Below are 112,716 nucleotides of genomic sequence, written 5' to 3'. Positions count from 1 at the left end.
TCGACGCCGTCCAGCAGCAGCCGCAACCCGAACTCGAACTTGTCCCCCGTGTACGGCGAGACGCCGGCACGCACGGTCGCGACCAGCGCCGGGTACGGCTCGAAGTCGACCAGCTCGCCGAGCAGGGCGTCGCGCTCGCGCACCTCCTCGGGGCTCGGCTCGCGCGTGTCGAGGCTCAGCCTGGCCTGGCCGCGCACGTAGGCGTCGACCGACTCGACCACGGCCATCTTCTCCGCCTCGGTCAGCCCGGTTCCCGCCAGCACCCGCAGCGCCGAGTCCATCCAGCGCAGCAGGTTCGGGCCCGGCGGCGCCGCCACCGTCGCCACCAGGTCCAGCACCCACGGGTGCTTGCGGTAGAGCGCGTGGTCGGTGCGGGCCCACGCCTCGACCTTCGCCCGCCAGTCGCCCGGCCAGTCGTCCGGCAACGGGTCCTCGGCCCCGATCGCGTCGGCCATCAGGGCTTCCAGCTCCGCCTTGCCCGGCAGGTAGGTGTAGAGCGACGCCGTGCCGACGCCCAGCTCCACGGCCACCCGGCGCATGGACAGCGCGGCCAGCCCCTCGGTCTCCGCGACCTGGATCGCGGCGGCCACGATCCGCTCCGTCGTCAAGCCCCGCCGAGGACCGCGGGCCGGGCGGCGCGCGTCCTTCCACAGCAGCTCCAGCACTCGCCGCTGCCCGTCGTCCTTTGCGGTCATGGTGAAACCCAGTATACCGTTCGGAGTTGTCCGAACGGTGTTCGAAGTTTGGGGGGCTGGACGTGGACCGGGGGTTGGAGCGCGAACGGCGCACGATGACGGCGGCGACGCTGGCCAACGGGCCGACCGAGCTGATCGACTTCGTGCTGCCGCTGTGGGCGGGCGCGGCCATCGGGCTCAGCGCGATAGAGATCGGCCTGCTGATGGCGGCGGAGATGGCGTTGTCGGTCCTCGTGCGGCCGCTGGCGGGCGTGCTGGCGGACCGGTGGGACCGGCGGCACACCGCCGCCATCGGCGCGCTGCTCTACGCCGTGTCGTCGGCGGGGTACGCGGTCGCCGAGAGCGCGCCGCTCGCGTTCGGCGCGGCGGCCGCGGGCGGTGCGGGTGGCGCGTTGCTGTGGGTCGCCGTGCGCGCGATCGTCAGCGAACGGCTCGCCGAGGACACCGCGGTGTTCCCGCGCCTGCTCTCGGCGCAGGAGACGGGCTCGTGGGTGGCGTTCGTGGTCGGGCTGACGCTCGCCGGCTCGTTCGGGTACGCCGGGTTGTTCTGGGCCTGCGCGGCGGCGTGCGTCGCGGCGGCCGGCTTCCTGCTGGCCGCGCCGCGGCGCTCGGAACGCCCCGGTGCGGGCGCGGCGGCGGTCGGGCTCGGCGCGGTGGGCAGGCGGTTGCGGCCGATGCTGTTCGCGGTGGTGATGACCATGGCGGCGGAGGCGGCCGTCGGGTTGCTGCTGCTCCTGCACCTGCAACGCGGGTTCGGCCTGGAGCTGCGCGAGGTGGCGTACGTGTTCCTGCCCGGTGCGATCGCGATGAGCGCGGGCGCCGAGTACCTGCACCGGTACGTGCTGCGGTTCGGTCGGCGGGTCGTGCTCACGGGCGCTTCGCTGGCCGGCGCCGTGTTCGCGGTCGGCTTGGCGTGGGCGCCGAACCCGTACGTGATCGCGGGGTTGTGGGTGCTCAGCGGGCTGGCGTGGGCGGCGGTGCTGCCGGTGCAGCAGGCGGTGATCGCCGAGGCGGCCGACGGCCAGGTGGGTCGGGCCATGGGCGTGTACGAGGCGGCGTGCCTGGTCGGGGCGCTCATCGGCAGCGTGGTGGCGGGCGCGCTGTACGACGGGGCGCACTGGCGGGTGGCGTGCGCGGTGGCCGCGGCGATGATCCTGGCGGGCGGGGTCGTCGTGCCCCGCGCGGTGCGGCGGCTCGGCGTGCCCGACGTCCCGGCAAGCGACGCCTAGCCGGCGCGGTGCCGTGGCCGGGCGGCGGCGGTCCTGGTGGCTCTGCCCCGCCGCGAGGGCGACGGACCGGGTGTCGGTCCGGGGGCGATCGGCCGCCCCACCGCGGCACTTCGCGCGATCGCGGTGGTGGGTGCGTTCGACGGGGAAACAGCGAGGTCGGGAACGCGGACGGGCCGCCGGGTGCGTGTGCCCGGCGGCCCGTTCGTGCCGGGGCTGTCGGGGTGTGTGGCCCCGACAGCCCGTCGAGCGCTACTTCGGTGCCGGCAGCAGGTCGGCGGGCACCGGTTCGTCCTTCTCCAGCGCACCGAACAGGCGCAGCGCGTTCTCCCGGTCCCACTGCACGACCGAGCCCGCGCCCGGCACGGTCGGCGTGCCGCCCACCGGCACGGTGACCGTGTCCACTCCCCCGCCCATCGCGAACGCCATGCCCGCCAGGTGGTGCAGGTGGTCGTCGGAGTTCACCGAGATCGAGTCCGTGCCCGCGAACAGCAGCGGGAACGCGCGGAACGGGTTGGCGAGCGTGCCGAAGCTCGTCGCCTTCTCGGTCAGCGCGGCGAGGAACTTGCGCTGGTTCTCCACCCGCTGGAGGTCGGCCGTGGCGAACGCCCGGGAGCGCACGAAGCCCAGCGCCTGCGCGCCGTCGAGCTCCTGGCAGCCCGGCTGGAGGTCCAGACCCGCCAACGGGTCCTTCATCGGCTCCTCGATGCACATGTCCACGCCGCCGACCGCGTCCACGATCCCGGCGAAGCCGCCGAAGCCGATCTCCATGTAGTGGTCGACGTGGATGCCCGTGGCGCCTTCCAGCGTCTGCACGAGCAACGACGGCCCGCCGAACGCGAACGCCGCGTTGATCTTGTTCTTGCCGTTGCCCGGGATGTCCACATAGGAGTCACGGGGAACGCTCACCAGGGTGGCCTTCCCGGAGCCGTCGGGGATGTGCAGCAACATGATGGTGTCGGTGCGCCGCCCACCCGCGTCACCTGTGGACAGGTCCTGCTTCTGCTCCTCGGTGAGGTCGTCGCGCGCGTCCGACCCGACGAGCAGCCAGTTGGTGCCCGGCGTGTCCGCGGGCCTGCCCTCGTAGTCGCCCAGCGCGTCGATCCGGCGCAACGACCCGTCGACGTAGAACCACAGGCCCACGCCGAACACCAGCAGCAGCACCAGGACGACCCCGATGATCCGCCCGATCCTCGGCTTGCGGCGGCGCGGCGCCGGACGCGCCGCCGGCTGGTGGGCCGGCGGCCCGTAGCCCTGCCCGCCCTGGGGCCTGCGCTGCCGCGGTTGCCCGCCCTGTCGGTATCCGCCCTGCTGATACCCGCCCTGCTGGTATCCGGCGTTCATCAAGCGACCCCGTCCGTGTGTCGTCACTGCCCGCACCTAAAGACGCGGCGCGCGGCGAGAGGTTGCCACCCTAGTGGTCGGGCGGCAGCACCAGCGCGGCCAGCAGGCGGTCCAGCTCGGCCTCCGGGTCATCGGTGAGACCGGTGTGCGCGGGCGAGGTCTGCACGATGGTGCTGCGCGGCGCGGTCAGCCAGCGGAACCGCTGACCGGCCGACGTGCGCGACACCGGGCCCGCCTTGGGCACGCCGTCGCACGACAGCCCCAGGTGCTCCAGCGTGGCCCGCAGCACCTCCACGTCCAGGAACGGGTCCAGCGCCAGCACCCGGCGCTCGTCGACGTGCACGCGGGCGCCCAGGAAGTCCAGGTCCTTGCAGTAGACCAGCACGCCGACGTTGACGAACTCGCCGCGCTCCTGCCGGGGCACGGCGCGCAGCAGCGCGTACTCAAACACGTGCGGCACGGGCGGCCTCCAGTGCGTCGACCCAGGTCCGCGGCGCGGCCAGGCGGGCGGTGAAGAACGACTCGTACGCCGCGCGCACGGCCTGCGGTGTGCCGAACGCCTCGTCCTGCGCGAGCCACGCGTCGGGCACCAGCGCGAGCACCTCGCGCACGAGGTCGGGCGTGACGCGGGCGGTCAGCTCGGCGTCGATCCCGGCCAGGTCGCCCGCGAACGGCAGCATCAGGTGGTCGGCCGCGTCGAACCGGTAGGTGGCCGCGGGGAACTTCTCCGGCCGCCACGAGTGGTGGAAGTACAGCGAGGCGCCGTGGTCGATCAGCCACAGCTCCCGGTGCCACAGCAGCGTGTTCGGGTTGCGCCAGCTGCGGTCGACGTTGAGCGTGAGGGCGTCCAGCCACAGCAGGCGGGCCGCGGTGTCCGCCGAGGGTTCGCGCACCACCGGGTTGTAGTCGAACGAGCCGGGCAGGTAGTCCAGCCCGAGGTTGAGCCCGCCGCTGGCCTTCAGCAGCTCCTGCACCTCCTGGTCCGGCTCGGCCCGGCCCAGTTCCGGGTCGAGCTCGACCAGGACGATCTCGGGCACCCGGAAGCCGAGGCGGCGGGCCAGCTCGCCGACCACGATCTCGGCCACCAGCGCCTTCACGCCCTGGCCCGCGCCGCGGAACTTGAGCACGTACATGCCGAGGTCGTCGGCTTCGACCAGGCCGGGCAGGGAACCGCCCTCCCGGAAGGGCGTGACGTAGCGGGTGGCCGCGACCTGGCGCAGCCCGTTCGTGGGGTTCACGGTGTTAGTTTGCCGCTGCTCCGCAGACGGCGGCTCGGTCGCCTGGAAGTCGACGCGACCTCGCAGGTCAGGTGGCCGGGTCGGGGGAGACGGGGGCCGGTCAGGTGGCGTGGACGAGGGAGGCGGCCGCGGTCAGCGCCGGGAGGTAGCCGGACTCGTGGCCGGCGCGGTTGGGGTGGTAGGAGCGGTCGACGGGGACCAGGACCAGGCCGTTCAGCCACGACTCGTCGGCGCACACGCCGTGGCCGTCGAACGGCTGCCGCACGTCGGCGAAGGTGAACCCGGCCGCGCCGGCCCGGTCGCCGGTCACCTCGGCCAGCGCGTCGGCCGCCCGGTTCACCGCCTCCCGCTTGCGGCCGCTCATCAGGCACCACGTCTCGAACGAGAACAGCCGCGGGTAGCCCAGCACCACGACCTCGGTCTTCGTCCGGTCGCGCACCGCGCGGTACAGGGCGTCCAACCGGCCCGGCAGCTCGTCCCGGATGAACCGCACGGCCACGTCCACCCGCTGCGCGCACTCGTCGTCGCCGTTCAGCGTGCACGTGGTCATCACGTCGCCGAACCCGGCGTCGTTGCCACCCGCGGTGATGGTGACCAGCGTGGCGGACGGCGTGATCCGCTCCGCCTGCCCGGCCACCTCGCCGGTCCGCGCGCCGGCGCACGCGGCGAACACCAGCGACGCGCCGTTGCGCTCCGCCCACAGCCTCGGGTAGGCGTGCGGGCTCTGCCGGCAGTCGTCGGACGCCTCGTCGCCCGCGCCGAGGCCCGCCGCGTAGGAGTCACCCAACGCGACGAGCTCCGGCGCGACCGGTGCGGGGGCCAGGGACATCACCAGTGCGACCGCGAGCATCCTCATGCCCCCGGCCTACCACTGTGGACGGTCCCGCCGGCCGAAGTTAACCCGTCGGGTGCTACCTCGTCAGGGCGACGCAGACCGGGATCGGGGACGCCGTCGTGCCGGTCTGCCGCAGCGTCCCGGTCGACCGGTCCACGGCGAACGTGGTGATCGCGTCGGAGTTCTGGTTGGCCGCCAGCAGGAACCGGCCCGACGCGTCGAGCACGATGTGCCGGGGGAACTTCCCTCCCACCGGCGTGGCCTCGACCAGCCGCAGCGACGCCCCGCCGCGCTCGACCGCGAACACCGCCACGCTGTCGTGGCCCCGGTTGGACAGGTAGGCGAACCGGCCGTCGGCCGACACCACGATCTCGGCCGGGTAGTTGCGCGGGCCGGTCGGCGCGCCGGCGGGCAGCGTGCTCACCTTCTGGCCCGGCGTGAGCACACCCCGGTCGTAGGCGGCCACCACGATCGTGGAGTCCAGCTCGTTGGCGATGTAGGCGAACCTGCCCGACGGGTGGAACGCCAGGTGCCGCGGCCCCGCGCCGGGGTGCACGCGCGCCGTGCCGGCCGGGGTCAGCCTGCCCTGGTCGCTGAGCCGGTAGCTGTAGACCGAATCGGTGCCCAGGTCGACCGCCAGCACGAACTCGCCGGTGGGGTCGGGCAGCACCTGGTGCGCGTGCGGCCCCTCCTGCCGGTCCGGGTCCGGCCCCGCGCCGGAGTGCACGACGAGGTCGGTGCGCTCGCCCAACCCGCCCTCGCGCAGCACCGGGTGCACGGACACGCTGCCCGAGCTGTAGTTGGCCGAGAGCAGGAACCCCCGGTGCAGCGCCAGGTGGCACGGGTCCGCGCCGCCGGTGCTCCGGCTGCCGACCACCTTCGGCACGCCGTCGGCGCCGACCGCCAGCGCGGTCACCTCGCCGTCGGACTTCTCGTTGACCGCGTACACCCAGCGCCCCGCGTCGATCACGAACGACGGGTTGGGCACGTCCGGCACCACGCCGGTGACGCGCAGCCGGCCCGTCGCCGGGTCGTACGCGCCGAGGCCGAGGCCCGTGCCGCCGCCCGCCCAGGACGTGTAGGTGCCCAGGTAGGCGCGGACCTCCTTCCGCCCGTGGCCCTCCGCGGACTCGTCCGCTCGCGCGACACCCTCGGTCATCAGCAACCCCGCTCCCACGCCAACGGCCCCCAGGAACCGCCGCCTGTCGACAACCACACCGAACCTCCGCTCGACCGCCCGCGGCGGCTCCCACACTGGCCTGGACCACTGTGAACATGCAAGAGGCGCAACGAAGATTGCACTCAGCGCAACGGGTCGGCGTCCTGGAGCCGTGCCAACTCGACGGCCGGATCGTACGAGGGCTCGGGGTAGGTCGGCGCGAGGCCGCGCAGCGCCTCCAGCAGCAGCCGCGCCACGACCCAGTTGCGGTACCACTTGCGGTCCGACGGCACGGCGTACCAGGGCGCGACCGGCGTGGAGCACTTGACCAGCGCGTCGGAGTAGGCGAGCTGGTAGCGGGAGAACTTGGCCCGCACCTCCAGGTCGCCCGGGTTGTACTTCCAGCGCTTGAGCGGGTCCTCCAGCCGGGCGATGAGCCGTTCGCGCTGCCGTTCCGGCGAGATGTGCAGGAAGCACTTCACCGTGGTCACGCCCTGGTCGGCGAGCTCCGCCTCGAACGCGTTGATCTGCCGGTACCGGCGCCGCCACTCGGTCGACGGCACGAGGTTGTCCACCCGCGCGACCAGCACGTCCTCGTAGTGCGAGCGGTCGAACACGCCGATGTAGCCCGGCTGCGGCACCTGGCGGCGCACGCGCCACAGGAAGTCGTGCCGCAGCTCGGCGCGGGTCGGCTTCTTGAACGACGCGATGCGCAGGCCCTGCGGGTTCACCAGGCCCGCGACGTGCCGGATCGTGCCGCCCTTGCCCGAGGTGTCCATGCCCTGGAGGACCAGCAGCACCCGCCGGTTCCCGCCGCCGGTGCCCTCGGCGTACAGCGCTTCCTGGAGCCGGTCCAGCTCCCGGCCCATCACCGCCATGTCCGCGGCGGCCTCGGTCTTGGACTTCGGGCCGACCGGCGTCGAGGCCGGGTCGACCTCGGCGAGGTCGAAACCCTCCGGCTCCACCCGGAAGGTGTCGGAAATCGACTGGACCTGCAGGGACTTGGTGGCCATCGTCGGAGGGTAACCCGCCGATCTTGGCCGTGCCGACTGCGCAACGGATCGTCGTGAAACGGTTCGATTGCGCAACGAACATGATGGACACGCAACGCCTGACGGATGAAATCGCTGGCGCAGGCCCCTTACTGTGGTGACATGACCGCCATGGCCGCAGCCCTGAGCTCCCCGCACTTCATCGCGCTCGACGAGGAATGGAGCACGCACAACTACCACCCGCTGCCGGTCGTGATCTCGCACGGCGAGGGCGCGTGGGTGACCGACGTCGAAGGACGCCGCTACCTGGACTTCCTGTCCGGCTACTCGTCGCTGAACTTCGGCCACCGCCATCCCGACCTGGTGGCCGCGGCGGTCGAGCAGCTCGGCCGCGTCACGCTCACCAGCCGCGCGTTCCACCACGACCAGTTCGGCCTGTTCTGCCGCGAGCTGGCCGAGCTGACCGGCACCGAGATGGTGCTCGCGATGAACTCCGGCGCGGAGGCCGTCGAGTCGGCGATCAAGGTCGCCCGCAAGTGGGCCTACCGGGTGAAGGGCGTGCCCGCCGGCACGGCCGAGATCGTGGTCGCCGGCTCCAACTTCCACGGCCGCACCACCACGATCGTCTCGTTCTCCACCGACGAGACCGCGCGCGAGGACTTCGGGCCGTTCACGCCCGGCTTCAAGGTGGTCGAGTACGGGTCGCTGGACGCGTTGCGCGAGGCGATCACCGAGCGGACGGCCGCCGTGCTGCTGGAGCCGATCCAGGGCGAGGCGGGCGTGGTCGTGCCGCCCGCGGGCTACCTGGCGGGGGCGCGGGCGCTGTGCGACGAGCACAACGTGCTGCTCATCGCGGACGAGATCCAGTCGGGTCTGGGCCGCACGGGCGACCTGCTGGCGCTGGACCACGAGGGCGTGCGCGCCGACCTCTACACGTTGGGCAAGGCGCTGGGCGGCGGCATCATGCCGGTCTCGGCGGTGGTCGGCAGCCGCGCCGTGCTGGGCGTGCTGCGGCCCGGCGAGCACGGGTCGACGTTCGGCGGCAACCCGCTGGCGTGCGCGGTCGGCCGGGCCGTGGTGCGGCTGCTGGCGACCGGCGAGTTCCAGCAGCGGTCCCGCGAGCTGGGCGCGCACCTGCACGCGCGGCTGGGCGAGCTGGTCGGGCGCGGCGTGGCCGAGGTGCGCGGGCGCGGGCTGTGGGCCGGGGTGGAGATCGCGCCCGGCGGGCCGCGCGGCCGTGCGGCGTCGGAGGCGCTGGCCGGGCTCGGCGTGCTGTGCAAGGAGACCCAGGACACCACCCTGCGGGTCGCGCCCCCGCTCGTGATCACGCGGGCCGAGCTGGACCGGGGTGTCGACGCGATCGGCGAGGTTTTGAGCACTCCGTCCCGTTGAGTCCGATTCCGCGTCGAACGGACCGGCCACGCAGCGTCAACGCAGGTCACAGACGTGTGGCGGCGCACGTATCCGGCCGGTCCGTGCCGCATCCTTACCCGCATGGGTGAACGCAAGCGGGCTCGGGCGGCCGTCTCGCTGGGACAGTGGGTGGAACCGGACGAGGTCCTGGCGCGCGGCCGCGGGCTGCGGGCGGCGGTGAGCCACGAGGCGCACCGCGTGGTGGCGCTCGCGGCCGACCGGCCGGGCGTGGTCGAGTACGTGGAGGCGTCGAACGAGGGCCGCCTGCCGCACCTGGTGCCGCTGCGGGTCGGCCGGATGCTCGCCTCGCCGTTCGCGTTCTTCCGGGGCAGCGCCGGGCTGATGGCGGGCGACCTGGCCGCGGGCGCGCGCAGCGGGCTGGACGCGCAGCTGTGCGGTGACGCGCACGCGGCCAACTTCGGCCTCTACGGCACGCCCGAGGGGCGGATCGTGATGGACATCAACGACTTCGACGAGACGCTGCCCGGTCCGTGGGAGTGGGACCTGAAGCGGTTGGCGACGTCGCTGGTGCTGGCGGGCCGCGAGGGCGGCGTGTCGGAGAAGGGCTGCCGCGACGCCGCGTCCGACGCGGTGCGCGCCTACCGCGGCGCGGCGCGGCACCTGGCCGAGATCCCGTTCATGGAGTCCTGGAACGCGCTGGGTGACGAGTCGGCGCTGTCCAGGACCAAGGCCGACGACCTGATGGACGCCTTCACCAAGGCCGCGTCCAAGGCGCGCAAGAACACCAGCGCGCGGGTGGCGGCGAAGTGGACGCGGCGCGAGGGCGAGCACATCCGGTTCGTCGAGGACCCGCCCGTGCTGTCCCGCATCTCCCCGGAGGTGGCGCGGTCCGTCGTGGACGCCCTGCCGTCCTACGTGGACACCCTGCGGGAGTCGCGGTACAACCTGATCATGCGCTACAGCGTGTCCGACGTGGCGTTCCGCGTGGTCGGCACCGGCAGCGTGGGGTGGCGCAACTACCTGGTCCTGTTGCACGGCAACGGTGACGAGGCGCTGGTGTTGCAGGCGAAGGAGGCGCGCCCGTCGGCGCTGGCGCCGTTCCTGGGCGCGTCGCCGGTCAAGCACGAGGGCAAGCGGATCGTGCACGGCGCGCGGCTCGTGCAGGCCGAGACCGACATCCTGCTGGGCTGGACCACGATCGACGGCCGCGACTACATCGTCCGGCAGTTCCGCAACCGCAAGGGCGAGATCGACGCGACCACGCTGAAGCGGGACGACCTGGACGACTACGGCAGGCTCGCGGGCGCGCTGCTGGCCCGCGCGCACAGCCGGTCGGTCGACCCGCGGCTGCTGGCCGGGTACTGCGCGGACGGCGAGGAGCTGGACTCGGCCATCGCCCGGTACGCGCTGGACTACGCCGACCGGACGTGCGCCGACCACGAGGCGCTGGTCGCGGCGGTCAGGTCCGGCCGGCTGCCCGCCGAGCGCGAATGACGGTGCCCTCTCCCTGGCATGCCCTCGCGGTCCCGTGCCACTAAGTTCGCTGGGGTGGAGTGGATCGGGGTCATCAGGCACGGCGAGAGCAACGGCAACGTGGCGCGCGAAGCCGCCGAGTCGGCCGGGGACGACGTCATCGACATCGCCGAGCGGGACGCGGACGTGCGGCTGTCCCCCGCCGGTGAGCAGCAGGGCCGGGCGCTGGGGAGGTGGTTCGCCTCGATGCCGCGCGAGCAGTGGCCGGACCTGGTCGTGGCGTCGCCGTACCGGCGGGCCATCGACACCGCCGCGCTGGCGCTGCGGGGGCACCCCCGGATGCTGGTCGACGAACGGCTGCGCGACCGCGAACTGGGCGTGCTCGACCTGCTGACCACGCACGGCGTGGCGAACCGGTACCCGGACGAACTGGTGCGCAAGCGCCGGCTCGGCAAGTTCTACTACCGGCCGCCGGGCGGCGAGTCGTGGGCCGACGTCCTGCTGCGGCTGCGGTCGCTGCTGCGCGACCTCGACGGGCAGCGGGTGCTGCTGTTCGCCCACGAGATCACGCCGTTCCTGCTGCGCTACCTGCTGGAGGGCCTGCCCGAGCGCGACATGCTGGCCTACGCGCACCACTCGACCGTGCCCAACGGCTCGCTGACGTCGTGGCGGCGCGAGGACGGCGTGTGGTTGTTGGAGCGGGAGTTCGAGAGCGACCACCTGATCGAGCACGGCGCGGAGCCCACGGAGACCGAAGATGCCACCACGCGTTCAGCCTGAGCCCATCACGTCGGCCCTGTTGCGGGAGTGGCCGCGAGGCCGCGAGGACAGCGGCACCGTGCTGGTCGTGGGCGGCTCGCGGCGCGTGCCGGGCGCGGTGCTGCTCAGCGGGATCGCGGCGCTGCGCACCGGCGCGGTGACGCTGCAACTGGCCGTGGCGGACCGGCACGCCTCCGGCCTCGGCTTGGCGGTGCCCGAGGCCCTGGTGGTGGGCCTGCCGGAGACGGAGTCGGGCGCGGTGTCGCGCGCGGCGGCGGACGAGCTGGGTGACCTGGTGGCGGACGCCTCGGCGGTGGTCATCGGGCCCGGTCTGGTCGACCCGGACGAGACGGCCGCCCTGCTGGAGCGGTTGCTGCCCGCGACGCGGGGGCCCGTGGTGCTCGACGCGTTCGCACTGGGCGCGCTGGGCTTGCACCCGTCGCTGGGCGACCCGGTGCGCGGTCGGGTGGTGCTCACGCCGAACGTGGTGGAGGGCGGGTACCTGCTGGGGTCGGAGGTCGAGGACCACGTGGAGGCCGCGGTGGCGATGGCCGGGAAGTACGACGCGGTGGTGAACCTGATGGGCGTGGTGGCCGCGCCGGACGGCCGGGTCTGGCAGGACGGCACCGGGCACGTCGGCCTGTCCACCTCGGGCAGCGGAGACGTGCTGGCCGGGCTGGTCGGCGGGATGCTGGCCCGCGAGTCCGACCCGGCGCTCGCCACCTGCTGGGCCGGGCACGTGCACGCGATGGCCGGACAGCGGCTGGTGCCGCGCACCGGGCTGACCGGGATGCTGGCCCGCGAGCTGCTGGACGAGGTGCCGCGCGTGCTGGTGGAACTGCGGTCGCGCTAGACGCGGAACGTCCGCACGACCAGGTGGGTGGTGGCCGCGACCACCAGCGCGCCGGTGACCACGTGCGCCGCCACCAGCGGCACCGGCAGCACGAGCGCCTCCTGCACCGACCCGATCACGCCCTGGGCCGGCGACACCGCGACCGCGCCCACGGCCGCGAGGGTGCGCAGCACGATCGCCGCGCCGAGCTGGAGCCCGACCAGCACCACCACGGACAGCGCGTGGAACGACGTGAGCTCCGCCGGGTCGAGCCCGAACCGACGCGCGTCCTCGTCACCGGCGTGCGGACCGCTGCCGGTGACCAGCGCGCCCAGCACCGGCACCGCGGTGAGGGCCACCGGCATCGCCGCCGGCCCGACCCGGAGCCGGGGGTCCGCGGGCGCGCGCACCGCGGCGTCCGGCCGGCCGAGCAAGGTCGACCAGCACGACGAGCGCCGCCACCAGCGCCGCCACGGCCACCGCGCGCGCGGACCGCCGGACGGGAGCCCGCGAAGCGTTGACGTCCGGCACCCCGGAGCGGGTCACCTCGTGCGCTTCACCCGCGTCTCGTCCCACACCGGCTCGTCGACCTCCACCACCTCGCCGTCGGACCGGAACAGCAGGAACCGGTCGAAGCCGCGGGCGAACCAGCGGTCGTGGGTGACGGCGACGACGGTGCCGGTGAAGCCCTCCAGCGCGGCCTGCAGCGCCTCCGCCGAGTTCAGGTCGAGGTTGTCGGTCGGCTCGTCCAGCAGCAGCAACGTCGCGCCGGACAGCTCCAGCAGCAGCACCTGGAACCGCGCCTGCTGGCCGCCGGACAGCGTCTCGAACCGCTGGTCGCCCTGCTTGCCCAGGCCGTAGCGGCTCAGCACGGCCATCGCCGCGCCCCGGTCGAGCCCCTTGCGACCGCCCTCGCCGTGCCACAGGACGTCGACCAGCGTGCGGCCGATCCACTCCGGGTGCTGGTGAGTCTGCGCGAACAGGCCCGGCACCACGCGCGCGCCCAGCCGGCACACCCCCGTGTGCGCGACATCGCCGCCGCCGAGCAGCCGCAGGAAGTGGCTCTTGCCCGAGCCGTTCGAGCCGAGCACCGCCACCCGGTCGGAGAAGAAGACCTCCGCGCTGAACGGCTTCATCAGCCCGGTCAGCTCCAGGTCCTCGCACGTGATGGCCCGCACTGCGGTGCGACCGCCGCGCAGCCGCGGCGCCACCTTCTCGTCGGTCGGCAGCTCCGGCGGCGGGCCGGCCTCCTCGAACCGCTCCAGCTTCGCCCGCATGACGCGGTACTTCGCCGCCATCACCTCGCTGATCCGGGCCTGGATCTGGAGGGTGCGCACGAGCTCCTTGAGGTGGTCGTGCTCCTCGTTCCAGCGGCGGTGCAGCTCGGCCAGGCGTTCGATCCGGGACGCGCGGGCGGCGTGCCACGTGCCGAACGACCCGGCGTGCGTCCACGCCGAGTGCGCCTCCACCGTGACCACGTGCGTGGCGGCCACGTCGAGCAACTCCCGGTCGTGGCTGACCAGCAGCACGGCCTTGCCGGTCTCGCGCAGCCGCTCCTCCAGCCACCGCTTGCCCGGCACGTCCAGGTAGTTGTCCGGCTCGTCGAGCAGCAGCACCTGCTCCGGCCCGCGCAGCAGCGCTTCGAGCACCAGCCGCTTCTGCTCGCCGCCGGACAGCGTGCGCACCTCGCGGAACCGGGCCCGGTCGAACGGCACGCCCAGCGCCGCGACCGTGACGGTGTCCCACAGCACCTCGGCGTCGTAGCCGCCGACCTCGCCCCACGCGGTGATCGCGTCGGCGTAGCGCATCTGGGTCGGCTCGTCGTCGGTCTCCATGAGCTGGAGCTCGACCTCGTCCAGCTCCCGGGCGGCGGCCCGCAGCGGCGCCGGTGACGCGGCCAGCAGCAGGTCGCGCACGGTGCTGGAGTCCCGCACGGAGCCCACGAACTGCGGCATCACGCCCAGGCCGCCCTGCACGCGGACGCTGCCCGCCGTGGGCGTCAGCTCGTCGGACAGGATCCGCAGCAGCGTCGTCTTGCCCACGCCGTTCGCGCCGACCAGGGCGACCACGCTGTTCGTGCCGACCTTGAACGACACGTCGCGGAACAGCTCGCGGCCGTCGGGCAGGCGGAAGGCGAGGCCGTTCGCGTCCAGGAATCCCACCCGCGCATGGTCGGCCATAGCCGCTGCCCATGGCCAGCGGATTAGGCCGTATCTGCGAACTGTGACGCGACTCCCTTGAACAGAGCGGTGGACCGGGGAGGACGTCGGGATGGGTGCGGTCGACACGGTGCGGCTGGTCGCGGCGCAGCTGGGGGTGCTGGCCACGGTGGGCGCGCTGCCGTGCGCCGAGGACGGCGTGCCGGTCGGCGAGCCGCAGCCGGTGCGGTGCGAGAACGGCGAGGTGGTGCTGTGGCGGCACCAGGTGGGCCGCGGGTACGTGGACGTGGCGGCCGGGCCGTGCTGGGGCGCGCCGCTGGTGGCGTTCGTGCCGGAGGGACGCGTGGCGCCGGCGGTGGTGCGGCGGCCGTGGCCGGTGGGCGACCCGCGCGAGGACGCCGCCGAGCGGTACCGGCAACGCGTGCACGACCTCACCCACCTGGCGCGGGTGGTGGGGCTGGACGAGCCCGTGGTGCGGCGGTTCGACCGGGCGCTGGTCGAGGAGGTGCTGCGGCCCGAGGTGGACACGCGGACTCTGCCGCCGTGCGTGCGGCCGCCGCGGCAGGAGACCGACGAGTGGGCGCTGGCGGCGTGCGTGCAGGTGCTGCTGGACTTCTACCGCTACCGCTACGACCAGGAGCGGCTGGCGTCGGAACTGGGGTTGGGCACCGAGGAGGCGCCGGTGCGCGGCACGTGGCGCGACGTGGCGCCCGCGGTGCGGGGGCTGACCGGTGCGGCGCTGTCGGTGGCGGTGTCGACGGCGCCGACGTTCACCGAGTACCTGACCGAGGTGCGCGAGGAACGGCCGTCCATCAGCTTCGTGCCCGGTCACGCGAGGCTGGTCACCGGGTACACGCGGATGAGCTCGCTGCGGCTGATGGGCGCGGGTTTCGCCGGGCTGCTCGTGCAGGACCCCGCGGAAGGGGCGGCACGGTGGGAGAACTACGACGCGATGGCGTGCGTGGGCAGCTGCACGGCCAGGGTGAACCTGGTCCCGTAGCGGGCCGCGCTCACCGCCACGTGTAGCCGCGCATCAGCAGCAGCAACGCGCCGAACCCCAACGACGCCAGGGCCGGTCCGAACGCACCGAGGAACAGCAGCAGCACGCCCAGGCCGGCGAACGTGGCCACGAGGGCGTAGCTGAGCAATGGGTGCCGGGGTTTCCCGGCGACGAGCGCCGAGGCCAGGCCCGGCTCCTCGTCCGCGAGTCTGCTCTCGATCTCACTGAGGGTGCGGCGTTCCGCTTCGCTCATCACGGCCGGTGGATACCCGGCGCCCCACCCGCAAAACCCTCCCGATCGGGGGTCTGAGCAGGCAAGATCAGCGGGAGAGGGCCACCAGTCGGGATACCGCCCGCAGGTACTTCTTGCGGTAGCCGCCGCGCAGCATCTCGGCGGTGAACAGCTCCGAGAGCGGCTCGCCGGACACGGCCACCGGGATGTCCCGGTCGTAGAGCCGGTCGCCCAGCGCGACCAGCCGCAGCGCGACCGCCTGGTCGGGCGCGGGCCGGACGTGGCGCAGGTGCACCGCGGCGACCCCGTCGACCAGCCTGCCGTAGCTCGACGGGTGGATGCGGGCCAGCGCGGCGCACAGGTCGGCGAAGTCGTCCAACGTGGCGCCGGGCGTGCTGTGGGCCTTGGCCACCAGGTCCTCGTCGGTCATCGGCGGCGGCGCGTCGGGCAGGCCGCGGTGGCGGTAGTCGGGGCCGTCGACCCGGACCACGGTGAACTTCGCCGACATCGACTGGATCTCGCGCAGGAAGTCGGCGGCGGCGAACCGGCCCTCCCCCAGCTTGTCCGGCAGCGTGTTGGAGGTGGCCGCGACCGACACGCCCGCCGCGGTCAGCTCCTTGATCAGGCGGGTGACCAGCATCGTGTCGCCCGGGTCGTCCAGCTCGAACTCGTCGATCGCGAGCAGCTTGTGGCCCGACAGGCGCCGCACGGTCTCGCCGAAGCCCAGCGCGCCGACCAGGTTGGTCAGCTCCACGAACGTGCCGTAGGACTTGGGCCCGGGCACGGCGTGCCACACCGAGGCCAGCAGGTGGGTCTTGCCGACGCCGAACCCGCCGTCGAGGTAGAGGCCGGGCTTGCCGTCGTCGTCGCCCGACCGCTTGAACAGCCGGCCGAGCACGCCGCCCCGGCTGCCGCCCTCGGACACGCGTTCGGCGAACTCCCGGCACGCCCGCACGGCCGCCGCCTGGCTCGGCTCGTCGGGGTTGGGCAGGTAGGTGTCGAAGCGGACCGCGTCGAAGCGCGGCGGCGGCACCATCGCGCCCACCAGCTCGTCCGCGTCGACGTGCGGGGTTCGATCGGACAGGCGCGGCGGGGCGGACATGCCCGGATCGTAACGGCGTGCTGGGATGTGGCGGTGCGGATGTTGTGGCCACCACGTGACGGCGAGATCACCGACGACGAGCTGGAACGGCTCTACGACTACCCCGACGGGCTCCACCGGCCGTGGGTGCAGGTCAACTTCGTGTCCAGCGTGGACGGTGCGGTGTCGGTGGCCGGGCGTTCCCAGGGGCTGGGCAACGACGCCGACCGCCGGGTGTTCATGCTCGGCCGCGACCTGTGCGACGTGGTGCTCGTCGGCGCGGGCACGGCCCTGGTCGAGGGCTACCACGGGGTCAAGGCGGGCGAGGTGCGCGCGTCGCGGCGGGCCAGGCTCGGTCTCGCGCCCGTGCCGCCGATCGCCGTGGTCACCGGGCGGTGCTCGATCGAACCCACGTCCACGCTGCTGACCAGCACGTCCGTGCCGCCGATCATCCTCACCACGCGAGCCGCGCCGAAGGAGCGGCGGGACGCGCTGGCGGCGGCGGGCGCCGACGTGGTCGTGGCCGGCGAGGAGACCGTGTCGATGGACCTGGCGCTGGCCGCGTTGGACGAGCGCGGGCTGCGCCGGGTCGACTGCGAGGGCGGGCCGCACGTGCTCGGCGCGCTGATCGACGCCGACCTGGTGGACGTGCTGTGCGTGACGTTCTCCCCGCTGCTGGCGGGCGGCGACGCCGGTCGGATCGCGGTCGGGCCGCTGCCGCCGGCACCCCGGTCGCTGGCCCTGGACTCGGTGCTGCACCACGACAGCGCCCTCCTGCTGCGGTACCGGAAGGTGACCCCTGATCCGGTGACGTAGGTCCCGACTCCGGCCCGATCGGCGATACCGTCCGCATCCGAACGGGCACGCTCCGATTCGGAAGGGATCCGCCGTGGCTCAGAGCACCGCCGTCAAGCCGGACACCGGCACCGCGCGTCCGGCCGACGACACCGAGCAGGGCAGGACCACGATCGCGTCGTCGGTCGTGCAGAAGGTCGCGGGCATCGCGGCCCGGGAGATCTCCGGCGTGCACGCCGTCGGCGGCGGCGTGTCGCGGGCGTTCGGCGCCATCCGCGAGCGCATCCCCGGCGCGGGCACCGCGAGCACCGCGGGCGTGGCCGTCGAGGTGGGCGAGAAGCAGGCCGCGGTCGACCTGGACATCATCGTCGAGTACGGCGCGAGCATCGTCGACCTGGCGCGCGCCGTGCGGCGCAACGTGATCGGCCAGGTCGAGCGGATGACCGGGCTGGAGGTCATCGAGGTCAACATCGCCGTCAACGACATCCACCTGCCCGAGGACGACGACGAGCCCGAGTCCGGCACGGGCTCCCGGGTCGAGTGACGGACGTGGCGACGGACGTGTCCGAGGACGTCGAGGCGGCGTTGCTCGCCCACCCGGACGTGGCCCGCCTGGACGGCGCGGTCGCCTCCTACCTGCCGGGACGGCGGGTGGACGGCGTCCGGGTCGGCGAGCGGGTCGAGGTGGCGGTCGTGCTGCGCCTCGGCCGCCCGGTCGGCGAGGTGGTGGCGGAGCTGCGGGCCGCGGTGGCGAGGGTGGCGGGTCGGGCGCCGGTCGACGTCGTCGTGGCCGACCTGGAGGGGGAGGGCGCATGAGCGCGACGCAGACGGGGCTGCTCGCCGGGTTGGTGCTGGGCCTGGCCGCGACCGGCGGGTTCACCGCGTTCCTGGTGACGCTGGCCGTCGGCGTGATCGGGCTGGTCGTGGGCCGGGTCCTGGACGGCCGGCTCGACCTGAGCGACCTGCTCGGCCGGGGCCGCGACAAGTGAGCGGCCCGGACGACCGCCGCGGCTCGCTCGAGATTCACCCGACCGTGGTGCGCAAGGTGGCCGCGCACGCCGTCCGCCTCGTGCCCGGCGCGGAGCCGAGCGCGACGGTGAGGGTCGGCGAGGACGGCGGCGACCTGGAACTCGCGCTGAAGCTGGCGCTGCGCTACCCCGCGCCCGTGCGCGCCGCCGCCGCGGACGTGCGGCGGCACGTCACCGAGGAGGTCGAGCGGATCACCGGCTACCGGGTCCGGTCGGTCGCCGTCACGGTGTCCGCGCTGCGCGCCGAGACCCGGCCGCGGGTGGTGTAGATGAGGGTCCTGCTGCGGGTGTTGTCGCCGGTGCTCGGGCTGGCGCTGGCCGGCGCGGGCGCGGTGCTCCTGGTCCTGGTCGCCCGGCACTGGGCCGGGCAGGGCCTGCCGCTGCGCGTGGACTGGTCCTGGGTGGACCGGCCGGTGCTCGTCGTCGGCGCCTGCCTGGCCGTCGGCGGGCTGGTGCTGCTGGTCGTGGCGTCACGGGCGGGTGCGCGGCAGGTGGCGTTGGACGACCCGGCCGACGGCGTGCGCGTGGTGACCACGCCCGCGTCGCTGGCCCGCGTGGTCGGGCACCGGGTGCGGGCGGAGGACGGTGTGGTGGACGCGTCGGTGACCGCGTCGCGGCGCAGGGTGCGGGTCCGGGCGACCAGTCTGCTGCACGACGAGGCGTCGTTGCGGCCCCGGCTGCTGGAGGTGGCGCAGGCGGCGGTGGCCGACCTGCCGATGCCCGCGCGGCCGAAGGTGTCGGTCGTGGTGATGTCGCCGAAGGACCGCCGGTGAACCGCTCGAACCGCACCGAACGGGTGATGGCGTTCGTGCTCGGCGCGCTCGCGCTCCTCGTCGGCTGCGCCGCCGTCGGGCTGCACCGCTTCGCCGTGGACCGGCCCGTGCTGGACCCCGCCGTGCTCGACTGGGCCCGCGCGCACCTGCTCGCCGTCCGGATCGGGCTGGCCGTGCTCGGCGTGCTGGCGGTGGTCCTCGGGCTGCGGTGGGCGTGGTGCGCGATCCGCCCCGAACGGCGGCCCGACGTGCTGCTGGACGACGTCGTCGTCACCGCCAAGGCGCTCGCGGCGGCGGTGCGCGCCGACGCCGAGCAGGTCGAGGGCGTGGACGGCGCGAAGGTGTCGGTGGTGGGCACGCCCGCGCTGCGGCTGCGGCTCACCCTGCGCCACGGCGCGGACGTGACCCGCGTGTGGCGGGAGCTGGACGACCGGGTGCTGTCGCGGGCACGCGCCGCGCTCGGCGTCGAGGTGCTGCCGACCGCGGTGCGGCTCGATCTGGCCAAGAGGGCGCGCCAACGCGTGCGCTAGCCCGGTTCACCAGGCAGGATGGCCGGGTGGCGCTCCCGTTGACCCCTCCCGTGCAGCCGATGCTGGCCACCGCGGTGGACAAGATCCCGACCGGCGCGGACCTCGTGTTCGAGCCCAAGTGGGACGGCTACCGCTGCCTGGTGTTCCGCGACGGCGACGAGCTGCTCCTCCAGTCCCGCAGCGGCAAGCCGCTCAACCGGTACTTCCCGGAGGCGGAGGCCGCGCTCAAGCGCACCCTGCCGCCCCGGGTCGTGGTGGACGGCGAGCTGGTCGTGGCCAAGGACGACAAGCTGGACTTCGACGCGTTGTCCGAGCGCATCCACCCGGCGGAGAGCCGGGTGCGGCTGCTGGCCGAGCAGACGCCCGCGAGCTTCGTGGCGTTCGACGTGCTGGCGGTGGGCGACGAGGTGCTGCTGGAACGGCCGTGCACCGAGCGCCGGTCGACGCTGGAAGGTCTGATCACGCCCGGCGACGGCCTCTACCTCACGCCCGCGACCACCGACGGCGACCTGGCCGCGCAGTGGTTCGAGCTGTTCGAGGGCGCGGGCCTGGACGGCGTGATCGGCAAGCCCGCCGCGGGCGCGTACACGCCCGGCAAGCGGTCCATGGTCAAGGTCAAGCACGCCCGCACCGCCGAGTGCGTGGTGGCCGGGCTGCGCTGGCACAAGGACACCGAGCCGGGCACGGCGGTCGGCTCGCTGCTGCTGGGCCTGCACGACGACGCGGGCGTCCTGCACCACGTCGGCGTGGTCGGCTCGTTCAAGGCGGCCGAACGGCGGGCGCTGGCCGCGGAGTTCCAGGAGCTGATCACCGACGACGACCACCCGTGGCTGGTGGAGCCGGACGGCCGCCGCCTGCCCGGCGAGATCAACCGGTGGCGCGGCAAGCACGCCGACTGGGTGCCGTTGCGGCCCGAGCGCGTGCTGGAGATCGCCTACTCGCAGACCGAGGGCGCGGCGCCCGCCCGGCTGCGGCACAACGGCCAGTTCCGGCGGTGGCGGCCCGACCGCGACCCGGCGTCGTGCCGCTACGACCAGCTCGACCAGCCCGCGCGCTACGACGTGGAATCCGTGCTGCGCGGCGAAGTCCGCCCCGCGTGAGCCCTCGGGTCGGTACCGTCGTCGGCTGTGGCTGACGTGAACGCGCTCATCCGGGAACTCGACGACCGCATGCGGCACGACTGCCGGCGGTTGTCGACGTGGCGGGTCGTGCACCGGACGACCGGGCTGCTCTACACCGTCGTGCTGATCGCGGTGCCCGCGGTGCTGGCAGTGGGCTTCACCTCGTCGGAGACGGCGCTGGGCAAGGTGCTGCTGCTCGCCGCGGCCGTGGTGGGCGGGCTGAACGTGACGTTCAAGCCCTACCTGCACAGCATCAAGCGGCGCGGCGACGTGAACACCATGCGCCGGCTGCGCGACGAGTTCCGCGCCGACGTGGCCGCCGCGGCGGACGGCGAGGCGCTGGACGTCTACCGGAAGTACTCGGCCACCTACGCGACGGTCTTCGAGCAGCGGGGCGGCGAGCTCGTCGACGGCCGGCTCGGCGTCGAGGAACCGAAGCCCGAAGCCACCGCCACCGCCACCGCCTGAGCGTCGCGGGGGGCCGCCGCTCACCCCTCCGGTTTCGAGGTCCGGGTCGCCCCGACCGACGCCAGCACCACGCAGAACACCGCGACCCACTGGGCCGGGTGCAGCGCCTCGTGCAGCACGACCAACCCGGCCAGCGCCGCGACCGCGGGCTCCAGGCTCATCAGGATGCCGAACACTCGCGGCGGGATCTTGCGCAGCGCCTCCAGCTCCAGCGAGTACGGGACCACCGACGACAGCAGCGCCACCGCCGCGCCCGCGACGAGCACCACCGGGTCGAGCAGCATGGTGCCCGCCTCGGCCACCCCGAACGGCAGCGCCAGCGCCGCGCCCACCACCATCGCCAGGGCCAGGCCCTTGCCGTCGGACGTGCGGGTGCCCAGCGCCGCGGTGAGCAGGATGTACCCGGCCCAGCACGCGCCCGCGCCCGCCGCGAACAGCACACCGGTGACCGACAGGCCGCCGTCGACCCTGGTCAGCAGCAGCACGCCGGCCGCCGCGAGCAGCGCCCACACCCCGTCCAACCAGCGCCGCGACCCGATCACGGCCACCGCCAGCGGCCCCAGGAACTCGATCGTCACCGCCGCGCCCAGCGGGATGTGCTTGATCGCCTGGTAGAAGCTCAGGTTCATCGCGCCGAGCACGAGGCCGTAGCCGACGATCACCGCGTACGTCCGCCGGTCCAGCCGCAGCGACGGACGCCACACCGCGAGCAGGATCAGCGCGGCCAGCACGAGCCGCAGCGTGACCGTGCCCGCCGCACCCGCCAGGGTGAACAGCTGCTTGGCCACGGCCGCGCCGATCTGCACGCTGACCACGCCCAACAGCACGAGGGCGGGCGGCGGGATGGCGCCGTACGCCTTGGCGGCGAGCGTGAACGGGCCCGAGCGGGTGAGCTTGCGCTCGCGGAAGCCTTCGACGTGCACCGTGACCATGCCGACATCCTCTCCCAGCCCGCTCACCGAAGTCTCACCTGGACTGTGTGAGGCTCTGCACCAGCCCCAACGGGAGACCAACGCCGTGGGAGAGAGCGAGGGGACCGCTGTGCCGCGTCGGCGTCACGCCACTCTGATGCTGGTGGCTCTGAGCGCGCTGGCCGCGTGCAGCGCGGGTCCGTCGACCCGGCCGGTGATCGCCGTGCACGGTGACGGCGACCAGCCGTCCACGGTGAGCGTGCCGTCCGGTCCGCGCGAGGTCCCGCCGCTGGAGAGCTTCGAGGCGCCCGGTTTGTCCTGGTCGCCGTGCACGGACTCGACGCGTGCCCGGATGGGGTCGTCGGCGCCGGCGGGCACGTGGGAGTACGAGTGCACGCAGCTCACCGTCCGGCTGGACGTGCCGAGCCGTCCCGGCCGGGGCAGCCTGGGCATGTCGCTGCTGCGCGTCGGCACGGGCGGCAGCCCGCTCGTGGTGGTCGGCGAGGCCGGTGGCGAGCCGGGCACGGTGAAGGCCGCGCGGCTGGCGGCGAGCCTGCCCGCGACGGTGCTGAGCACGTTCACGCTGATCGGGGTGGACCGGCGGGGCACCGGCGAGTCGGACCCGGTGCAGTGCGTGCCGGACTCGGCGCGGGTGGGGATCGTGGAGGCCGACCCGGGGGCCGAGTCGCACGAGGACCTGGTCGACGCGTACACGCTGGCGAGCCGTGAGTGCGTGCTCGACATGGAGAACCGGCTGCCCGGGGTGGACTCGTGGCGGGCGTCGGCCGACCTGGAGCAGCTGCGCGAGGCGTTGAACGTGCCGCACCTGAACGCGATCGGCGTCGGTGAGGGTTCGCGGGTGCTGACGCTGTACGCGGCGCGGTTCCCGGACCGGATCGGGCGGATGGTGTTCGACGGCGCGCCGGACCCGACGCTGGACGCGACGGCCGTGGCGCAGACGCGGGCGGTGGCGGCGGAGGAGACGTTCTCGGCGTTCCAGAAGGACTGCGTGGTGCGCGGGTGCCCGTTGGGCGCCGGTGCGACGGACCGGTTCAAGGCGTTGCTGGAGTCGCTGCGGGACAAGCCGCTGCGCGGGGGCGACTTCGACCTGACCCCGGGGACCGCCACGGAAGCCGTGCTGGCCGGCCTGGCGGACCGGGCGCGGTGGGGTGCCCTGGCGGACGCCATCGTGGCCGCGGAGGGCGGTGACGGGGCGAAGCTGAGCGCGTTCGTCGGGCCGTTGGTGCTGGAGCAGGCCGACGACCCGCCGCGCATCGACGCCGCGATCATCACGGGGTGCAACGACACGACGAACCGGGTGCCGCCGGAGCGGGTGGCCGGGCTGACCGCCGACTGGCGGACCAAGCAACCGCTGTTCGGCGCCCACTTCGCCCGCAAGCTGCTGGCCTGCGGCCCCTTCCCCGTGCCGCAGCAGGTCAAGGTGCCTCGACTGGCAGGCGCCCCTCCGGTCCTCGTCCTGACCACCGCCACCGACCCCGTGACGCCGCGGGAGGGCAGTGAACGCGCCGCCCAGGCCCTGCCGGCCGGCGTCGTGGTGGGGTGGCAGGGTGGTGGTCACGGGGCTCTCGGCCAGTCCGCGTGCGCGACTCGGGCGGCGGAGGAGTTCTTGGTCGACGCCAAGGTGCCGTCCAGCGGCACTGTCTGCCCCCCGTGACGCTGACCAGCGCAAATCCCACCGATCCACTACGCTTCCCGGCCCGATCCGTCGGGACCCGGCGTCCGACCCGCCACTCCCGCCGACCTCGATCGGGTGAACCTGCCCCGAAAATGTACGGAAACACTGTTACTGTACCTCGGTTGACAACGAGCGGCCCGCCGAAACCACCCCGGTCCGCTGACGACCGCCGGCCCCAGGGCCGCCCGGCCTAGCACGACCCCACGGGCGGCGCGGAAAGGGCAGCCGGCAGCCGCCGCTCCCCCGGCCGCGCGCCGCGCGCCTGGTGACCTCGAGGCGTGGACGCGGTCCAGCCCGCAGCGGGTTGGCGGAACTCCCGGACGTGAACGGATCGGAAGGCCGTCGTGCGGCCGGCTGCGGTGCGACGGCTGCGTGGGCCGGCTGCGTGGGCCGGGTGAAGGAATGTGATCGCCCGGTGCGGCCCGCTGCGAATGGAACCCCGGCGGCGTCGTGCCATCGGGCATAAGTCGTCTCGCGGCACGTCAGGGCGGCGGTTGCGGTCGCTCGCGGCGTGAGGCGAGGCGAGAGATGGTGTGCCGCCGAGCGTGGCCAGTGGTGAGGATGCGGCGGCGGCGAGCGCGGTGCGGCGTCGAGCGCGGTGCGGCGGCGAGCGCGGTGCGGTCGGCGATGGGTGTGGGAAGGCGGGTGACAGCGCGACGCCGGTGGGGGGCCGGAGGGTGGGCCCGGGCCCCGGCTCGCTGGGGCGGCCGGGGCCGGGGTGGTCCGGGTGTGGCGGTTGGGTGGGATTAGCAGCTGGAGCAACACCCGCAACCGGGGCCGGTGCAGCCGGTGCAGCAGCCGCAGCTGCCCAGTTCGGCTTGGGCAGCTGTCGTGATCTCAACAACCATCTTGTGCCTCCGCGGCGTCGAGGGACTTCGTGCGACCGAAGGTATTTCGACCCCACGGTCCGCCCCTACCGCCGGCCAGGGGAAGTACCCTCACCCGATCGCGGAACGGCAATCATCAATACGTTGCAATACGTGTTCTTGCCAGGTCAGCCGGTCAGCTCGGCCAGCGCCCGCTGCGCCTCCTCCAGCTCCGCCCGCAGCTGCTCGACCCGCGCCAAGTGGCGTTCGCGAGCCGCGCTCAGCACGCTCTCGACCGCCTCGTCGACCTCCGGCGGCAGCAGCTTCGCCGCCTGCGACACCGCCGACGCGACCACCGGCGCGGCCTTCAGCGTGCGCTTCGACCCCCACTGCACGTCGACCGTCCACTCACCGTCCGCGGTCGACGTGAGGGTCACCGTCACCTCCGCCGGCTTCGCCTGCTTGCGCGCGGCCGGGCGGCGTTCCGCGGGGGCGGCCGGGGCCGGTGCGGGCTTCGGCTTCGGCGGAGCCGGGGCGGGAGCGGGCGCGGGCGTGTAGATGTGCTCGACCGGCGCGGGAGCGGCCGCCGGTTCGGGCTTCGGGGCGGGAGCCGGGGCGCGCTTGCGCGGTGCGGGCTTCTCCACGGTCAGCTCGCCCGGCGAGAACGACAGGTCGTCCTTCTCCCCCGTCGGCCGCACCTGGATGAAATCACCCTCCGCCGGCTCGGTGAACGCGACCACCTTCCCCGACCGCCCGGCCTCCACCCCCACCGCCGCGGAGGTGAACCAGACCGCGGCCGGGCGGCCCGCGGCCAACTCCGCGCGCAGGTGGTCGATGTCCTCCGGGGACAACGAGCTCTGCTTCACCTTCGCCATCGCCTACCAACCTCCACGCCACGACACCAACACGACACGACCGACACGACCGACACCGACACGTCTTGCCCGAGATCCGTCGTGTGCAGCTTGCCCTACCCCACCGACAATTCCGCGAGCTGCCGGTCGTGCGCACGCCCGAGCGACCACTGTGCGACCACCGACCCGACGAGCGCAAGGAGCATGTCCCAGTGCGTGTCCCACACATCCCCTTGTGTGCCAAGGAAGTCGGTCGCGGACTCGCCTCCGACCACCGCACCGGCCCACTCGACGAACTCGTACCCCGCGCTGACCGCCAGGCAGGTCGCCGACACCAGGAAGAACGTCCACCGCCCCGGCCGCAGCGGTGTCCGCCGCAGCAGCACCTCCCGGACCAGCACCGCCGGCACGAACCCCTGCACGAAGTGCGCGAACCGGTCGTAGTGGTTGCGGTCGGTCCACAGGTCGCCGAACGGCACCTCGGCGTAGGTGTAGTGGGCGCCGAGGGCGAGCACCAGCGCATGCCCGAAGATCAGCCAGTACGCCAGCCGGGTCAGCGGGAACCGGCGGCGCGTCCACGCCAGCAGGGGCAGCGCGACCAGGATCGGCGCGACCTCCAGCAACCAGGTGCCGTAGCTCTTGGGCCGGATGGCCGACAGCGCGACCGCCACCACGACCAGTGCCGCGAGGGTGACCGGCAGGCGGTCCCGGGACTCCATCCCGCAGATCCTGCCACCCGCCGGCCACTCGGCGCACCAGTCCACAGAGGACGGAGCGGCGAGGGCCCGAGGGCCCTCGCCGCCTCCTGCTAGATGGGGTTGCCGTTGGTGCCGCAGATGCGACCCGCGTTCACGCAGTCCCGCACCCGCCGTTCCAGTTCCGGCTGGTCCCACGCGTTGATGAAGTCACCGTGGAAGGTGTACCCCGGCGCGTTGGTCACGTTCACCCCGTTCACCGTCCCGCCCAGCGACAGCCCGCCGCCGTTGACCGGGTAGGTGATCAGGAACTCCAGCCTGGGCAGGACCACGGGGTGCGTGGACGGGCACGAGCCCGCCCAGAACACGATGTGGTCCTTGTGGTTGGCGCTGTCCAGGTCCCGGCCGTTCCAGCAGGTCGGGAAGTCCAGGTACGTCTCCAGCTTGGTGCCCGCCGGGCAGTTCAGGAAGTCCCGGCTCGACGCCGACTGCGTGGTGCACGACCACCGCGCGGACGGGTTCTGGTCGGGGCTGGTCGCCCGGGAGTTGCCGACCACGTACCTCATGTTCGGCGGGTGCGCCACGGCGCGTTGCATGTCGTGGATGCCCTGGTAGTACACGGTGACGCTCTCCGGCGCGACCGGCTGCCCGTTCTTGTAGAGAGTGGGCACCCAGTAGGCGGACAGGTCGACCAACGGGTCGCACGTGGTGCCCGCCGCCTTGAGCGACGTGTACGTGGACGACGCGTTGGTCGACCGGTTGCCGAAGAACTCGTGCACGTGCGACACGCCGGTCTGGTTGGGGTAGATGATCGGGTCGTTGCCGGACCGGTGGCTCGCGCGGCAGTTGGCGCGGAACTCCGACGCGGCCTGGATGCCGGCCTGACCCTCGATGGCCGCGGCCTGGTGCGCGTCCGGTGCGGCCGGGTGGTTGTCGTGGTTCACCAGGGGGCCCGCGCCCGCCGGCTGGTATGCGACCACCGACCCGATCAGGGCCAGTGCCAGCGCGACGGACGCGGCGCCGATGACACCTCTCAATCTCGCGTTCATCCGATCTCCTCCGGTGGAGCGGGATGCGGCGGCAGGTCTAGGAGCCGAACGTGATCCAGTTGACGTTGACGAAGTCGGCCGGCTGGCCGCTGGTGAAGGTGACGTAGACGTCCTGCTTGCCGGTCAGGCCGGTGATGTTGGCGGGCACGGTGCGCCAGCTCTGCCAGCCGCCCGTGTTGGCGATGGCGAAGCTGCCCAGCGGCGTGGCCGTGGGGCTGCCGACGCGGACCTCGACCAGGCCGCTCACGCCGCCCGCCGCGCCGCTGGCGACCCGGGCGGAGAACTGCCGGCCGGTGCGGGTGCCGAAGTCGACGCCCCGGAACAGCACCCACTCGCCGTTGGCGATGCCGGCGATGTTCTGGCCGCCGCCGCTGTCGGTGGTGGTCTCCTTGAACACGCCCTGCTGCTGGTCGTAGGACTCGGCCTGGATCGTGGCGAACGCGTCACGGCTGACCGGCGGAGCGGTCGTCGTCGTGGTGGTCGTCGTGGTCGTGGTCGTGGACGTGGTCGTGGTGGTCGTCGGGTTCACGCCACCGCTGCCGGAGTCGGTGCCGCTGCCCGCCGGTCCGCGCCACGCGGTGGACGACGCCGGCACGGACAGGGTCTGCCCGTCGGAGAACGTCACCGTGGCCGTCGTGGTGCCCGGGTTGTAGGCCACGTACGTGCGGGCCCCGTTCTTGCTCAGCACGGCGTGCGTCGGCACGTTCGCGGTCACGGACGTGTCGGGCGTGCCGTAGGTGTTCAGCGACGTGATCCAGTGGTAGGCGTGCGCCCGGGAGTCGCCGTCCTCGGGAGTCAGGCCCGAGCCGTAGTTGGCCAGCGCCTGCGCCGGGTCGGCGATCGCCAGGAACTGGGTGATGACGTCCTTCCACTCGACCTCGGTGCCGCCGTTGTTGGCCCGCAGCTCGTTCACGTTCTGCAGGATGTCGGCCTTGTAGTCGGCGTGGTACAGCGAGCCGCCGGTGATCGGCAGCATGTTGATGCCGTGGATCTCCTCCGGGTTCGCCGTCCACCACGTGCTGTAGCTGGCGCCCGCGCCCCACACCATGCCGACCGTGCCGTGCTGGAACGCCGCCGGGAAGACCGTGTCGTCCTTGTCGAACCAGTACTGGGCGATCGTGCTCTCCTGCGTGGTGTGCAGGTAGATGCCCGCGTCGCGCAGCGCGGTGTCACCCGTGGCCTGGCCGAACAGCACGGCGGCGGTGGCGAACATCATCGCCTCGGACGACGACTCCTCGTTGTTGCCGTGCGCGAAACCGGCGTGGCCGGACGCCCAGCCGTGGCCCGCGTAGGCGTCGAAGTTGCGCAGGAACGGGAAGCGGCTCTCCGCGCGGTCGTAGTTGTTGGCGTCCTTGACCAGCAGCTTGACCATGCCGCCGTAGCGGGAGTCGGACGCCCACGTCGGGTCGTGCTGCGCGAGGATCGCGGCGGCGAGCACGTAGTAGCCGTAGTGGAAGTGGTGGTCGTTCATCTCGGCGTCGGTGCCGTAGGACGCCTTGTAGCCGATCAGCGTGCCCCAGGTGGCGTCGTAGGCGAAGTGGTTGCCCGCCTCGCCGGACGTCGCGGTGAGCCAGTCGGTGAGCCGGTCGCGGACCATGCCCAGCAGCCGGTCGCGGCCCGTCGTGTAGCCGATCTGGTTGGCCACGCGGGCCAGCGCCGCCAGCCGCCACAACGCCTTGCCGGTCCAGTAGGTGTCGCCCGCGCCCTTCCACGGGTCGGCGGCGTTCAGCTCCTGGTCGATCTCGTTGCGCAGGCGGTTCTGGTCGGCTGCCGAGGACAGGGGGAGCGCCGGCAGGACGCCGTTGAACGTGCTGCGGGTGGTGAACGACGAGCCCTCGCGCAGCCGCATCTCACCGCGCGGCGAGGTGTAGCGGTAGCCGGTGACGGTGTCGGACGAGGCCAGCCACTGGTGCCGGTACAGGGCCTGCAGGGTGCCGGTCTGGGTGCCCTGGCGTGCCGTGGTCGTGGCCGTGTAGGTGGCCGTGAGCTGGGCGTTCGCCGAGTTGTAGGTCCAGTTGACCTTGGTGTCGGTGACGAAGGAGAACGCGTAGCGCTGGAACAGGGACAGCGCGTCGCGGCTCGGCAGCACGGCCACGGAGAAGAACGCGGCGTTGGAGGTGGCCTCGGCGGTGCCGACGACGTTCCAGGTGCTCGGCGAGAACAGGGCGTAGTCGCGGCCGTTGATGGTGACGCCGAGCGTGGTGCCGGTGTTGCTCCAGATCGAGGTGGAGCCGTTGAAGCCGACGCGCGCCGCGCCGCCGCTGGCCTCGGCGTACACGTACGGCGAACCGTGGCCGATGGTGGTGCGCAGCGTGCGCGTGCCGTCAGTCCACAGTGGACTAACGGTCCAGTCGGACCAGCCGTCGACCTGGGTGCGCGGGGCGTTGAGGCCGCTCACGCCGACGAACAGGTCGTCGGTGTGCATGAACTCGTAGAACCGGCCGTCCGGGGTGATGTTCGGGCTGGTCGGGTAGCCGACGCCCAGGCCCTGCGCCGCCGCGTGGAACGTCAGCGGGTGGGCGTACATGTTCTCGGAGTACGGGTTGCCGGGGTAGCGCTGGAAGACCAGGGACGACCACCAGTCGTTGGTCGGGACCGGGCGGCCGGCCATCCGGGCGGTGACCTTCGGCGTCAGGGCTGCGCCGTTGGAGTCGGACGGGCCGACCGCGCCCGCCGGGCGCGTGGTGGCGTAGCTGCCCGCGCCGACCGTGACGGCGCCGGCCGTTCCGGGCAGGGCGAGCGGGATCGCGGCAGCCGCGGCCACGGCGACCGCCAGGGCCGCCAGGTGGGGGCGGATTGAACGCACAGGAACCTCCAGCAGGGACTCACAGCTTTGTGAGAGCGCTCTCACGCACTGCAAACGGTAAACCGCTGGTGAGACGCTTGTCTACGGCCGGCTGCTTCTGACTCTGTTCAGAGCCCGGACTCGTCCTCCACCCGGAGGCGGTACTCGCAGCCGTACTCGACCGCGTACTGGAGGTCGTAGTGGTGCACGATCTTGGGGCCGCCGTGCAGGTGGACGTGGGTGACGGTCTGCCTCGGCGCCTCGGGCGCCTTGGCGTGCGAGTCGACCCGCCCGTCCAAGGGGCCGCCGACGAACCGCACCACGTACGCCTGGGTCATCGGCGGGCCTCCCTCTCTTCGGCGTTGGCCTCCATGGTACGAGAGGACCAGTCCGATCGCGGCTGAACCGCTGTCGGAAACAGCCGGTTGGCCGAAGGTCGCGGCAGGTCAGGCGCCGAACCAGTGGTCGGCCAGCTCGTCCAGGGTGGTGGCGGCCGTCGGCACCTCGCGCAGGTACCAGGGCAGGTTCGAGTAGACGTGCAGCAGCGCGTAGGCGAGCACCCTGCGCGGGTCGAGCGCGCGGCCGTAGCCGTCGTGGAGGGCCCGGTTGGCCCGGCGCTCGCCGCGGGTGAGGAAGACGCCGGTGGCGACGAACTCGTACTCGCGGGCGGCCCGCATGGCCGGTTCGAAGTCGACCAGGCCGGTCAGGCGGCCGTCGTCGACCAGCAGGTGGGCGCTCATCACCTCGGTGTGCGCCAGCACCAGGTCCGGCTGCCCGAGGTCGACCGAGTCGAGGTAGTCCGGGACCTGCTCCAGCCACCCCGGCGCGAGCCCGCGGGCCTGCTGCCGCGCCACGCACCCCTGCCGCTGCGCGCGCACGAACCCCGCCCAGTCGGCCGGGCCCAGCGACGGCGGCGTGATGGCGTGCAGGGCGGCCAGCGCCTCCCCCACCTGCCGTGACACGTCCTGCCGGGCGTCCGGGCCCAGGCTCGGCCACACGTCCTTCAGGCTCGCGCCGCGCAGCCGTTCCATCAAGACGTAACCCCACCCGCCGAACTCCCCCGCCGCGTGCAGGCCGGGGGTGGGCACCGGCAGCCGTCCCTGCACGGCCTCCAGCACGTCCCGCTCGGTCGCCACCTCGTCCAGGTGCACCGCGGGGAACAGCTTCAGCACGTGCCGCACCCCGACCGCGTACACCGGCAACGACCCGTCCGCGAACCGCGTCACGTCCCCGGACACCCCGAGGTGCCGGCACAACGCCTCCACACCCGGCCGCAACGCGTCGTCGTCAAGCGCCTCGAACTGCTCTTCGGTCATCGCCGGGGGGAAGGTCACGGCCGGCAGGCTAGATCGCCCGCCGAGCGGGAGCGACCGATTATCGACCGTCCTCGTCCGGCTCCTCGGTCCGGAGCTCGACCTCCGCGTCCACCCCCGCCTCGTCCAACACCGCCCCGATGGCGTGGGCCACGGCCGCGGAATCACGAGCCGACATGTCGGCGGGCAGCTGCACTTCAAGGCGTCGTGCGTTCACCTGTCCCACATTCCCCCTGGACCACCGGCCACGCGAGACCCCCGTCGTGTGAACCCTGCGCGCGGAGGTTTCAGTTGCGCTTGCGCGACGGCTGCACGCGCGGCGGCTCGCCGGGCATCTTCGGGTAGTCCGGCGGGTAGGGCATCTCGCCCCGGTCGTCGGCCTCGTACCACTCCAGCAGGCGCTCGATGCCGAACGCCTCGTCGTCCAGGGACGCGTGCGGGTCGCCGTGGTCGGCCAGGTACGCCGGGACCGTCAGCACGTCGAAGTCATCGGGGTCCACAGTGGACAGGTGGTCCCAGGTCACCGGGGTCGAGACGGTGGCGCGCGGGGTGCCGCGGACCGACCAGGCGGAGGCGATGGTGCGGTCGCGGGCGGCCTGGTTGAAGTCCAGGAAGACCTTCTCGCCCCGTTCCTCCTTCCACCACGAGGTGGTCGCCTTGTCGGGCACGCGCCGTTCCACCTCGCGCGCCAACGCGATCACGGCGTGCCGCACGTCCACGAAGTCCCACTCGGGCCGGATGCGCACCGCCACGTGGACGCCGCGACCGCCGGAGGTCTTCGGGTAACCGGTGAGCCCCAGCTCGCCCAGCACCTCCCGCAGCACCATCGCGACCTCGACCGCGTCCCGGAAGTCCGTGCCCGGCTGCGGGTCCAGGTCGACGCGCAGCTCGTCCGGCCGATCGGTGTCCGCCCGCCGCACGGGCCAGGGGTGGAAGTCGAAGGTGCCCAGGTTCGCCGCCCACGCCAGCACCGCGGGCTCCGTCGGGCACACCTCGTCCGCCGGCCGCCCGGACGGGAACTTGATCCGCGCCGTCTCGACCCACTCGGGCGCCCCCTTGGGCAACCGCTTCTGGTAGAACGCCTCCCCCGTCACGCCGTCGACGTAGCGCTTCAACGTCGTCGGGCGGTCGCGCAGCACGCGCAGCAGCGGCTCGGCGACGGCCAGGTAGTACTCGACCACCTGGATCTTGGTGATCCCACGCTCGGGGAAGTAGACCTTGCCCGGGTTCGACACCCGCACCACGCGTTCACCGACGGTCAGTTCCACAGCCTGGGCCATACGGGTGAGCCTAACAACGAACCGGCCACCACACCCGGATCGACGGTCACGAACCGTGGTCAATAAATGCGAGAAAGCATCACGTGAATCGCCTCCGCAGAACTGCGGCACGCATGTACACCATTCGGATGACGTAGGACCGGTGGTCCACACCTACCATGGTACTGCGCTACAGTCCTTGATCGACAACCAAGGCGCTTCGGGGAGGGGTGTGCCCTGTGGTCGAGGACGGCGGCGCGAAGCTCGACAATGCCGGTGAATTCGCCCTGGAAAAGCTCAGCCGGGAATCGGGGACGGGGTGGTGGGACATCGGACTGGTGAACATCCGGGCCGCCACCGGCGCGATCGCCGCGGCGACCGAGGCGCACGCGCTGTCGATCGACCCGCACGCAGTCGACTCGATGCTCGCCAAGTTGGCGGCGATGCGGGACGAACTCGACAGGGTGACCATGAGGTCGACGTTGGTCGGCAGCCGAACCCCGCTGGGCGGCGGATACGCGGAAGAAGTCGGTCAGATCAACCGCGAAATGGGCAACGAGGTGCTCACCCGGATCATCCCCCAACTGGTCCGGGCCATCAGCGACCTCGGCGCGGAAATCGAGAAGAGCCGGGCTTCCTACCAGAACATGGACGCCGCGAACCAGGCCAAGATGGACGACATCCGAGGAAGCATCCAGTCATGAACCGCGCCACCGCCCGTTTGGTGATCGCCGGGCTCGCGCTGCTGACCGCCGCGTGCGGCACCGGCACCGCCGGCTCACCCCTGCCCGCGTCGACCACGGGGTCGGCACCGGCGTCGTCCGACGCGCCGGCGGACCACGCGCTCGCCGACGTGAAGCCCTGCGACCTGCTGACTTCGGCCGAAGTCGGCCAACTCGGCCTGCGGTACCCCGGCGAAGCGGACCAGGTGGCCGGAGCGGACACGTGCAGTTGGTACGTGAGCGGGAACGGGGGAGCCAGCGCGGCCGTCCACCCCGATCAGGGAATAGGCGACTTCGACTACCAGGGCGACCACTCGGTGCCGACCGAAATCGGCGGGTACCCGGCGACCCGGATCGAGGCACCATTGGACGCGAAGTACATCTGCCACGTGGTCATCTCCACCTCGGAATCGTCGTCGGTGCAGGTGGTCGGCACCGTGGACGCGACTTCGACGGATACCGCGGCGGCGTGCGAACGGGCCACGAGAACCGCCGAGCTGATCGCCCCGAAGCTTCCCTGAACACCGCGAGGATGGACAGATGACTTCGAAGCCCACCGTGCCCAGCCCCACCGCCCGCTACGAGGGATTGACGCACCCGGCGCTGGTGGAGACGGTCCGGCGCAATTTCGACGCCGACACCGCGCACCGCATCGCGGACGAGTGGGAAAGCGTCGGAAAGGCGTTGAACGACATCGCGGTGGACTTCTCGGTCATCATCACCGGGTCGAAGGACGGCTGGACCGGAAGTGCGGCCGAGGGAGCACGCGACGCACTGCTGAAAGTGGGCGAATTCAGTGACCAGGCGGGTGACCACTTCACCCGCACCAGCGAGGTCGTGCGTGATCAGACCTACGTGGCGAGTGAAGCGACGGCGAAAATGCCACCCCCGGTCGACTTCGACCCGGGGAAGATGTTCTCGGACGCGATGAACAGCGGGAACATCTTCACCGTCATGGCGTTGCCGTTCACCATCCCGGAGCAGAAGGCCAAGGCGGACGCGGCCCGAGCCGAGGCGATCAACGTCATGTACGGGCGGGACGACGCGTTGTACTCCACCGCGCTCGGCATGCCCGCGCTCGCGGAGCCGCCGAAGGTCACGCAGGAGCAGGCCGTGGTCACCTCGGACGCGCGGCACCCGGCCGTGTCCACCCGGGCAGTGGACCCGGCCGAGCGGGTCGGCACGGGTGTTCCCCCGGCAACGACGACCACGACGTCCGCCGTCCCCACCCCAGGCGACGGGACTGGCACGACGCGGACCTCGTGGACCGCGCCGCCGCCGGTCGCACCCACTCCACCTCCGCTGACGCCGCCCGCGTACCACCACCCGCCCGCCGTGCCGCCGATGCCGCCGCCCGGAGTCGTGCCGCCCGGTCGACGGCCGCTCACGGGTCCGGTATCGCCGCCGCGGGGAGCGAACCGCGGTGCGTCGCCCACGGGCGCGGGAGGCAATGGCAGGAACGCGGCCGGCCTCGGCCGTGCGCCCGGCGTGGGCATGCCGGGCGCGGGCGGGGCCGGTGGGAGCGGGGCTCCGGGTGGGGCGCGCACGCCTGGCTTCGGGCCCGCCGGTGGTGGGGCGTTCGGGCCTGCGGGCAGCCAGGGTGGTCAGGGGCGCGCGACGCCCGGTGCGGGCGGGTTCCCGGCAGGTGGGGCTGCGGGTGGCGGGCAGGGTGGTGAGGACCAGGAGCACCAGACGAAGTACCTGATCCCCACCGACGAGTACTTCGACGACACGCGCATGGTCGCCCCGGAGACCATCGGCGAATGAGACGGGTCGCGGCGCTGTCGTTGCCCGCCTTCGAGGTCCTCTGGGACGACCTCGACGCGGGCGCTCTCCCCTACCCCCTCGACATGCCGTCCCTCGGCGAGACCTTCGACGAGCGGCGGCGCATCCGTCAGGCCGTGCACGCCGACCTGGACCGCCGCGGGCTCACCCGGCGCGGGCGGCCGGAGGCCGAGTTGGAGGACGCGCTCCGCCTCCTGCACCGCCCCGCCACCCGGGTCACCGTGCTGGGCATGCCGGACGTCCGCGCCGACGCGTTGTTGCGCGCCGTGGTCGTGGCACGGGGCAACTACGCCGTCCGGGCCGTGCAGCAGGGCGACTTCGTGCTGCTCGACGTGGTGCGCGGCGCGGCGGAGGCGGCGGTCGAGGTGTTGCCGCCGCTGCGGCCGGGGCCGGGGAAGCCGGTGACCGTGGCGGCGAAGGACCTCGCGCCCGACGAGCCGCAGGGCTTCACGCGCGCCGTTCGCCGGTCCGGCAACCCGGACGTCAAGGCCGTGCGGGAGATGCTGGCCGGTCCCATCACGGGCACCGGTCACTTCGCCGTCGACGGCGCGGAGCACCCGATCACGTGGTTCGACACCGAACGCGGCCGGTACGCGAGCAGCGGGTCCGACTGGCTCACGGTGGCGCCCGCGGATCGGGGCGGGTTGGTGGCGCGGCTCAGTCGTGCGCTCGCGCGCCCAGACCGGTGACGAGGGCGTCCAGGGCCAGTTCGAAGCTGTCGTGGTCCAGTTCCCGCGCCACGGACGGCAGCAGGTGGGCCTTGTCCAGGTTCGGGTAGCGGTCGCGGTAGAAGGTCTGGTCTTCGGAGAAGCCGCTGGAGAACGAGCTCAGGGCGGCGCCGAAGACCAGGTACATCAGTGCCGCGGCGATCATCGTGGCCTCGCGCCGGGACCAGCCGGACGCGACCAGGCCGCCGTGCACGACGTCCAGCCGGCGCAGTGACGCCTCGCGGTGCGCCGGGCCGTAGGCCAGGAACGGCACGATGTTGGGGTGCGCGGCCAGAGCCGCCCGGTAGGAGCGGGCGCAGCTGCGCAGGCCGTGCCGCCAGTCGCCGCCCTCGAACCCGGACACGTCGACCTGCTCCAGGATGCCGGCGGCCACCTCGTGCAGCAGGTCGTCCTTCGTGCTCACGTGCCCGTACAGCGACGCGGCCTGAACGCCCAGCTCAGACGCCAGTTTGCGCATCGACAGGCCGTCCAGGCCGTCCCGGTCGATGATGTGCAGTGCGGCGGTCCGGATGCGCGAGGCACTCAGGATCGGGCTCCTCGGCATGTCCGCTCCCCTTGCCTGTGGTCGTTTCCGCGCCTAGGTTAGATAACCTAACACCGTTCGGTTAGGAGGTCACCCCGGTGGATCTGCGCATCTCCGACGAACACCGGCAGCTCAAGGAGCTGGCACACCGGTTCACCGAGGAGCGGATCGTCCCCCACGCCACGCGCTGGGACCGGGACGAGGCCATCGACCGCGACCTGGTGCCCGCGCTGGGCGAGGTGGGCTTCCTCGGCCTGGGCATCGACGAGGAGGACGGCGGCTCGGGCGGCGACCACCTCGCGTACTGCCTGGTGCTGGAGGAGATCGCCCGCGGCGACTCGGCCGTGCGCGGCATCATCTCCGTCTCCCTGGGCCTGGTCGGCAAGACCATCGCCAAGCACGGCACGCCGGAGCAGAAGCAGCGGTGGCTGCCCGGCCTGTGCTCGGGCCGCGAGCTGGGCTGCTTCGGCCTGACCGAGCCCGGCACCGGCTCCGACGCCGCGTCGCTGGCCACGAAGGCCGTCCGGGACGGCGACGACTGGCTGATCACCGGCCGGAAGGTGTTCATCACCAACGGCACGTGGGCCGACGTCGCCCTGGTTTTCGCTCGAACGGGTGGTCCTGGGCCGAGGGGGATCACCGCGTTCCTCGTGCCGACCGACTCCCCCGGCTTCGCCGCCACCGAGATCCGCGGCAAGCTCGGCATGCGCGGCCAGGCCACCGCCGAGCTGACCCTCGACCGGGTCCGGGTTCCCGACGGGAACCGCCTCGGCGACGAGGGCGCCGGGTTCAAGCTGGCCATGGCCGCCCTCGACCGGGGCCGGATGTCCGTCGCCGCCGGCTGCGTGGGCGCCGCGCGGGGTGCGCTGGAGGTCAGCGTCGAGTACGCCAAGCAGCGCGAGCAGTTCGGCAAGCCCATCGCCGGTTTCCAGCTCGTGCAGGAGCTCCTGGCCGACATGGCTGTGGAGACCGACGCGGCCCGCCTGCTCACGTGGCGCTGCGCGGACCTCGCCGACCGGGGCGAGCCGTTCGGCACGGAGGCGTCCATGGCGAAGCTGTACGCCAGCGAAGCCGCCGTGCGCGTGGCGAACAACGCCATCCAGGTCTTCGGCGGCTACGGCTACGTCGACGAGTACCCGGTCGGCAAGTACCTGCGCGACACCCGCGTCACGACCCTCTACGAGGGCACCAGTCAGATCCAGAAATTGCTCATCGGCCGGGCGCTGACCGGCATCAACGCGTTCGCGTAGAGGGTAGAGGGAGGACGGCATGGACTTCACGCTCGACGAGGAGCAGAAGGAGATCCGCGACTGGGTGCGGACCTTCGTGCGCAAGGAGGTGGCGCCGCTGGAGCCGGAGGTGCTGCGCCGCGAGCGCCTGGGGCAGCCCGGTTTGACCCGGGACGAGCTGAAGGAGCTCCAGGACAAGGCGAAGGCCGCCGGGTTCTTCGGCGTGCTCACGCCCCAGGAGTACGGCGGCATGGGCCTGGGCGCGCTCATGACGGCGCTGCTGGAGGCCGAGCTGGGCCGCACGTTCGTGCCGTTCCGGTTCGGCGGGTACGCGGACAACATCCTGTTCCACGGCAACGAGGAGCAGAAGCAGCGCTACCTGCTGCCCACGATCTCGGGCGAGCGCGTGTCGTGCTTCGCGATCACCGAGCCGGGCGCGGGCTCCGACGCCAAGGCCATCCGCACGTCCGCCCGCAAGGAGGGCGGCGAGTGGGTGATCAACGGCGAGAAGACGTTCATCACCCAGGGCAACGAAGCGGACTTCGTGATGGTGTTCGCGGTGACCGACAAGGAGAAGGGCGCGGACGGCGGCGTCACGTGCTTCCTGGTCGACCGGGACATGGGCTGGAAGTCCGAGCCGATCCCGACCATGGGCCAGTGGGGCCCGGCCGCGCTCGTGTTCGACAACGTCCGCGTGCCCGAGGAGAACGTGCTGGGCGAGGTGGGCAAGGGCTTCCACCTGGCCATGCAGTGGATCGGCCAGGGCCGCTACCTGCTGCCCGCGCGGGCGCTCGGCTCGTGCGAGCGGCTGGTGGAGATGGCCATCGAGCAGGCCAGGACCCGCGTCACGTTCGGGCAGCCGATCGCGGAGTACCAGGCGATCCAGTGGATGCTCGCGGACTCGGCGGTGGAGATCGAGGCGCTGCGCTGGCTCGTGCTGCACGCCGCGTGGCTGGTCGACCAGGGCGCGGACTCGCGGCAGGCGCAGTCGATGGCGAAGCTGTACGGCGGCATCAAGGCCAACGAGATCGTGGACCGGGTGCTGCAGATCCACGGCGGCATGGGCTACACGCGCGAGCTGCCGATCGAGCGCTGGTACCGGGAGCTGCGGCTGCTGCGCATCTACGAAGGCACCGACGAGATCCAGCGCCGCACGATCGCCCGCAACCTGCTCAAGGGCCACGCCAAGGTGACCGGCACGCTCGGCTGACCAGGGCTCCGGGTGGGGTCGGACCTGCCCCTGCCAGGCCCCCTGACAGAGGTAGGGCTGACCCCACCTGCCCTCCGGGAGCGCGCCCCAGGGACTGACCGCGATCACGCCAGCACGATGAGTGCATGCGATCACGACCGGTGCTCTTCGAATCCGACCTGACGCGTCAGCGCATCACGACCCCGGCGGGCACGTTCGACGCCATCGCGACCGGTCCCGCGACCGGGCGCAAGGTGCTGCTCCTGCACGGCGTGCCGGAGTGCGGCATCGAGTGGCGCCACCAGCTGCGGGCGCTGGCCGCGCACGGGTACCGGGCGGTCGCGCCGGACCTGCGCGGCTACTCGCCGGGCGTGCGCCCGCGCCGGGTGAGCGCGTACCGGCTGGAGCACGTGGTGCGGGACGTGGTCGAGATCGCGGACGCGCTGGGCTGGACGAGGTTCGACCTGGTCGGGCACGACTGGGGCGCGATGGCCGCCTGGGTGGCGGCGGCGCGGTTCCCGCTGCGGGTGCGCACGTTGACCGCGGTGTCCGCGCCGCACCCCGGCGCGCTGGCGCGGGCGCTGCGGACGGACCCGGACCAGCGGCGCCGGTGGGCGACCCTGGACCACCTGCGGGAGCCGGGCGTGGCCGAGAGCACGCTGCTGGCCGACGGCGGCGCGCGACTGCGCGACGGCTGGCCGGCCGTCATCCCGCCGGAGCGGGTGGCGCAGTACGTGCGGAAGCTGACCGAGCCGGGCGCGCTCACCGCGGCGCTGAACTGGTACCGGGCCAACGACCTCGCCCACCTCGGCGCGGACACCGACGCCGGCCGCCCCGTGTCCGTGCCGACCCGGTACCTGTGGGGCGAGGACGACGAGGTGATCTCCCCCGACACCGCGCAGGACGCCGGGCGGTGGACGACCGGGCCGTACTGGTTCGAGGTGATGCCCGGGGTGGGCCACTTCGTGCCGGAGGAGGCCGCGGAGCAGACGACGCTGCACCTGCTCGACCACCTGGCCGCGCACTGATCAGGCCAGGCTGGTGAGCATCTGGGCGCACACCCTGGCCAGGTGCTTGCGCATCACGTCGGACGCGCGGCCCGGGTCGGCGGCGGCGACGGCGGCCACCAGGGCGTCGTGGTCGTCCAGCGAGGCGTGCTGGTGCGGCGGGTCGTCGCGCAGCCCGCTGCGCAGCAGCACCACCCGCTGCTGCACCAGCCGCACCTGCTCGGCGATGCGAGGGCTGCGCGCCGCGTCCAGCAACGCCTGGTGGAACGCGAGGTCCAGCCGATACGGGAAGCGCTCCCCCGCCGAGTACGCCCGGCGCGACTCCTCGCACACCGCGCGCAGCCGCACCACGTCACCCTCCGTGCGCCGGGACGCCGCCAGCTCGGCCGCCGCGCACTCCAGGGCGGTGCGCAGCTCGAACAGCGCCTGCACGTCCGCCGCGTCGGCCGTCGGCACGGACGCGCCCCGGTGCGGCGCGAGCACCAGCAGGCCCTCGGACGCCAGGTGCCGGATCGCCTCGCGCAGCGGCCCGCGGGAGATGCCCAGCCGCTGGGCCAGCTCGACCTCGTTGACGCGCGCGCCGGGCGGGATGTCGCCGGTCAGCACCAGCTCGCGGAGCACGTCCACGGCCTGGCCGGCCAAGCTCAGGTGCAGGGGAGGTGTCACGAACGTCTCCTAGCGCGCGAGGTCGCCCCCGATGTTAACTGTCGACAGTCGACAGCACAGCGGTGGAGGACGAATGGCACACGAACTGGTCGCCGAGGTCTGGCGGGGCGAGTTCCTGGAGTCCGTGCACCACGGCTCGGTAATCGCCCTCGACCGCACCGGCCGGGAAGCGCTCGCGGTCGGCCGCCCGCAGGACACCACCTACCCGCGCTCGTCGAACAAGCCGGTCCAGGCGCTGGCCATGCTCCGCCACGGCCTCGACCTGGACGGCGAGCTGCTGGCCCTGGCCTGCGCCAGCCACTCCGGCGAGGACTTCCACCTCGACGGCGTGCGGCGCATCCTCCACGCGCACGGCCTGACCGAGGCCGCCCTCCAGTGCACGCCCGACCTGCCGATCGGGGAGGACGCCCTCAAGGCGCACCTCGCCGCGGGCCGGGGCAAGGCGCCGCAGTACATGAACTGCTCGGGCAAGCACGCCGCCATGCTCGCGACCTGCGTGGTCAACGGCTGGTCGACCCACGACTACCTGGAGCCGACCCACCCGCTCCAGCGGGCCATCCGCGACACCCTGGAGGAGCTGGCGGGCGAGCCCATCGGCGCGGAGGGCGTCGACGGCTGCGGCGCGCCGCTGCTCGGCATCAGCCTCACCGGCCTGGCCAGGGCGTTCCGCGCGCTGGCCGGCGCGCAGGACGGCCCGGAGCGGCGGATCGCGCGGGCGATGAACCGGCACCCGGAGTGGGTCGGCGGCACGAACCGCGACGTCACGAAGCTCATGCGGGCGATCCCCGGCGCGGTCGCCAAGGACGGCGCGGAGGGCGTCTACGCGATCGGCCTGCCCACCGGCGAAGCCGTGGCGTGCAAGATCGCGGACGGCTCCAGCCGGGCCAGGGCGGTGGTCCTGGTCGCCGCGCTGCGCAGGCTGGGCGTGGTCGCGCCGGACGAGCTGGCCACGTACCCGGTGCTCGGCCACGGCCGGCCGGTCGGCGCGGTCCGACCGTCACCCACCCTGGTGAGTTGAGCCGCCCAGCGGCTTGAAACGCCCGATACGCTGGGCCGCATGGCCAGCGCCAGAGCCGCCGACGCACCGGACGACCGCCCGCAGCCCAGCATCGACGACGAACTCATCGGCCTCGACCCCGACGACCCCGAGACCAGGGCGTTCGCCGAGCACCTCGGCCGGATGCAGCAGCAGCCGCCGAGCTTCACCGTCGAGGGCACGGTCGCGGGCGTCGGGCAGTTCGCCGACTCGGCGAACCGCGCGGGCGGCCTGCGCCGGCTCATCGCGGTCGTCGTGGTGGGCCTGATCCTGCTGGGCGTGCTGGTCAGCGTCTGGTACTACCTGGGCACCCTCGTCTGGGTGTTCTTCTACTGACCCCGCGCCGACGTCCCGGCCACCGCGGTTCGTCTACCGTGGAGGCATGGAACCTGTCGTCGGCGCCACCCCGAAGGTGGTCCGCCCCGAGTCCGAGTGGCGGGAGATCCTGACCCCCAAGGAGTACGCGGTGCTGCGCGACGCCGGCACCGAACCCGCGTGGGTCGGCGAGTACACCGACACCAAGACCGAGGGCGTCTACGAGTGCCGCGCGTGCGGGGCCGAGCTGTTCCGCAGCGAGACGAAGTTCGACTCGCACTGCGGCTGGCCGTCGTTCTTCTCGCCGCTGGCCGGTGACTCGGTGATCCTGCGCGAGGACCGCACGCACGGCATGGTGCGCACGGAGGTGCTGTGCGCCACGTGCCACAGCCACCTGGGTCACGTGTTCGAGGGCGAGGGCTACGACACGCCCACCGACCAGCGCTACTGCATCAACTCGGTGAGCCTGCGCCTGGTCGAGAGCCCGGGCGGTCGAGCAGACTGAGGGCGCAAGTCCGACGATGTCGATCGACACCTGGAGGAATCATGCGGATCTTCAAGGGCACTGACGGCGAGGGCTCCGGCGGCGTGGACGGCGCGTCGTCCTCCTGACCGCCCGGCGACCGGAACCCTAAGGCTTGCTCAAGCCCCCTTGCTGGGGTGTGGCCTGGCGCACACCATTGCGTCCAAGCTGGTGGACCTGGTTCCACCGAGGCCCACAGGGGGTGGACCGTGGAGCGACCGTGGGGTCTTTCAGGCCCGGAATTCCTTGAGCTGTACTGGATCGCGCTGGCGGTGTCGCTGGCCTTCGCGATCTTCGTCCGAGTGCGCCTGCGGGGGACGCGGGGAGGCGCCCCCGCGGGTGCGCTCGGCGTGCTGGACATCGCTTACCTGACCGGCGGACCCCGGCGGGTGGTCGAGACGTCGCTGGCCGGTCTCATCGACGTCGGGGCCCTCGTGCCCGCCCGCAACGGCAGCGTCCGGCTCGTCGGCACGCCCACCGCCGACCACCCGGTCGACCAGGCTGTGCTCACCGACGCCAAGCGGTACCGCTACCGGACGATGACGCTGCTCATCACGTCGGTGTCGGAGCAGGACGCGCCGCGCGCGGTCGGCCGTCGACTGTCCGAACAGGACTACCTGGTCGGGCCGGACGCGGTGCGGCGGTGGCTGCGGATCGGTGTCGCGCCGATGGCGCTGCTGCTCGTCGTCGGCGTCGTCCGCTGGGTCAACGGCGTGCTGATCAGCGCGCCCGTGGGGTGGCTGACGCTGCAACTCGCGCTGACCGGCGTCCTGGTCTGGGTGCTGCGGAAAGCGGCTCCCGTGACGCGCACCGCGAAGGGCCGTGACGCGGTGGCGCGGGCTCGCGCGGCCGGGGCCACCGGGGTGCGGGGGGTGACCGTCGTGGCGAGCGCCGCCGAGCTGGTCGCTCTCCACGGCTTCGCCGGCCACCCGAGCATCACGTTGCGCGCCGCGGCACGTCCGCGCAGCCGGCCGCGGGCCCGTGCGGCTTCGGGCGGGGCTTACGTGGCCGGCACCTACACGTCGAGCTGCGGCAGCAGCGCCGGGAGCAGTTGCGGCGGCAGCAGCGGCGGCAGCAGCTGCGGTGGCGGTGGTGGCGGCTGCGGCGGTGGCGGTGGCGGCTGACCGGTTCTTACGCTTCCGTGACGCGGACCTGAGCCGTCCGTGCGGCTCTTAGGGTGGCGGCCATGACGTTCCTGTGGTGGTACGGCCCGGCGCTCGTCGTCGCGGTGGTGGTGGGCCTGCGGGTGAAGCGGGTCACCGGCGCCGCGCCCGACCGGCCGCTGACGTTCGAGGAGATCGGCTACCTCGGCGGCGGCCCGGTCCGGGCGGTCGAGGTAGCGCTGGCCGGGCTGGTGGCCGAGAACCGGGCCCGGGTGTCCGGCCCGGTGGCCGCGGCGGTGCCCGGCGAGGAGCAGCCGGCCACCGCGTTGCAGGCGGTCGTGCTGGCCGGGCTCGCCCGACCGCGCGACCTGGACGAGCTGGTGGTCGGCGCGGCCACCAGCGGACCGGCCCGGCAGATCGGGCAACGCCTGGTCGCGGCCGGGCTGCTGGTGTCGCCGCGGCGGCGGTTGGCGCGGGCGGCGTCGGCGGTCGTGCCGGTGGCCGCGCTCGTGGTGGTCGCGGCTCTCGCAGGGCCCGGCGGGTGGGTGACGGTCACCTCGGTGGTGGTCGCGGCCGTGCTCGGCGTCCTGCTGCTGCTGGGTCCGCCGCCCGTCCTGACCAGGAGGGGCGCACGGGCGTACGAGGAGGCCACGGCGGGCCTCGCCCCGGTCGACCCGGCCGAGGTGACCGCCCGCTACGGCCTGGTCCGCACGACGTCGCGCACCGCCGTCGCACCGCCCGTGCCGCGTGAGGGGTCGGCGCGGTCGGAGACGGCGGTGTTCGACGGCGAGCGGGCGGAACCGATCGCACCGGGGGAAACGTCCCAGGCACCGCTCCCCCGGCGCAGGCGTGCCGTGGTGGTCGAACCGCAGCGCTGGCAGCGGCGCAACGGCTGGCTGGTGGCAGGCGGGTGGTTCGCGGGTGGGTGGTTGGCCGCGCAGTGGTTGGAGGGCGATGACGGTGGCGACTCAGTGGACGCCGACTTCGGCGGGTTCGGCGGGTTCGACGCCTGAGCCCGGCCCGGAGGAGCAGGCATTCCTGGCGGGTGGTCCGGGACGGGCGGCCGAGGTCGCGGTGGTGTCGCTGGTCGAGGCCGGTGCCGCCCGGATCTCACGCGACGGCCTGGTCAGCGCGGTGGGACGGCCGCAGGGCCGCACCCCGCTCCAGGCGCACGTGCTGAGCAGGCTGCCCCTGCCGCTGGGCGACGTGATCGCCGCGGCGGCGTGGAGCGCGGAAGCCCAGTCGCTGCGGCAGCACCTGGTCGACCGGGGCCTGGTCGTGCCGCCGGGGCGGCGCAAGGCGGCCCGGTCGGTCCGGCTGCTGCTGGTGGTCGCGGTGGTCGGCGCGGTGATCGCGACCGGTGTGCTGGACCTGCCGTTCGGACTGGCCTTCGGCGCGGTGGTGGCGGGGGTCGTGGGGTCGATCGTCCTCGGGCGGTCCACGCGCCCGCTGACCCGCGCCGGGCGGCTCGTGGTGCGACGGCTGCGGTCGGTCGCCGTGTCGCCGAACCGGATCGCGCTGGTGGCCTGCTACGGGTTGCTGGGCAAGGTGGAGCGGCACCACGTCTGGGAGGTGCTGGGCATCGCGCCCGGCGCGGCGGCGACGCTGCGGCGGCGGTCGCGCGGGAGCGGGTCCGACGGCGGCGCGTCGTGCGGCGGCGGGTGCGGAAGTTGCTCCAGCAGCAGTTGCGGCAGCAGCAGCGGCGGGTCCGACAGCGGCGGCTCGTCGTGCGGTGGTGGCGGGTGCGGCGGCGGTGGCGGCGGCGACTGACCCCGCCGCGGCGGTGACCGGTCGGTCGAGGACGACGGAAGGACGTGGGCACGTGGAGAAGCTCGGTGTCGGCATCGGCTGGCGGCCGGAGATCGACCTGACCGTGGAACGCCTGCCCGGCGTGGACTTCGTGGAGGTCGTCGCGGAGAACCTGCACGTCGGGCACCTGCCCGAGTCGGTCCTCCTGCTGCGCGAGCGCGGCGTCCCCGTGCTGCCGCACGCCGTGTCGCTCTCGCTCGGCGGCGCGGAACCCGTGGACGCGCAGCGGGTCGCGCACCTGGCCGCGCTCGCCGAGGCCCTGGACGCGCCGCTGGTCAGCGACCACGTCTGCTTCGTGCGCGCGGGCGGCTTGGACTCGGGCCACCTCATGCCGCTGCCCCGCACCCGCGACGCGCTGGACGTCCTGGTCGCCAACGTCAAGGCCGCCCAGCAGGACCTGCCGGTGCCGCTGGCCCTGGAGAACGTCGCCGCGCTGCTGGACTGGCCGGACGGCGAGCTCACCGAGGGCCGGTTCCTCGCCGAGCTGGTCGACCGGACCGACTGCCTGCTGCTCGTCGACGTGGCCAACCTCTACGCCAACGCCCGCAACCTCGGCACCGACGTGGACCGGTTCCTCGACGAGATCCCGCTGGAGCGCTTGGCCTACGTGCACGTCGCGGGCGGCGAGGAGCACCAGGGCGTCTACCACGACACGCACGCCCACGCCGTGCTCCCCGAGGTGCTGGACGTGCTGGCCCGGCTGCGCGACCGCGTCGACCCGCCCGGCGTCCTGCTGGAACGGGACGACGACTACCCGGCCGACGCGGAGCTGGCCGCCGAGCTGGCCGCGATCCGGGCGGTGCTGGGGTGACGCAGCCCCAGCGCGAGCGGTTGGCCGCCGCCCAGGCCGACCTGCTGCGGGCGCTGCTGGCCGACGGCGACGTGCCCGACGGGTTCGACCCGGAACGGGTGCGCGTCGAGAAGCGCGCCCTGCTCGCCAAGCGCCGGGGGATCGTGGCGGCGCTGCGGCCCGACGTGGCCGCCGAGCTGGGCGAGCGCTTCCGCCCGCTGTTCGACGCCTACGCCGCGGCCCACCCCAAGGAGGTCGGCACGCGGTTCCGCGAGGACGCCGCCCGCTTCGCCGAGTGGGCCGTCGCACGGGGCGAGCTCCAGCCGCCGAAGAAGAAGCGTTGGTGGCAGCGCGCAACCTGACCGCAGGCCCGTTACGTCCCTTGGGCATGTGGAGACGGACCTGGCCCCTGGGCGTGTTGGTGCTGGCCACGGCGTGCGGCCTGGTCGAGCCGGGCGACGCGGCGTGCACGGCGATCGGCACGCCCGTCGGCGTGAGCGTGGACGTCGAGCACCCGGACGCGGTGTCCGCGACGATCGAGGTTTGCTGGGACGGTTCCTGTGCAACCCCCTCGTTGGAGCTGTACCCGTCGAGCAGGGCCGTGGAGACGACCTGCACCGGTACCTCGCCGGACGACTCGTGCAGCGCGCGCTCCGAGCCGACGGGAGGCAAGCACGGTTTCGCGAGCCTCCTCGCACTGCCTCGAAAGCCGGTCACGGCGACCGTGCAGGTGCTGGACCAATCCGGTTCTGTCCTGGTGGACCGGAATATCACGCTGACCCCCGAAATGGCCTACCCCAACGGTCCGGACTGCCCAGCGGGTGGGCCGCAGGCAGGTATCTCGATTGGTGCCGACGGCTCCATCACCGAGCGGTAAGTAACCGCTTACTCGGCTGAATTGGTCAAGAACATGCCGACCAATCAGTGGCTGTCCGCCTTTCCGGAACCCTCTAGCGTCGGTGACGTCAGGGGCAACGTCGCTCTCGGTACATCCGCCGCCACCGCGGGTAGCCACGCCCTTCCGGCCGCGTCCCGCCAAGCGCGGCACCACACCGGGAGGTTCGACAGAGTTGAAGAGCACACGTTGGCGTGGCGCGACGTGGGGGGCCGTGCTCGTCGCGGCCGGCCTCACGGCGAGCGGTCCGGGGGTGTCGGGGGCGCAGGACGCCCCACCCGTCACCGGTGAGCACCACGAGGTCACCCTGATCACCGGCGACAAGGTCGTCCTCCTCGGCGACGAGGTGAGCGCGCTGGTCGCCGCGCCGGGCCGGGAGCGCACGGTGTTCCACAGCTACCGGCGCGACGGCCACCTGCACGTCGTCCCGCGCGACGCGGCGAAAGCCGTCTCGCAGGGCAAGCTGGACCCGAGGCTGTTCGACGTCACGGGCCTGGTCGAGTCCGGCTACGACGACCGCGCCCGCGACACCCTGCCCCTGATCGTGACCGGTGAGCAGGAGCCGGCGACCGCCGGCCTGCGCGTCGGCCACCCGCTGCCCGCGGTCGGCTCGTACGCCGCGCAGGTGGTCAAGTCCGAGGCGTCGGACACCTGGCGCACGCTCGTGTCGAGGGCGAGCGTGCGCAAGGTGTGGTTGGACGGGGTGCGCCAACCGAGCCTGGACCGCTCCACCGCGCAGATCGGCGCGCCGACCGCGTGGCAGGCCGGGCACACCGGCAAGGGCGTGAAGGTGGCCGTGCTGGACACCGGGATCGACCAGGACCACCCGGACCTGGCGGGCCACGAGGTCGCGGAGCGCAACTTCACCGACGACCCGGACAACGCCGACGGCGTCGGCCACGGCACGCACGTCGCCGCCACGATCGCGAGCTCGGGCCCGAAGTACAAGGGCGTCGCGCCGGACGCGGACCTGGTGGACGGCAAGGTGTGCGTGCTCACCGGCTGCCAGGAGTCGGCGATCGTGGCGGGCATGCAGTGGGCCGCCGAGCAGGGCGCGGACGTCGTCAACGTCAGCCTGGGCGGCGGCGACACCCCGGAGCTCGACCCGCTGGAAGAGGCGGTGAACACGCTGTCCGCGCGGACCGGCGTGCTGTTCGTGGTCGCGGCGGGCAACAACTCCCGACCGGAGACGATCAGCTCGCCCGGCAGCGCCGACGCCGCCCTGACCGTGGGCGCGGTGGACCGGCAGGACGGCATCGCGCCGTTCTCCAGCCGGGGCCCGCGCGTCGGCGACGGCGCGGTCAAGCCGGACATCACCGCGCCGGGCGTGGACGTCGTGGCCGCGAAGTCCGGCAGCGGCACGGTCGGCACACCGGTCGCCGACGGGTACGTGGCCATGTCCGGCACGTCGATGGCGACGCCGCACGTCGCGGGCGCGGCGGCCGTGCTCGCGCAGCAGCACCCGGACTGGACGGGCGCGCAGATCAAGGCGGCGCTGGTGGGGTCGGCGAAGAACAACCCGTCGCTCACCGCGTTCGACCAGGGCGCGGGCCGGGTCGACCTGGCCAAGGCCATCGCCACCTCGCTCACCGCCGAACCCGCGAGCCTGGCGCTGGGTTTGCAGAAGTGGCCCCACAACGACGACACCCCGGTCTCGAAAAGCGTCACGTACCGCAACGAGGGCACCGCGCCCATCACGTTGACGCTCGCCTCCGAGGCGAAGGGCCCCGACGGCGGGTCCGCGCCGACGGGCATGGTCGGCGTGTCGCCGGCGAAGCTGACCGTCCCGGCGGGCGGCGAGGCGACCGCGACCGTCACGGCCGACACGCGGCTGGGCGCGGCGGACGGCATGTACGTGGGATCGGTGGTGGCGACCGGCGGGCCGACGCCGCTGCGCACCGCGTTCAGCGTGCACCGGGAGGTGGAGAGCTACGACGTCCGGTTCGACTTCGTGGACGGCTCGGGCGCGCCCGCCGCCGACTACTACACGTCGATCATCGGGCTGAGCAACAGCACGTTCGCCTTCCCCTACGACGCCGACGGCTCGTTCACGCTGCGGCTGCCGAAGGGCGACTACTTCACCAACACCGACGTGCAGACCGACGACACCCGGCTGGCGCTGCTGCCCCGGCCCGGCCTGACCGTCACCGCGGACACCACCGTGACGCTGGACGCGCGCACCGCCGAGCCGTTGCGGATCACCGCGCCGGACGCGGGCGCCGAGGAGGCGCTGGGCGACGTCACGATGGCGCGCACGGTGGGCGACCGGCAGGCCAGCGTGAGCACCGCGTTCCTCGGCGGGTTCGGTCCCGACGTGTCCATCGCGCACGTCGGGCCGGAGCTGGCGGCCGGGGACCTGACCGCGTTGCTGGGCGCGCAGTTCCGCGGCACGCCGGACGGCGACAAGCCGGTCACCTACCGGTTCGCCTGGGCGCAGCAGGGGAAGGTGCCCGTCGGGTTCGTCAAGGACGTGGCCGCGACCGACCTGGCCGAGGTGCGCACCACGTTCGGCCCGGGACCGGCGGGCCGCGAGTTCGGCCACGGCGGCAACCCGGTCACCGCGTCCGGCGTCGGCGGCTGGGCGTGGCTGCCGGACGTGGCCTCGCCGGGTGAGGCGGTCGACCGGATCACCCCGGACCTGGCCTGGTCGTGGGGTTTCCTCCAGTTCGGCGCGGACGGCGCGGTCGAGGCGACGCTGACCTCGCCGGAACGCCGGTACGAGCGCGGCGGGACGCACCGGGAGCGGTTCAACGACCCGGTGTTCTCCCCCGCGCTGCCCGAGTCGCGCTCGCCGTACCTGGCCCGCAGCGGCAACGAGATCAGCTTCGCGGTGCCGCTGTTCACCGACCGGGCGGGCAACGGCGGCAACGCGGCGGTGTCGTCGGCGCGGACCACGTTGCTGCGCAACGGGACCAAGGTCGGCGAGACGGCGTACGCGGCCAACGGGTTGTTCGCGGTGCCCGCGGGCGCGGCGGCCTACCGGGTGGAGACCGACGCGGTGCGGGCCGCCGGCACGTCGGAGTTCGCCACCCGGGTGAGCGCCGCGTGGACGTTCCGCTCGGACACCACGACCACCGCCGAGTACGTGCCGCTGCCGCTGTCGGTGGTGCGGTTCACGCCCGAGCTGGACGCGGGCGGCGCGGCGCCGAGGGGCCAGGCGCTGCGCGTGCCGCTGACCGTGCAGCAGCAGGAGGGCGCGACCAACGGCCGGGTCGACCGGATCGACGTCGAGGTGTCGTTCGACGACGGCACGACGTGGACCGCGGTGCCGGTGTCGGCGAACGTCGCCACCGTCACCACCCCGAACGCGGCCGGGTACGGCTCGGTGCGCGTGCGGGCGACCGACAGCAACGGCAACGCCTTGGAGCACACCGTGATCCGGGCTTACAAGATCGTCTGATCGCCTTCGGGAGGGGCGTCCGCGACCGGCGGGCGCCCCTCCCGGCGAGCAACACGCGTTGGACTGCCCGGCCACCCCGAGCGACCCCGTTGAGCCCCTGAATCCGTTCCCCCCGACTGGACAGCGTCGAGGTGCGGGCGCGGCGCTCGTCCACGACGCCGACCACGCGGGCTTCGCGTCGTTGCGCGCCAAGGGGTCCGACCCCTCGGGCACCACGTTCGAGCAGACCGTGATCCGGGCCTGCCGGGTCGGCTGAGCGCGATCACGTGGCGAGAGGGGCATTCGCTCGGACGGATGCCCCCTCTCCGCTCTCCGCGACGGCGAGTGACGACGGGCTGCCCTGACCGGGTGGTGAACTCCCCACCAAGAGACGCTGACCTCACCCTGACGGGTGGATAGCGTCGAAGTCGTTGGGGGGCTCCGACTGTTCCGGCACACCGCCGCCGCCAGGGGGCAGCGGTGCCTTCCGACTGCGCGTTTCCACCGCGCGACAACCAGATTCGGGAGGTATCTGTGTTGACGTCGAGATCACGAAGGCGCGGGGTCGGGTGGGGAGCAGCCGTGCTCGCCGCCGGGCTCGCCGCGGGCACGGCGACGGGGGTCGCCGCCGCGACACCGGAGCACCAGGACCGGACGGGCCGGCCCACCGGCGCCGCGGTCACCCTCATCACGGGCGACCGGGTCGTGCTGAACGGCCCCACGTCCGGCTCGTTCCAGGCCGGTCCCGGCCGGGAGCGCGTCACGATCCACGCGTTCCACCGGGACGGCCACCTGCACGTCCTGCCGGACGACGCCTACGACGCGGTCGCGAGCGGCAAGCTCGACCTGCGCCTGTTCGACGTGACCGGGCTGGTCGAGGCCGGGTACGACGACGCGGAGCGCGACACGCTGCCGCTGATCGTCACCGGCGACCAGCCGCGGACCGGCGTGCAGGTCACCCGCGCGCTGCCCACCGTGGGCGCGTTCGCCGCGCGGACGCCGAAGTCCGAGGCCGCCGCGACGTTCCGGGCCCTGGTGGCCGACCCCGGCGTGAAGAAGGTCTGGCTGGACGGCCTGCGCAAGCCCAGCCTCGACCGCTCCACCGCCCAGATCGGCGCGCCCACGGCGTGGCAGGCCGGGTACACCGGCCAGGGCGTCAAGGTCGCCGTGCTCGACGGCGGCGTGGACGGCGCGCACCCCGACCTGGCCGGCAAGGAGATCGCCGAGCACAACTTCACCGAAGACCCCGACGCCACCGACGTCGACGGCCACGGCACGCACGTCGCCTCGACCATCGCCAGTGGCGGCGGCAAGTACCGGGGCGTCGCGCCCGACGCGCGCATCCTCGACGGCAAGGTGTGCGTCCTCCACGGCTGCGCCGAGTCGTGGATCCTCGGCGGCATGCAGTGGGCCGTCGACCAGGGGGCCGACGTGGTCAACCTGAGCCTGGGCGGCGAGGACTCGCCCGCGATCGACCCGCTGGAAGAAGCGGTGAACGCGCTGTCGGCGTCGAGCGGCACGCTGTTCGTGATCGCCGCGGGCAACTCGGGCCGACCCGGCACGGTCGGCTCGCCGGGCAGCGCGGACGCCGCCCTGACCGTGGGCGCGGTCGAGCGGGACGACAGCATCGCCTACTTCTCCAGCCGCGGCCCGCGCGTGGGCGACGGCGCGGTCAAGCCCGACATCACCGCGCCGGGCGTCGGCATCGTCGCGGCGAAGGCCGCCACCGGCAGCATCGGCACGCCCGTGGACGACAACCACGTGGCGCTGTCCGGGACGTCGATGGCCACCCCGCACGTCGCGGGCGCGGCGGCACTGCTCGCGCAGCAGCACCCCGACTGGACGGGCGCGCAGATCAAGGCCGCGCTCATGGCGTCGGCGAAGAACAACCCGGCGCTCACGCCGTTCGACCAGGGCGCCGGCCGCGTCGACCTGACCGAGGCCATCACCGCCGCGATCACCACGGACCCGGTGAGCCTGGCCATGGGACGCCAGGAGTGGCCGCACACGGACGACACCCCGGTCACCAAGGACCTCACCTACCGCAACAGCGGCACGCAGGCCGTCACGTTCGACGTGTCGTTGGACGTCAAGGGCCCGGACGGCAAGCCCGCGCCCGCCGGCCTGTTCACCGTCAGCCCCACCACCGTGACCGTGCCCGCGGGCGGTGAGGCGAAGGTGGCCGTCACCGCGGACACCAGGGTCGGCTCGGTCGACGGCGCGTTCTCCGGCGCGGTGGTCGCGGGCGACCTGCTGCGCACGCCGGTGAGCGTGGACCGCGAGGTCGAGAGCTACGACGTCACCGCGACGTTCCTCGACGCCGACGGCGCGGCGCCGGACTCCTACCGGGGTGTCGTGATGGGCGTGGACAACGACACGTTCCTGTTCCTGGAGGGCGACGACAACACCGTGACCGCGCGCCTGCCCAAGGGCGAGTACATGGTGCACGCCACCGTGACCACGGGTGCGGAAGCGGACGGCCGGATCGCCATGCTCCCCCGCCCCTCGCTGTCGGTCACCGGGACCACCTCGGTCACGTTCGACGCCCGCACCGCCGGGCCGGCGCGGGTCACCCCACCGGACGCGACCGCGGTGCCGCAGGTCGCCGACATCAACCTCAACCGGTCGTCCGGCAACCGGCGGGTCGGGTTCAGCATCGCGTTCTTCGAGGGCCTGCCGGAGCACCTGACGCTCGCCCAGACCGGTCCGGCGCTGCCCGACGACGAGCTCGACCTCTTCATCGGCTCCCAGTTCAAGGCCGAGCCGGTGGACGGCGCGCAGGTCGCCTACCGGTTCGGGTGGGCCGAGAGCGGCCGGGTGCCCACCGGCTTCGTCCGGGCACCCGCCAGAGACGAGCTGGCCGAGGTCCGGACGGAGTTCGGCCCCGGCCGGGCCGAGGACGTGTTCGCGCACGGCGGCAACGGGATCGGCCCCAGCGGCTCCGGCGGCTGGGCGGTGCTGCTCCCGGTCGAGCCCGGCGGCACGGCGGTCGACTACGTCACCACCACCGACGTCCGGTGGAGCTGGCAGCTCATCCACGTGCAGGGCGAGTTCGACATCGTCGCGAACTACACCGCGCCCGACCGCTCCTACCGGCCCGGTGACCGCGGCCGGGAGAGCTTCAACTTCCCCGTGTTCGGGCCCGGTCTGCCCGCCTCCCGGTTCGAGTACCTCGCCCGGTACGCCGACCGGATCCGGGTGGAGGTGCCGCTGCTCAACGACGCCGCGAACAACCTCGGCGGCTCGGCGTACGAGTCCGGGCGCACGACCCTCTACCGCGACGGGACGAAGATCGGGGAGATCGCGGAGCCGGGTGGTCAGTTCACCGTGCCCGACGGCCCGGCCCGCTACCGGGCGGAGGTCGACTTGGTGCGCAGGCCGGGCATCAGCGACCTGAGCACGCGGGTCACCGGCGCGTGGACGTTCCGCTCGGCCGCCGCGCCCGACGGCGCGATGCGCAGGCTGCCGATGTCGGTGGTGCGGTTCGCGCCCCGGCTCGACCCGACCGGTGGCACGCCCGCCGGCCGCCTGCTGCGCATCCCGCTCACCGTCGAGCAGTACCAGGGGGCCGACAACGGCCGCGTCCGCGCGGTCGAGGTCGACGTGTCGTTCGACGACGGCAAGACGTGGCGGAAGGTCCCGGTCGTCGGCGGCGCGGCGCTCGTGCGCAACGCCGGCGAGGCGGGCGGCTACGCCTCGCTGCGCGCCAAGGGCTCCGACAGCAAGGGCAACACGTTCGAGCACTCGGTGATCCGGGCCTACCGGCTCACCGAGTAGGACCGCGGCGGAGGGGCGTCCGAGGTCGGGCGCCCCTCCGCCCGGTCACCAGGTGTCCTTGCGGAAGATCGAGCCGCCCTCGTCCGGGTCGTCGTCCACCGGCGGGCGGCGCGCCGGAGGCGGCGGGGGCTGCTGCTGGAACGGCGGCGGTGGCGGCGGCTGCGGGTAGTTCCGCACCGGCTGCGCGAACGTCTGCGGCGGCCCGTCCTGCGGCTGCTGCGGGTACTGCTGGGGAGGCTGCTGCGGGTACTGCTGGGGCGCGCCCGGCGGTCCCGGCACGACCGGCGGCGTGGGGCCGAGGCCGAGCTCGGCCGGGTCGATCGAGCTGTCCTCCAGCAGCGGCGCGGCCAGCTCCTGCACCTGCCGCGACGCCTCCGCCGACGCCTGGAACACCAGGTTCAGCAGGTTCGCCGCGAGCTCCCGGCCGTTGCGCAGGGCCCGGTCGTCGATGCGCAGGTCGACGAGCTGGCCGTTCGCCGTCACGGTCGCGGTCAGCAACCCGTCACCGGACTTCCTGGTCACCCGCAGCCCGGCCAGCTGCCCCTGGAGTTCGTCGGCCTGCCGCTGCTTCTGCTCGGCGAGCTCGGTGATCCGCGCCAGCTTCTCCTCGAGATCTTCTCGCATCGCGCCCCCGATCCGCTGTACTACTGTCCGGCGCAGGCTAGTGCACCGAACGGCGGCGCGATTCGCGATCCGGTGGAACCGGAGCGGGACCGCGACCGTCGGACTGATCGACACATCGGGGAGGTGGCGCGATGACGGCGAAGTTCGACGTCAGGCTCGACGGCATCGGGGAGTTCGCGGGCTCGTCGGTCCGCCGCGGTGACCGGTTCGACCAGGTCATGGCCGCGCTGGAAGCCGCGAAGGTCGGCCGCGAGTCGTTCGGCAAGATGCCGTCCAGCGGAGACATCTATGCGTCCTACGAAGAGCGCGTGACCTCGACGATGAACGATCTCAAGGAATGCGCGGAAGCCATGCGCGACATCGCCGAATCGCTGCGCGACACCATGGACGACTACAAGGGCGTCGACGGCGGAATCGGAGAAGTCCTCACAGACATCGTCCAAGGTCTCGAAGGTCTGACGATTCCGAAGGTGGGCGGATGAGTCCCAGCACGACCGTCGAGGTCAACAACAAGATCGAGACTTTCCTCAACGGCTGCCCCGGGCCGGTCCAGGGCATCATCCGGCCGCTGCTGACGCCGTTCCTGGAGGCCATCGACTGGGTCGCGGGCGACCCGGACGACCTGATCCGCGCGGCCGACGCGTGGGAGAAGGCCGCCACCGACATCCGCTCGATCGTGTCCGACGAGGCGAGCGCGCGGCAGACCGTCACCGGCGTGTGGCAGGGCCCGGCCGCGGACAAGTTCAACGGCAGGCTGGCCGAGATCGAGGAGCAGATCGAGCAGCTCGCCCAGAACGTCCAGGACACGTCCGGGATGCTGGTGGAGGCCGCCAAGGGCTGCGTCGACTCGGCGAACCTGATCATCGACCTCGTCATCGACCTGATCATGATGCTGGTGACCGACCTGCTGGTCAGCCTGGCGCTGTCGGTGGTCAGCTTCGGCGCGTCGCTGGCCGCCGGCGCCGCCGCGGCCGCCGCCAAGGCCGCGGCCACCCTCGGCAAGGTCTTCAAGATCGTGAAGAAGCTCGCCGACCTGCTGATGAAGCTGTCGAACCTGCTGCGCAAGCTGGCCGAGGCCGCCAAGGCGTACAAGGCGGGGCTGAAGGCGATCAAGGCGCTGAAGAAGGCGGCGGGCACGTTCAGCAAGGAGGGCATCGCGCTCGGCGTGGCCAAGTCGATCTACACCGCGCCGGTGCGCATCCCGCTCGGCCAGGTGCTGGGCGAATCGGTGCCGGGCGGACCGGCGGGCGGCCTGTTCAACATGGGCAAGGACGTCTACAACTACGCCACCGACGACGACTGATGCCGTTGGTCGACGACTTGAAGGTGTGGGGGGACGACGCGCGGCGCGCGCTCGCCCCCGGTGAGGCCGTGCTCGCGATCACGTCGGTCGGCGTCGCCTACGGCGCGCGCGGCGGCGCGGAGCCGGACTTCTGGACCACACCCGCGGGTCGTGCCGTCGACCGGGTCGGCCGGGCCGTGCCGGAGCCGAAGGGCTGGGTCGGCAAGGCGCTGGCCGGGGTCGGCGGGGTGGCGTTCGCGTCGCCGTCGCTGGACCTGCCGAGCGAGTTCCCGGAGAGCTGGATCGGCGGCCGCACGTGCTCCGGCCCGGCCGGGTCGCTCGCCCGGCGGCTGGAAGCGGCGGTGACCGGGCACAGCTTCTTCGCCGTGACGGCGCGGCGGGTGGTCGTCCTGGTCAACGCCGACGACCGGATGACCGTCGCCTGGTCCGCGCCGCGCCACGACGTGGTGGCGGCCAGGCGCCGCCCCCGGCTGGTCGCGCGGGGGCGGTTCGGCCTGGTCTTCTCCGACGGCTCGTGGATCGTGCTCGGCACGTTCGGCGCGCACGTCGGCAGCGCGCACGCCAAGCGCGTCGTCGCCGCCCTTACGGCAGGTTCGTGACCAGCTCGGCGGCCGGCACGCGGGTGCCCGTGTAGAACGGGACCTCCTCGCGCACGTGGCGACGCGCCTCCGTGCCGCGCAGGTGCCGCATGAGGTCCACGATGCGGTGCAGCTCGTCCGCCTCGAACGCCAGCATCCACTCGTAGTCGCCCAGCGCGAACGACGCGACCGTGTTCGCCCGCACGTCCGGGTAGTCCCGCGCCTCCTTGCCGTGGTCGGCGAGCATGCGGCGGCGGTCCTCCTCGGGCAGCAGGTACCACTCGTAGGACCGCACGAACGGGTACACGCACACGTACTTGCGCGCTTCCTCGCCCGCCAGGAACGCCGGGATGTGGCTGCGGTTGAACTCGGCCGGCCGGTGCAGCGCCACCTGGCTCCACACCGGGGTCGACACGCGGCCCACGGCGGTGCGGCGGAACCCGGTGTAAGCCTGCTGGACCTGCTCGATCTCCTCGGCGTGCCACCAGATCATGTAGTCGGCGTCCGCGCGCAGGCCCGCCACGTCGTACACGCCGCGCACCACGACACCCTTGGACTCCAGGCCGTCCAGGTACTCCTGCGCCTCGGACGCGGCCGGGCCGCGGTCGTCGGGCAGGCGACCGGGCTCCACCCGGAAGACCGACCACATGGTGTAGCGGATGGTGTCGTTGAGTTCGTTGTAGTTCAGGCGGGCCATGGCCCCATCCTCTCACTCAGTGGACGTGGGCGAGGACGTGAGCGGCGACACGGGCGGCGGCGGCGTCACCGGTGGCGATGCACGCGGGGATGCCGACGCCGTGCAGCGTCGCGCCCGCCACGGCCAGTCCCGGCACGGCTTCGACGGCGTCCTCGATGCCCCGGACGAGGTCCAGGTGGCCCACGCCGTACTGGGGCAGGCCGCCGCCCCAGCGGGTGACCAGGGTGTCGATCGGCTCGGCCGTGACGCCGGTCAGCTCGCGCAGGTCGCGCCGAACGGCGGCGACCAGCTCGGCGTCGTCGCGTTGCAGCAGGTGCGCCTCGCCGTGCCGGCCGACGCTGCCGCGCACCAGCACCGGCTCGCCGGCCAGGTGCGCCCACTTGCGGCTGGAGAAGGTGAACGCCTTCGCGGTGAACGGCACGCCGTCCGCGGCGCGCTCGCCCTCGGCCAGCAGCACGCCGGACCGCTCGGGCAGCTCGGTGCCGGGCGGCAGGGCCAGCGCCACCACCGCCATGGACGCCACCTCGACCTCGGCGTAGCGGCGGGACGCGGCGGGCGCGACGTCGGCGAGCAGCTTGCGCGCGGCGGGCGCGGGCACGGCGAGCACCACGCCGTCCACGTCCAGGTGCCGCGGCGCGGCGGCGGAGCCGATCTCCAGCCGCCAGCCGTGCTCGCGGCGGACCAGGGCGCGCACCGGCAGGCCGAGCCGGATCTCGGCGGCCTGCGCCAGCCGGGCCACCACGGTGGACAGGCCGTCGCGCAGCGTGCCGAACACCGGCGGTCGGGCGACACCCGGTGGGGGTGGTGTGGGCACCGCGCTCGCGGCGGCGGCCAGCAGCGACCCGGCGCCCGAGTCCAGCGCGGTGGCCAGCTGGGGCATGGTCGCGCGCAGGCCGAGCACGTCGGTGCGGCCCGCGTAGACCCCGCCCAGCAGCGGCCCGACCAGTCGGTCACCCACCTCGGGCCCGAACCGCTCGCGCAGCAGCGCGCCCACGGCCACGTCCGCGCCGTCCAGCCGGATCGGCGGCAGCCCGGGTTCGGCGGCGACCCGGCGCAGGGCGTCGTCCGACAGCACGTCGCGCACGGCGTCGACCGACGCGGGGACACCCATCAGGGTGCGCCCGGGGATCGACCGGGTGTCGCCGGCGGCGTGGATGCTCGCCGCGACCTTCGTCGGGTGGACCACCCGGTCGGCCAGGCCGAGCTCGGCGACCAGGTCCACGGCCTCGGGGCGGCGGTGCAGGAACGCCTCCGCGCCCACGTCGTAGGCGCGCCCGCCGACCTCGGCCGTGCGCAGCTTGCCGCCCAGCCGGTCGGACTGCTCGACCACGGTGATCTCGGCGGCCGGCCCGAGCAGGTGGCGCAGCCGGTGCGCGGCGGCGAGACCGGAGATCCCACCCCCGACCACCGCCACTCGCGGCGCTCTCATGCGGACCGGTGCACCAGCTCGACGGCCCGGGTGATCACGTCCGGGTCGGTGTCGGGCAGCACGCCGTGGCCCAGGTTGAAGATGTGCCCGGCGGCGGCGCGGCCCTCGCGCTTGATCCGCTCGATCTCGCGCTCCAGCGCGGGCAGGCCCGCGAACAGCAGCGCCGGGTCGAGGTTGCCCTGGACGACCGGCTTGGGCAGGTGCGGCGCGGCCTGCTCCAGCCGCCGGACCGCCACGTCCAGCGGGGTGCGCCAGTCGACGCCGACCACGTCCGCGCCCGCCTCGCGCATCGCGGGCAGCAGCTCGCCCGTGCCCACGCCGAAGTGGATGCGCGGCACGCCGCTGACGCTCCGCAACACCCTCGTCGAGTGGGGCAGGACGAACTCGCGGTAGTCGCGCTCGGACAGCGCGCCCGCCCACGAGTCGAACAGCTGGACCGCCTTCACGCCCGCGCGCACCTGCACGCGCAGGAACTCGGCGGTGATGCCCGCCAGCCGGTCCAGCAGCGCGTGCCACAGGTCCGGGTCGCCGTGCATGAGCGCCTTGGTGCGCTCGTGGTGCTTGCTCGGGCCGCCCTCGACCAGGTACGAGGCCAGGGTGAACGGCGCGCCCGCGAACCCGATCAGCGGCACGTCGCCGAGCTTGGCGTTGAGCAGCCCGATGGCGTCCGCCACCGGCCGCACCTGCTCCTCGTGCAGCTCGGGGATGGCCTGGACGTCGGCGGCCGTCTGGACCGGCTTGGCCACCACCGGGCCGGTGCCGGGCACGATGTCCAGGTCCACGCCCGCGGCCTTGAGCGGCACGACGATGTCGGAGAACAGGATCGCGCCGTCCACGTCGTGCCGGCGCACCGGCTGCAACGTGATCTCGCAGACCATGTCCGGGTCCATGCAGGCGTCCAGCATGGCGGTGCCCTCGCGCAGCTTGCGGTACTCCGGCAGCGAGCGGCCCGCCTGGCGCATGAACCAGACCGGCGTGCGGGACGGCGTGCCGCCGCGTGCGGCGACGAGCAGCGGGGCTTCGGTGATGTCGTTCATCTCGCCGTCCATCGTCCCACGGGCTGGGCGGAGGGCGTCTTCGGCCGGCGTCCGCGGGCCCGGCGTGCCGCGCTCACGTTCCGACGTCCCGGGGCCTACAGTCCGTGGTGTGACGGAGCCCGAACTGTTCCAGCGGGCGGTGGCGACGCTCCGGTCGGTGCGCACCCGACCCGAGCTGGAGTTGACCGAGGTGCGCCCGCCGCAGCGGTTGGCGCCGTGGTCCTTCGCGCTGACCGCGGAGGTGACCGGGCCCGCCGACGAGCTGTCCACGGGACGGCTCGTGCTGCTGCACGACCCGGACGGCGTCGAGGCGTGGTCGGGCGTGTTCCGGCTGGTCGCCTACGTGCGGGTGGAGCTGGACGCGGAGCTGGCCGCGGACCCGCTGCTGCCCGAGGTGGGCTGGTCCTGGCTGGTGGAGGCGCTGGAGGTGGCCGGGGCGGGGTTCCTGGCGCTGGGCGGCACGGTCACCCAGACGTCGTCGGCGAGGTTCGGCGACATAGCCGGCCCGGCCCGCACGGACGACCTGGAGCTGCGCGCCTCGTGGACCGCGCGGACCGCCGACCTGGCCGCGCACGGCACCGCGTTCTTCGACGTCATGGCCACCGCCGTGGGCCTGCCCCCGGTGGGCGTGAGCACCCTGCGCTGACCCCCGGCGGCCACCGGTCGGCCAAAACGGTCGGCTACACCGGTTGTCCACAGGCGCCGTCCGGCCGCCCGGATTCGTCGGTGCCGGCCGGCACCATGAAGACAGGGGTCCCCCGGCGGGGACCCCTGCGCAGCGAGCGAGCGGGTGTCAGTCGTTGGCGCGCAGCACGCGCAGGGCGTTGAGGCCGGCCAGCTTGGCGCAGTCGTCCTCGCTCCACCCCCGGTCGAGCAGGGCGCCGATCAGGTCCGGGTAGCAGGAGACGTCCTGCAACCCCTCCGGCAGGGCGCGTGTGCCGTCGTAGTCGCCGCCGAGGCCGATGTGGTCGATGCCGGCCACCTCGCGGGCGTGCTCCAGGTGGGCGACGACGTCGTCCATGGTCACGCGGGGCGTGGGGCCGCCGTCGGACCACGAGTCGGCGAACCGGTGGCGGGCGTCGAGGTCGTTGTGGTTCTCCCCCGCCGCCCGCATCGCCTCCTTCAGCCGGGCGTCCCACTCGACGTGCGCCTGCGACACGAACTGCGGCACGAAGGTCACCATGCACACGCCGTCGTTGTCCCGGAGCCGGGCCAGCACGTCGTCGGGCACGTTGCGCGGGTGGTCGGCGACCGCGCGGCACGACGAGTGGCTGAACACGACCGGCCGGGTGGAGACCTCCAGCGCGTCGCGCATGGTCGACGGCGCCACGTGCGACAGGTCGACCAGCATGCCGATGCGGTTCATCTCCCGGACCACGTCCCGGCCGAAGTCGGTCAGCCCGCCGTGCGCGGGCTCGTCGGTCGCCGAGTCCGCCCACGGGGTGTTCTCGTTGTGGGTGAGGGTCATGTACCGCACGCCGAGCCGCCTCAGGGCCCGCAGGACGCCCAGCGAGCCGTTGATGCTGTGTCCGCCCTCCGCGCCGATCAGGGAGGCTATCCGCCCGTCCCGGAAGGCCCGTTCGGCCTCGTCGGCGGTGGTCGCGATGCGCAGGTGCGCCGGGTAGCGCGCGGCGAGGTCGTGCACGAGGTCGACCTGCTCCAGCACGGCGGTGACCGCTGCGTCGCCCGCCAGCCGGCAGGGGACCCAGACGGACCAGAACTGCATCCCCAACCGGCCCTCGCGCGCCCGCGCCAGGTCGGTCTGGAGCGCGGGCTGGCGGACGGTCAGGTCCACGGTTGAGACGGACGAGACGGGGTCACCGGCCGTTGACTTTTCACCGAATTGCTCCCCGGCGACGAGGTCGCGCAACGCCCACGGGAGGTCGTTGTGCCCGTCGACGAGGGGCACCCGGGCCAGCAGTTCCTCGGCCCGGCCTCGACCTGTGGTGCTCGCCACCCGCAACTCCTTGATGTCGTCGTGAGAACCGCTCGCGTTACGCCCCCGATCGAGTTGTCAGCCGATCGTGTGACAGCAGGGGCCAACAGTGACAACTCATTCGGGATAGATACCCGATTGATCGTCCCGTAGACCCGCTTGGGCGGCTACGCTGCCCCAGACGACACCACTTTCGGTCGATCAGTGGCGCGGCTGATTGGACGAAAGTCCCGGTGCCGGTCGGGGGGCACGACCGACTCCAGGGAGGTAGTGACGTGGCTGCCGTCGGCTTAGGTCAGGCCGTTCGTACCACGCCAGCCGGCACGTTGCCGGCGAACATGGTCCCGCACCCGCGGGAGGAGCTTTTTTCAGTGCTGGTGGTCGACGACCACCCACTGCTGAGGGAGGCGATATCGGCTCGGCTCACCCAGATGGGAGCCGGGACAGTGCATGAGGCGGCTTCGGTTGCGGAGGCTCGGGCGCGGGCACTCGCTACCGGACCGTGCGACCTCGCGATCCTCGATCTGGGTCTGCCGGATGGCACCGGCATCGACCTGGTCACGGAACTCCGTGCCCAGGGCTGGCCCCGCATCGTGGTCCTCGCGTCCTCCGACGACCCCTACGCGGTCAGGTCGGCCTTCCAGGCAGGCGCTCAGGCGTACCTGCTGAAGTCCGCCTCTCCGATGGTGGTCACCGACGGGGTGCGCAGGGTCCTCGACGGCGGCGTCTACGCAGATCCGAGCGTTGCGCCCGTGCTCGCCGCGGGCACGAGGGTGCCGGGCACCGACAACACGCCGCGGGAGCTCTCCGCGCGTGAGGTCGAGGTCCTCCAGCTGGTCGCCGATGGCCAGAGCAACAAGGAGATCGGCGAAGCGCTCAGCCTTTCCGCGCTCACGGTGAAGTCTCACCTGTCGCGGATCGGGCGCAAGCTGGGCACCGGGGATCGGGCTCAGATGGTGGCGCTGGCCATGCGTGCCGGCGTGATCCGCTGAGCAGGTCGGCACACTGAACCGGCCGAACACACCCGCGAGTGGTGCGTTCGTCGTAGGGTCTTCCGCCGTGGACGTACCCTCCGACGAGCCAACCGAACCAACCGGTGCTGATCCGGTGCCGCTGGTGGAACCCGCTGACGGCGTTCCGCCTGTCGTCGCCGACGCACCGTCGCTCCGGCGTGCCGCTGATGCGCTCGCCGGAGCGACGGGTCCGGTTGCGGTGGACACCGAGCGAGCCTCGGGATACCGCTACTCGCAACGCGCTTACCTGGTGCAACTGCGCCGGGAAGGCGCCGGGACCGTGCTGGTCGACCCGATCGCCCTCGGCGGTCGGCTCGATCCGCTGGTCGAGGCGCTGGACGGGACCGAGTGGGTGTTGCACGCGGCGTCGCAAGACCTGCCGTGCCTCGCCGAACTCGGCCTGCGTCCGAGCGCGTTGTTCGACACCGAGCTGGCGGGCAGGCTGGCCGGGTTCGAGCGGGTGGCGCTGGGCACGCTCGTCGAGCGGCTGTTGGGCTACCGGTTGGAGAAGGGGCACGGCGCGGCCGACTGGTCGCGCCGCCCCCTTCCCGCCGACTGGCTGAACTACGCCGCCCTCGACGTCGAACTGCTGGTCGAGCTGCGTGACGTGCTCGAACAGGAGCTCAAGCGGCAGGGGAAGCTGGAGTGGGCGCTCGAGGAGTTCGAGGCGGCCCGCACGGCTCCCCTGCCGCGTCCGCGCGCGGAGCCGTGGCGCCGGACGTCGGGCATCCACCGCATCCGCAGTCCCCGACAGCTGGCCGCGGTGCGGGCGCTGTGGGAGGCGCGCGACGCGCTGGCCCGTGAGCGCGACATCGCCCCGGGCCGGGTGCTGCCGGACGCGGCGCTGGTCGACGCCGCCGTGAAGAACCCCGCCGACGAGGCCGCGCTGCTGGCGCTGCCGGTGTTCCGCGGCCGGGCGCAGCGGCGGATGGTCGGCGTGTGGCTGGGCGCGTTGCAGCGCGCCGCCGCACTGCCCCGCGCCGAGCTGCCGGAGCCGTCACAGCAGCACGACGGCCCGCCGCCCGCCAACCGCTGGGCCGACAAGGACCCGGCCGCCGCCGCCCGCCTGGCCGCTGCCAGGACCGCGCTGACGGCCGTCGCCGAGGCGAACACCCTGCCGGTGGAGAACCTGCTGCTGCCCGACCTCGTGCGCCGCACGTGCTGGCAGCCGCCCGCCGACGTCTCCCCCGAGGGCGTGGCCACCGCCCTGCGCGAGGGCGGCGCCCGCAACTGGCAGATCGCCCTGACCGCGACCCCCCTCTCCTCCGCCTTGTCCACCCCCACCTGACCCGCGCGAGTCGAACACTCAGGTCCCGCGTGTCGAACGCTCAGCACGCGCGAGTCGAACACTCAGGTCCCGAGAGTCCTACGTTCAGGACCCCCGAGTTCAACACTCAGGTCGGACGACGCCGGTCCTGAGCGTTGAATTCAAGGGTCCTGAGTGTTCGACTCTCGGGACCTGAGTGTTCGACTCACGGGCTGGGGTGGATTGGCGCACGCCCGACAGCTCGCGGCGGGCCAGCGCGCGTACCGCGGCCATCGCCGCGTCACCCAGAACGGTCCCCACGACGACGCCCTCCAGCGCCTCGTCCTTGGTGCCCGCGCCGAGCGCGTAGGCCAGGTCGGCCTCGGCCAGCGGCCGGGCCGCGTCGGCGAACCCGTCGAGCAGGTCCGCGAACCGCTCGTGCCCGACCTCCCGCGCCGTCGCCAGCACGCCCACCAGCGCCTTGTACGCGTAGGACGTGGGCCGGCACACCCACCCCTGCCGCTCCAGGAACGCGGCGACCTGAGCGTGCGCGACCTCGTCGTCCGCACCGAGGTCCGGCGGCGCGACCGCAGCGGAGATCGTGCCCATCGCCTTGTGCAGCGACTTCTCCGGGTCGTCCAGCGCCCCGAGCACCTCCCGCACGGCCGCGATCGACAGCCCGCCCACCTCGACCATGGCCCGCACGAGCCGCAGCCGGTGCAGGTGGTCCTCGGAGTACCTGGCCTGGTTGGGGCTGGTCAGCTCACCGGCGGGCAGCAGGCCCTCTCGCAGGTAGTACTTGATCGTCGCGACGGGCACGCCGCTGCGACGGCTCAACTCGGCGATGCGCACAGGCCGAACCCCTTCCTCGAACGAGCCCCGTATGGATACTCTAGCTATCTGATAGTAGAAAGTACCGCTATCCATACTAGGAGCCGTCCATGACCCGCTTCCTCCGCCGGCACCCGCCACTGATGCTGTTCTCCCTGCTCATGGCCACCATCACGGTGGTCTCGCTCGGCGGCTTGATCGTCGACGACCGGATTCTGGTCGGGTCGCCGATCTGGTTCAAGCCGTTCAAGTTCGCCGTCTCACTGTGCCTGTACGGCGTCACGCTCGCCTGGATGCTCACCCTCACCACCCGCCTGCGCCGCGTCGGCCGGTGGGCGGGCACGGTGATCGCGCTCGCCGGCGCCGCCGAGATGGCCGTCATCGTGGGCCAGGTGCTGCGCGGCCGGCGCAGCCACTTCAACGTCGCCACGCCGTTCGACGACCTGCTGTGGGACGTCATGACCTACAGCATCCTCACCCTCTGGATCATGCACGCGGTGATCGCCGTGGCGCTGGCCCTCACCCGGTTCGAGAACCGCGCCACGGGCCTCGCGATCAGGCTCGGCCTGGCGCTGTCCCTGGTCGGCCTCGCCCTCGGCACCCTGATGACCACCCCCGCGCCCGGCCAGGACGACGACGGCGGGATCGTGGGCGCGCACAGCGTCGGCGCGCCCGACGGCGGCCCGGAGATGGCGTTGACGGGCTGGAACACCGAGGTCGGCGACCTGCGCGTGCCGCACTTCGTCGGCATCCACGCCCTCCAGGTCATCCCCCTGCTGGTGGCGCTGTTCGGCCGGCGCGCGACACCGGGCCTCGCCTGGGGCCTCACGATCGGCTACACCGGCCTGATGGCCCTGGTGACGTGGCAGGCGCTGCGCGGCCAGCCGCTGCTGCGCCCGGACCTGCTCACCGCCCTGGGCGCGCTGGCGGTCGTCACCTGGACCACCGCGGTCGTCGCGCGGACCCTCGCCGCGAAGGAGGTCGTGCCCGCATGACCGGAGTGCTGTTCGAGATCACGTTCTGGCTCACCGTCCCGTTCTGGGGCTTGATGATCTTCGCGCCGAAGTCCGCGCTGACGGGCCGGCTCGCGTCGTCGCCGTTGATCGCGGCGCCGCCGCTGGTCGTCTACGGGGTGCTGGTCGCCGCGCACCTGCCCCGGTTGTGGGCGACGATGAGCAGTCCGGACCTGGACGCGCTGAGGGAGTTCCTGGCCACCGCCTGGGGCGCCTCGGCGATCTGGGCGCAGGTGATCGCGTGGGACCTGCTGATCGGCGCGTGGATGTACCGGGAGAGCCGCCGCTTGGGGCTGCACCCGCTGCTCATGGGGCCGCTGCTGGTGCTCACGATCGTCCTGTCCCCGTTCGGGTTCGGGCTGTTCCTGGCCATTCGGGCGTTCTGTGACCGAGCGAACAGGGAGACCTCGGTGGTTACCGGCCAGTAACAGGGGCTAGAGTTGTGTTACCGATCGGTAGGAGTCGCGCCCGACCGCTCGGGCGAATCGTCACCACAAGCGGAGGAGACGCCGTGGCCGCACCAGAAGCGCCGGCACGCGTTCGAAACGTGGTCTTCGTGGACGGCGTGCGCACGCCGTTCGGCAAGGCCGGCCCCAAGGGAATCTTCGCGGAGACCCGTGCCGACGACCTGGTCGTCAAGGTGATCCGCGAGCTGCTGCGCCGCCACCCCGAACTGCCGCCGGAGCGGGTCGACGAGGTGGCCATCGCCGCCACCACCCAGATCGGCGACCAGGGCCTGACCATCGGCCGCACCGCGGCGCTGCTCGCGGGCCTGCCGAAGTCGGTGCCCGGCTACGCCGTCGACCGCATGTGCGCGGGCGCGATGACGGCCGTGACGACGTCGGCCAGCGGCATCGCGTTCGGCGCGTACGACGTGGTGATCGCGGGCGGCGTCGAGCACATGGGCCGCCACCCGATGGGCGAGGGCGTCGACCCCAACCCGCGGTTCCTGTCCGACAAGATCGTGGACCCGTCCGCGCTCGTCATGGGCTCGACGGCGGAGAACCTGCACGACCGGTTCCCGCACATCACCAAGGAGCGCACCGACGCGTACGCGGCGGCGTCGCAGGCCAAGTACGCCGACGCGGTGAAGAACGGCAAGATCGGCCCGGAGCTCGTGCCGGTCGCGACCCGGTCCGCCGAGAACGGCTGGGGCCTGGCCACCGCCGACGAGCCGCCCCGTCCCGGCACCACGGTCGAGGACCTGGCCAAGCTGAAGACGCCGTTCCGCCCCCACGGCCGGGTCACCGCGGGCAACGCGGCCGGCCTGAACGACGGCGCCACCGGCTGCATCCTGGCCGAGGAGGAGACCGCCCGCGAGCTCGGTCTGCCGGTCGGCATGCGGCTGGTCGGCTACTCCTTCCTGGGCGTCGAGCCCGAGGTCATGGGCATCGGCCCGGTCCCGGCGACGGAGAAGGCCCTCAAGCGCGCGGGCCTGACCATCGACGACATCGGCCTGTTCGAGATCAACGAGGCGTTCGCCGTGCAGGTGCTCGCCTTCCTCGACCACTTCGGCATCGCCGACGACGACCCGCGGGTCAACCAGTGGGGCGGTGCGATCGCCACCGGCCACCCGCTGGCCTCCTCGGGCGTGCGCCTGATGACCCAGCTGTCGCGGCAGTTCGCCGAGCGCCCCGACGTGCGCTACGGCATCACCACCATGTGCATCGGCATCGGCATGGGCGGGACCGTCATCTGGGAGAACCCGCACTGGAATGGGGAGAACAAGTGACCGCGTTGACCGCTGACGAGGCCAAGGCCCTGTTCCCCGACGAGGTCGTGACCCACGCCCGCACCAGGCTCGTCCCGGTGCCCGGCCTGGACGGCCAGGTCGCCCTCATCACCATCGACAACGGCCACGACCACACCCGGCCGTCCACGTTCGGCCCGCAGTCGCTGGTGAGCCTGAGCGCGGCGTTCGACGAGGCCGCGGCGGCGTCCCCGGTGGCGATCGCGGTCACCGGCAAGCCGTTCGTGTTCGCCGTCGGCGCGGACCTCACCGCCGTCGAGGGCGCTTCCGAGCGCTCGCAGGCCGTGACGATCGGTCAGCTCGGCCACGACGTGTTCCGCAAGTTCACCGAGTCGACGGTGCCGACCTTCGCGTTCGTCAACGGCGCGGTGATGGGCGGCGGCCTGGAGCTGGCGTTGTCGTGCCACTACCGGACGCTGGCGTCCAACGCGGCGGCCATCGCGCTGCCCGAGGTGTTCCTCGGCCTGTTCCCGGGCTGGGGCGGCACGCAGCTGCTGCCGAACCTGATCGGCGCGAACGACGCGGTCACCGTGATCTTCGAGAACGCGTTGAACCAGAACAAGATGCTCAACCCGAAGCAGGCGCTGGACCTGGGCATCGCGGACGTGCTGTTCGACTCGGCGGACTACCTGGAGCAGTCGCTGCTGTGGCTGGCCTCCGTGGTGCGCGGCGACGTCGTGCCGGCGCGCCGCGAGATCGACCGCGGCGCGGGCTGGGACGCGGCCGTGGCGCGGGCTCGCGCGATCGTCGACGGCAAGACCAAGGGCGCGGCTCCCGGTGCGCTCAAGGCGTTGGAGCTGCTGGAGCTGGCGCGCGCCAACGACCTGGACGCCGGGTACGCGGCGGAGACCGAGGCGCTGGCGGACGTCGTGATGAGCGACGAGCTGCGGGCCGGGCTGTACTCGTTCAACCTGGTGCAGAAGCGGGCCAAGCGGCCGGCGGGCGCGCCGGACAAGTCGTTGGCGCGCAAGGTCACCAAGGTCGGCATCGTCGGCGCGGGCCTGATGGCGTCGCAGATGGCGCTGCTGTTCGCGCGGCGGCTCGAGGTGCCGGTGGTGCTCACCGACATCGACCAGGCGCGCGTGGACAAGGGCGTCGGGTACGTGCACGGCGAGATCGACAAGCTGCTCGGCAAGAAGCGCGTGTCGCCGGACAAGGCGAACCGGCTCAAGGCGCTCGTCACGGGCTCGCTGGACAAGGCGGCGTTCGCGGACGCGGACTTCGTCATCGAGGCCGTGTTCGAGGACCTGGGCGTCAAGCAGAAGGTGTTCGCCGAGGTCGAGGAGCACGTCTCGCCCGAGGCCGTGCTGGCGACCAACACGTCGTCGCTGTCGATCACCGAGATGGCGTCGGGCCTCAAGCACCCCGAGCGGGTCGTGGGCTTCCACTTCTTCAACCCGGTCGCGATCATGCCGCTGCTGGAGATCGTGCGCGCCGGGCAGACCGACGACGCGACGCTGGCGACCGCGTTCGCGGTGGGCAAGCAGCTGAAGAAGTCGTCCGTGCTGGTGAAGGACGCCCCGGCGTTCGTGGTGAACCGGCTGCTGACCCGGTTCATGGGTGAGGTCGTGAAGTCGATCGACGAGGGCACGCCGTTCGAGGTGGCGGACAAGGCCACCGAGCCGCTGGGCCTGCCGATGTCGCCGCTGATCCTGTTGCAGCTCGTCGGCCCGGCCGTGGCGCTGCACGTGGCGGAGACCATGCACGCCGCGTTCCCGGACCGCTTCGGCGTGTCGGAGAACATGAAGGCGTTCGTGAAGGCCGGCAAGACCGCCGTGTACCAGTGGGACTCGACGGGCAAGCAGACCGTGGACCCCGAGGTGCAGGCGCTGTGGTCGTTCGGCGACCAGCCGCTGACCGGTGACGAGGTCTTCGCGCGGGCGCTGGAGGCGCTGGCCGAGGAGATCCGGATCATGCTCGACGAGGGCGTGGTGGCCGAGGCGCAGGACATCGACCTGTGCATGATCCTGGGCGCCGGTTGGCCGTTCTGGCTGGGCGGCATCACCCCCTACCTGGACCGTTCGGGCATCTCGGAGAAGGTGACGGGCAAGCGCTTCCTGCCGGCCGGCGTCGCCTCCGTCCCGGCCTGACCCGCCAGACCCCTGCGCCCCGGCCGTCGTGCGACGGTCGGGGCGCAGTGCTTTCCTGGTGGTCGATGCCCGCCCCCACCGCCCCCACCGCCCGCGACCGCGCGACCCGCCTCGCCGAAGCCGTCCTCCGCGACGGCGGCGACTGCACGTGGTGCCGCCGGGAGTTCACCGGCCACGTCACGCCCACCACCGACCACCTCGTCCCGAAGGTCAAGGGTGGCCCGTCGTGGCTGGAGAACGAGGTCGCCGCGTGCCGCCGCTGCAACCGCGAACGCGGCCACTCCTCCCCCACCGACTGGCTGGCCGAGTGCGAACGCCGTGGCTGGCACCCCGACCGGGACCGCGTGACCACGGCCCTGAAGGCCCTGTCCCGCGCCATCACGGACCGGGGAGGTCAGCGCCGTGCCCGCCCCTACCTGGCCGCCCAGCTCCGCCGCTTGACGAACGCGGCCGGCAGACGTGCGGGCGGTCTTCCCGAGTCCGGCTGACCACCGGCAGGGTGCCCTCCTCCCATTCGTGGTGAGGAATGTCCGGGCCCAGGAGCCCTGTGCGACGCCACTGACGCGGCCGGCACGATTGGGCGGGTGTCGAACGATGCCCAGCCCACTCTGTCCGACTTCCGAGCGATGCTGGCTGACCAAGGAGCCCCCGAGCAGGCTTTGGCGCTGGTCGACACCGCCCGGGACGTGCCCGACGCGGTGGGGCGCCTGACCGCGGCAGGCTTCGTCCAGCCGGTGGCCGAGCTCGCGATGGCGTTCCTCGACGGCTTCTCACCACTGCTGGAGCCGGGTTGCGGACCACTGGACGCCGAGCTGAACGCTTCGGAGTTCCTGGGCGCGATGGGAGACAGCGTCGATCCGCGGGACTTCCCGGACATGGTGGCCGCCATGATCTCCGACGCCGAGGCCACGGGCAGGCCGGAAGCACTCGCGCTGGCCAGGTCGTTCGCGGTGCTCGCGCCGCCCGAGGTGCGGCCGCTCGCGGCCCAGGCCGCCGACCGCCTCGTCTCGAGCGGGCTGCGCGACCCGAAGTGGGCGGCGACGGTGGGCAAGCCGACCGTCGGCGCTTGCTTCGGCTACACGGACCCGCGCGGCGCTCAAGAGGGGTTGGCGCTGACCTTCTCGTACGGACGCAAGTCGCACGTCCTCGTCCTGTTGATCGACCACGACCTCGGCGGCCTCAAGGACTGCTTCGTCAGCGACCAGCCGAAACAGATCCGGGCCGGGTACGTCCACGCAGCCGCAGAGCTGGGCGTCCCGTTCCGGGAGTACACGCCCGAACAGGCGCGCAGGATCGTGGCGGACGTGCTGGAACGCGAGCCGTGCCCGGTCGAGCCGGACCAGGTCGAGGACGTGACGACGACCCTGGCGCTGCTCGAACAGCGGCTGGAACTGCTCCCGGAGGCCGCGCCGACCGCCCTCGACACCAGCGTGCACCGGCTGAAGATCACCCTGCGCGGGTCGAAGCCGCCGATCTGGCGTCGACTGGAGGTGCCGTCCTCCACGCCGCTGGTGCGACTGCACCAAGCCATCCAGGACGCGTTCGCCTGGGAGGACTACCACCTGTGGGTCTTCGACACGCCGGAGGGCGAGTACGGGATGCCCGACCCGGAACTGGGTCACGGCGACGCCTCAACCGTGACGGTGGCCGACGTGGCGAAAGCCCCGAAGGATCGAATCGGCTACCTATACGACTTCGGGGACGCCTGGGACCACGACATCCTGGTGGAGGACGTCGTGCAAGCCGAACCGAGTGCCGCCTACCCTCGCTGCCTCACCGGCCGCCGGGCCGCCCCACCGGAGGACAGCGGCGGCATCTGGGGCTACGCGCACCTGTGCGACGTGCTGGCCGACCCCGAGCACCCGGAGCACGCCGAACGGCTGGAGTGGCTGGAACTGGACTCCGCCGCCGACTTCGACCCGGCCGCCTTCGACGCCGACGAGGTGAACGACTACCTCTCGCGCCAGGCGAAGGTCCTGGTCAAGCCATGACGGTCACCCCGACGAGGTGATCCGGAGGTAACGCGTCGGCACCGGTCTCCCGATCGGGGATGATGAGGCCGTCGAGTCGAAGGGTGCGGGGTGGACGAGCAGTCGAGCAGGTGGCACGAGATCACGCAGTCCGCGTTCACGCACGAGCGGGCGGCGCTGCGACAGGTGCGCGAACTGCTGCCCGACCGGCACCCGTACGAGGCGTGGTCGAACTTCACGTTCACCTCCCCGCACGGGCACATCCGCGAGGTGGATCTGCTGGTCGCCACGCCGAGCGGCCTGCACCTGATCGAGATCAAAAGCTTCAAGGGCCGGCTGGAGAACCGGCACGGCACGTGGGTTCAGCACCGTCCGAACAGTCGACATCCGCGCACGTTCGACAATCCGCTGCCCTTGGCCGACCAGAAGGCCAAGGAACTGAAGTCGCTGCTCGTCCAGGCGGCGCGGCAGGACCGGGTCGCCATCCCGTTCGTGGCACCGGCGGTCTTCCTGTCCGAGGCCGCGCTGGATGTCAAGCTCGACGACGCGCAGCGCCACGGCGTCTACGGACCCGAGAGCGGCAAGGTGCTGGACAAGATCGGCTCCGACCTGCTCACCGGCCAGATCAGCCGGACGCCGCTGAGCCCGGACTTCTCCCGCGCGCTGCCGCGGCTGCTGCAGCGGGTGGGCATCCACCCGACCCGGCGCAGCATCACCGTCGGATCGTGGCAGATTGAGCCTCGCCCGTACGACACGGGGCCGACGTGGCAGGACCACCACGCCCAGCGCGAGGACATGCCCGGCGAGTACCGCAGGGTCCGGATCTACCTCTACGAACGCGAAGGCGACTCGGACAAGCAGCGTTCGATCCGCGCCGCGGCCGAGCGCGAGTTCCGCGCCTGCCAGGGCATCCGCCACCCCGGTTTACTCGGCCCGGTGGACTTGGTCGACCACGAAGCGGGTCCCGCGCTGCTCATCGAGCAGCCCCGGGAGGCGCTTCGGCTCGACCACTACATGGCCCAGCACCACACTGACCTGGACCTGCCCACCCGGTTGGACATGGTGCGCCAGCTCGCCGAAGCGGTGCACTACGCCCACGAGCGGCGGCTGGTGCACCGTGCCCTGTCACCGCGTGCGGTGATCGTCCTGCCGACCGCCGGCGACTGGACGAAGCCGCAGTTGCAGGTGGGCGAGTGGCAGGCGGCGGCACGCGGCCTGTCCGGCTCCTCGACGGTGCACCGGCTGCGCCCCAGCTCGGGCGCGGTCGCCCACGTCGAGGCCGCCGCCGCGCCGTACCTGGCCCCGGACTTCACCGACGACCCGGACGGCACCGTCGCGATCGACGTGTTCGGCGTCGGCGCAATCGCCTACCTGGTGCTGACCGGCCAGCCGCCCGCCGGTACCCGCTCCGAGCTGCTCGACCAGCTGGCCCGGCACGGCGGCCTGCACCCGCGTGCGGTCGACGACAGCATCCCCGACGACCTCGACGCGGTGGTCGCGCTGGCCACCGACCCGGTGGTCCGGGACCGGTTCGCCGACGTCGAGCAGTTCCTGGAGGAGCTGTCCGCGTTCCAACGGCTCGGCGAGCCTTCGGGCGACCGCGCCGACCCATGGGACGCCGCGCCAGGTGAGCGGCTCGCCGACTCCGACTACCTGGTGCAGCGAGTCCTGGGCACCGGCGCCACCGCACGAGCGTTCCTGGTCGAGCACGACAACACGGACACGGTCCTGAAGGTCTCGCGGTCGGCCGACGCCGTCGACCGGCTCGCCGACGAGGCCACCGCCTTGGAGGACCTGCGGCACGAGCACATCGTCGTGCGCCGGCGCAGCCTGTTCCCGCTGGGCAGCCGGCACGCGATCGAGATCGACTACGCGGGCGACCGGTCGCTGGCACACATCCTGCGCGACGAGGGCGCGCTGCTACCCGACAAGCTGCAACTCCTCGGCGACCAACTGCTCGACGCCCTGTCCTACCTGGAGCGCAAGGGCGTGCTCCACCGCGACATCAAACCGGACAACCTGGGCCTGCGCAGCCACCCCAAGTACGGGCAGGGCCTGGTGCTGTTCGACTTCTCGTTGGCCGGCGCCCCGCTCAACGACGTGAACGCCGGTACCCGCGGATACATCGACCCGTTCCTGGGCAGCGACCGCCGCCCGGTGTACGACCTGCACGCGGAGCGCTACGCGGCGGCCGTGACGTTGCACGAGATGGCGAGCCTGGAGCTGCCGTCGTGGGGCGAGGACGGCACGAATCCCCGGTTCCACACTGAGCCGGTGACGTTGGCCGCCGAGCTGTTCGAGGCGGGGCTGCGGGAGCCGCTGCGCGAGTTCTTCAGCAAGGCGCTCCATCGCGACGCCGACAAGCGGTTCACCTCGGCCGCCCAGATGCGCGAGGCGTGGCAGCGGGTGTTCACCGCGTTGGACGCGACGGCGCCGGCCTCGGTGTCGTCCAGCGGTTCCGACGACCCGGAGGAGCTGCGCCAGGAGGCAGCCGAGCGGGCGACCCTGGACACCGCTCTCAACGCGGCCGGGCTGACGCTGCGGGCGGTCGCGGTGGCGAACCGGCTCGGCGCCGACACCGTCGGTGACCTGCTCGACCTGCGGATCAACGACGTGCGCAAAGCCCGTGGGCTGAGCCGCAAGACGCGGACCGAACTCCTCGACCGCATCGCCGCGTGGCGGACCAGGCTCGTGACCGAGCCGGGCGTGATCACGACCGCGCCACTGCCGTCCGACGTCACCGGCTCGCGCCTGCCGCTGGACGCGATCGTCGCGATGCTCCTGCCGAAGGTCAAACGCCGCAACGACACCCAGGCCGCGATCAGCCGCCTGCTGCTCGGTCTGCCCGACGAGAACGGCGTGCTGCCGCAGACCCGGTGGCCGACGAGCGTCGTGGTCGCGAGGGACACCAACCTCACCCAGGGGCGGATCAGCCAGGTCCTGTCCGCGCGCCGCCGGGCCTGGTCGACCCTCGACGTGCTCGACACCGCGCTCGGCGAGGTGATCGACACTCTGGTGTCGTTCCGCCGGGTCGCCGCCGCCGAGGAGCTCGCCGAGCACCTGCTGGCGCAGCACGGCTGCTCGGACGTGGAGTCGCACCCGGTGCGCATGGCTTACGCCTACGCCGTGCTGCGGGCCGCCTACGAGGTGGACTGGCAGCGCGACGAGCCGCGGTTGTCGTTGCGCCGCCACCACGAGCGGGTGCTGCTGGCATTGCAGGTCGGCTCCGGGGACCCGGTGGACACGCCGTCCGACGAGTCGTTGCTGGACCTGGCCGAGCGGTTGGCGGACAAGGCCGGTGAGCTGGCCGCCCAGGACCCGTTGCCCACGCCGACCGCGGTGGTGCGCGAGTTGGCGGCCTGCGCGGAGCGGACCGGTGAGGTGTTCGACGAGAAGCGCCTGGTCCGGCTGGCGGCAGCGGGCTCCGGGACGGTGTTGGCCAACCTCCGCCTGGAGCTGTACCCCCGGAGCCTGTCCCCGGTGCGGGCGCTCCGGCTGGCGCAGGCGGGCGCGGGGATGCCCGAGGGCGGCCTGACCGCCGACGGCGTGCAGCAGCGGCTGGACAACCGGTTCCCCGGCCTCGACCGCCTGCCGACCGGCCGGGACCTGGCGGAGCTGCTGACCGAGGCCGGGTTCCCGGTGACCTGGGACGGCGAGCTCTACCGGCCGCGCACGCCCGAGACGACCGGCGTGACGCGGGTGACCTCCTCGACCGGGTCGCTGAGCCACCACCCGATCGTCTCCGGCACCGCCGCCAGTGACGTGGACGCTCGCCTGGTCGACGCGGCGCAGCGCGGCGGGGTGCGGATCATCACCGTGCGGCGCAAGCGCTGGGCTCAGGCGCGGGCCGCGGTGGAGGCCGCGCTGGGCGTGCCGGTGGCGGACGTAACGGCGGCATTCGTGGCCGCTTTGCGCGACGTCGCCAAGGCGCACCGCATCCCCGACTTCGACCGCGTGCTCCACGCCGACGCCGCCGATCCCGGCAGCAGGGACCAGCTGAACCTGCACCGGGTGGTCGAGCAGGCGTGCGGAGCGCTGGAGCGGGAGTGGACACGCCAGCCCGTGTTGGCGCTGGACAGCCTTACCCCGCTCGGGCGATACCCCGCCGGACAGGCTCTGCTGGAACGCCTTGCCCAGCGCGCCCGCTACGGCGGAGAAGGCGACGGATCGGTTGGACCGGACGCGCTGGTGCTGTTGTGCCCAATGGGTGATGAAACGACGGTCCCTCGTGTCAACGACTACATCGTCAGAGTGAACACGCCCGAAGAGTGGATTATTGCCCGGTCTCCGTGGCCTGCGGCCGGGATACTTCATTCGCACGCAGGTTGAGTCCACCGGTCTCGCAACCCGGTGGCTCCGCCATGCCCGAACCCGAACACGGAAAGCGACGAACCACGTGCACTAAGTGATCATGGCAGGAGAAGGGGAGATCTCATGCCGTTCATGGAGAGTGCCGGCGAAGGCGGTGCCCCGGCGCCCGCCGGACCGGTCACGATGCAAGTCGAGCCAGGCCAGATCCTGGCGCTCAAGGCCCGCTACGAGGCCGTCCGCGACACGGTCCAGGACTTCTTGCGCCGACAGCGCGACAACTTGCGGGGCAAGCCGGTAGCCGAGGACGAGGTGTCACGCGACGCAGCGACCGCGTTCGCCGAAAACGCCACCACGGCGATCGACGTGACCAGGGCGTTCATCGACCAACTGAACTTGAGCATCGATCAATTGGATCAGGCCGCGAAGACCTACAACCTCGTTGAAGACATCAACACCGCCGCCATGCAGCAGGACAGGGGACTCTGAGCATCATGCGTGGACCTCTCGTCGCCGTCCTGGCGATGTTGGCGCTCGTGGCGGCGTGCAGTCCATCCGTGGGGAAGCCGACTCCCGAAACGACCACCACAAACGCTGCCAAGCCGCCCTCGGCATCAACCGAACCATCGTCGACACGACCACGTGAGATCAGGCTCAACGACGTGCAGCCATGCGAACTGCTGACCGCGGAGCAACTTCCCACGCTCAAGATCGACCGCCAAGGCAGGCCCGAAGTCAGCGACTTCTACGGCACCACAGGCTGCGCATGGACGATCACCGGGGCGGACCACCGACTGCTTCCCGTCACGAAGGAGGGCATCGAGGCGTGGACCGACGGCGAACGAACCGGGCAGCCCACCGAGATCGAACCGATCCTCGGCTTCCCTGCGATCACGGTGACCTTGCCATCCGATCCTGACAACTGCGACGTCATGGTCGATACCGCCGACGGGCAGTACCTCGTTGCGACGTTCTCGGTCAGTCAGAGCTTCAAAGATCGCTTCCCCAAGCCGTGTGACGGGGCGCGGCAACTCGCGGAAGCGGCTATGCAGAACTTGTTCAAGTAGGGGGGCGGAGCACTCAAATGGGTGGGATAGGTAGCCACAACTTCGACGCGCAGTCGCACGAGCAGCTCTACGACAAGATCCACAGCGGGCCGGGGCACTCGGCGGTGCAGGCCGTTGACGACGCCTGGAACAGCTTCCGCGCGGTGATGGGCAACGCGAAGAGCGAGCTGGAGTCGGCGATCCGGGACGCGGGGGTGGTCTGGGTCGGTGCGGCGGGCGAGCGGTTCACCGGAAGCGCGGCTCCGCTGGTGCAGTGGGCCGAGGACGCCCGTGTCGCCGGCGTCGAGACGCACAACGCCTTCTCCGCCCAGGCCTCCCACTACAGCGGCGCGAAGACGCGGATGCCGGAGCCGGTCGAGGTCACGTCCACGGCGAACGACGACTTCCTCGGCATCCCGGCCGGTTTCACCCACCTGGTCGGCGGTCAGACCGACCAGGACGTCCAGGAGCAGCAGGCGAACGAAGCCAAGCGCGAAGCGGTTCGGGTGATGAACGGCTACCGCGACGGTGCGTCCTCGGCGGTGAGCCTGCTGGGCACGTTCACGCCTCCGCCCCAGGTGACGACGCAGGTCACCGAACCGACGTTCGAGCAGTCCGAGGCGCAGAGCCGGTACTCCCAGCAGTTCTCGGACGGCCGGTGGAGCACGCCGGCTACCACCGACACGAGCCGGACCACCACCGCCCAGCCGCAGCAGCCGGTGGGCCCTCCCCCAGCCGTCGCGCCCATTGGCGGCGACACCAACACCTCGGCAGTCGGGACGACGCCGGAGGTCGCGCCGCGCCCCGGCACCACGCCGATCACTCCCCCGCCCTACGCACCCGGCCCGCCGCAACCGCCGGTGGCGGTGCCGCCACCCCGCATGATCAGGCCGAAGTCTGTCCCGGACTTCCATGACCGGCGGACCTCCTTTGGTGGCAACCCACCCGGCAAGGGCACCGGTTCGGGCATTCCCAAGGGAATCGGCGGCAACCCGCCCGGTGGCGCATCGAGGTTCGGCGGCGGTCTGCCCGGCGTTCCGGGCCACCCGGGCCACGGCGGTCAGCCGTTCGGCCACGGCTCGTCCTCCGGCATGGCCGGAGAGCAGCACGCCAACCGCGCCGGTGCCGGAGGTGCGGCAGGCGCGAGGGCCGCAGCGGGCGCTCCGGTGGTGGGTGGCATGGCCGGCGCACCGCAAGGCGGTCGGGGCGAGGAGGACATCGAACACAAGGCCGCGCCGTACCTGGAAGAGCTGGACGACGTGTGGGGCGAGGACTCCATGCCACGGGTCGCGCCACCGGTGATCGGGGACGACGGCCTGTGAGATTCGCTTTGTCCCGACTCGAGTTCGAGCTGTGCTGGGATCACCTGAAGCTCGGCGAGTACCCGACGATCCTGACGATTCCCTCCCACGGCGCGACGATGGACGAGCGTCGCGCGTTGTTGAACGACGCGTGGCGCTCGCTGGAGGCACGCGGGCTGGCGGAGCGTGGCGAGTTGGACGCCCGCCTGGCCGGTTCGTTGGAGCTGCTGGCACGCCCCGAACGCGAGGTCGACGCCCGGCTGCGACTGGACTCCGGCCCACGGGTCCGCGCGGTCGCGGCGGCCCGGCGCGGACACGCGGTGTCGGCCGTCCTGACCGCGGACGCGCTGGCGTTGAGCCGAATTGACGACACCGCTCTCGCCGCGTCGATGGTGTCGCTGCTGCCTCCGCACCCGACACCCCGATCACGGTCCATCAGCCTCCCCGCGGCCGACCTGGAACGCGCGGCGGCTGCCGCCGGTGAATCCGCCGCACGCTTGGAGAACGCGCTGCGGGACGCGGGCCTGCCTCGGCCCGACGCGCAGAAGGTCGGCTCGGTGCTCGGCAACGTGCAGAGGATGGGCCAGTTCGGCGTGGCGGTCCGCCCGACCCTGCACGGTCGAGCAGGGCCGCGGAGGCGCGGACCTTACGCGGTGTCGTTCTACGACACCCCGGAAGGGCGGTGGCAGTTCACCCGCCGACCGTCCGGTGACGGCCGGGAGTGGTCGACACTGAGCCCGGCCGACCACCAGCGGCTCGTTCACGCCGTGTCGGAGTTGCTGGGCTCGACCGGCTGATCGGACTCGACGGACTCCTGATCGACCTGGTTGGTCAGGAGTTCCGCCATCGTCAAGTCCTCGACGGGCTTCTCGGGTGTCACCCCTGCTTCCGCTCGATACCGGCGATGTCGAGAATGCTCTCCTCGGCGACGCCGTCGAACGGCATCAGGGCCAGCCGGAGATCGCTGCGCAGCACGCACTCCGACGACTCGCACGCCGCACACCGGCCCGTCTTGTCAAGCGGGTGCGTGCCCAGGCACGTGGTGACGGCGCCCACCAGCCGATGCGTCTCCGCCCGAGCCATCTGCAACGACTTCCGGTCGGAGTTGTAGAGCACCCCGACCAGCACGGCCGCCAGGTGCCGCCGCAGCACTCGATCTTCCTCAACGGTGTTCATGCGGCCGAGGATGGCACCCGAGTCCCTACCGACACCAGGCTTTGCAGTCGTTCGATTGGGTGACTTTTCGCAGCTAGAAGCATGTCTTGCGCTGCACTCTTTGCAACATCGGCAAAGGTGGAAAAATGGGCAAGAATCAGACCGGTGTCAGTACCAGGGGAATCGGCTTCGAGCTGGAACGACTGCGCAAGGCCGCCAAGCTCAACCTGCAAAGCGTGGCACAAGGTCTCGGAGTCTCCATCAGCACGATCAGCCGCTTGGAGAACGGCAAGCGGGAGCCCACCGTCGAGGAGGTGGCCTCCATCCTCACCGTCATCGGCGTCGTGGGCGCAGAACGCCATCGACTGCTCGACCAGGCACGAGGTGGCAGCGGACTCGGCCTTGTGGAGGGCAGTAACCCGACCGTGCAGAGCCGGACCTATCTCAACTTCGAGATCCGGGCCACCACGATCACCAACTTCGAGTTGATGTTGGTGCCCGGACTCGCGCAGACCGCCGAGTACGCCTTCGCGATCATCTCCGCGCTCATGTTGGATCAGGACGAACCCGACATCGAGGCTCGGGTGGCCCGGCGGATGGCGAGGCAGACCATCCTGGCCCGGTCCAGTCCGCCACAGGTGAACCTGATCATCGCCGAGGCAGCGCTGAGACTGTCGGTCGGCGGCCGGGAGGTGATGGCGCGGCAAATCCACCATCTGATCGACCTGAGCCACCGCCCCAACGTCTCCGTCCGCGTCATCCCGGCCGACGTCGGCCCGCACCCTGGCCTGGTCGGACAATTCGTCATCCTCGACTTCCGCGACGACCCGACTGTTGTGCACGTCGAAGACCGCGCGACCGGCCTGTTCTTGGGCGATCCGGCCCAGGTTGAGAGCTATAGGCTCACCTTGAAGAGGCTGACGGAAGTTGCGCTTGACGAGCAGGACAGCGTTTGGCTCATGTCGTCTATCGCGCGCGACCTCGATCGAGAGTGAGGTGGAGCGCACATGGCTGCGCCCGCATGGCGGAGAAGCACGTACAGCGCTGACTCGAACTGCGTCGAGGTGGCGCGAGGGACGGACACGGTGCGTCTTAGGGACTCGAAGTGCCCGGAAGCGGGTGGGTTCAGCGTGAGTGCGGACTCGTTCCGAGCCTTCGTGCGCTCGTTGAAGAACGACTGAGTCGCGAGCGGGGTGGTTGTGCCGTCCTGACCACCTCGCTCCCCTACCCTGACTCCTCGTGACGTCGCCCTCCCTTGATCGTGATCGCCTGTTGACTGACCTGCAGAAGCAGGTGCTGACACTTGAGGAAGACCTGCGTGAGCAGGTCGAACGACTGCCCGAGGTCAAAGCGAGGCTGGAGGAGCTGCACAAGGCCACGCTGACCTCGGCGACGTTCGGCACGTTCCTCGGCGAGCAGGTCACCCAGTCGGCCGTGGCGTGGGTGCTGGGCACGGTGTTCGTGCGGTGGTCCGAGGACAACGGCCTGATCGCCCCCGTGCTGTCCGGACCGGGCGACCGCCTCGCCGAGGCCGAGGACGCCCAGACCGCGTTCTTCCGTCAGCAGCCGCACGCCACCGACGCGGACTGGATCGAGCAGGGCTTCGACTCACTGCGGCGCAGCGACGCAGGCGCGGCCCTGTTCGACCGGGAGCACAACCCGGCGTACCGCATCCCGATGTCGCACGACGGCGCCAAGGCGTTGATCACCTTCTGGCGGTCCCGCCGGCCGGACGGCTCGCTGATCCACGACTTCCGCGACGACACGTGGAACACCCGCTTTCTCGGCGACCTCTACCAGGACATGTCACAGGCGGCGAAGGACAAGTACGCGCTGCTCCAGACGCCGGAGTTCGTCGAGGAGTTCATCCTCGACTACACGCTGACGCCCGCGCTGGACGAGTTCGGCCTGGACGGCTTCCGGCTGATCGACCCGACGTGCGGCTCAGGCCACTTCCTGCTGGGCGCGTTCCGCCGACTCGCGGACGCCTGGCGCGAGCGGAACCCGAGCCTGAGCGACACCGAGGTCGCCCGCAAGGCGCTCGACTCGGTGCACGGCGTGGACCTGAACCCCTACGCGGTCGCCATCGCCCGCTTCCGTCTCACCCTGGCCGCATGGCGGGTGGCGGGTGTGCAAACCATCGAGCAGGCGCAAGGTCAGCGCTGGGCGGTCACCGTCGCGATCGGCGACTCTCTGCTGGCCAACAAGCGCGGGACGCTCGACGGGATGGACGAGTTCGCCGGGATCAAGCTCACTTCGGAGGACGTCGAAGACTTCCCCAGCCTGCTCGATGCAGGCTCCTACCACGTGGTGGTCGGCAATCCGCCATACATCACGGTCAGCGATTCGGTACTGAACCAGGAGTACCGCCGCCACTACTCGGCCTGCCACCGCCAGTTCCAACTCACCGTGCCCTTCGCCCAAAGGTTCTTCGAGTTGGCACGGCGCGGTGGCCCGGACCGACGTGGTGCGGGATTCGTCGGCCAGATCACGTCGAACGGCTTCATGAAGCGCGAGTTCGGCACCAAGCTGATCGAAGACTTCTTCCCGACAATCGACCTTAGCCATGTCATCGACACCTCTGGTGCATACATTCCCGGTCACGGCACTCCAACCGTAATCCTTGTTGGACGCCACAGAACACCGCGCCGCGACCAGGGAATTCGCACCGTACTCGGCATCCGAGGAGAGCCTTCGCAGCCTATCGACCCGAGCAGGGGCGTAGTATGGAGAACAATCGTAGAGAACCTGAACTTCACCTCTACCGAAAACCAAACCTGGATTAGCGTAACCGACCTTCCGCGTGACCGGCTCAGCACGCATCCCTGGTCACTAAGCGGCGGAGGGGCAAACGAGCTCGTCGCGACAATAGAGACGAACCGGGAAACTGTCGACTCTTTCGGCGGCTCCGCTGGAGCGATGATAATAACCGGCGATGACGACGCATTCAAGGCACCCCTACGGACACTCCAGCAAGCAGGCATCGAGCAAACTGCACGCTTCTGCGAAGGCGAACAAGTCTACGACTGGCACGGCATTGGAAATTTTTCGATCCCGTGGACATATTCCAAGGATCACGACGCCTTGGATGGGGCTTCCATACCCCATACGCTCCGATGGCTCTGGCCGCGGCGCACATACTTGCGCCGCAGGAAGCGATTCGGGACACCAATGGAGGATATTCCCAGCATTCATTGGTGGGAAGTCCGCGAGATCTACCGACGTAAGCTCGCCGCACCCACCGCTATTGCCTACCGATTCATCGCCACACATAATAGAGCGTTCCTGCACCACCAGGAGATGGTGCCCAACCATGCGATCGTGACACTTACACTCCCCTTCGACTACCCCGAGGTGAAATACTTTGAAATCCTAGCCGCATTGAACTCATCAACCGCATGCTTCTGGCTTAAACAGGTGAGCCACAACAAGGGAAGCACTGTCGACAGCAAAGGGGCCCGTCAGACTACCGTAGCATGGGAAAACTTCTACGAGTTTAGCAGCACAAAACTTGAGAAGATGCCGATCCCGACCACATTGCCCGGAGGACGTGCACAGAAGCTCACAGAACTGGCACAAGAGCTGTCCACCCTGAGCCCTGCCAAACTCGTAGCTAACCGCAAACCCGAACCCAGCATTCTTACCCATGCCGATAGCAGATACAATTCCATTATCGAACAGATGATCGGCCAGCAGGAAGAGCTGGACTGGGACGTCTACCATCGGTATGACCTGATTTCCGAGGTGGATCTTGAGCAGGTTATCTCCGCCGATCCTTCCACAGTTCCAGGAATCAAGCCCGGAGAGCGGGCATTCGAGATTCACTTGGCTCGAAATGGTCTTGTAGATGACGAGAGCCGAAAGTGGTTCAGCCATCACGGCTCCACGCCGATCACCGAGCTGCCCGCCCACTGGCCGGAGGACTACCGCCGCGTGGTCGAGGCCCGCATCGCGCTCATCGAGAAACGCCGGGACATCGCGCTCATCGAGCGCCCCGAGTGCAAGCGCCGCTGGGCAACGGAACCGTGGGAAAAGCAGCAAGAGCGCGCCCTGCGCGAATGGCTGCAAGACCGGCTCGAAGCCCGCCACCTCTGGTACGCCGAGGACGCCAACGGCGTCGAGCAGCCGACCACGCGCTCCGTCTCCGAACTGACCGACCTCATGCGCAACGACGACGACTTCACCGAGGTCGCCCGCTTCTGGGCCTCCGACAATCTGGGCAGCCAGGACATCGACCTCGCCGACATCGTCGCCGCGCTGATCGACGAGGAGCACGTCCCCTTTCTCCCCGTCCTCCGCTACAAGCCCGCCGGCCTGCGCAAGCGCGCCGACTGGGAGCACGTCTGGGATCTCCAGCGCCAAGAGGACGCCATCGCCGCCCAGCTGGGCAAGGAAGTCACCGACCCGGCCGTGCGCAAGGCTGTCGCCGAAAGGCTCGAACCGATCCCCGTCCCTCCGAAGTACGGCTCGGGCGATTTCCTGCGCAATTCCTACTGGCGGCACCGCGGCAAGCTCGACGTCCCCAAGGAGCGCTTCATCTCCTACCCCGCCGCCACCCGCGACGGTGACGGGAGCCTGCTGCTGGGCTGGGCGGGCTGGAACCACCGGGAACAGGCGCACGCGCTCGCCGTCCTCATCAGCCACCGCCAAGGCGAAGAAGGCTGGGAACGCGACCGGCTCATCCCGCTCCTGGCCGGCCTGCATGAGGTGCTGCCGTGGGTGAAGCAGTGGCACGGCGACATCGACCCGGCCATCGGCGAGTCACCGTACGTCGTCTACCAGGGGTTCCTGGACAACCAGCTCAGCGAGCTGCACATCGCGCAGTCCGACCTCGCGGAGTGGCGGCCGTCCGCCAGGGTCGACGTCTCGCCGCTCCCGCGCAAAGTCGGTGGTCGCGTCGCACAGTCCGCCGCACCTCGCCGCGCCAAGGTCGACATCTCGTTCACCTCGGAGCAGTTCCAGGTGGTGCTGGACTTCGCGCGCAACGGTCCGATGACGACCGCCCAGGCGGCCGAGCTGACGGGCTTGCCGACCACCGCGACCCGAGCCCTGCTCAAGCGGTTGGTCGAACGCGGTGATCTCGTACAGACGGGGCAGAAGCGGGGCACGCGCTTCGAGGTGCCCGCCGGCACATAATCCCCGGTTCGCCTGCGCCCCACGCTGCCGCCCCGCTACAGTCCGGAGCCGAGTGACTACGGATCGCAGGGGGCGACGTGGGCGAGACATTCACATTCGGGTTCGAAGAAGGTGACGAAGAGGACCATCGGCCGCGCCGGAAGCAGGAAGCTGCTCCCGTCGTGGCCGACGTCCTGCGGGGGAGCGATTCCGGCGGCGTCGTGACCGTGACGGTCGACGACTCTGCCGACGTGCTGTCGGTGGCGCTGGCGGCACAGTGGAAGCAGGCCGTCGATCCCAGGGCTTTGGGCTCGGCCGTCACGTCAGCGATGAACGCGGCAACCATGCAGGCGCTGGCCAAGCAGGTCGAGCGACCAGTGACCGGGGCACCACCCGCGTCGCCGGTCCCGCCGCAGGACGGCTCGCGCATCACGCTGGCAGAGGCGACGCGGCTCATGGACGCCGTCACAGCCGACTTGGAGCGCTTCAAGCGACAGGTCGCCGAGGTGGTCGAACGGCCGGTGACCGCGGAGAGCCGAGGCGGGCACGTGCGCGGCACCGCGCACGGCGGGCAGGTGCTCGACATCGCCGTCGACCCGGCCTGGGCCCACACGGCCCGCATCAGCGAGTTGGAGCAGGAACTGCTGGAAGTGCTCCGGGCACTCCGGGTCCGCAGCGCTCCCGCTGACCTCGCACAGGGGCCGCAGAGCCCCGCCATCGCCGAACTCACCGCCCTGGTGAGCGATCCGAATACACTGCTGCGCCGAGTGGGGCTACTGCCATGACCGACATCTCCGTCGCGCTCGAAGCCATGCGCTCCGACGCCGCCCTGTGGATTGCGGCCTCGGAAAACCTGGAGAGCCCTCGTTCCGCGATCGGCGGGCTCGTGGTGACCGACACCGACATGTCGAAGTGGGCGTCCGACCGGGGCTTGCACCGCACCTACGACAACGCGCGTCTCGCGTTGGAGGACATGCTCGCGCAGGCGATCCAAGCGTTCCGCGGCTTGGGCGAGAGCCTGCACGCCGCCGCGAACACCTACGAGAGCGAAGAAGAAGCCAACCGGTTGGCGATGAACCGCATTCACAACGAGGGGGGCGGACGATGAACCCGCTCGCGCAACAGGTGGACCAGAAGAGGCAGGACGCCCAACAGGAGGTGAAGGCGTTCTTCGATCAGGTCGAGAGCGTCCTCAAGTGGGTGCCGCCCCCGCTGGAGTACATGATCGACCCCATCGTCCAGGGCATGCGGCTGCTCTCGGAGAAGGTGGCGGAACTCTGGGACCACGTCGGTCACCTGATCGACCAGTGGGGCGACCCGGACCGGCTCAAGCAGGTGGGCGAGCAGTGGGTGGCCCAGGTCGGCAACGTGCTGGGCGACATCGCGGGCACCATCGGGCTCGACAAGCTCCGGACGACCGTCGAGTGGGAGGGGCGCGCGGCCCGCGCCTACCACTCCGCGGTGCCGCCCCAGGCGGCCGGGTTGAACTCGATCAAAGACATCGCCAACCAGATGCGCGGTTCGCTCACCGCTCTGGCCAACGCGATCGAGGGCTTCCAGCTCACCATGTGGTTCGCGTTCGGTTCGTTCCTGATCGGCGCAGCCGGCGCGGTCGCGAGTGCGTGCACCGTCGTGGGCACCCCGGTGGGCATCGCCGCGTTGAGCGCCGCCTGCGGTGCGGCCATCGCACTCATCAGCACGGGCGTGCTCGCGATGCAGTCCCAGGTCAACACGATCGAGACCGAGCAGACAACGATCATGCAGAAGATCCACGACCTCGGTTCGGACTGGGCGATGCCCGACACCGGGGCGATGAGGGACGCCAGCGCCACCGATGGTGACGGGTCGGATTGGCGGCCGGGTTCGTGATCCACCCGGCACCCGGGTCACCACCGTCGTCGCACGTGTGGATCTCGGAGTCGCACGCGCGGCACGTCCACGCCGCCTGCGGTTCGACAGGCAGGGCGTTCGCCGTCGCGAGCGTCGTGCTCGCGACGGCGACCGTGGTGCTCGGCCTTCGCCTCCCGATCGCCTACCACTTCTTCGGTCCGGTGGTGTGGATCACCGGCGGCGCTTCGGTGCTCAACGTGCTCTATGCCGCACTCGGCCTGACGGGAGTCCGCTCCTACATCCAGGGCGGCTACCTCGACGTCAACGCCGCGCGGAGAACGCGGCGGCTGTTGGCCGCGATGTGGGCCACCTCGATCATCTTCTCGTCCTTCGCCTGCCTCCTGCTACTGGCCACCGTCGCGGCGGAATCGGACAACCCCCGCCACCCGGACGTGCGCTTCACGGTCGGCGTCTGGGCGTATCTGTGCCTGCTGGCCTCGCCTCCAGTGCTGGCCGGTGTCCTCTTCTTCGTGGGACGTCGTCTCTTGATCACGGCTCCGCCTCCCACCCACCTGGGCGTGGCCGCGACCTCTGCCGTGGCGTATCCGCCACCTCCGCAGCGCCACGTGTGGATCTCGGCGACCCGTGCGCACGAAGTCCGCACCGCGTGCGGGCGGCTCGGCGGGGCGCTGCTCACCGCCGGTGCTCTACTGCCGCCGTTTCTCGTGCTGATCGGCGGTCGGCTTCCCGCGATCCACCCGGCGCTGGGCTTCCTGAGCTGGACCTTCGCCGTCGTCGGTGTGGTGCAGGTGTTCGTCGCGGCCACCGTTCTGCGTGGTGGCCGCCGGTATGCGACCGGCGAGCACCTGGACGTGGACGGGGCGCTGACAACCCGCAGGTCGCTCGGCGTGGTCTGGGGGTTCGGCCTGTTCAGCACGGTGTTCTCCGGTGTCGGCCTGGTGCTGGGGCTCTCGACCGCGGCCGGTGATGCGGCCCAGTACCCCGCCACCGCGTGGGTGGTGCTGTCGCTCATGGCCACACCGGGAGTGCTCACCGGCGTCGCGTTCTTCGCAGGGCGGCGGCTGTTCACGCCGCCCATCCCCGCACGATGACCAAGCGTCGGCGTTGAGCTGAACGGGTGACACCTGAAACGCCGAAGGCCGTCGGTCCTATAACGACAATCAGGGCCGCCTTCACCGCCGTGCGAGCCTGGTCCGGGTGGCCTGACCGGCGGCGATCCGGCCGACTACGGTGAGGCGGCTACCGTCGGTTTCGACAGAATGCGAACCAGGGGGTTCTCCAGCGTGACCACCGCCGGGCCGAGCACCGCGCCGCTGCTCCGGGAACTGATCGACATCCCAACGGGCGTCCACCGGGGTGACTTCGTCCTCAAGTTGACCGAGGGCGTCGACACCAAGCGCGACCAGGCGCTGAACAGCTACGTCGTCACACCCCAGCTGCGGGTGGCGTTCGGCGAGGCGCTGGGCCTGATCAAGTCCGCGCTGGACGAGCACAGCTCCAAGGCCGCCTACCTGCACGGTTCCTTCGGTTCCGGTAAGAGCCACTTCATGGCGGTGCTGCACGCCCTGCTCGACGGGCACCCCGGCGCGCTGGACCGGGCCGACCTGGCCGAGGTCACCACGCGGCACCCCTGGCTGGGCGACAAGCGCTTCCTGCTGGTCCCCTACCACCTGACCGGGTCGGAGAGCCTGGAAGCGGCCATCCTCGGCGGCTACGTGGAGCACATCCGCCGCCACGAGCCCGGCAAGAAGATCCCGCAGGTCTACCGCGCCCAGGGTTTGCTGGAGGATGCTCGGAGGCTGCGGGAGAAGCTCGGCGACGAACGGTTCCTGGCCGGGTTTCCCAACGAGGCCGACGCCGGCTGGGGCGATCTCGGCCAGGCGATGACCGCGGAGAAGCTTGACGAGGGGTTCGCCGCCCCGATCGGCAGCCCGGCGTCCGACGACCTGATCACCAAGGTCATCGAGGCGTACTTCCCGAACTACGTCGACTCGGTGCGGGGTTCGGCCAGCGCGTTCAAGCCGCTCGACCAGGGCTTGGCCGAGATCAGCCGGCACGCCAAGGAACTCGGCTACGACGGCATCGTGCTGTTCCTGGACGAGCTGGTGCTGTGGCTGGCGGGCAAGATCGGCGACCAGGCGTTCATCAGCCGGGAGACGGAGAAGGTCGCCAAGCTGGTCGAGGCCGGTGACGCGCACCGACCCGCGCCGATCATCAGCTTCATCGCACGTCAGCGCGACCTGCGGGAACTGGGCATCGGCGCCGAGCGCACGGGTGCCGAGCTCCAGTCGTTCCACGACCGGCTCAACCACTGGGACGGTCGCATCGAGCGCATCACGCTCGAAGACCGCAACCTGCCGCTGATCGCCCAGGAACGCGTCCTCAAGCCCTTGCCGGGCAAGGAGGAGCAGCTGCGGCAGGCGTTCCAGCGGACGTTCGCGCTGCCGGGCTCCGTGCGGGACGTGCTGATCGGCTCGGGTGACGGCGGCTCGTTCGAGCGGTCCTACCCGTTCAGCCCCGCGTTCATGGACACGTTGGTCCACGTGTCGTCGGCGTTGCAGCGGGAACGCACCGCGCTGCTGCTGATGCGGCAGATCCTGGTCAACCGGCGCGACGACTTCCGCCTCGGTCAACTCGTGCCGCTGGGCGACCTGTTCGACGCGGTCGCCGACGGCGCCGACCAGCCGTTCACCGAGCAGCTCAAGCACGAGTTCGAGGAGGCGCGCACCCTCTACCAGCGCACCCTGCGGCCGATGCTGCTGCGCGACCGCGACCTGCGCGAAGAGCAGGTCGCGGGTCAGGCGGACGCGGACCCGGCCGTGCTGCGCGCGTTCCGCAGCGACGACCGCCTGGTCAAGACGCTGCTGCTGGCGGCGCTCGCGCCGGACGTGGAGGCGCTGCGCGACCTCACCGCCCGCAGGCTCGCCGCGCTGAACCACGGCACCATCACCGCGCTCATCCCCGGCCAGGAGGTCGGCGAGGTCGTCCGCCGCCTGCGCAGCTGGGCCAGCCGCGTCGCGGAGCTGCAACTCGGCGAGGGCAGCGATCCGAGCGTGCGGCTCAACCTGGTCGGGGTGAACGTCAACGCGATCCTCGACCGGGTCGTCTCGCTCGACCAGCAGCCCGCGCGCCGCAAGCTGGTCCGCGAACTGCTGTTCTCCGAACTCGCCGTGACCGACACAGGCACGACGCCCGTCGAGCACCCGGTGGTGTGGCGGGGCAGCAGGCGCACCCTCGAAATCGTGTACGGCAACGTGCGTGACCGCCAAGAGTTGCGTGACGACCTGTTCGAGCCGTCGGTGGACGGTCGCTGGCGGCTGATGCTCGACTACCCGTTCGACCCCGACAACCAGTCCGCGGCCCAGGACCGCATCCGCGTGCTCGAACTGCGTGCGACGGGGGGCAACCGCCCGGCCGTGGCGTGGTTGCCGGGGTTCTTCACCTCCGACGTGCTCGACAAGCTCGGCAGGCTGATCAAGGTCAACTACCTGCTCGGCGACCGGGCAAGGCTCGAGGAGCACACCCGCACGATCGGACCCGAGGACCGCAGGCGGGCGTACGACCTGCTGCGCAACCTCCAGAGCTCGCTGCGCAACGAGCTGCGGGACGCGCTGAAGAACGCCTACGGGCTGATCAGCCGCCCGAAGGAGGAGATCGTCCAGGACTGGAACGACCACCTGGTCAGCCTCGACGCGACGGTCAACCCCAAGATCGACGCCGGCCGGTCCTTCGCCGAGGCCCTGCGCTCGCTGGTGGACCAGCTCTACGCCGCGACCTACCCCGACCACCCCGACTTCGACCCGCAGCGCAAGGGCGACGTCGTCCGCGACGGCGACCTTCGCACAACGCTCACGCTCGTCAGGCAGGCCGCCGACGCGCCGGAGGGCCGCATCGAAGTCGACCGCGGCGACCGTGAGGCGCTGCGGCGCATCGCGCACCCGCTGCGACTCGGCGAGGAGCACAACGGGCCGTTCGTGCTGGGTCGGTACTGGGCCGACGAGCTGGACCGGCGCGCCGCCCAGGAGCACGGCGACGGCGAGTTGACCGTGCGGACCGTGCGTGGCTGGCTGCGCCACCTGGGCATGGAACGCGTGGTCGAGAACCTGGTGATCGCCGTGTTCGCCGAGCTGACCCACAGGGCGTGGATGCGCGGCGACCAGCGCATCGACCCGCCGGAGACGCCGAAGGACCTCGCCGACGACATGGTGCTCTACCGGCAGGCCCTCCCCTCGGCCGAGCAGTGGGAGACGGCCTGCCGGCTGGCGGAGGCCCTCACGGGCAGGTCCCTGCGGACCGCCGTGATCTCCCCGCGCGCCGTGGCGAAGTTCTCGCGGGCCGTGCGGGCCAAGGTCGACCAGGTGCGCCTGCCCGCCGTGGAGCTGGTGGAGGTGCTCGACCAGCACGCGGCCCGTCTCGGTTTGGACCTCGACGCGTCCCACGCCCGTTACCGAGTAGCCGTCGTCGCGCGCGACCTGGTGACCGGGCTGCACTCGGTGCACGACCCGACCAGGCTGGTCGAGGTGCTCGCGGATGCCGACCTCGGTGGCGTCGAACCGATGCTGATCAGCAAGTCGCTGGAGTCCGCGGGTGAGGTGGCGGGCGCGTTGCGGACCGCCGACTGGGACATCCTGGACCTGCTCGACGACCCCGCCGCCGCCGAGGTGGCCGCTGAGCTGCGCGTGGGCGCGAACGCCAACGAGCACGCCGTCCCCTTGCGCAAGGCGCTCGACCAGGCGAAGCGCCGACTGATCACGCTGTTCCGGCCGCCGAAGACCAACCCCGAACCTCCCAAGGACCCCACTCCCCCGCCACCGAAGCCCGGGCCCGGTACGCGTCAGGCCAGGGGCAGGCTCGGTGACGTCCTCGGCGAACTGCGGAAGTTCGGCGAGGAGCACCCCGACGCCACCATCGAGGTGACGTTCCGCGTCGTGGAGGGCGGATGACGGCGACCGACCTCGACTCGGCGATCGAGAACGCCGTCGTCAGCCGCGTGATCGACATCGTCGAGAAGCTCGACGGGGCGGGCAACGGGAAGACCGGACGAGTCGTGATCGGTGTGCGGACGCGACGCGCGCCGGTGTGGCACGGACCGGCCGAAGGCGAGGTGTGCGGGCACCCCGTGCGTTACGTCGCCTGCCCGTCGGTGCTGTCCGTGCTGGCCGCGCTGGCCCTGCCGCCGGTGGAGGGCTCGACCTACGAGGTGTTGGTCGTGCTCACCGACCGCGACGAGGAGGAACTCGGCGACGCGGTGATGGCGCGGCTGCACCGGGAGCACCTGCACGAGGTGAGCAAGTACACCCTGCTGCAAGACCTGTTGCGGACCAGGCAGCTCGACCCCCGACTGCGTGGTCGCGAGAACGCCTGGTTGGTGGACGCCCTGGTCGAGCTGGCTCGAGCCGGAGGGCTGCCGAACACGACCGGGCTGTCGTTCGGCCGCGACGTGGCGCTGCGCCACGTCGTGCGAAACCGGTTGGCGGTGGACCCCGCGACGCTGGACCTCAGCGCGTTGATCACCGCTGTGGACGACATGGCGACCGTCACGCGGTGGCGCGAACTCGGGGCCGACGAACGTCGGGGCATCACCGAGCACCTGGTGGAACGCCTGGGCCGCGCCGCCGACGTGGTGCTGCGCCTCACCGCCGCCCGGGACGACGTGGTCCCCGAACTGCTCGTCGCCGACGTCCTGACCCGCGCCCCCGAAGACGACGTGACCGTGGCGCGGGCGTTCGGCGCGTTCGCGCACTCGCGGTTCGGGTCCGACGAGCCGTCCCGCGCCGACCTGGGTGTCGCGGCGTCGGCTGCCGTGGAACTCGTCGCCCGCTCCGACACGCAGCGAGCCTGGCAGCAGGTCCGCCAGGCGGACTCACTGCTGGCCCAGCTGAACGCCGTGGAGCTCGCGCACCACAGCCGACTGCTGCCCAGCGGGCTCGTCGCGCGCATGGAACGGGCGGCGACCACGCTGGACGAAGCCGACCTGCTGGCCGTGGAGGAGCACCACGCCACCGGCGACCAACGACCACAGGTCCGCAGGCTGCGGGCGGCGGTTCGGCTACGCCGCTGGCTCGACAGCTCACCGGCCGACATCACCACGATGCCGGACGCGCTGCGCCGCCACGCCCGCGACCTGGCGTGGGTCGACGGCGAGCTCACCCAGGTGCGCCGGGGCTCGTCGAACCCGGTGGTGGCCAAGGCCCTCGGCCGGATCGCCAAGCGCGCCGGAGCCCGGCGCGCAGAACTGGACCGGCAGTTCGCACGAGCCCTGCCCGAAGCGGCCTACACCCGCCCGGACGGCGTGGTCGCCGTCGAGACCCTCCTGCGCGACGTCGCCGCACCGCTAGCCCGCAAGCACAAGGTGCTGCTCGTCGTGGTCGACGGCATGTCGGGCGCGGCGGCAGCCGAGATCGCCGGTTCGATCGAGGACAACCCGCGTCTCGGCTGGACCGAGGTGGTTCGATCGCCCGATGGGGGGCGAGAGGCGGTGCTGGCCGCGTTCCCCACAGAGACGGCCTACAGCCGGACGTCGCTGTTGACCGCCTCGCCGGCTGCCGGAACAGCGGACGACGAGCGCCGGGCGTTCCCCAAGCACGGGTTCTGGCCGCCCCGAACGCGGGCGGTGCTGGTGCACAAGGCGGGCGTCGCCGGCTCGTCCGGCGCGGACCTCGGAGCCGAGCTGGACGCGGAGTTCGCCCCGCGCACCGAGCCGCAGGTCCTGGCCGTCGTGCTGAACACCGTCGACGACGCGTTGAGCCGAGGCAGGCAGGCGGAGGACCCGGCATGGGGCTACCGCGACGTGGCGCACCTGCCCGAGCTGCTCGACCGGGCCGCCGAGGGCGGTTGGGTCGTCGTGCTCACCAGCGACCACGGCCACGTGCTGGAGCACGGCTCCGAGCACCGGCCGGACGCCACCGGCGGCGCCCGGTGGCGGCTGCCGAACGGCGAGACGCGAGCCGACGAAGTGGCGCTCACCGGTCCGCGGGTCCTGGTACCCGGAGGGACGGCGGTGCTGGCCGCCTCGGAGGACGTCCGCTACGGCGGGCGCAGCCACGGCTACCACGGCGGCGCGGCCCTCGCCGAGGTGGCGATCCCCCTCGTCGTCCTCCTGCCGCCGGGTGTCGAGGAACTGGACGGGTGGTCGGTGCACTCCCAAGGCGCACCGGACTGGTGGACCGGTCGCCGGACCGCCGGACCGCGGAAGCCGGCGCCCGAGGGCAAGCGGAGGACCTCCAGGACACTCCCGCCGCAACCGGACCTCTTCGCCGGCGACACCGTGTCACGCGGCACGCTCCTGATCGGCAGCGAGACGTTCCTCAACACGCACAAGGGCCAGCCCGCCAACCGGGTGTTGAAACCGGAGGTTTTCCGCGACGTGGTGGACGCCGTGCTCTCCGCCGGGGGCAGGTTGCCCGTCGCGGACGTCCTGCGTGCCGCGGGCACCCCGGGGCGCAACCCTCGTGGTCTGGTCGCGGCTCTCGGTCGGGTGCTGAACATCGACCAGTTCCCGGTGGTCGACCTGATCGACGACGGGCGCACGGTCGTGATCAATGAGAAGCTGCTGGACGAGCAGTTCCCCGAAGGACGCTGATGAAGACGGTCAGTCCGGCACGCAGGCGCGCGGTACTCGCAGCACTGCGGCGCGGCACCGTGCCGGAGAGCGGCTTGGACCTGTTCGCCGTCGGGATGGACCGGCTCACGCCGACGTTGGACGAGGAACTCGCGGCGTGTGCGGCAGGCGGAGCGGGATTCAAGGCCGTGCGCGGCGAGTATGGCGCGGGCAAGACGTTCCTCGCGCGCTGGCTCGCCGAGCGTGCCAAGGCCGCGGGCATGGCGGTCAGCGAGGTGCAGGTGTCCGAGACCGAGACGCCGTTGCACCGCTTGGAGACGGTGTACCGGCGGCTCTGCGAGAACCTCACCACTGCGGTCAGCCCGCCAAGCGCGTTCCGCTCGGTGCTGGACAGCTGGCTGTTCGCGTTGGAGGAGGACGTCCTCACCGAAGGCGATGTCGACGATTCCGACGCCGACCGGCTCGGTGACGCGGTCGACGCCCTGCTGGAGTTGAGGCTCGGCCAGATCGCCCGCACCACGCCCGGCTACGCCGCGGGCCTGCGCGGCTATCGCAGGGCCGTGGCCGTCGGGGACGGCGACACCGCAGACGGCCTGGCTGCCTGGCTCGCGGGTCAGCCACACGTCGCCGCCGGCGCCAAGCGCACGGCGGGCGTCAAGGGCGACATCGACCACTTCCAGGCGTTGGGCTTCCTCCAGGGTCTGCTGACCGTGCTGCGCGACGCCGGGCACCCGGGGCTGCTGCTGGTGCTGGACGAGATCGAGACGCTTCAGCGGGTTCGCGGCGACGTGCGGGAGAAAGGGCTCAACGCACTGCGGCAACTGCTGGACGAAATCGACGCGGGCCGCTTTCCCGGCCTGTTCCTGGTGATCACCGGGACGCCCGCGTTCTTCGACGGGCAGCAGGGCGTGCAACGGCTCCCGCCGCTGGCGCAGCGACTGGCCACCGACTTCACCACGGATCCGAAGTTCGACTCCCCTCGGGCGGTGCAGCTTCGATTGGCCGGGTTCGACCTGGTCAAACTGGGTGAGCTGGGCCGGGCCGTACGTGACCTGTACGCGGGCGTCGCGCGCCATCCCGACCGCGTGTCGTCGGTAGTGGATGACGCGTACGTCGCCCAGCTCGCCGATGCGGTCACCGGTGGTCTCGGTGGCCAGGTGGGCGTGGCGCCGCGGATCTTCCTGCGCAAGCTGGTCGCCGACGTCCTGGACCGCGTGGACGAGCACGACGACTTCGACCCGCGCAGGCACTACGCCCTCACGCTCACGCAGTCCGAGCTGACAGAGGTGGAGCGGAACGCCGCGGCGCGATCCGCCGACGACATCGAGCTGGACGTGCCATGACCACCGGCCTCGACGGCCTGCACCCGGCGCTGGTGCACCACGTCGTCAACACGCTCGGGTGGAGTTCGTTGCGGCCGTTGCAAGCCGAGGCGGTGGGGCCGCTGGTGGACGGTGACGACGCCGTGCTGCTGGCGCCCACCGCCGGGGGCAAGACGGAGGCCGCCTGCTTCCCGCTGCTCAGTGCGATGGAACAGCACAGGTGGACCGGTCTGTCGGTCATCTACGTGTGCCCGCTCAAGGCACTGCTGAACAACCTCCACCCCCGCCTGGAGGGCTACGCCTCGTGGCTGGGGCGGCGGGTCGGCCTGTGGCACGGCGACACGACCCAGGCCACCCGCCGGAAGATCCTCCGCGACCCGCCGGACGTCCTGCTCACCACGCCGGAGTCCCTGGAGGCGATGCTCGTCAGCGTCAAGGTGGAGCACGGCACGTTCTTCGCCGGTCTCCGCACGGTGGTGGTGGACGAGGTGCACGCCTTCGCCGGCGACGACCGCGGTTGGCACCTGTTGGCTGTCCTGGAGCGCCTGACACGGGTGGTCGGGCGGCGGATCCAGCGTGTCGGATTGTCCGCGACGGTGGGCAACCCTCAGGAGCTGTTGACCTGGTTGCAAGGTTCCAGCAGGGGAAAGCACCCCGCTCGGGTGATCGCGCCGGGCGTCACCGCCACGGCGGTGGACCCCGCCTCGGTCGGCGAGATCGAGCTCGACTACGTGGGTTCGGTGTCCAACGCGGCCACGGTGATCTCCTCCCTCCACCGGGGCGAGAAGCGGTTGGTGTTCTGCGACAGCCGACAGTTGGTGGAGGAACTGGGCGAGGCGCTGCGCGGCCGAGGCGTCACCACGTTCCTCTCCCACGCGTCCCTGTCCGTGGACGAGCGGCGGCGAGCCGAGTCGGCGTTCGCCGAAGCTCGCGATTGCGTGATCGTGTCCACCAGCACGTTGGAGCTGGGCATCGACGTGGGCGACCTGGACCGGGTCATCCAGATCAACGCGCCCGGTTCGGTGGCGTCGTTCCTGCAACGCCTCGGACGCACCGGTCGGCGGGCGGGAACGGTCCGCAACTGCCTGTTCCTCGCCATCAGGCGCAACCAGGTGCCGTGGACGGCAGGGCTGCTCCTGCTGTGGAGCAGAGGCTTCGTCGAGCCCGTCACCGCGCCGCCACAACCACGGCACATCGTGGCGCAGCAGTTGCTCGCGTTGGCGCTGCAGGAGAACCGCATCGGCGACCGATTGTGGGTGGAAGGGTGGAACGGCCTGGCGCCGTTCGACCGCGGCGCCGAACCGATCCTGCGGTACCTGGTGGACAACGGCTTTCTCGACCGTGATGGGGACATGCTGTTCATCGGGCCGGCGGCGGAACAGCGCTTCGGGCGCAGGCACTTCATGGACATGACGGCGGTGTTCACCGCACCACCGCAGTTCACCGTCCTGCACGGCCGCCGCGAGATCGGGCGCACCGACCCCGCCCTGCTCACCGAGAAGGTCGAGGGGCCTCGCCTGCTGCTCCTGGGCGGCCGGAGCTGGAAGGTCGGCTGGATCGACTGGAAACGCCGCCGCTGCTTCGTGGAAGAGGCGACCGGTGGCGGCAAGGCACGCTGGCACACCCCTGGGCTCAGTGGCGCCTCACTCGAGCTGAGTCGCGCGGTTCGGGACTTACTGCTGGGCGGCGATCCACCCGTGAAGATGACCCAACGGGCACAGCGCGCGTTGACCGAGGAGCGTCAGGCCGCGAGCAGCACCGTCCACCCGGGCGGAACGGTCGTGACCCGTGACGGCGTGGACGTGCGCTGGTGGACTTGGGCGGGCTATCGGGCGAACGCCACTCTGGCCTCCACGCTGTCCGAGCTGACCGATGCCAGGCAACGCGTGGACGACGCGTCGATCCGGCTCCGCACTGACGTCACGGTGGACATGTGGCGGGCGGCGCTGGCCGACGCGGCTGAGCGCTTGTGCCTACCGGAGGTCGACGAGCGGGCACTGGAAGGCTTGAAGTTCAGTGAAGCGCTGCCGCACACCCTCGCCACGGCGACGTTGGCCGCCCGCTTGGCCGACCAGAACGGCGCGGCGACGGTTCTGGCCGAACCCACCAGGTTCGTCGTCACCGCCGGCTAGCCGCAGTAGACGATGGGAGGGCTGGATCAGCGCCTCCCGTCGCAACGGTTTCACCCGAACAGACGCAGGACCGCAGCGGTGGCACTGGTGCGCCACCTGATCACTCGCCGCGCTAACCTCTCCCTGCGGCCCGCCGGGCACCGGGTTCACCCCCGTCGCTGCCCCCACCCGCACGTGTATTCCGCGTGCCCAGGTGGGGGATCAACCGGTGGCTCTCGTGCGCCGCAGCGCTCAGAACCTGCTCGACATGTCCGATCGGCTGCACACCGTGCTGGAGGAGCAAGCCCGGATCCAGTTCGAGTCGGGGGTCGGCCGGGCCGAGGTGCGGTCGTGGCAGAACAGCCTGCCCGCGTTCCTGACCGACGTGGTGGATGCGGGTCTCGGACACGTCGAGGTGCTGCTGGAGCACAAGCTCCCGCACAACCCGAAGCGCGTCGACGTCGTCCTGTGCGGCACGCACCCCCGACGCGGCACCGCCTCGTACGTGCTGGTCGAGCTGAAGCAGTGGTCGAGCGCGGAATCGGTGGGCGACGACCTCGTCCAAGTGCCCCAGTACCCGGAACCTGTCCTGCACCCGGTGGAGCAGGTGCGCCGGTACTGCGAGTACCTCGTCGACTCCACACCCGCGCTCGCGGAGCAGCCCGGAGCGGTGCACGGCCTCGCGTACCTGCACAACGCGCTGCAGTCCGGGGTCTGGCAGCTTTCCCAGTACGGCATGGACGACTACGGCCGCCTCTACACGATGGACACCCGATCGCGGATGGCCGATCACCTGAAGTCGCTGCTCGACCCGGATCCGGCGACCAGAGACGCGGCCGGCCGAGCCGCGGAAGACCTGTTGAACGCGAGGCACGCGCCCTCGAAGCCGCTGCTCGACCTGGCGGCGCGCGAGATCCAGGAGCGCGAGCAGTTCGTGCTCCTCGACGAGCAGCAGGTGGCCTACAGCTCCGTCATGCAGGCCGTCGAACGCGCACGGACCAGCCGGACGCAGACCGTCGTGATCGTGCTCGGCGGGCCGGGCTCCGGCAAGAGCGTCATCGCGCTGAGCCTGCTCGGCGAGCTGGCCCGGTTGGGTCGCCGCGTCTACCACGCCACCGGCTCGAGCGCCTTCACGAGCACGCTGCGAAAACTGGCGGGCCGGCGTGCGCCACGGGTGCAGAGCATGTTCAAGTACTTCAACAGCTTCATGGACGCCGAGCCGCGCGGCTTGGACGTGCTGATCTGCGACGAAGCGCACCGCGTGCGCGAGACCAGCGTCAACCGCTACACCAGGGCCGAGGCCCGGCAACGTGCCCGTCGGCAGGTCACCGAGTTGATCGACGCGGCGTGGGTGCCGGTCTTCCTGCTCGACGAGCACCAGATCGTGCGGCCGGGCGAGATGGGTTCCCGGCAGCAGATCGAGGCCGCCGCTCGGGCGCTCGGCTGCCACGTCGAGGTCGTGCACCTGGCGGGGCAGTACCGGTGCGGCGGGTCGGAGTTCTTCGACGCCTGGAGCGCGGGGCTGCTGGGCATCGGCCGGCGTCACGCGACCGCCTGGTCGGACCTCGTGACCCGCGACGACGAGGACTTCGTGGTGCGCGCCGCCGGCGCACCGGGTGAGGTCGAGGAGTGGTTGCTCGCCCAGCAGGGGCGGTTCGGCGGCACGGCGCGCCTCGCTGCGGGGTACTGCTGGCGGTGGAGCGATCCGGTGACGGTGAACGGCACGAAGGTGCTGGTGCCGGACGTGCAGATCGGCGACTGGCAGCGCCCGTGGAACGCCAAGCCAGGCAAGAGGGTCGCCGACGCGCCCGAATCGCACTACTGGGCGAGCGATGAGCGCGGCTTCGGCCAGGTCGGCTGCGTGTACACGGCCCAGGGCTTCGAGTACGACTGGGCGGGCGTGATCTTCGGTCCCGACTTCGTCCGGCGGGACGGGCGGTGGGTGGCACGCCCCGAGCACTCCCGTGACCCGGCCGTGAAGAAGGCCGAGGGCGCGAACTTCCACGAGCTGATCAGGAACACGTACCGGGTGCTGCTCACCAGGGGGATGCGCGGGGTGTGCGTCTGCTCGACCGACCCGGAGACGCAGGAGTACCTGGAGAAGATGGCGCGCTGACAGCGGTCGTCGGTACCTCTCGGTGTCCGAGGTATTAGTGCGCGAGAGTGCTCTGGCCGCGCAGCCGGGTGAGGGGTGCTCACGACGGTCGGGGACACCCGATCTTGTGTGTCATGACCTCGCAGCGACGAAGAGCGCGCGCCCGCCGTCCCCGGCCCGACCCCGTCCGCGTGGAGGAGTTGGTCGCCTACCTCCGCGCCGACCGCGCGTGGCGGGACGAGGTGGCCAAGCGGCTCGTGGCCAGGTTGGACCAGAGGCTCGTGCGGTCGGCGCGGGCGTACGGGTGCAGGCCCATCGCGCACGTGGCGGAGGAGTTGGACAGCCAGGCGTGCGTCGACCTCGGGCCCGGTGTGCCGTACCAGTTGGCCAAGGCGGTGTACGGGCAGGTGCGGTTGCGGGGTGCGGCGCGGTTGCGGCAGACGGCGCGCAGCCTGCGGGTGCTCGGCGTGTACCTGTGCGGCAGCGACCTGGCCGGGTGCCCGTGCACGGAGGCGTTGGCCCGTGATCCGCAGCAGGCCAGGGTCGACCGCGTGGTGAGCGGGGCGTTGGACGGCGCCGGGTTCTAGCTCTGGTGCACGAGCCGTTCCGGGGCCTCATGGGTGCTCAGCCACGCCTTGGCCAACTTGCCCGCCGCTGCCCGGAACACGCCGTCGCGGTTGCCGTCGTCGGGCTGGATGGTCTCCGACTGCTTGTCCAGCACGAGGAACCGCTCCGCGCCGCCGTCGGTGTGGAACCGGTAGCGGACGCTGGCCGCGGTCTCCTCTTCCTTGTGCAGGTACACGAGCATGGCCATGGCCTACCTCCAGGGAGCGCTGTAGTCCTCGTTGGACGGCGGCGGGATGCGCGTCTCCCACCGCGACACCTCGTTCGCCGCCGCGTGGGCTTCGCGGTACGAGGCGTTCGGGTTCTGCTGCCAGTATCGGGCTTCGGCCAGTTCGTGCTCGAGCAGGGCCACGTCCTCCGGCAGTGCCCGACCGGAACGCAGCCGCAGCCACGCCTCCGCCATGTCCGGGCTCGGGTCGAACCGGGCCATCACGGTGCCGCCGTTCTGCCCCTCCAAGGGGTGCAGGTCCTCGAACACGTGGTTCTTGATCTGCTCGATCTCCTCGCGGGTGAACCCGGTACTGCCGTCGGTCCGCCGCACGTCGGCCACGTGGCCGGCGACGTCGTCGATGTCGTCGGAGTTGCGGATCGACTGGTAGGCGTTCTCCGACCAGCGCTCCAGCCGGTCGTACGCGCGCAGCGACCCGTCGTCCACGGGCCGCGCCCCGCCCGTCTGCCCCGGCAGGGGCGCCTCGTCGGCCTGCCGGGTGGGAGCCTTGAGGTCGTCGAGCACCTTGCGGACCTTGTCGAACACGTCACCGAGCTTGCGCAGCAACGGGATCAGCTTGCCGATCGTGCGCACGAGCTTCTTGAGGATGTCGCCGATCTTCGCGCCCCACCGGGCGACCGCGGCGGACGCCTGCGCGGCGACCACCGGCGTGGCCAGGCCGAGCGTGAACGCCACCTCCAGCGCCCACGCGATGAGCCTGCCGACCAGGTCCGCGATCAGGTCGCGCACGACCTCGCGGACCACGGCGACGACGACGCCCGCCATCTCCACCGCCGAGCCGAACCCGTCGGCGGCGGTGGACGCGCCGCCCAGCACGTCGGTGGTGCGGCCGGCCGCCGCCCGGTAGGCGTCACCGGCCGCGCCCTGCCAGCCGGCGGTGTCGGCCGCGACGTCGCGCGCGTAGTCGTCGCGCACCTCGCCGACGGCCTTCGCCACGTTCTTCCACGTCTGCGCGTGCGAGGCGACCAGGTCGGCGTTGCCCGCCAGCCAGTCCAGCGCGTCCGACAGCGGCTTGACGTGCTCGATCAGCCACGACACGCCGGCTGAGAACAGCGAGCCGAGCGGGTCGACCACGAAGCTCAACGCCTCCAGGCCGACGCCCGCCACGCCCAGCCCGATGTCGATCCAACTGCCGCTCTCGATGCCGGACTTGACGTCGGCGGCGGACTCGGCGACGCCGATCCCCGAGTACCACCTGGTGCTGTCCTGCACCGGCGCGATCAACGGGTTGGCGCCGGTCACCGCAGGCTCCCGAACACCACCGCGTGGTCGTCCTCGCGCTGCTCGTACTCGTCGGCGGTGTAGCGGACGTTGGTCGCGATGTCGGCGACCCCCTTGGTGCCCGCGTCCAGCGCCGCGCTCGCCTGCTCCTCGATACCGCGCATCACGGTCGGCAGGAACTGGCACAGCTGCCCGTACGCGCCGTCGGCCATGCTGACCGTGCGAGCCGCGTGCACGGCCTGGCCGAGCCGTTCGGCCAACGCGTCGAGCTTGCTCGCGTGCGCGCGCAGCTCGGTGGGCAGGACGTCGTAGCCGGTCACGGTCTCCCCCTCACGCCAGGTACGAATCGTCGCCGAAGTCGTCGTCGTCGCGCGTCGTCCGCCTGGGCGGTGGCGGAGCCGCTTCACCGAACCGCTCCCGGTAGCTGTCCACGACCATCTTCCGCGTGTCCGGCAGGTCGCTGCCAACGGTCGCGTCCGTGACCTCGCGGACCCGCTCGGTGACGCGGGCACGTGCCGCGCGCAGGCAGCCCATCACCAGCGGTCCGAGGTCCTCCGGCCGCACGGCGCCCGCGCGGTCGGTGAACCGGATGTCGACCGGCGAGCCGGTGGAGTCGACGGTCACCACCACGGCGCCGTTCGCGCTGGTCTCGGTGACCTGGATCCGCTCGACCCCGTCCCGCAACGCCCGCAGCTTGTCGGCCCGCTGCCGCATCCCCTCGACCCAGTCGTCGATGCTGCGCTCGGCCTGCCCCGGATCACCGCTGAGCAAGCCGTCCCACCGTGGCTGCGACATGCCCACGGTTATAGCGCACGCGGACCGCCATGCGGCTGATGTTGGACGTTGAACGTTTGGACGGTCACCCGGAAGGGCAACATCGTCACCGTGGGTGAAATCCGAATCGGGACGTCCGGCTGGCGTTATCCCGAGTGGCGTGGCGACTTCTACCCGCGCGGGTTGCAGCAGCGGTTGGAATTGCAGTTCCTGTCACGACGGCTGAACACGGTGGAGATCAACGGCTCGTTCTACGGGCTGCGCAAGCCGACGGACTACAAGTCGTGGTTCGAGCGCACCCCCGAGGACTTCGTGTTCGCCGTGAAGGGACATCGCGAGATCACCCACCACAAGCGGTTGCGCGACGTCGGCGCGGACGTGGCGGAGTTCTTCGACTCCGGGGTGCTCGACCTGGGGCCGAAGCTCGGGCCGGTCCTGTGGCAGCTGCCCCCGATGCTGCCGTGGCGGCCCGAGCGGCTGACCGCGTTCCTGGACCTGCTGCCGGGCCCGCCCGTGCGGCACGCGCTGGAAGTGCGGCACCCGAGCTGGGAGAACCCGGAGCTGGTGGAGTTGCTGGCGCGGCACAACGTCGCGCTCGTCGTCGCCGAGTCGGCGGGTCGTTTCCCGCAGCCGGAGGAGCTGACCGCGGACTTCGTCTACGTCCGGCTGCACGGCGACGAGGAGCTGTACGTCAGCGCCTACTCCGACCCGGCCCTGGACCTCTGGGCGTCCCGGGCGCGGGCGTGGTCGGCCGAGCGCGACGTGTTCGTCTACTTCGACAACACGATGCGCGGGGCCGCGCCGTTCGACGCCCTGGCCCTCGCCGAACGGCTCAGCTGAGCCGGGGCACGCGGTCCAGCACGACGCCGAAGTGCTTGGCGTAGGCGTCCAGCAGCGCGTCGTCGTCCAACTCCTCGACCGCCTTCCCGTCGCCGGTCGTGGTGATCAGCTTGTTCCCGGCGATGGTGATCCGCCCGGTCGGCGTGGGCAACGAGCACGTCGCACCGCGCCGGAACGGCGACCCCGGCCACGTCTGCTGGTACCAGCACGTGGCGCGGAACTCGTCCAGCGCGCGGGGTCGCAGTTCGAGGCGGTACTGCGGCTCGCCGTCGAACAGCACGTCCACGTCCCCGTCCGGTGTGTCGACCACCCGGAACACACCGGCGGGGTCGTGCTGGTCCTGCCGGCTGACCAGGTCCAACGGCCGCAGGCTGAACCGCCCGAAACCGACGTCGACCAGCGAATCTCCCACGCGCAACGCCATGTGGTCGAACGGCGGCCCGTACGCGCCGTCGTTGAACACCTTGGCCGACAACAACCGCACGTCGTACCCGAGCGCCCGCAACAGCGCGGCGAACGCGCCGTTGAGCTCGTAGCAGAACCCGCCCCGTCCCCGGTTGACGATCTTGTCCACCAGCAGCTCCTCGTCGAGCACGATCTCCTCGCCGAGGTGGATGGAGAGGTTCTCGAACGGCACCGAGGCGACGTGCAGCTCGTGCAGCTCGACGAGGGTGTTGGCGCGGGTCGCGCCGATCCTGGCCAGGTAGGCGTCAACTGTGCGGTCGTCCATGCGCCCAACTTGCACCTTCGAGTGCGGTGGAGGTCAAGACCCGGGGTACGCCGGAGATCATTCGGGTACCTCCGAGTGGTGACGGGTGATGTTCGGATCGGGACGTCGGGGTGGGTGTACCCGACGTGGCGGGGCGCGTTCTACCCGAAGGGACTGGTGCAGCGGCGGGAGTTGGAGCACATCTCCGGGTTGCTCACGTCGGTCGAGTTGAACGGCTCCTTCTACTCCTTGCAGCGGCCGTCGAGCTATCGGGCGTGGGCGGAGCAGACGCCGGAGGACTTCCTGTTCGCGGTCAAGGGCGGCCGGTTCATCACGCACCTCAAGCAGTTGCGGGACGTGGAGATCCCGCTGGCCAACTTCTTCGCCTCCGGCGTGCTCGCCCTGGGGCCCAAGCTCGGGCCGGTGCTGTGGCAGTTGCCCCCGACCACCGCCTACGACCCGGAACGCCTGACCACGTTCTTCGACCTCCTCCCCCGCACCACCGCGGCGGCGGCCGAGCTCGCCGAGCGGCACGACGAACGCCTGTCCCCGGACCGCGCCTGGACCTCCACCGACGCCGACCGGCCGCTGCGGCACGCGCTGGAGGTCCGGCACCCGACGTTCCTGGTCCCCGAGTTCCACGACCTGCTCCGCGCGCACGGGATCGCGCTGGTCGTCTCCCACTCCGCCGGCCGGTTCCCCTACCTCGAAGACGTCACGGCGGACTTCGCGTACGTGCGCCTGCACGGCAACCAGGCCCTGTACGTCGGCAGCTACACCGACGCCGAACTGGACGACTGGTCGGCCAAGATCCGCGACTGGGCCACCGACCGCGACGTCTACGTGTACTTCGACAACGACACGGACGCCGTCGCCCCGCACGACGCCCTCCGCCTCGCCGCCCGCCTCACCGCGCCGAAACCTCGATCCGCCCACACGATCAGGTGAACGGCGGCCTCCCGGCCCCCACACCGCCGCCGCCCACAGCACCCTGGAGCGGTGGAGGTGACCCGAATGACGACCCGCAGCCTGACGACCGCGCTGGCCCTCACCGCCGGCGCCCTGGCGTCGAGCGGCACGGCCGCGGCCCACGAACCGTCCCCGTCGTGCGACCGCGGTGAGTTCTGCGTCTGGTCGGCCGCCGACTACACCGGCGACTCCCACCGCCTCGACCTGGAATCCGCGAACCCCCGCGAGTGCATCCCGCTGCCGGACGGCTTCGTGGCCCGGTCCTTCGCCAACCGCCTGAACCGGGACGTGTCGGTCTACCAGGGCGCGACGTGCTCGACCGAGGCCGAGTTCACCACCTACCCCGGCAAGGGCACCTACGTCCCCGACGCGCCGTTCGTCGTCCGCGCCATCCAGGTCTGGGAGCCCTGAGCAGCACCCGTGGTCCACCGCACCGATCGATCCCGACGACATGAGGCCGTTCCGGCCGGAATGGCACAACCGTGAACTACCCGCCCCCACCCCTGCCGCCGCGGTACCTCTGGGTCCCGGCACCGCACGCCCACCGGATCCGCACGAGGTGTCGGCACGTGGCCCTGCTGCTGCTCACCACCTGCCCGGTGCTGGTCCCGCTGCTCGTGCTGTTCGGCGGTCACCTGCCGCCCGTGTACCCGGCGCTCGGCGTCCTGAGCTGGACGCTGGTCGGCACGAGCGTGGCCATGGTGGTGCTGGCGGGCGGCTTCCTCCTCGCCGCTCGACGGCACGTGTCCGCCGAACACCTCGACCTCCACGAAGTCGGGAAGCTGCGCTCGGGGATCGTCGCGGCGTGGGCGTCCTCCCTCTTCACGACCATGTTCGCCTTCGGCGGCCTGTCGCTCGGGGTGTCGTCGGCACCGCTCAGCCCGGCCCCCCGCACCCTCTCCTGGCCCGGTGTGTGGGCGCTGATGCTCCTGATGGCCACGCCGTTCGTGCTCACGAGCATCGCCCTGGTCACCGGCCGACGGCTGCTCGCACTGCCGCAGCACCGCCGGCAGGTCTAACGGGCCGGGAGGCCGACCGCCAGGACGGCGGTGTCGTCCTCGACGCCCGTGCCGAGGCGGTCCAGCAGGCCCACGAGGGCGTCGACGGCGGAGGCCGGGGTGGTCGGGGCCAGGGTGGAGGCGAAGTCCAGCAGGTCCTCCTCGCTGTACCGGGTGTCCGGGCCGGTCCGGGCTTCGATCAGGCCGTCCGTGTAGAGCACGAACGTGTCGCCGGGCCCGAGGTGGACGGTGGTGGTGGCCACGTGGGCGTCCGGCAGCAGGCCGATCAGCTGGCCGCCCGGGATCGGCACGTACGACGCGGTGCCGTCCGCGCCCAGCAGCAGGCCCGGTGGGTGGCCGCCGGCCGCCAGGGTCAAGGTGCAGCGGTCCCGTTCGACGGCCAGGACGCCGAACGTCACCGTGCAGAACCGCGAGTGCTCGCCGTCCCGCTCCTGGATGAGCACGGTGTTCAGGTTGGTCAGCACGGTGGCCGGGTCGGCGTCGTACACGGCCGCCGAACGCAGCGTGTAGCGGGTCAGGGACGTCACCGCGGCGGCGTTCGCGCCCTTGCCGCACACGTCGCCGAGGAACAGCCCCCACCGGCCGTCCGCCAACGGGAACAGGTCGTAGAAGTCGCCGCCCACCTCGAACGGCGAGGCGTGGTGGTAGTGGGTCGCGGTCTCCACGCCCGGCACGGCGGGCAGCACCGGCGGCAGCAGGGTCCGCTGCAACGTCGTGGCCAGCCGGGCGATCTCGTCGCGCTCGTGCTCGGCCTGCTGCCGGGCGCGCAGCAGCTCCCGCTCGTACGCGCGCCGGTCGCGCGCGTCGAACACCGTGGTGCGGATCAGCAGCGGCTCGCCGTCGCCGTCGGTCTTCACGGTCGAGTTCACCAGCACCGGCAGCCGCGTGCCGTCGGCCGCGACCATCTCCAGCGCCACCCCGCCGATCTCGCCCTGCATCCGCAGCAACGGCGCGAAGTGCGTCTCGTGGTACAGCTTCCCGCCGACGCTGAGCAGGTCGGCGAACCGCTTGCGGCCCACGAGCTGCTCGCGCGAGTACCCCAGCCACCGCAGCAGCGTCCCGTTCACCTTCGCGATGTGCCCGTCGGGCAGGGTGGACAGGTAGCCGCACGGCGCGTTCTCGTACAGGTCTTCGGCGCTGTCCTCCAACAACGCCGAGAACGCCTCGCGGTCACACGTCACCGCGACTCCGCCACGAACCGGGCTATCGCGGCGGCCGTGGCCTGCGGGGCGCTGAGCTGCGGGCAGTGGCCGGTGGCCTCCAGCGTCACGAGCGTGCTGCCGGGGATGCGGGCGTGCACATACGCGCCCACCTCGGGCGGCGCGATCGCGTCGTGCCGGCACTCCAGCACCAGCGTCGGCACGGTCACCTTCCCCAGGTCCGCCCGGTTGTCGGACAGGAACGTCGTGCGGGCGAACACCCGGGCCACCTCCGGGTCCGTGCGGCAGAAGCTGTTGGTCAGCTCCTCCCCCAGCTCCGGCCGGTCCGGGTTGCCCATGATCACCGGGGCCATGACGGCCGACCAGCCCAGGTAGTTGCTGTCCAGCGAGTCCAGCAGCTCGTCGATGTCGGCGACGCTGAACCCGCCGCGGTACTCGTCGTCGTCGATGTACCGGGGCGACGGCGTGACCAGCACCAGCTTGGCGAACGTGGCCGGTTCCGCGACCGCGGCCAGCACCCCGACCATCGCCGACACGGAGTGGCCCACGAACACCACGTCGCGCAAATCCAGCTCGTGGCAGATCTCCAGCACGTCCCGCGTGTACCCGTCGAGCGTCGAATAACGCCGCTCGCTCCACGCGGACAGGTCGGACCGACCCGCGCCCACGTGGTCGAACAGCACCACGCGGCAGGTCTCGGCGAGGGTGGGCACGACCAGCCGCCACATCGTCTGGTCGCACCCGAAGCCGTGCGCGAGCATGACGACCGGGCCATCCGGGTTGCCGGTCACGACCACGTTGTTCCTGCTCCGCACATCCACACCCCCATCGTGTCACCTTTGCACCGGAGCACGAGTCGGCAGGTTTGTCGGTGGCCGCGGCTACCGTGCCGGGCATGAGGATGTCGAACGCCACCGAGCTGACCGCCGAGCACCACGCGCAGCTCGCCGAGCTGGGCCTGCGCGTCGACCACCTGGACGAGGCGATCTGGGCGGGGGTCGACGCGCGGGCGTCGGCGCCGCCGCTCGGCCCGACCAACGGCGCGGGTCTGCTCGACTGGATCCACCGGGTCGGCAGGCTCCGCGAGGTCCTCGTCGCCGAGGGCTGGACGCGGGTCGACAAGTGGAACGCGGGCCTCGTCCAGCACCCCTCCAGACCGGTGGTGCTGGGCACGCTCCAGGGCAACCGCCACACCGGCACGCCCGGCGCCCCCCTGCGCAGCGACTACGCCAAGGGCCCGGCCATCGCCGCCATGATGCGCGGCAACGACCGCGACCAGTTCACCCTCTTCGACTCGCTGCACGCGCACGAGTGGAAGCTGTGGTTCCTGGTCACCTACCCGCGGCAGGAGGGCGAGCGGCTGGTCGTGCTGCGCGAGGTGGCGCAGCCGGAGCCCACGCCGCAGGGCCAGGTCGTGGACCGGTGGGCGCACCGGATCACGCTGCCGCCCCTGGTGTTCGGCCCGCTGCCCGCGCCGCGCGGCGAGCACGGCCCCGAGGACGTCGACGTCACCGTCACGCCGCGCCGGTAGGCGGGTGCGAGAATGGCGCGATCATGCTCACGCCCTCCCGCCTCGTGCTCGCCCGGACCCGTCGCGGCCTCACCGCGGTGGAGCTGGCGCGCAAGGCGGGCACGAGCCCGGCGAGCATCGGCGACTACGAGCACGGCCGCCGCCAGCCGCGCCCGGCCACGACGGCCAGGCTGACCGAAGCCCTCGGCTTCCCGCCCGGCTTCCTGGAAGCCGACGACGTGCCCGAGGTCGAGGTGGAGTTCACCCGACCCGCGGCCCAGCGGCAGCGGGCCGCGGCGGTCGGCGCGGCCCGGCTGGCCATCGGCTTCGACGGCTGGCTGACCAGGGCGTTCACCTTCCCGGAGCCGGACGTGCCGACGTGGGAGCACGACGACCCGGAGACGGCGGCGGAGGTGGTGCGCGCCCGCTGGGGCATCCCGCACCGTCCGGCGCCCAACCTGGTCCACCTGCTGGAGGCCCACGGCGTCCGGGTGTTCTCGTTGCCGCAGGACTGCGCGGGGGTGGGCCCGTTCTCGTGCCGTCACGCCGGCACCCCGTACGTCTTCCTGGACCCGGCCGCGTCACCCGACCAGGCCCGGTTCGACGCGGCCCGCGAGCTGGGCCGGCTGACCGGCGTGACCGACCCGCAAACGTTCGCGACCGCGTTCCTGCTGCCTCGCGCGGGGCTGTTGGCGGGCGTGGCGCGCGGGCCGCTGACGGAGCAGGTCGTCGCGCACAGCGGCACGTGGCACGTGTCGCCGTCGTTGTTGGCGCACCGCTTGCTCGACCTGGGGCTGCTGAGCCGCACCCAGCACGCGACCGTGTGCGCGCACCTGGCCCGCCGGACCGCGGGGATGGTCCAGCGGGAGACGTCCCAGCTGCTCGCCAAGGTCTTCCGGGCCCTGCGCGCCCAGGGCACCACGCCGCACGGCATCGCCCGGGAGCTCCTGCTGGACGTCGAAGAGCTCAACGGCCTCGTGTTCGGGCTGGTGCTCACCGCTCTGCCCGGTCGGGGCGAGCCCGGCCGCCCCAGCCGACCGAACCTGACCCTCGTCCGGAGGTAACCGTGGACCACCAGCCCGGCCCCGACCAACCCGCCACCGCCGCCGAGTTGTTCGACGCCGTCGGTCACGACTACGAGGAGGCGTTCGGCCGGACGCCGGTCGTGGACGAGGCGATCCGGGTGCTGCTCGACCGCCTCCCGCCGCACGCCCGGGTGCTCGACATCGGCAGCGGCACGGGCCGGCCCGTGGCGGAAGACCTCGCGGCGGCCGGGCACGACGTGGTCGGGGTCGACGTGTCGGCCACCATGGTCGAGATCGCCCGGCAGCAGGTGCCGGACGCCCGGTTCGTGCACGCCGACGTCCGCGAGTGGGAGTCGGAGGACGCGAGCTGGGACGCGGTGTGCGCGTTCTTCCCGTTCCTCCAGATGACCCGCGACGAGGTCGTGGCCGTGCTGGCCAAGATCGCCCGCTGGCTCAAGCCGGGCGGGCTGCTGGCGCTGATCACCGTGCCGATGGACGTCGAGGGCCTGGTGGTGCCGTTCCTCGGCCACACCGTGCGGCTGACCAGCTTCGCCGCCCCCGACCTGATCAGCCGGGTCGAACGGGCCGGCCTGACGGTGCTGGACACCCGCAGCACCGTCTTCTCCCCCGACCGGGAGGGCCAACCCGACGAAGAGCACCTGTTCGTGCTCGCCCGAGCCTGATCAGGCCCAGGAAGCGGACGCTTCCTTGACGTAGTCGCCGAACAGCCGCCCGTCGTGCCCGAGCACGGACGGCACGCCGTCGGACAGCGCGCTGTCGTGGCCGTCGCGGATCGCGGTCAGCGACATCGTCAGGACCTCGGCGTACGCGGCCTCGATGCCGCCCTCGACCAGCAGCGCGGTGTAGTCGGCGGCGGGCACCTCGTTGATGCGGATCGAGCGACCCGACACGTCACCGATCCGCGCCAGCGCCTCCCCGAACGTCAGCGCCTCCGGCCCGGACAGCTCGTACACGACGCCGGCGTGCCCCTCCTGCGTCAACGCCGCCACCGCCACGTCGGCGATGTCCCGGGCGTCGATGAACGGGTGCGCGCCGTCGCCGCCGACCGGGAGGGTGACCTCGTCGGCCAGGACCTCCGGCAGGAAGTAGTCCTCGCTGAAGTTCTGCGAGAACCACGTCGGCCGCAGGATCGTCCAGTCCACACCGGACTCCCGCACGGCGCGCTCGCGGCCGTCGTCCGCCGGGATGCCCCGCGCCGACAGCAGGACGATCCGCCGCACGCCCGCCGCGACGGCCCGCGGCACGAACGCCGCCACCTCGGCGTCGTCCAGGTTCATCGCGAGCGGCACGAGGTAGACGGCGGTGGCCCCTTCGAGCGCGGGGGCCCAAGTGGACTGGTCCGCCCAGTCGAAGCGGACGTCCGTGCGGCGGGACACGGCGCGGTGGTCGACGCCGAGGCCGTCGAGAGCGGAGGTGACGCGGCGACCGGTCTTGCCGGTGGCTCCGAGAACCAGGATTGTCATGCCACAAGACAATCAAGCCCGTGCTGGGCGGAACATGGCCCACCGTCCCGGATGCATGTTCAATCGTCCACGTGGCCACCGCGAACGCTCTGACCGACCTCCTGCGCGGAGTGCGCGCGCAACGCGCCGACATCTGCCGCTCGTTCGCCTCACCACCGTGGTCGTTGGCGTTCACGACGACGACGCCCTTCACGCTCGTGACCGCGGTGCGGGGCGAGACGTGGCTGCTGGGCGAGGACGGCTCCCGGGTGCTGCTGAGATCGGGCTCCGCGGGGCTGATCCGCGGATCGCGGCGGTTCGTGCTGGCGGACGACCCGGCCACGCCACCGCAGGTCGAGGTGGGCGCCGCGCCCGATTGCGAGCAGTGGCGGGTCGGGACCCGCACGTACGGGCTCGACGCCGAGGGCGAGACGCTGGTGGTCACGGCCGGCTACTCGGTCGACGGGGGCGCGGCGACGCGGTTGCTCGACTCGTTGCCCGCGGTGGTGGTGGTGCCGTGCGACGACGAGCACTGCCCGACGTTGGACGTGCTGGCCGCCGAGGTGGCGAAGGACCAGGCCGGTCAGGACATCGTGCTGGAGCGGCTGCTGGAGCTGCTGCTGGTGTACGCGTTGCGCGAGTGGTTCGACCGGCCGGAGGCGAACACGCCCGCCTGGTACCGGGCGTTGGGTGACGGCGTCGTGGGACCGGCTCTGCGGGCGATCCACGACGCGCCAGAGCGCGCGTGGACGGTCGCGGACCTCGCCGCGCACGCAGGCGTGTCACGGGCGGCGATGGCGCGGCGCTTCACCGCGCTCGTGGGCGTGCCGCCGCTGACCTACCTGACCCGGTGGCGCATGGACGTCGCCGAGGACCTGCTGCGGCAGCCGGACGCCACGGTCGGGTCCGTGGCCCGTGCGGTCGGGTACGCGGACGGGTTCGCGTTCAGCACGGCGTTCAAACGGGTGCGCGGGGTGCGGCCCTCTGACCACCGTGTGGTAGCTGTGCGGGCATGAACGCACCGGATGAGAGCCGCAGGGGCCTGGAAGACCTGCGGGACGCACTGCGCCGGTTCGCCGCCGCGCGGGACTGGGACGAGTACCACACCCCGAAGAACCTCGTGATGGCGTTGTCCGGGGAGGTCGGGGAGCTGACCGACCTGTTCCAGTGGCTCACGCCCGAGCAGGCCGCGCACGCCATGGACGATCCGGAGCTGGCGTGGAACGTGCGTGACGAGCTGGCGGACGTCATGCACTACCTCGTGCGGTTGGCGGACAAGCTGGACGTGGACCTGATCGAGGCTGCGTTCGCGAAGATCGAGCGCAACGAGCGGCGTTTCCCGACCGGTGACCTGAAGCCGGTCGAGTGATTCAAGCTTGGCCGCGGCCCGGGCTTCGACCGGGTTCCGGTCAGACGTAGGTCAACAACAGCAAGATCAAGGAAATGAACACCACCAGGGCCAGGACCACCGAGGCCCACATAGGTGTCTCCGGCGAGGACGGGCGGGTGCGGGAGTGCCTGCCCGTCCGTTTGGACGATCTGCCGAATCGTCTGCGCATGCGCCACGGCACTGGCGCCTCCCTCGTCCACTCACCGGTGCTCATGCGGGAAACCGTATGGACGATCAAGGCTGGTCGACGGTGCGTCACCCACTCGCGCGCGGCACGTCGCCCGAACAGCGGTGGAAGCCACCGGAAAGTGACGGTTCGCGGCGACGTGGAAACCTGCGCCAAACCCAAAAAAGCCTTCAGGGGCACTCGAGTTCACGAGTGCCCCTGAAGGCGAAGTTATGTTCGGCGGCGTCCTACTCTCCCACACCCTCACGAGTGCAGT

At 72.0% G+C, this 112,716-nt stretch carries 110 protein-coding genes (1 of these 110 only partly in view); 73 read left to right on the top strand and 37 right to left on the bottom strand.

Annotated features, from left to right (window positions below; translation table 11 throughout):
* Positions 1-695: the 5' portion of a TetR/AcrR family transcriptional regulator gene (locus ACIQMJ_RS35815; protein WP_499765443.1), read on the bottom strand. 37 nt of this gene lie to the left of the window's left edge; the window shows 695 of its 732 coding nt (coding positions 1-695); its start codon is at positions 693-695; the stop codon falls past the left edge of the window.
* A 62-nt stretch (positions 696-757) separates the two neighbouring features.
* Between ACIQMJ_RS35815 and ACIQMJ_RS35810 the strand changes: the two genes are divergently transcribed.
* The gene (locus ACIQMJ_RS35810; protein ID WP_499765442.1) at positions 758-1,924 is read left to right on the top strand and encodes an MFS transporter; all 1,167 of its coding nucleotides are present in this window, start codon (positions 758-760) and stop codon (positions 1,922-1,924) included.
* A 249-nt stretch (positions 1,925-2,173) separates the two neighbouring features.
* Here ACIQMJ_RS35810 and ACIQMJ_RS35805 read toward each other — a convergent pair whose 3' ends face one another.
* From ACIQMJ_RS35805 to ACIQMJ_RS35780, 6 genes are all read right to left on the bottom strand, one after another.
* Positions 2,174-3,265 carry an LCP family protein gene (locus tag ACIQMJ_RS35805; protein ID WP_499765441.1) on the bottom strand — a complete coding sequence of 364 codons (1,092 nt, stop codon included), beginning with the start codon at positions 3,263-3,265 and terminating at the stop codon, positions 2,174-2,176.
* A gap of 70 nt (positions 3,266-3,335) precedes the next feature.
* Positions 3,336-3,725, bottom strand: a complete 390-nt coding sequence (locus tag ACIQMJ_RS35800) for a DUF3037 domain-containing protein (protein ID WP_499765440.1) — start codon at positions 3,723-3,725, stop codon at positions 3,336-3,338.
* Entirely contained in the window at positions 3,709-4,503 is a 795-nt protein-coding gene (locus tag ACIQMJ_RS35795) for a HipA family kinase (RefSeq protein WP_499765439.1), read from the bottom strand. The genes ACIQMJ_RS35800 and ACIQMJ_RS35795 overlap by 17 nt, the downstream gene beginning before the upstream one ends.
* Before the next feature lie 100 nt (positions 4,504-4,603).
* Positions 4,604-5,359, bottom strand: coding sequence for an SGNH/GDSL hydrolase family protein (locus tag ACIQMJ_RS35790; protein WP_499765438.1), 756 nt, complete (start codon positions 5,357-5,359; stop codon positions 4,604-4,606).
* Between the two features lie 55 nt (positions 5,360-5,414).
* Positions 5,415-6,497: a lactonase family protein gene (locus ACIQMJ_RS35785; protein ID WP_499765437.1), complete on the bottom strand. Its 1,083-nt coding sequence runs from the start codon at positions 6,495-6,497 to the stop codon at positions 5,415-5,417.
* Positions 6,498-6,640: 143 nt separating this feature from the next.
* The gene (locus tag ACIQMJ_RS35780; RefSeq protein WP_499765436.1) at positions 6,641-7,510 is read right to left on the bottom strand and encodes a PPK2 family polyphosphate kinase; all 870 of its coding nucleotides are present in this window, start codon (positions 7,508-7,510) and stop codon (positions 6,641-6,643) included.
* A gap of 141 nt (positions 7,511-7,651) precedes the next feature.
* Between ACIQMJ_RS35780 and rocD the strand changes: the two genes are divergently transcribed.
* The 4 genes from rocD (at position 7,652) to ACIQMJ_RS35760 (ending at position 11,948) form a co-directional block, all read left to right on the top strand.
* Positions 7,652-8,881 carry an ornithine--oxo-acid transaminase gene (rocD, locus tag ACIQMJ_RS35775; protein WP_499765435.1) on the top strand — a complete coding sequence of 410 codons (1,230 nt, stop codon included), beginning with the start codon at positions 7,652-7,654 and terminating at the stop codon, positions 8,879-8,881.
* 102 nt (positions 8,882-8,983) lie between these two features.
* Entirely contained in the window at positions 8,984-10,357 is a 1,374-nt protein-coding gene (locus ACIQMJ_RS35770; protein WP_499765434.1) for a DUF2252 domain-containing protein, read from the top strand.
* A 54-nt stretch (positions 10,358-10,411) separates the two neighbouring features.
* Positions 10,412-11,116 (top strand): histidine phosphatase family protein, encoded by a 705-nt coding sequence (locus ACIQMJ_RS35765; RefSeq protein WP_499765433.1) that lies wholly within the window; start codon positions 10,412-10,414, stop codon positions 11,114-11,116.
* Entirely contained in the window at positions 11,094-11,948 is an 855-nt protein-coding gene (locus tag ACIQMJ_RS35760) for an NAD(P)H-hydrate dehydratase (protein WP_499765432.1), read from the top strand. The genes ACIQMJ_RS35765 and ACIQMJ_RS35760 overlap by 23 nt, the downstream gene beginning before the upstream one ends.
* On the opposite strand, the gene ACIQMJ_RS35755 is transcribed toward ACIQMJ_RS35760, so the two are convergent.
* Positions 11,945-12,361 (bottom strand): COX15/CtaA family protein, encoded by a 417-nt coding sequence (locus ACIQMJ_RS35755; protein ID WP_499765431.1) that lies wholly within the window; start codon positions 12,359-12,361, stop codon positions 11,945-11,947. The genes ACIQMJ_RS35760 and ACIQMJ_RS35755 overlap by 4 nt on opposite strands.
* 108 nt (positions 12,362-12,469) lie before the next feature.
* Positions 12,470-14,107, bottom strand: a complete 1,638-nt coding sequence (locus ACIQMJ_RS35750) for an ABC-F family ATP-binding cassette domain-containing protein (RefSeq protein ID WP_499765430.1) — start codon at positions 14,105-14,107, stop codon at positions 12,470-12,472.
* A 91-nt stretch (positions 14,108-14,198) separates the two neighbouring features.
* Between ACIQMJ_RS35750 and ACIQMJ_RS35745 the strand changes: the two genes are divergently transcribed.
* Complete coding sequence (locus tag ACIQMJ_RS35745; RefSeq protein WP_499765429.1) at positions 14,199-15,086, top strand: hypothetical protein; 888 nt, start codon at positions 14,199-14,201, stop codon at positions 15,084-15,086.
* A 10-nt stretch (positions 15,087-15,096) separates the two neighbouring features.
* Here the strand turns inward: ACIQMJ_RS35745 and ACIQMJ_RS35740 are convergent, their stop codons facing one another.
* Positions 15,097-15,339, bottom strand: coding sequence for a DUF3040 domain-containing protein (locus ACIQMJ_RS35740; RefSeq protein WP_499765428.1), 243 nt, complete (start codon positions 15,337-15,339; stop codon positions 15,097-15,099).
* 67 nt (positions 15,340-15,406) lie between these two features.
* Positions 15,407-16,420, bottom strand: coding sequence for a cell division protein ZapE (gene zapE, locus ACIQMJ_RS35735; RefSeq protein ID WP_499765427.1), 1,014 nt, complete (start codon positions 16,418-16,420; stop codon positions 15,407-15,409).
* 39 nt (positions 16,421-16,459) lie between these two features.
* On the opposite strand from zapE, the gene ACIQMJ_RS35730 reads away from it, so the two are divergent.
* The 9 genes from ACIQMJ_RS35730 (at position 16,460) to ACIQMJ_RS35690 (ending at position 21,114) form a co-directional block, all read left to right on the top strand.
* Entirely contained in the window at positions 16,460-17,215 is a 756-nt protein-coding gene (locus tag ACIQMJ_RS35730) for a pyrimidine reductase family protein (RefSeq protein ID WP_499765502.1), read from the top strand.
* A 73-nt stretch (positions 17,216-17,288) separates the two neighbouring features.
* Positions 17,289-17,738, top strand: a complete 450-nt coding sequence (locus ACIQMJ_RS35725; RefSeq protein ID WP_499765426.1) for an Asp23/Gls24 family envelope stress response protein — start codon at positions 17,289-17,291, stop codon at positions 17,736-17,738.
* Between the two features lie 5 nt (positions 17,739-17,743).
* The gene (locus ACIQMJ_RS35720) at positions 17,744-18,010 is read left to right on the top strand and encodes a hypothetical protein (RefSeq protein WP_499765425.1); all 267 of its coding nucleotides are present in this window, start codon (positions 17,744-17,746) and stop codon (positions 18,008-18,010) included.
* Positions 18,007-18,183 carry a hypothetical protein gene (locus ACIQMJ_RS35715; RefSeq protein ID WP_499765424.1) on the top strand — a complete coding sequence of 59 codons (177 nt, stop codon included), beginning with the start codon at positions 18,007-18,009 and terminating at the stop codon, positions 18,181-18,183. Before ACIQMJ_RS35720 ends, ACIQMJ_RS35715 begins: the two co-directional genes overlap by 4 nt.
* Complete coding sequence (locus ACIQMJ_RS35710; protein ID WP_499765423.1) at positions 18,180-18,491, top strand: Asp23/Gls24 family envelope stress response protein; 312 nt, start codon at positions 18,180-18,182, stop codon at positions 18,489-18,491. The genes ACIQMJ_RS35715 and ACIQMJ_RS35710 overlap by 4 nt, the downstream gene beginning before the upstream one ends.
* Positions 18,492-18,995 carry a DUF6286 domain-containing protein gene (locus tag ACIQMJ_RS35705; RefSeq protein WP_499765422.1) on the top strand — a complete coding sequence of 168 codons (504 nt, stop codon included), beginning with the start codon at positions 18,492-18,494 and terminating at the stop codon, positions 18,993-18,995.
* Complete coding sequence (locus tag ACIQMJ_RS35700; protein WP_499765421.1) at positions 18,992-19,525, top strand: Asp23/Gls24 family envelope stress response protein; 534 nt, start codon at positions 18,992-18,994, stop codon at positions 19,523-19,525. Before ACIQMJ_RS35705 ends, ACIQMJ_RS35700 begins: the two co-directional genes overlap by 4 nt.
* A gap of 26 nt (positions 19,526-19,551) precedes the next feature.
* Positions 19,552-20,625, top strand: a complete 1,074-nt coding sequence (locus tag ACIQMJ_RS35695; protein ID WP_499765420.1) for an ATP-dependent DNA ligase — start codon at positions 19,552-19,554, stop codon at positions 20,623-20,625.
* A 27-nt stretch (positions 20,626-20,652) separates the two neighbouring features.
* Positions 20,653-21,114 (top strand): hypothetical protein, encoded by a 462-nt coding sequence (locus tag ACIQMJ_RS35690; protein WP_499765419.1) that lies wholly within the window; start codon positions 20,653-20,655, stop codon positions 21,112-21,114.
* A 20-nt stretch (positions 21,115-21,134) separates the two neighbouring features.
* Here ACIQMJ_RS35690 and ACIQMJ_RS35685 read toward each other — a convergent pair whose 3' ends face one another.
* Positions 21,135-22,046 (bottom strand): EamA family transporter, encoded by a 912-nt coding sequence (locus ACIQMJ_RS35685; RefSeq protein WP_499765418.1) that lies wholly within the window; start codon positions 22,044-22,046, stop codon positions 21,135-21,137.
* 136 nt (positions 22,047-22,182) lie between these two features.
* Here ACIQMJ_RS35685 and ACIQMJ_RS35680 point away from each other — a divergent pair, with 136 nt between their 5' ends.
* The gene (locus ACIQMJ_RS35680) at positions 22,183-23,700 is read left to right on the top strand and encodes an alpha/beta fold hydrolase (protein ID WP_499765417.1); all 1,518 of its coding nucleotides are present in this window, start codon (positions 22,183-22,185) and stop codon (positions 23,698-23,700) included.
* Between the two features lie 1,015 nt (positions 23,701-24,715).
* Here the strand turns inward: ACIQMJ_RS35680 and ACIQMJ_RS35675 are convergent.
* The 8 genes from ACIQMJ_RS35675 to ligD all read right to left on the bottom strand — a co-directional run bounded on the left by ACIQMJ_RS35675 (position 24,716) and on the right by ligD (position 32,503).
* Positions 24,716-25,402: a DUF6319 family protein gene (locus ACIQMJ_RS35675; protein WP_499765416.1), complete on the bottom strand. Its 687-nt coding sequence runs from the start codon at positions 25,400-25,402 to the stop codon at positions 24,716-24,718.
* 95 nt (positions 25,403-25,497) lie between these two features.
* Positions 25,498-26,100, bottom strand: a complete 603-nt coding sequence (locus ACIQMJ_RS35670; protein WP_499765415.1) for a DUF2238 domain-containing protein — start codon at positions 26,098-26,100, stop codon at positions 25,498-25,500.
* An 89-nt stretch (positions 26,101-26,189) separates the two neighbouring features.
* A complete protein-coding gene (locus ACIQMJ_RS35665) occupies positions 26,190-27,125 on the bottom strand; it encodes a DUF1996 domain-containing protein (protein ID WP_499765414.1) in 936 nt (311 codons plus the stop codon).
* 37 nt (positions 27,126-27,162) lie between these two features.
* Positions 27,163-29,931 carry a glycosyl hydrolase gene (locus tag ACIQMJ_RS35660; protein WP_499765413.1) on the bottom strand — a complete coding sequence of 923 codons (2,769 nt, stop codon included), beginning with the start codon at positions 29,929-29,931 and terminating at the stop codon, positions 27,163-27,165.
* 107 nt (positions 29,932-30,038) lie between these two features.
* The gene (locus ACIQMJ_RS35655) at positions 30,039-30,248 is read right to left on the bottom strand and encodes a DUF8847 domain-containing protein (RefSeq protein ID WP_499765412.1); all 210 of its coding nucleotides are present in this window, start codon (positions 30,246-30,248) and stop codon (positions 30,039-30,041) included.
* Between the two features lie 108 nt (positions 30,249-30,356).
* Entirely contained in the window at positions 30,357-31,244 is an 888-nt protein-coding gene (locus ACIQMJ_RS35650) for a phosphotransferase family protein (RefSeq protein WP_499765411.1), read from the bottom strand.
* Between the two features lie 40 nt (positions 31,245-31,284).
* Positions 31,285-31,440 (bottom strand): hypothetical protein, encoded by a 156-nt coding sequence (locus ACIQMJ_RS35645; RefSeq protein ID WP_499765410.1) that lies wholly within the window; start codon positions 31,438-31,440, stop codon positions 31,285-31,287.
* A 70-nt stretch (positions 31,441-31,510) separates the two neighbouring features.
* Positions 31,511-32,503, bottom strand: a complete 993-nt coding sequence (gene ligD / locus ACIQMJ_RS35640) for a non-homologous end-joining DNA ligase (RefSeq protein WP_499765409.1) — start codon at positions 32,501-32,503, stop codon at positions 31,511-31,513.
* Between the two features lie 218 nt (positions 32,504-32,721).
* Here ligD and ACIQMJ_RS35635 point away from each other — a divergent pair, with 218 nt between their 5' ends.
* From ACIQMJ_RS35635 to ACIQMJ_RS35620, 4 genes are read left to right on the top strand one after another with little or no spacing between them, the layout of a single operon-like run.
* Complete coding sequence (locus ACIQMJ_RS35635) at positions 32,722-33,186, top strand: hypothetical protein (protein ID WP_499765408.1); 465 nt, start codon at positions 32,722-32,724, stop codon at positions 33,184-33,186.
* Positions 33,183-33,725, top strand: coding sequence for a DUF3558 domain-containing protein (locus ACIQMJ_RS35630; RefSeq protein ID WP_499765407.1), 543 nt, complete (start codon positions 33,183-33,185; stop codon positions 33,723-33,725). The genes ACIQMJ_RS35635 and ACIQMJ_RS35630 overlap by 4 nt, the downstream gene beginning before the upstream one ends.
* A 19-nt stretch (positions 33,726-33,744) precedes the next feature.
* Complete coding sequence (locus tag ACIQMJ_RS35625; RefSeq protein ID WP_499765406.1) at positions 33,745-34,971, top strand: hypothetical protein; 1,227 nt, start codon at positions 33,745-33,747, stop codon at positions 34,969-34,971.
* Positions 34,968-35,678: an ESX secretion-associated protein EspG gene (locus ACIQMJ_RS35620; protein ID WP_499765405.1), complete on the top strand. Its 711-nt coding sequence runs from the start codon at positions 34,968-34,970 to the stop codon at positions 35,676-35,678. Before ACIQMJ_RS35625 ends, ACIQMJ_RS35620 begins: the two co-directional genes overlap by 4 nt.
* Here the strand turns inward: ACIQMJ_RS35620 and ACIQMJ_RS35615 are convergent.
* On the bottom strand, positions 35,647-36,261 hold the full coding sequence (locus ACIQMJ_RS35615) for a TetR family transcriptional regulator (RefSeq protein WP_499765404.1): 615 nt from the start codon (positions 36,259-36,261) through the stop codon (positions 35,647-35,649). The two genes, ACIQMJ_RS35620 and ACIQMJ_RS35615, sit on opposite strands and share 32 nt — an antisense overlap.
* A gap of 77 nt (positions 36,262-36,338) precedes the next feature.
* Here ACIQMJ_RS35615 and ACIQMJ_RS35610 point away from each other — a divergent pair, with 77 nt between their 5' ends.
* The 3 genes from ACIQMJ_RS35610 to ACIQMJ_RS35600 all read left to right on the top strand — a co-directional run bounded on the left by ACIQMJ_RS35610 (position 36,339) and on the right by ACIQMJ_RS35600 (position 39,686).
* Entirely contained in the window at positions 36,339-37,490 is a 1,152-nt protein-coding gene (locus tag ACIQMJ_RS35610; protein ID WP_499765403.1) for an acyl-CoA dehydrogenase family protein, read from the top strand.
* 19 nt (positions 37,491-37,509) lie between these two features.
* The gene (locus ACIQMJ_RS35605) at positions 37,510-38,679 is read left to right on the top strand and encodes an acyl-CoA dehydrogenase family protein (RefSeq protein WP_499765402.1); all 1,170 of its coding nucleotides are present in this window, start codon (positions 37,510-37,512) and stop codon (positions 38,677-38,679) included.
* Positions 38,680-38,804: 125 nt separating this feature from the next.
* Positions 38,805-39,686 carry an alpha/beta fold hydrolase gene (locus ACIQMJ_RS35600; protein ID WP_499765401.1) on the top strand — a complete coding sequence of 294 codons (882 nt, stop codon included), beginning with the start codon at positions 38,805-38,807 and terminating at the stop codon, positions 39,684-39,686.
* Here the strand turns inward: ACIQMJ_RS35600 and ACIQMJ_RS35595 are convergent, their stop codons facing one another.
* Complete coding sequence (locus ACIQMJ_RS35595) at positions 39,687-40,331, bottom strand: GntR family transcriptional regulator (RefSeq protein ID WP_499765400.1); 645 nt, start codon at positions 40,329-40,331, stop codon at positions 39,687-39,689.
* A 73-nt stretch (positions 40,332-40,404) separates the two neighbouring features.
* Here ACIQMJ_RS35595 and ACIQMJ_RS35590 point away from each other — a divergent pair, with 73 nt between their 5' ends.
* From ACIQMJ_RS35590 to ACIQMJ_RS35540, 11 genes are all read left to right on the top strand, one after another.
* Entirely contained in the window at positions 40,405-41,349 is a 945-nt protein-coding gene (locus ACIQMJ_RS35590) for an asparaginase (protein ID WP_499765399.1), read from the top strand.
* A 39-nt stretch (positions 41,350-41,388) separates the two neighbouring features.
* A complete protein-coding gene (locus ACIQMJ_RS35585) occupies positions 41,389-41,703 on the top strand; it encodes a hypothetical protein (RefSeq protein WP_499765398.1) in 315 nt (104 codons plus the stop codon).
* A gap of 46 nt (positions 41,704-41,749) precedes the next feature.
* Positions 41,750-42,187 carry a peptide-methionine (R)-S-oxide reductase MsrB gene (msrB, locus tag ACIQMJ_RS35580; protein WP_499765397.1) on the top strand — a complete coding sequence of 146 codons (438 nt, stop codon included), beginning with the start codon at positions 41,750-41,752 and terminating at the stop codon, positions 42,185-42,187.
* Between the two features lie 227 nt (positions 42,188-42,414).
* The gene (locus ACIQMJ_RS35575; protein ID WP_499765396.1) at positions 42,415-43,329 is read left to right on the top strand and encodes a TIGR04222 domain-containing membrane protein; all 915 of its coding nucleotides are present in this window, start codon (positions 42,415-42,417) and stop codon (positions 43,327-43,329) included.
* A gap of 62 nt (positions 43,330-43,391) precedes the next feature.
* A complete protein-coding gene (locus ACIQMJ_RS35570; protein WP_499765395.1) occupies positions 43,392-44,321 on the top strand; it encodes a TIGR04222 domain-containing membrane protein in 930 nt (309 codons plus the stop codon).
* Positions 44,263-45,078 carry a TIGR04222 domain-containing membrane protein gene (locus ACIQMJ_RS35565; protein WP_499765394.1) on the top strand — a complete coding sequence of 272 codons (816 nt, stop codon included), beginning with the start codon at positions 44,263-44,265 and terminating at the stop codon, positions 45,076-45,078. The genes ACIQMJ_RS35570 and ACIQMJ_RS35565 overlap by 59 nt, the downstream gene beginning before the upstream one ends.
* A 52-nt stretch (positions 45,079-45,130) precedes the next feature.
* Positions 45,131-45,928, top strand: a complete 798-nt coding sequence (locus ACIQMJ_RS35560; protein ID WP_499765393.1) for an MbnB/TglH/ChrH family RiPP precursor modification enzyme — start codon at positions 45,131-45,133, stop codon at positions 45,926-45,928.
* Positions 45,925-46,269 (top strand): SCO6045 C-terminal-like domain-containing protein, encoded by a 345-nt coding sequence (locus ACIQMJ_RS35555; protein WP_499765392.1) that lies wholly within the window; start codon positions 45,925-45,927, stop codon positions 46,267-46,269. Before ACIQMJ_RS35560 ends, ACIQMJ_RS35555 begins: the two co-directional genes overlap by 4 nt.
* Positions 46,251-46,784 carry a hypothetical protein gene (locus ACIQMJ_RS35550; RefSeq protein ID WP_499765391.1) on the top strand — a complete coding sequence of 178 codons (534 nt, stop codon included), beginning with the start codon at positions 46,251-46,253 and terminating at the stop codon, positions 46,782-46,784. Before ACIQMJ_RS35555 ends, ACIQMJ_RS35550 begins: the two co-directional genes overlap by 19 nt.
* A gap of 193 nt (positions 46,785-46,977) precedes the next feature.
* The gene (locus tag ACIQMJ_RS35545; RefSeq protein WP_499765390.1) at positions 46,978-50,202 is read left to right on the top strand and encodes a S8 family serine peptidase; all 3,225 of its coding nucleotides are present in this window, start codon (positions 46,978-46,980) and stop codon (positions 50,200-50,202) included.
* Between the two features lie 561 nt (positions 50,203-50,763).
* Positions 50,764-53,958 (top strand): S8 family serine peptidase, encoded by a 3,195-nt coding sequence (locus tag ACIQMJ_RS35540; protein WP_499765389.1) that lies wholly within the window; start codon positions 50,764-50,766, stop codon positions 53,956-53,958.
* 45 nt (positions 53,959-54,003) lie between these two features.
* Here the strand turns inward: ACIQMJ_RS35540 and ACIQMJ_RS35535 are convergent, their stop codons facing one another.
* Entirely contained in the window at positions 54,004-54,582 is a 579-nt protein-coding gene (locus tag ACIQMJ_RS35535; protein WP_499765388.1) for a YbaB/EbfC family nucleoid-associated protein, read from the bottom strand.
* Between the two features lie 131 nt (positions 54,583-54,713).
* Here ACIQMJ_RS35535 and ACIQMJ_RS35530 point away from each other — a divergent pair, with 131 nt between their 5' ends.
* The 3 genes from ACIQMJ_RS35530 to ACIQMJ_RS35520 are packed head-to-tail and all read left to right on the top strand — an operon-like array spanning position 54,714 to position 56,484.
* Entirely contained in the window at positions 54,714-55,064 is a 351-nt protein-coding gene (locus tag ACIQMJ_RS35530) for a hypothetical protein (protein WP_499765387.1), read from the top strand.
* The gene (locus tag ACIQMJ_RS35525; protein ID WP_499765386.1) at positions 55,061-55,885 is read left to right on the top strand and encodes a WXG100 family type VII secretion target; all 825 of its coding nucleotides are present in this window, start codon (positions 55,061-55,063) and stop codon (positions 55,883-55,885) included. Before ACIQMJ_RS35530 ends, ACIQMJ_RS35525 begins: the two co-directional genes overlap by 4 nt.
* Positions 55,885-56,484: a hypothetical protein gene (locus ACIQMJ_RS35520; protein ID WP_499765385.1), complete on the top strand. Its 600-nt coding sequence runs from the start codon at positions 55,885-55,887 to the stop codon at positions 56,482-56,484. The genes ACIQMJ_RS35525 and ACIQMJ_RS35520 overlap by 1 nt, the downstream gene beginning before the upstream one ends.
* Here ACIQMJ_RS35520 and hemQ read toward each other — a convergent pair.
* From hemQ to hemE, 3 genes are read right to left on the bottom strand one after another with little or no spacing between them, the layout of a single operon-like run.
* Entirely contained in the window at positions 56,468-57,160 is a 693-nt protein-coding gene (gene hemQ / locus ACIQMJ_RS35515) for a hydrogen peroxide-dependent heme synthase (RefSeq protein ID WP_499765384.1), read from the bottom strand. The genes ACIQMJ_RS35520 and hemQ overlap by 17 nt on opposite strands.
* A 16-nt stretch (positions 57,161-57,176) precedes the next feature.
* Positions 57,177-58,589 carry a protoporphyrinogen oxidase gene (gene hemG / locus ACIQMJ_RS35510; protein ID WP_499765383.1) on the bottom strand — a complete coding sequence of 471 codons (1,413 nt, stop codon included), beginning with the start codon at positions 58,587-58,589 and terminating at the stop codon, positions 57,177-57,179.
* Positions 58,586-59,638 (bottom strand): uroporphyrinogen decarboxylase, encoded by a 1,053-nt coding sequence (gene hemE / locus ACIQMJ_RS35505; RefSeq protein ID WP_499765382.1) that lies wholly within the window; start codon positions 59,636-59,638, stop codon positions 58,586-58,588. Before hemE ends, hemG begins: the two co-directional genes overlap by 4 nt.
* A 97-nt stretch (positions 59,639-59,735) precedes the next feature.
* Here hemE and ACIQMJ_RS35500 point away from each other — a divergent pair, with 97 nt between their 5' ends.
* A complete protein-coding gene (locus tag ACIQMJ_RS35500; RefSeq protein WP_499765381.1) occupies positions 59,736-60,272 on the top strand; it encodes a DUF3000 domain-containing protein in 537 nt (178 codons plus the stop codon).
* Positions 60,273-60,419: 147 nt separating this feature from the next.
* Here the strand turns inward: ACIQMJ_RS35500 and ACIQMJ_RS35495 are convergent, their stop codons facing one another.
* Entirely contained in the window at positions 60,420-61,583 is a 1,164-nt protein-coding gene (locus tag ACIQMJ_RS35495; protein WP_499765380.1) for a dipeptidase, read from the bottom strand.
* A gap of 254 nt (positions 61,584-61,837) precedes the next feature.
* Here ACIQMJ_RS35495 and ACIQMJ_RS35490 point away from each other — a divergent pair, with 254 nt between their 5' ends.
* Positions 61,838-62,554 carry a response regulator gene (locus ACIQMJ_RS35490; RefSeq protein WP_053718177.1) on the top strand — a complete coding sequence of 239 codons (717 nt, stop codon included), beginning with the start codon at positions 61,838-61,840 and terminating at the stop codon, positions 62,552-62,554.
* A 67-nt stretch (positions 62,555-62,621) separates the two neighbouring features.
* Positions 62,622-63,863: an HRDC domain-containing protein gene (locus ACIQMJ_RS35485; protein WP_499765379.1), complete on the top strand. Its 1,242-nt coding sequence runs from the start codon at positions 62,622-62,624 to the stop codon at positions 63,861-63,863.
* 99 nt (positions 63,864-63,962) lie between these two features.
* On the opposite strand, the gene ACIQMJ_RS35480 is transcribed toward ACIQMJ_RS35485, so the two are convergent.
* Positions 63,963-64,673 carry a MerR family transcriptional regulator gene (locus ACIQMJ_RS35480; RefSeq protein ID WP_499765378.1) on the bottom strand — a complete coding sequence of 237 codons (711 nt, stop codon included), beginning with the start codon at positions 64,671-64,673 and terminating at the stop codon, positions 63,963-63,965.
* Between the two features lie 89 nt (positions 64,674-64,762).
* Between ACIQMJ_RS35480 and ACIQMJ_RS35475 the strand changes: the two genes are divergently transcribed.
* The 11 genes from ACIQMJ_RS35475 (at position 64,763) to ACIQMJ_RS35425 (ending at position 78,927) form a co-directional block, all read left to right on the top strand.
* The gene (locus tag ACIQMJ_RS35475) at positions 64,763-65,647 is read left to right on the top strand and encodes a hypothetical protein (RefSeq protein ID WP_499765377.1); all 885 of its coding nucleotides are present in this window, start codon (positions 64,763-64,765) and stop codon (positions 65,645-65,647) included.
* A complete protein-coding gene (locus ACIQMJ_RS35470; RefSeq protein ID WP_499765376.1) occupies positions 65,644-66,093 on the top strand; it encodes an ABA4-like family protein in 450 nt (149 codons plus the stop codon). The genes ACIQMJ_RS35475 and ACIQMJ_RS35470 overlap by 4 nt, the downstream gene beginning before the upstream one ends.
* Positions 66,094-66,176: 83 nt before the next feature.
* Positions 66,177-67,397: a thiolase family protein gene (locus tag ACIQMJ_RS35465; RefSeq protein ID WP_499765375.1), complete on the top strand. Its 1,221-nt coding sequence runs from the start codon at positions 66,177-66,179 to the stop codon at positions 67,395-67,397.
* On the top strand, positions 67,394-69,505 hold the full coding sequence (locus ACIQMJ_RS35460) for a 3-hydroxyacyl-CoA dehydrogenase NAD-binding domain-containing protein (RefSeq protein WP_499765374.1): 2,112 nt from the start codon (positions 67,394-67,396) through the stop codon (positions 69,503-69,505). Before ACIQMJ_RS35465 ends, ACIQMJ_RS35460 begins: the two co-directional genes overlap by 4 nt.
* A 65-nt stretch (positions 69,506-69,570) precedes the next feature.
* Entirely contained in the window at positions 69,571-69,993 is a 423-nt protein-coding gene (locus tag ACIQMJ_RS35455) for an HNH endonuclease (protein ID WP_499765373.1), read from the top strand.
* A gap of 138 nt (positions 69,994-70,131) precedes the next feature.
* Positions 70,132-71,496, top strand: coding sequence for a plasmid pRiA4b ORF-3 family protein (locus tag ACIQMJ_RS35450; protein ID WP_499765372.1), 1,365 nt, complete (start codon positions 70,132-70,134; stop codon positions 71,494-71,496).
* A gap of 90 nt (positions 71,497-71,586) precedes the next feature.
* Positions 71,587-75,804: a BREX system serine/threonine kinase PglW gene (gene pglW, locus ACIQMJ_RS35445; RefSeq protein WP_499765371.1), complete on the top strand. Its 4,218-nt coding sequence runs from the start codon at positions 71,587-71,589 to the stop codon at positions 75,802-75,804.
* A gap of 105 nt (positions 75,805-75,909) precedes the next feature.
* The gene (locus ACIQMJ_RS35440) at positions 75,910-76,272 is read left to right on the top strand and encodes a PE domain-containing protein (RefSeq protein ID WP_499765370.1); all 363 of its coding nucleotides are present in this window, start codon (positions 75,910-75,912) and stop codon (positions 76,270-76,272) included.
* Positions 76,273-76,277: 5 nt separating this feature from the next.
* The gene (locus ACIQMJ_RS35435) at positions 76,278-76,850 is read left to right on the top strand and encodes a DUF3558 domain-containing protein (protein ID WP_499765369.1); all 573 of its coding nucleotides are present in this window, start codon (positions 76,278-76,280) and stop codon (positions 76,848-76,850) included.
* A 17-nt stretch (positions 76,851-76,867) separates the two neighbouring features.
* Positions 76,868-78,151 (top strand): PPE family protein, encoded by a 1,284-nt coding sequence (locus tag ACIQMJ_RS35430; protein WP_499765368.1) that lies wholly within the window; start codon positions 76,868-76,870, stop codon positions 78,149-78,151.
* 8 nt (positions 78,152-78,159) lie between these two features.
* Positions 78,160-78,927, top strand: a complete 768-nt coding sequence (locus ACIQMJ_RS35425) for an ESX secretion-associated protein EspG (RefSeq protein WP_499765367.1) — start codon at positions 78,160-78,162, stop codon at positions 78,925-78,927.
* 79 nt (positions 78,928-79,006) lie between these two features.
* On the opposite strand, the gene ACIQMJ_RS35420 is transcribed toward ACIQMJ_RS35425, so the two are convergent.
* On the bottom strand, positions 79,007-79,306 hold the full coding sequence (locus ACIQMJ_RS35420) for a hypothetical protein (RefSeq protein ID WP_499765366.1): 300 nt from the start codon (positions 79,304-79,306) through the stop codon (positions 79,007-79,009).
* A 125-nt stretch (positions 79,307-79,431) separates the two neighbouring features.
* Here ACIQMJ_RS35420 and ACIQMJ_RS35415 point away from each other — a divergent pair, with 125 nt between their 5' ends.
* From ACIQMJ_RS35415 to ACIQMJ_RS35355, 13 genes are all read left to right on the top strand, one after another.
* Positions 79,432-80,280, top strand: coding sequence for a helix-turn-helix domain-containing protein (locus ACIQMJ_RS35415; RefSeq protein ID WP_499765365.1), 849 nt, complete (start codon positions 79,432-79,434; stop codon positions 80,278-80,280).
* Positions 80,281-80,292: 12 nt separating this feature from the next.
* Entirely contained in the window at positions 80,293-80,466 is a 174-nt protein-coding gene (locus ACIQMJ_RS35410; protein WP_499765364.1) for a DUF397 domain-containing protein, read from the top strand.
* 58 nt (positions 80,467-80,524) lie between these two features.
* On the top strand, positions 80,525-84,421 hold the full coding sequence (gene pglX / locus ACIQMJ_RS35405; RefSeq protein WP_499765363.1) for a BREX-2 system adenine-specific DNA-methyltransferase PglX: 3,897 nt from the start codon (positions 80,525-80,527) through the stop codon (positions 84,419-84,421).
* Positions 84,422-84,498: 77 nt separating this feature from the next.
* On the top strand, positions 84,499-85,185 hold the full coding sequence (locus ACIQMJ_RS35400; protein WP_499765362.1) for a hypothetical protein: 687 nt from the start codon (positions 84,499-84,501) through the stop codon (positions 85,183-85,185).
* Positions 85,182-85,508 (top strand): hypothetical protein, encoded by a 327-nt coding sequence (locus ACIQMJ_RS35395; protein WP_499765361.1) that lies wholly within the window; start codon positions 85,182-85,184, stop codon positions 85,506-85,508. The genes ACIQMJ_RS35400 and ACIQMJ_RS35395 overlap by 4 nt, the downstream gene beginning before the upstream one ends.
* Complete coding sequence (locus ACIQMJ_RS35390) at positions 85,505-86,269, top strand: hypothetical protein (RefSeq protein WP_499765360.1); 765 nt, start codon at positions 85,505-85,507, stop codon at positions 86,267-86,269. The genes ACIQMJ_RS35395 and ACIQMJ_RS35390 overlap by 4 nt, the downstream gene beginning before the upstream one ends.
* A gap of 35 nt (positions 86,270-86,304) precedes the next feature.
* Positions 86,305-87,342, top strand: a complete 1,038-nt coding sequence (locus ACIQMJ_RS35385) for a hypothetical protein (RefSeq protein WP_499765359.1) — start codon at positions 86,305-86,307, stop codon at positions 87,340-87,342.
* A gap of 168 nt (positions 87,343-87,510) precedes the next feature.
* The gene (locus ACIQMJ_RS35380; protein WP_499765358.1) at positions 87,511-91,194 is read left to right on the top strand and encodes a DUF6079 family protein; all 3,684 of its coding nucleotides are present in this window, start codon (positions 87,511-87,513) and stop codon (positions 91,192-91,194) included.
* Positions 91,191-93,833 carry a BREX-2 system phosphatase PglZ gene (gene pglZ, locus ACIQMJ_RS35375; RefSeq protein ID WP_499765357.1) on the top strand — a complete coding sequence of 881 codons (2,643 nt, stop codon included), beginning with the start codon at positions 91,191-91,193 and terminating at the stop codon, positions 93,831-93,833. The genes ACIQMJ_RS35380 and pglZ overlap by 4 nt, the downstream gene beginning before the upstream one ends.
* The gene (gene brxD / locus ACIQMJ_RS35370) at positions 93,833-95,155 is read left to right on the top strand and encodes a BREX system ATP-binding protein BrxD (RefSeq protein ID WP_499765356.1); all 1,323 of its coding nucleotides are present in this window, start codon (positions 93,833-93,835) and stop codon (positions 95,153-95,155) included. Before pglZ ends, brxD begins: the two co-directional genes overlap by 1 nt.
* Positions 95,152-97,266 (top strand): DEAD/DEAH box helicase, encoded by a 2,115-nt coding sequence (locus ACIQMJ_RS35365; protein ID WP_499765355.1) that lies wholly within the window; start codon positions 95,152-95,154, stop codon positions 97,264-97,266. Before brxD ends, ACIQMJ_RS35365 begins: the two co-directional genes overlap by 4 nt.
* Positions 97,267-97,474: 208 nt before the next feature.
* Positions 97,475-99,361: a DNA/RNA helicase domain-containing protein gene (locus ACIQMJ_RS35360; protein WP_499765354.1), complete on the top strand. Its 1,887-nt coding sequence runs from the start codon at positions 97,475-97,477 to the stop codon at positions 99,359-99,361.
* A gap of 113 nt (positions 99,362-99,474) precedes the next feature.
* On the top strand, positions 99,475-99,927 hold the full coding sequence (locus tag ACIQMJ_RS35355; protein WP_499765353.1) for a hypothetical protein: 453 nt from the start codon (positions 99,475-99,477) through the stop codon (positions 99,925-99,927).
* Here the strand turns inward: ACIQMJ_RS35355 and ACIQMJ_RS35350 are convergent.
* The 4 genes from ACIQMJ_RS35350 to ACIQMJ_RS35335 are packed head-to-tail and all read right to left on the bottom strand — an operon-like array spanning position 99,924 to position 102,209.
* Positions 99,924-100,154 carry a hypothetical protein gene (locus ACIQMJ_RS35350; RefSeq protein WP_499765352.1) on the bottom strand — a complete coding sequence of 77 codons (231 nt, stop codon included), beginning with the start codon at positions 100,152-100,154 and terminating at the stop codon, positions 99,924-99,926. The genes ACIQMJ_RS35355 and ACIQMJ_RS35350 overlap by 4 nt on opposite strands.
* Before the next feature lie 3 nt (positions 100,155-100,157).
* Entirely contained in the window at positions 100,158-101,435 is a 1,278-nt protein-coding gene (locus ACIQMJ_RS35345; protein ID WP_499765351.1) for a hypothetical protein, read from the bottom strand.
* Positions 101,432-101,734, bottom strand: a complete 303-nt coding sequence (locus ACIQMJ_RS35340) for a type VII secretion target (RefSeq protein WP_499765350.1) — start codon at positions 101,732-101,734, stop codon at positions 101,432-101,434. Before ACIQMJ_RS35340 ends, ACIQMJ_RS35345 begins: the two co-directional genes overlap by 4 nt.
* Positions 101,735-101,744: 10 nt before the next feature.
* Positions 101,745-102,209: a YbaB/EbfC family nucleoid-associated protein gene (locus ACIQMJ_RS35335; RefSeq protein WP_499765349.1), complete on the bottom strand. Its 465-nt coding sequence runs from the start codon at positions 102,207-102,209 to the stop codon at positions 101,745-101,747.
* Positions 102,210-102,290: 81 nt separating this feature from the next.
* Here ACIQMJ_RS35335 and ACIQMJ_RS35330 point away from each other — a divergent pair, with 81 nt between their 5' ends.
* The gene (locus ACIQMJ_RS35330) at positions 102,291-103,028 is read left to right on the top strand and encodes a DUF72 domain-containing protein (RefSeq protein WP_499765501.1); all 738 of its coding nucleotides are present in this window, start codon (positions 102,291-102,293) and stop codon (positions 103,026-103,028) included.
* Here the strand turns inward: ACIQMJ_RS35330 and ACIQMJ_RS35325 are convergent.
* Positions 103,021-103,758, bottom strand: a complete 738-nt coding sequence (locus tag ACIQMJ_RS35325) for an arylamine N-acetyltransferase family protein (RefSeq protein ID WP_499765348.1) — start codon at positions 103,756-103,758, stop codon at positions 103,021-103,023. The two genes, ACIQMJ_RS35330 and ACIQMJ_RS35325, sit on opposite strands and share 8 nt — an antisense overlap.
* A 75-nt stretch (positions 103,759-103,833) precedes the next feature.
* On the opposite strand from ACIQMJ_RS35325, the gene ACIQMJ_RS35320 reads away from it, so the two are divergent.
* From ACIQMJ_RS35320 to ACIQMJ_RS35310, 3 genes are all read left to right on the top strand, one after another.
* Entirely contained in the window at positions 103,834-104,685 is an 852-nt protein-coding gene (locus ACIQMJ_RS35320; RefSeq protein ID WP_499765347.1) for a DUF72 domain-containing protein, read from the top strand.
* Between the two features lie 66 nt (positions 104,686-104,751).
* Positions 104,752-105,117 (top strand): peptidase inhibitor family I36 protein, encoded by a 366-nt coding sequence (locus ACIQMJ_RS35315; protein WP_387493935.1) that lies wholly within the window; start codon positions 104,752-104,754, stop codon positions 105,115-105,117.
* A gap of 158 nt (positions 105,118-105,275) precedes the next feature.
* Positions 105,276-105,725: a hypothetical protein gene (locus tag ACIQMJ_RS35310; protein WP_499765346.1), complete on the top strand. Its 450-nt coding sequence runs from the start codon at positions 105,276-105,278 to the stop codon at positions 105,723-105,725.
* Here ACIQMJ_RS35310 and ACIQMJ_RS35305 read toward each other — a convergent pair.
* Positions 105,722-106,906 (bottom strand): PP2C family protein-serine/threonine phosphatase, encoded by a 1,185-nt coding sequence (locus ACIQMJ_RS35305; protein WP_499765345.1) that lies wholly within the window; start codon positions 106,904-106,906, stop codon positions 105,722-105,724. The genes ACIQMJ_RS35310 and ACIQMJ_RS35305 overlap by 4 nt on opposite strands.
* Positions 106,903-107,706 carry an alpha/beta fold hydrolase gene (locus ACIQMJ_RS35300; RefSeq protein ID WP_499765344.1) on the bottom strand — a complete coding sequence of 268 codons (804 nt, stop codon included), beginning with the start codon at positions 107,704-107,706 and terminating at the stop codon, positions 106,903-106,905. Before ACIQMJ_RS35300 ends, ACIQMJ_RS35305 begins: the two co-directional genes overlap by 4 nt.
* Before the next feature lie 74 nt (positions 107,707-107,780).
* Between ACIQMJ_RS35300 and ACIQMJ_RS35295 the strand changes: the two genes are divergently transcribed.
* From ACIQMJ_RS35295 to ACIQMJ_RS35285, 3 genes are read left to right on the top strand one after another with little or no spacing between them, the layout of a single operon-like run.
* Entirely contained in the window at positions 107,781-108,416 is a 636-nt protein-coding gene (locus ACIQMJ_RS35295) for a hypothetical protein (protein WP_499765343.1), read from the top strand.
* Between the two features lie 23 nt (positions 108,417-108,439).
* Entirely contained in the window at positions 108,440-109,459 is a 1,020-nt protein-coding gene (locus tag ACIQMJ_RS35290) for a helix-turn-helix domain-containing protein (RefSeq protein ID WP_499765342.1), read from the top strand.
* A gap of 2 nt (positions 109,460-109,461) precedes the next feature.
* Positions 109,462-110,103, top strand: a complete 642-nt coding sequence (locus ACIQMJ_RS35285; RefSeq protein WP_499765341.1) for a class I SAM-dependent methyltransferase — start codon at positions 109,462-109,464, stop codon at positions 110,101-110,103.
* On the opposite strand, the gene ACIQMJ_RS35280 is transcribed toward ACIQMJ_RS35285, so the two are convergent.
* Complete coding sequence (locus ACIQMJ_RS35280; RefSeq protein WP_499765340.1) at positions 110,104-110,904, bottom strand: NAD(P)H-binding protein; 801 nt, start codon at positions 110,902-110,904, stop codon at positions 110,104-110,106.
* A gap of 89 nt (positions 110,905-110,993) precedes the next feature.
* Here ACIQMJ_RS35280 and ACIQMJ_RS35275 point away from each other — a divergent pair, with 89 nt between their 5' ends.
* A complete protein-coding gene (locus ACIQMJ_RS35275; protein WP_499765500.1) occupies positions 110,994-111,899 on the top strand; it encodes an AraC family transcriptional regulator in 906 nt (301 codons plus the stop codon).
* Positions 111,896-112,252 (top strand): nucleotide pyrophosphohydrolase, encoded by a 357-nt coding sequence (locus ACIQMJ_RS35270; RefSeq protein ID WP_499765339.1) that lies wholly within the window; start codon positions 111,896-111,898, stop codon positions 112,250-112,252. The genes ACIQMJ_RS35275 and ACIQMJ_RS35270 overlap by 4 nt, the downstream gene beginning before the upstream one ends.
* Positions 112,253-112,716: the final 464 nt, after the last annotated feature.

It is taken from the genome of Actinosynnema sp. NPDC091369 (assembly GCF_044757065.1).
Classification (GTDB): Bacteria; Actinomycetota; Actinomycetes; order Mycobacteriales; family Pseudonocardiaceae; genus Actinosynnema.
This window is presented reverse-complemented; position numbering and strand designations above follow the sequence as displayed.

Bases quoted from the DNA above. Each gene is read 5' to 3' on its own strand.
- ACIQMJ_RS35410 (WP_499765364.1), top strand. From the start codon at position 80,293: ATGGCTGCGCCCGCATGGCGGAGAAGCACGTACAGCGCTGACTCGAAC.
- brxD (WP_499765356.1), top strand. From the start codon at position 93,833: ATGAAGACGGTCAGTCCGGCACGCAGGCGCGCGGTACTCGCAGCACTG.
- ACIQMJ_RS35420 (WP_499765366.1), bottom strand. From the start codon at position 79,306: ATGAACACCGTTGAGGAAGATCGAGTGCTGCGGCGGCACCTGGCGGCC.
- ACIQMJ_RS35750 (WP_499765430.1), bottom strand. From the start codon at position 14,107: ATGGCCGACCATGCGCGGGTGGGATTCCTGGACGCGAACGGCCTCGCC.
- ACIQMJ_RS35805 (WP_499765441.1), bottom strand. From the start codon at position 3,265: ATGAACGCCGGATACCAGCAGGGCGGGTATCAGCAGGGCGGATACCGA.
- ACIQMJ_RS35785 (WP_499765437.1), bottom strand. From the start codon at position 6,497: ATGACCGAGGGTGTCGCGCGAGCGGACGAGTCCGCGGAGGGCCACGGG.
- ACIQMJ_RS35625 (WP_499765406.1), top strand. From the start codon at position 33,745: ATGACTTCGAAGCCCACCGTGCCCAGCCCCACCGCCCGCTACGAGGGA.
- ACIQMJ_RS35430 (WP_499765368.1), top strand. From the start codon at position 76,868: ATGGGTGGGATAGGTAGCCACAACTTCGACGCGCAGTCGCACGAGCAG.
- ACIQMJ_RS35335 (WP_499765349.1), bottom strand. From the start codon at position 102,209: ATGTCGCAGCCACGGTGGGACGGCTTGCTCAGCGGTGATCCGGGGCAG.
- ACIQMJ_RS35680 (WP_499765417.1), top strand. From the start codon at position 22,183: ATGCTGGTGGCTCTGAGCGCGCTGGCCGCGTGCAGCGCGGGTCCGTCG.
- ACIQMJ_RS35600 (WP_499765401.1), top strand. From the start codon at position 38,805: ATGCGATCACGACCGGTGCTCTTCGAATCCGACCTGACGCGTCAGCGC.
- ACIQMJ_RS35470 (WP_499765376.1), top strand. From the start codon at position 65,644: ATGACCGGAGTGCTGTTCGAGATCACGTTCTGGCTCACCGTCCCGTTC.
- ACIQMJ_RS35705 (WP_499765422.1), top strand. From the start codon at position 18,492: ATGAGGGTCCTGCTGCGGGTGTTGTCGCCGGTGCTCGGGCTGGCGCTG.
- ACIQMJ_RS35665 (WP_499765414.1), bottom strand. From the start codon at position 27,125: ATGAACGCGAGATTGAGAGGTGTCATCGGCGCCGCGTCCGTCGCGCTG.
- ACIQMJ_RS35605 (WP_499765402.1), top strand. From the start codon at position 37,510: ATGGACTTCACGCTCGACGAGGAGCAGAAGGAGATCCGCGACTGGGTG.
- ACIQMJ_RS35415 (WP_499765365.1), top strand. From the start codon at position 79,432: ATGGGCAAGAATCAGACCGGTGTCAGTACCAGGGGAATCGGCTTCGAG.
- ACIQMJ_RS35760 (WP_499765432.1), top strand. From the start codon at position 11,094: ATGCCACCACGCGTTCAGCCTGAGCCCATCACGTCGGCCCTGTTGCGG.
- ACIQMJ_RS35530 (WP_499765387.1), top strand. From the start codon at position 54,714: ATGACGGCGAAGTTCGACGTCAGGCTCGACGGCATCGGGGAGTTCGCG.
- ACIQMJ_RS35685 (WP_499765418.1), bottom strand. From the start codon at position 22,046: ATGGTCACGGTGCACGTCGAAGGCTTCCGCGAGCGCAAGCTCACCCGC.
- ACIQMJ_RS35395 (WP_499765361.1), top strand. From the start codon at position 85,182: ATGACCGACATCTCCGTCGCGCTCGAAGCCATGCGCTCCGACGCCGCC.
- ACIQMJ_RS35455 (WP_499765373.1), top strand. From the start codon at position 69,571: ATGCCCGCCCCCACCGCCCCCACCGCCCGCGACCGCGCGACCCGCCTC.
- ACIQMJ_RS35715 (WP_499765424.1), top strand. From the start codon at position 18,007: ATGAGCGCGACGCAGACGGGGCTGCTCGCCGGGTTGGTGCTGGGCCTG.
- ACIQMJ_RS35630 (WP_499765407.1), top strand. From the start codon at position 33,183: ATGAACCGCGCCACCGCCCGTTTGGTGATCGCCGGGCTCGCGCTGCTG.
- ACIQMJ_RS35390 (WP_499765360.1), top strand. From the start codon at position 85,505: ATGAACCCGCTCGCGCAACAGGTGGACCAGAAGAGGCAGGACGCCCAA.
- ACIQMJ_RS35670 (WP_499765415.1), bottom strand. From the start codon at position 26,100: ATGGAGTCCCGGGACCGCCTGCCGGTCACCCTCGCGGCACTGGTCGTG.
- ACIQMJ_RS35475 (WP_499765377.1), top strand. From the start codon at position 64,763: ATGACCCGCTTCCTCCGCCGGCACCCGCCACTGATGCTGTTCTCCCTG.
- ACIQMJ_RS35780 (WP_499765436.1), bottom strand. From the start codon at position 7,510: ATGGCCACCAAGTCCCTGCAGGTCCAGTCGATTTCCGACACCTTCCGG.
- ACIQMJ_RS35525 (WP_499765386.1), top strand. From the start codon at position 55,061: ATGAGTCCCAGCACGACCGTCGAGGTCAACAACAAGATCGAGACTTTC.
- ACIQMJ_RS35790 (WP_499765438.1), bottom strand. From the start codon at position 5,359: ATGAGGATGCTCGCGGTCGCACTGGTGATGTCCCTGGCCCCCGCACCG.
- ACIQMJ_RS35615 (WP_499765404.1), bottom strand. From the start codon at position 36,261: ATGCCGAGGAGCCCGATCCTGAGTGCCTCGCGCATCCGGACCGCCGCA.
- ACIQMJ_RS35535 (WP_499765388.1), bottom strand. From the start codon at position 54,582: ATGCGAGAAGATCTCGAGGAGAAGCTGGCGCGGATCACCGAGCTCGCC.
- ACIQMJ_RS35315 (WP_387493935.1), top strand. From the start codon at position 104,752: ATGACGACCCGCAGCCTGACGACCGCGCTGGCCCTCACCGCCGGCGCC.
- ACIQMJ_RS35590 (WP_499765399.1), top strand. From the start codon at position 40,405: ATGGCACACGAACTGGTCGCCGAGGTCTGGCGGGGCGAGTTCCTGGAG.
- ACIQMJ_RS35745 (WP_499765429.1), top strand. From the start codon at position 14,199: ATGGGTGCGGTCGACACGGTGCGGCTGGTCGCGGCGCAGCTGGGGGTG.
- ACIQMJ_RS35435 (WP_499765369.1), top strand. From the start codon at position 76,278: ATGCGTGGACCTCTCGTCGCCGTCCTGGCGATGTTGGCGCTCGTGGCG.
- msrB (WP_499765397.1), top strand. From the start codon at position 41,750: ATGGAACCTGTCGTCGGCGCCACCCCGAAGGTGGTCCGCCCCGAGTCC.
- ACIQMJ_RS35450 (WP_499765372.1), top strand. From the start codon at position 70,132: ATGCTGGCTGACCAAGGAGCCCCCGAGCAGGCTTTGGCGCTGGTCGAC.
- ACIQMJ_RS35295 (WP_499765343.1), top strand. From the start codon at position 107,781: ATGAGGATGTCGAACGCCACCGAGCTGACCGCCGAGCACCACGCGCAG.
- hemG (WP_499765383.1), bottom strand. From the start codon at position 58,589: ATGAGAGCGCCGCGAGTGGCGGTGGTCGGGGGTGGGATCTCCGGTCTC.
- ACIQMJ_RS35570 (WP_499765395.1), top strand. From the start codon at position 43,392: ATGACGTTCCTGTGGTGGTACGGCCCGGCGCTCGTCGTCGCGGTGGTG.
- ligD (WP_499765409.1), bottom strand. From the start codon at position 32,503: ATGGCCCAGGCTGTGGAACTGACCGTCGGTGAACGCGTGGTGCGGGTG.
- hemQ (WP_499765384.1), bottom strand. From the start codon at position 57,160: ATGGCCCGCCTGAACTACAACGAACTCAACGACACCATCCGCTACACC.
- hemE (WP_499765382.1), bottom strand. From the start codon at position 59,638: ATGGACGGCGAGATGAACGACATCACCGAAGCCCCGCTGCTCGTCGCC.
- ACIQMJ_RS35270 (WP_499765339.1), top strand. From the start codon at position 111,896: ATGAACGCACCGGATGAGAGCCGCAGGGGCCTGGAAGACCTGCGGGAC.
- ACIQMJ_RS35380 (WP_499765358.1), top strand. From the start codon at position 87,511: ATGCGAACCAGGGGGTTCTCCAGCGTGACCACCGCCGGGCCGAGCACC.
- ACIQMJ_RS35350 (WP_499765352.1), bottom strand. From the start codon at position 100,154: ATGGCCATGCTCGTGTACCTGCACAAGGAAGAGGAGACCGCGGCCAGC.
- ACIQMJ_RS35355 (WP_499765353.1), top strand. From the start codon at position 99,475: ATGACCTCGCAGCGACGAAGAGCGCGCGCCCGCCGTCCCCGGCCCGAC.
- ACIQMJ_RS35280 (WP_499765340.1), bottom strand. From the start codon at position 110,904: ATGACAATCCTGGTTCTCGGAGCCACCGGCAAGACCGGTCGCCGCGTC.
- ACIQMJ_RS35290 (WP_499765342.1), top strand. From the start codon at position 108,440: ATGCTCACGCCCTCCCGCCTCGTGCTCGCCCGGACCCGTCGCGGCCTC.
- pglZ (WP_499765357.1), top strand. From the start codon at position 91,191: ATGACGGCGACCGACCTCGACTCGGCGATCGAGAACGCCGTCGTCAGC.
- ACIQMJ_RS35675 (WP_499765416.1), bottom strand. From the start codon at position 25,402: ATGGCGAAGGTGAAGCAGAGCTCGTTGTCCCCGGAGGACATCGACCAC.
- ACIQMJ_RS35585 (WP_499765398.1), top strand. From the start codon at position 41,389: ATGGCCAGCGCCAGAGCCGCCGACGCACCGGACGACCGCCCGCAGCCC.
- ACIQMJ_RS35565 (WP_499765394.1), top strand. From the start codon at position 44,263: ATGACGGTGGCGACTCAGTGGACGCCGACTTCGGCGGGTTCGGCGGGT.
- rocD (WP_499765435.1), top strand. From the start codon at position 7,652: ATGACCGCCATGGCCGCAGCCCTGAGCTCCCCGCACTTCATCGCGCTC.
- ACIQMJ_RS35740 (WP_499765428.1), bottom strand. From the start codon at position 15,339: ATGAGCGAAGCGGAACGCCGCACCCTCAGTGAGATCGAGAGCAGACTC.
- ACIQMJ_RS35620 (WP_499765405.1), top strand. From the start codon at position 34,968: ATGAGACGGGTCGCGGCGCTGTCGTTGCCCGCCTTCGAGGTCCTCTGG.
- zapE (WP_499765427.1), bottom strand. From the start codon at position 16,420: ATGTCCGCCCCGCCGCGCCTGTCCGATCGAACCCCGCACGTCGACGCG.
- ACIQMJ_RS35325 (WP_499765348.1), bottom strand. From the start codon at position 103,758: ATGGACGACCGCACAGTTGACGCCTACCTGGCCAGGATCGGCGCGACC.
- ACIQMJ_RS35365 (WP_499765355.1), top strand. From the start codon at position 95,152: ATGACCACCGGCCTCGACGGCCTGCACCCGGCGCTGGTGCACCACGTC.
- ACIQMJ_RS35730 (WP_499765502.1), top strand. From the start codon at position 16,460: ATGTTGTGGCCACCACGTGACGGCGAGATCACCGACGACGAGCTGGAA.
- ACIQMJ_RS35655 (WP_499765412.1), bottom strand. From the start codon at position 30,248: ATGACCCAGGCGTACGTGGTGCGGTTCGTCGGCGGCCCCTTGGACGGG.
- ACIQMJ_RS35440 (WP_499765370.1), top strand. From the start codon at position 75,910: ATGCCGTTCATGGAGAGTGCCGGCGAAGGCGGTGCCCCGGCGCCCGCC.
- ACIQMJ_RS35520 (WP_499765385.1), top strand. From the start codon at position 55,885: ATGCCGTTGGTCGACGACTTGAAGGTGTGGGGGGACGACGCGCGGCGC.
- ACIQMJ_RS35770 (WP_499765434.1), top strand. From the start codon at position 8,984: ATGGGTGAACGCAAGCGGGCTCGGGCGGCCGTCTCGCTGGGACAGTGG.